Raw genomic sequence first — 115343 nt, 5'->3', positions numbered from 1 at the left:
TTGCGCGTCTCGTTTTCCTCTTCTAAAATCGTGTTGTCTTCTTGTATATTGTTAGCTTCAATTGAAACTTTATTGGTTTCTATATTATCTACAGATAATGAGGAACTTGTTAGTTTATTATTCTTTCTTTCTAAAGATATTTGAAGTAAGGGATGGATGGCTCTTATCCAATCTATATGAGGTTCTTCTGATACTTTTGGTTCAAATCCTTTGAAAAGTCGAGCAAGTTCAGCTTTGGCACGAATGAAGTCCACAGCTGCCATAAGATTATAAGAGTCAAGAATCTCACGTACGTTAGGACGTACCTTTTTCGCAAAGTCTGTGAGTATTCGAATCATCTCTCTTCGCTCCTCGTTCTCGAGTTCACGAATCTTGTTATTTGCTTCAACAACTTCAGATGGTTCTATATAAACCGTTCTTCCTGTAGCACTTTCATCATGTACGATACCTGAAATTTTACGTTTTAAGCCTGGTGCAACAGGAATAACCAAACGACCATCACGCAATGTAGGTGTGACATCCTTTTCGACAAGTCCTTCTCCCTGTGCAGCTCGTAAGATACCATACAGTGTGCGTGAGATACTTCCCTCAATGCGTGCAAGTTCACGACGTATCTGAAGCAGTTCAGGAGAAGCATTGTCACGCATCTTACCGAATTTATCAATAATCTGTGAAATGCGTTGAACGAGTAATGGAAAGGTAGCAATACCATCTGCAAGGTTATAAAGAGCAGGGTAGTAGTGGCGTATTTCACCCTGATCAGTTTCTTCTCCACGGCTTAGAAAGTTTACTATAGCAATGATTGTTTCTAAGGAGCGTTTCAAATCAAAGAGTTCATCTACTTCCATGTGAGTTCCTTCCAAGCGAATACGTGCAACACTTTCACGTACATCAAAGAAGTTATCTAATGGAAAGTCGTCTTGTCCCTCTTGTATCTTGCGAAATTCTCTAATCTCTTCCATCCAGGTATTCACCTGTACGGCATCAGTCGAAAAGTTCATCGCATCTATTCGCTCTTTTCCTAATGTTGATAGGCAGCGTGCTCTTAAAAGTGAACGCACCTCCGTGAAACCAATCTTTTGTTCAAAATTCTTGGGATATATCATTTTCCTTTTCTTCTCAATGTGTTATTTATAGGCAATTGCTTTGAATCGTTACCATCTTATAACTTCAAAATCATTATCATTAGATCTTTGATACTGCCTACTGAACTGCAAATTTACGAAATGTTTCTGTAATATGTGTAGCATAAGTGCAGAACCTTTTAAGATGATATTAAATCAAAGTTTTACCTGCCTGCTCAGCAGGAAGAGACAACCTAAAAGTAATAAAATAATCGAGTATATTTGCTGTTCTTATTAGATCTAAAGATAATAAATACCTTGCATGGGTTGCGAAATGACTTTATAAAAGTGCCAGGAAATTATTGTTAAAAATGCTGTTTGTTAGCTATGAATTTAATGTTTGTAATCAGCAGATTACCAATGAGCGATAAACTCGTGCAGTTAAAGGTGCTTAGTTAGGCTGTAAAAGGGTCTTAGTAAGGTCCTTGAAGGGCACCTTTTACAAGCTAGCTAGGCGTTAACAAGAACCTCAATAAGCATATATAAAAAAATAACAGGTTCTATAACGAATCGTGTGGGTTGTGTATTGGTATTCCACCGGTTTGGTGCGGGTGCTTAGCACATGTGGTGCGGATGCTTAGCACTTATGGTGCGGATGGTATGCACCACATGTGCGAAGGATTAACACCATTGCTGTATATGGAAGGGTAGTGATTTAATGTGTGTCAAGCGTATTAAAACTAAGATCAATTTGGAGTTGTGTTTAGTTTTTGACAATGTTTTTAGACTCTATAACGAATTACCCACACGATTCGTTATAGAGCCAATAAACATTGTATTTATTTTTACAAATTGACTCTTTTAATAAATCCTTTCAGGTGTACTTTATACTTAAATATTCTTATTTACAACTTTCGTTGTCTCCTAAATGCGCATGGTTCTTCAATTATAAACAAGTACTTTCATGATTTTTTAAAGTTCATGTATGTTTTTCTCTTTTAAAGTCGTATAATTTAAGTTTTTTGTGTAAGTTTGCATTATACTCTACAAAGATTTGTTCCTATTACAAAGCACTTATTATGAAAACTCATTCATTGACACCTGTCTATATGAGAAAACTACTATTCGTTATATTATTGGTATGCTTTCAAGCATCATTGTTTGCCCAGACAAACAATGTATTGTTGAGCCGAATACTTCGACAGGTACAATTATTTCCGCAGGAGAAAACATACATATTCACAGATGCAGAAAATTATCAAGCAGGTCAACGAATCCATTTGCGTGTATTTCTGGTAAATGCTGTAGTGCATCAGTCAGATAGTATCAGTCGTTATGTGTATGTAGAACTCCTTAATACTGAACGCCTAGTAGTGAAGAGAGTGCGTTTGATACGAAGTGATCAAGGTTTCGTTGGGTATATTGATATTCCAGAAGGAGTAGCAAAAGGGCGTTATGTGTTACGTAGTTATACGAAAAATATGCTAAATGTAAGCCAATATGAAAGTCTAAAAAGTATCTTCATAGGTGGGCAAGGTAAGTTGCAGTCTAATAAGTATAGGAACTCTTTAGACGATATAAATAACAATACTTACTCTTTATTAGATATCAATAGATTAGAGAATAATGTTAGAGTTAAGGTTAATGATAATAAAAATGCAATCAACACCGATTATTTGCTGTTAATACACTGTCGTTCCATTCCAATATACTTTGGAAAAATAAGTAGAGAAAAGGATGTTATTTTGAATTATGATAGTCTTTCACAAGGGGGTGTTTATTCTTTTCAGCTTCTTGATGCCAATTTGAATACTATAGAAGAAAAGCTGAAATTTTTATATCCAGAGAAAGAACAATGTCCGATTTCAGTAGAATGTTTTGAAGATGATCAAGTAAATAAAGGACAGATTTCTTGTTTTATCAAGTCTGACAGTCTGCGAGAGGATGAAACAATGGATGTTTCAGTACGCATAGAGTATGCTGGGGCAAGTAGTTCAGATGTAAACTCATCCATTCTTTCTCATTTATTATATGATATGGATGTGGCAGATTGTCCTGAAGAACCAGTGTCTGTGCTTTTAAATAATAAAACAGAACAGTTACTTGACAGCTGTCATTGGACTCGATACAGAATGACAGATGTGATTAAAGGGGAATGTAAGAAAGGGAAGATAGGTGTTGAGAAGTCAGCTGTGATTCGAGGACGAGTTGAGACTTTGATTGGTCATAAGCCAATCAAAGAAGGTGTTGTAAATCTCATTTCACCTGATAAAGGCTTCTATGCTGTAACAAAAACCGATGTTTATGGACGATTTTCATTTGAAGGACTCGATTTCCCTGAAGGAACGCAGTACGTTTTGAATGCATTTACAAAAGCAGGGAAGTCATGGGTGAAGTTATTGTTAGACGAAGAGGATTTTCCATCGTATAAAGGTCAACTTCCTCCATTTGAATGGATAGGTAATGATACTATACGAGTAGATGCAACAGTGAATCTACCAAAGGGAAGTATTCAAATGGAAGAAGTGAACGTTTTTAGTCACCAACCAAGTTATTCCTCTCGTTCAGATGCGTACGCTCGTAATGCTGATTTCTCATTTGGATTGCGTGACATAGAAAGCATAGGAGCTACTTGTTTACATGAACTGTTGCGTCGAGTACCAAGTGTCACAGTTGAGTTTGGTAAATGCTATGTGCGAGGCGGTGTGACAATAAATGGCAAACGTCCTGCAGCAATCGCCATTGATGGTATCTTTGTCGATAACAATTTTGATTTAGATAATATTCAAATGGCTGATGTTGAGCGAGTAGATGTCTTTAAGGGCGGTTCTACAGTTATCTGGGGAACAATTGGCGGTATGGGTGTTATTTCTATAACAACGAAGAAAGGAGATTTCAAAACTCCTTCAGTTCCACTAACAAATACGAAGACATTTACAACATTGGGCTATCAGATTCCGCATCGTTACACACCTAATACACATACACCTGTTTGGTTGCCATCATTACGAGGTAAGTCATTCCGTTTACTTCTACCTACAGAATATGGTTTGAACTATCGTCTTATTATAGAGGGTATAACAAGTGAGGGTAGAATTATTCGCTATGCGGGAGGTTTAAGGAAGTAGGATAGGGTAATTTTGTAGGATAAAAGATTATTCTTGCTTCTATTCATCTATATAAGAGGGCAATAATAAAAACGAAATTAGAGGAGTTAATCAATTACCATCTACATTTAATATACACTTTACTGTGCAAACAATAGGCAATGATTTAACTCCTCTAACCCAATATACTCTTTACAAGTTATAATGTCTGATTAATCATCAAGCAATGTTGATGAACGAACACGGCTCAATGTTTCTGGTGTCATTTGAAGATAACTGGCAATATAAACCAGTGGTGCACGTAAAATGACCTGTGGACTGAGTTTACACATTCTCTTATAACGAGCCTGTGCCGTCTCAAAGCGAACTAAGTCAGCATGTACTTGTGATGTGATAAGACTCTCTTCCAAAATCTTTCGATAGAGAATTTGAATGTTCACATTATGAAGTGCCACCTGTTCCAACTTATGTTTAGGCAGGGCATAAATCCATGTCGGCTCCAAAGCCTCAACCTGTAGCTTAGTAGGTTCTTCGCGGAAAAGACTTTCAATACACATAAAGATACTTCTGTCTTCTCCTAAGTGTTCAGTAATCTGCTTACCATTCTTGAAATAGAATTGGCGAATAAGACCTCTTTCTATATAATAAACGTGTTTGCAGACCTCTCCCTCACTGAGAATCATCTGTCCTTTAGCGAATTTCATTGGCACGAGGATACTTTCGAGTACATCTAACTCATCATGGGTCATAGTACTATATTTACGTGCCAATTCACGTGCTATATCTCTTGCGTTGTTTGCCAAATCTTTCATTGTCCAATCCTTTCTATACTCTTTGATGTTAATCTAATTTCAAAACGGCAAGGAATGCTTTCTGTGGAACTTGTACGTTTCCAACTTGTTTCATACGTTTCTTACCTTTCTTCTGCTTTTCAAGAAGTTTACGTTTACGACTGATGTCACCACCATAACACTTGGCTGTCACGTCCTTACGTACCTGTTTAACTGTCTCGCGTGCTACAATCTTTGCACCGATAGCTGCCTGAATCGCAATGTCAAACTGCTGTCTTGGTATCAAGTCTTTTAGTTTCTCGCATATTTTTCTTCCAAATACAACAGCATTGCTTTCGTGTGTCAACGTTGAAAGTGCATCAACAGGTTCTCCATTCAACAGGATATCCAGTTTTGCTAACTTTGATGGGCGGAATGAATCAATATGATAATCAAATGATGCATAGCCTTTGGAGATACTCTTTAGCTTGTCATAGAAGTCTATCACAATCTCACCTAATGGTATCATAAAGATAAGTTCTAAACGGTTTCCACTCACATAGTTCTGACTAACAAGTTCACCTCGTTTATCAAGACATAGCGTCATAATAGGACCTATATACTCGCTAGAGGTAATGATAGAAGCTTTTATATATGGTTCTTCAATATGGTCAATCATAGTCTGATCCGGAAGACCTGATGGATTATGAACCTCTTTTTTGTTTCCTTGCTTGTCATAGACCATGTAGCTAACGTTAGGTACGGTTGTGATAACATCCATGTTGAACTCACGATCCAAACGTTCCTGAATAATCTCCATGTGAAGCAAACCCAAAAAACCACAACGGAAACCGAAACCAAGAGCTTGTGAACTCTCTGGTTGGAAGGTTAGTGAGGCATCATTCAACTGCAGTTTCTCCAAAGAAGCACGCAATCCTTCATAGTCATTCGGGTCGATAGGGTAAACACCAGCAAAGACCATTGGTTTTACTTCTTGGAATCCTTCTATAGCATGCTTGCAGGGATTGACAACATGTGTGACGGTATCACCCACCTTGACCTCAGTGGCATTCTTGATACCAGAGATGATATATCCAACTTCGCCCGTAGAAAGTTGTTGAGTAGGTACCATTTCCATCTTTAATACGCCAACTTCATCAGCAATGTATTCCATGCCAGTCTGTACAAACTTAACCTTATCTCCCTTTTTGATGACGCCATTCTCAACCTTACAAAGCGTGATAATACCACGGAAGGAATTGAAAATAGAGTCAAAAATCAAGGCTTGTAAAGGTGCTTTGACATCACCTGTTGGTGCAGGAATGCGCTTAATGATTGCTTCAAGAATATCTGGTACACCTTCGCCCGTCTTACCACTTGCTCGGATTATATCTTTTGGGTCACATCCAATAAGATCAACAATCTCGTCTTCTACCTCTTCAGGCATTGCGTTTGGCATATCAATCTTGTTGATAACAGGAATAATCTCCAAATTATGATCAATTGCCATATAGAGGTTTGAGATTGTCTGTGCTTGAACACCTTGTGTTGCATCTACAATAAGCAGTGCACCTTCACATGCAGCAATGCTTCGTGACACCTCGTATGAGAAGTCAACGTGTCCTGGAGTATCGATAAGATTAAGGATATATTTCTCCTTATCCAATGTGTACTCCATCTGGATAGCATGACTTTTAATCGTTATACCACGTTCACGCTCCAAATCCATATCGTCGAGCATCTGCCCACCAGTAATCTTAATCGTCTGAGTATATTCGAGAAGACGATCTGCCAAGGTAGATTTACCATGGTCAATATGAGCTATAATGCAGAAATTTCTTATATGATTCATTGCTTTGTCTATATTTCTAATATGCAAATATAGTCATAAATTTTGAGAATTAATAATGTTAAAATAAGAATTTATCTATTTTTTCTTATCTTTGCAACGGATATATGGTTAAGGATAAGACAAAAAGAGGTATCTTTTTATGCCATTCTCAAATCAAATCAATTATAATCAAAAAGAAAATGAAACAATTACTTTATGCAGGCATACTGCTTCTCTCTCTCTCAGCTTGTCGCAAGAGTTTGGATGATAGAGCAGCACAAGAATGTAAAGATTATACAGAAAAGAAATGCCCTACACCAGTGGTTAATGACACAAGAATGGATAGTATGGTTTTTGAACCTTCCTCTCGTACAATTCATTACTATTACACACTTGTCGGAAATGCTGACAATGAGCAAGCTGTTAACTCTAAGAGATTGGAGTTGAAAAAAGCATTGCAAGAAGCGTTGAAGGCTGATGCTGGTACGAAGGGATATAAGGATGCTGGCTTTAACTTTAGATATACTTATCGTTCAGGTAAAAATTCTTCAAAGGTGTTGTTGGACGAAACCTATACAAAGAAGGATTACTAAAGGAGATAGATGCAGGAAACAAGGAAGAGAGTTATGAGAATTGAGACGTGACTTTACTTTTTCTTAACGAGAGTGTTATGTCTTAACTTCTTTCCTTCTCATTTAGTCGGATCGTTTTTTCTTAATACTTATTTGAAATCGTACTCCTTTATTTTTTTTCTCACGTTTACGCAGCTTTAAAATGTTGACATCCAGCAATACAACTCCCAGAACTTACATTGCCATAGACCTTAAATCGTTCTATGCAAGTGTGGAGTGTGTAGAACGTGGACTTGACCCGATGACAACGAACTTGGTTGTAGCGGATGTGGAGCGAACCGAGAAAACGATCTGCCTTGCGGTTTCGCCATCTCTAAAGGCTTATGGTATTCCTGGACGAGCACGTTTGTTTGAGGTAATACAACGTTTGAAAGAAGTTAATGAAGAACGTAGCACTAAAGTTGGGCAACAGCTTACAGGAAAATCTTACCATGCTAAAGAACTTGAACAGCATCCGGACTGGGCTGTTGATTATGTGACAGCTATGCCACGTATGTCGCATTATATCAAGCACAGTGCGAAGATTTACAATATCTATTTAAGGTATATTGCCCCAGAGGATATACACGTTTATTCGATAGACGAGGTTTTTATTGATGCCACCTCTTATCTTTCTAGCTATCGGATGACTGCACATGATTTAGCAATGAAGATGATTCGTGAAGTCTTACGTGAAACGGGTATCACAGCCACTGCAGGCATTGGTACAAATATGTATCTATGTAAGGTGGCAATGGATATTGTTGCAAAGCATATTCCTGCTGATAAAGAAGGTGTGCGAATAGCTGAATTAGATGCGCAAAGTTATCGTGAGAAACTCTGGGATCATCGTCCACTCACCGACTTTTGGCGTGTAGGGAAGGGTATCGCACAGCGTCTTTACGCTTATGGTATAGACACGATGGGAAAAATAGCTCGCTGCTCTATCCATCAAGAGGAACTTCTTTATAAACTTTTTGGCGTCAATGCAGAACTGCTTATAGACCATGCTTGGGGTTGGGAACCTTGTACCATGGAGATGGTAAAGGCATATCGACCCGAACATAGTTCGATGAGTAATGGTCAGGTTCTGCAAGAAGCATATAGCTTTCGTAAGGCAAGAGTTGTTGTGCAAGAAATGGCTGATGCTATCGCACTAGACTTGGTTGAGAAACGTTGTGTTGCAGATCAACTCGTTTTGTCTGTTGGATATGATCGTACGAGTCTTACTTCGAAAGCAAGAATAAATTATACAGGACCAGTGTCCATTGACTGGTATGGTAGAAAGGTACCTAAAAGTGCCCATGGAACAGCAAACCTTCATCGCTTTACTTCCTCGTCTCGATTGATAAGTGAAGCTATTCTCGCTCTTTATGATGATATTGTTGATAAGCAATTATTGGTCAGAAGACTATATATATCAACCAATCATGTCATAAGTGAGGAGCAAATGAAGCATCAGACTTCCATCCCTATGGAACTCGATATGTTCACAGATTATGAAGCTATCAAGAAAGAAAAGCAAGACGAAGATGCAGCGTTAACACGTGAACGTAAGATACAAGAAACGATTATCAATATCAAAAATCGGTTTGGCAAGAACTCACTGCTACGTGGCTTAAATTTTGAAGAGGGTGCAACTGCAAAAGAACGTAACAAACAGATAGGAGGACATAAGGCATGACAGATTATTATGATGATATCATTCACCTCCCACATCATGTGTCCAAGCGTCATCCTCAAATGAGTCTTTATAATCGAGCAGCACAATTTGCACCTTTTGCGGCGCTCGCGGGATATGAAGAGGCAATAGTAGAAACTGCCCGACAGACAAGTTCAAAAATAGAGATAATGGAAGACATCAGGCAACTGATGGACCAAAAGCTCTCTATTCTTTGTAATCACTTAGATGAAGAGCCGATTATATCAATCACTTATTTCCAACCAGACAACCATAAACGAGGTGGATGTTATGTTACTGTTGCAGGTGTTCTGAAAGATATTAGAGCTAATGAACATATTATTTTGTTGCGTGATGGGAAGAAGATCCCCATAGATTATATTATAAGTTTGGATGGTGAGGTCTTTTCTATAAATAAACCTTAGTTATTTTTAGTAGCTATTTATACAAGAAATCCGCTACTTGTGTTAATAGTAGCGGATTCAAATAGTTGTAAACCTTTCGTTTATTAAACGACTTAGAAGTCTATTCAGGATTTGTCGTTCTGTTCCTTCATATCAATAAACTGCTGTTTTGCATCATAGAATTCATACTGCAAAAAGGCAAGTTTCTGTGAAGGAATAATATTAACACCTAAACCATACTTCATTTGCCATTTTCGTTTCATGGAAATGAAGCCCTTGTTAATGTAAGCTGCAACATATGGATGAACGTGCAAATAGAATTTCTTTACGCCAACCTTGTTAACCAAGCGGTCAATCTTACGTTCGAGTTGATCAGTGAAAAGAATACTTGAACGAACCTTACCAGTACCGAAACAGGTTGGACAGTTTTCATCTACATCCACATCCATTACTGGGCGTACACGCTGACGGGTAATCTGCATTAGTCCGAACTTGCTCAAAGGAAGGATATTGTGACGTGCACGGTCCTTCTGCATATTCTTGCACATGCGCTCGTACAGCATCTGGCGGTCTTCAGCAAGATTCATGTCGATAAAGTCAACGACAATAATTCCACCCATATCACGCAATCGAAGCTGTCGGGATAACTCATCAGCAGCACCAAGGTTGGTGTCAAGCGCATTCTGTTCCTGTGCTTTCTCTTTCGTTCTGTTTCCACTATTCACATCTACAACGTGCATAGCCTCTGTGTGTTCTATGATGAGGTAGCAGCCATGACCATAATTAATAGTCTTACCAAAGCTAGATTTGATTTGCTTCGTAACGTCAAAGTTGTCGAAGATAGGTACTTTGCCATTGTATTTCTTCACGATGCCCGCCTTTTCAGGGGCTATTAGAGAGACATAGTGTCGAACGGCAGTACAAATCTCGTCATCGTTGACATAGATGTTTTCGTAGGTCGGATTGAAGAGATCACGTAACATAGCAACAGCGCGTCCTGTCTCCTCAAAAACAAGTTGAGGACGTTCCTGTGTCTTCTGCAGTTTTGTGATTGCTTCATTCCATCGGCTCAGAAGGACTTTCATCTCAGCGTCAAGCTCAGCAACACGTTTTCCTTCAGCTACAGTACGGACAATTACACCGAAATTTTTTGGTGTAATACTTTGTATGAGTTGTTTAAGACGTGCACGTTCTTCTCCGCTTTTGATTTTAGAGGAAACGCTAACTTTATGCCCAAAAGGTATAAGCACCAGGAATCTGCCAGCGAATGATATTTCGCCTGTAAGGCGAGGTCCTTTGGTGGAAATGGGTTCTTTGACAATCTGTACCATCACCTCTTGTCCTACTTGCAATGTGTTTTGAATTGTTCCGTCCTTTTGCAAGTCGGGTAGGCGGGTAGCTTTCTGAATGGGATAAAGTTTCTTACGATCACTCTGAACCTGTTTCAGATACTTCGCATAGGAGTTGAATTGGCTCCCTAAGTCAAGATAATGAAGAAAGGCGTCACGCTCATAACCTACATCTACAAAGCAGGCATTAAGCCCCGGCATCAGTTTTTTAACTTTTGCCACGTAGATGTTTCCAACCGAGAAACTAGCTTCTCTTGGCTCACGCTGGTATTCAACCAGTCGTTTGTCCTCGAGTAGCGCTATCGAAATTTCTTTCGGTTGGGCATCAATAATTACTTCGCTTGTCATCTTCTTCGTTTGTTATATCTATCTTTTAGTAATTATATAAGTTATCATGAACCATTCTAAAAGATACATATAGGTAAAATAAAAATGCGGAACCTGCCGTCGCACTTCCAGGGAAGAGAAGTTTTTTGCGATGACACGCCCCGCCATATTTTGAAAGTCAGTTATAAAGTCTTTCAGCCTTGGGGCTTACTTGCTCTTATGTCTGTTCTTTCTTAATCTCTTTTTACGCTTGTGCGTAGCCATCTTGTGTCCCTTTTTCTTCTTTCCGTTTGGCATAGCTTTAAATTGTTTTAAATTGTTATTGAATTTATGTATATTTTATTTCTTCATATCCTCGATGAAGGTCTTTGCTGGCTTGAAGCTTGGGAAATCGTGAGCAGGAATAGTAATCGTCGTATTCTTTGAGATATTACGAGCTGTCTTTTCTGCACGATGCTTAATAATGAAGCTACCGAAACCACGAAGGTAAACGTTCTCTTTCTTATCCAACAAACTGTCTTTAATAGCTTCCATAAAAGACTCAACCACAGCTGAAACGTCTTTTTTGGCAATACCTGTGGACGTTGCTATCTCATTGATGATATCTGCTTTCGTCATTTTGTTTTGTTCTTTATTGATGTTTATTTCTTATACTCTCGTTATAACGGAATGCAAAGATACTCATTTTCAGCTTTATAGAGAAATATTTTTGTGTCTTTTTTGTAAAATATCTCAGTATATGTTCTAAACTCTAAGGTTTTTCGTATCTTTGCGGCATCATAAGTTATGTTCTATGCTTGTTTAGTGTAATGAAATTAACGAGGTTACTAAGGTTTTGACTATCATGCCAGCACTTATATAGAATAGACTTTGTTGCTTCGATTGCTTGATATGACAGCTTACATCTCTTGATTATTTCTGCTTCACTTTGCAAGTAAATTTAATAAAACCTCTATAAATATATAAGGTGTATGAAAATTTCCATTGGTATTGATGTTGGTATTTCAACAACAAAGATAGTTGGAATTAAAGAAGGAAAGGTAATAAAACCTTTGCGTATCAAGGCTACAGATCCAGTAACGTCCTTGTATGGAGCTTTTGGAAAATATCTATATGATAATAGGATTGAATTAACTGACGTTGATCGTGTTATGCTTACAGGCGTAGGTGCTCACTATATTAACAAGCCTGTCTATGATCTTCCAACGGCTAAGGCAGATGAGTTCTTGGCTGATGGCTTAGGTGCTCAATTTGAGTCGAAACTGCAACGTATGATAGTTGTCTCGATGGGGACAGGTACGTCTCTTGTGCTTTGTGATGGTAACGAGGTGCGTCATATTGGTGGTATTGGTATTGGTGGCGGTACGTTGAGTGGTCTTTCACGTTTACTTCTGCAGACCGATAATTTCAGTGAAATTATTGCTTTAGCCAATAAGGGAGATATTTCTCGTATTAACCTTCAGATTAAAGATATCTCAACTAGTCCACTTCCTGGTTTGCCTCTGAATGCTACGGCATCCCTTTTTGCCAACGCACAGGCTAATGCAAGTCGTGAGGATATAGCCTTAGGATTGATTGGCTTGGTGTTACAATCTATTGGTTCGGCAACAATACTAAGTGCTTTGAATAGTGATATCCGCGACTTTGTACTCATTGGTAATCTTAGTTTACTGCCTCAATGTGAGCTTCTTTTTCCTGTGATGGAGAAGATATATGATGTACGGTTTATCATTCCAAAGAATTCAGAATATTGTACGGCCATTGGTGCGGCTTTACAAGCAGATAAAATTGAGTTGATGTAAATCTTCTCATTAAATATAAACAGCTCAATAACGAATTGTGTGGGTAATTCGTTATAGAGCCTAAAAATATTGTCAAAAAACTAAACACAACTCCAAATTGACCTTAGTTTTAATACGCTTGACGCACATTTAATTCCTACCCTTTCATATACAGCAATGGTGTTAATCCTTAGCACATGTGGTGCATACCATCCGCACCATTGGTGCTAAGCACCCGCACGACATGTGCTAAGCACCCGCACCAAACCGGTGGAATATCAATACACAACCGACACGATTCGTTATAGAACCATATAAACAGCCACTTTGTAGCGTTATCTACAAAGTGGCTTTAATTTTATAGCATTATAAGTGTAGGTGTAATCGCCTAGCCTTCACACCTTTGGAACAGTACCAAGATTCTTCTCGATTTCTTCATCAGAAATCGTATAGTTTCTCAAGTCACCATTAATATAAGTGTCATAAGCAGTCATGTCAATGAGTCCATGACCAGAAAGACAGAAGAGGATAACATCTTCTTTTCCTATTTCCTTTGCCTTCTTTGCTTCTCGAATAGCTGCAGCAATAGCATGACAGCTTTCGGGTGCAGGGATGACTCCTTCTGTACGAGAGAAAAGAATACCAGCTTCAAAACTTTCCAATTGTGGTATATCCATTCCAGTCATATAGCCATCCTTTAGCAGCTGACTCACAATAACGCCTGCACCATGATAGCGTAACCCCCCTGCATGGATATTTGCAGGCTTGAAATCATGGCCAAGCGTGAACATCGGTAACAATGGAGTGTAACCCGCTTCATCACCGAAGTCGTATTCAAACTTACCACGTGTCAGTTTTGGACAGCTGTTTGGCTCTGCTGCGATAAACTCTGTATTCTTTCCTTCAAGGATATTGTGGCGCATAAATGGAAATGCAATACCACCGAAATTACTACCACCACCAAAGCAGGCAATCACCTTATCGGGATATTCTTCAGCCATTTCCATTTGCTTTTCTGCTTCCAAACCTATAATCGTTTGGTGCAATGCAACGTGATTGAGTACTGAACCTAAGGTGTACTTACAATTAGGTGTGGTCCTTGCCAACTCAATAGCCTCTGAGATAGCTGTTCCCAACGAACCCAGATGTATTGGGTCGCGTGTAACGATATCCTTTCCTGCACGTGTTGACATTGATGGAGAACCTTCTACCATGGCTCCAAAAGTCCTCATTATCATTGAACGATAAGGCTTCTGTTGCATAGATATCTTTACCTGATAAACTGCAGCCTCAAGTCCATATACTTTAGCTGCATATGATAAGGCAGCTCCCCATTGACCTGCTCCTGTCTCAGTTGTAACGTTTGTTACACCTTCTTTTTTACAGTAATAACATTGAGGGATGGCAGAATTGACCTTATGTGAGCCAAGTGGGTTTACACTTTCATTCTTGAAATAAATATGTGCAGGGGTATCTAATGCTTTCTCCAACGCATACGCACGAACGAGCGGTGTGGAACGATAATATTTATACATATCCAACACTTCTTCTGGAATATCTATCCAAGCATGCTCTGTATCAAGCTCTTGTTTGGAACATTCTAAACTGAATATTTCAGCCAGATCTTTTGCTTTCAATGGTTTATGCGTACCAGGGTGGAGTGGAGGAAGAGGTTTCGTTGGCATGTCTGCCTGAATATTATACCACTGGGTAGGGATATCTTTTTCGTCAAGTATAAATCTTTTCTGTTGTGCCATACCGTTACTCAATTATACAATGGATGAATGTTTCTTGAAAGATGATATTCTACAAAGTTACAAAATAAGATTTCTTAATTGCATGAAATGATAATATTTTTCGTAATTTTGCTGCCATTATGATAATAATCGCTACTATTCTTGCATATTTTTGCATCTTATTATTAATAAGTAGAATAACGGGACATAAAGCTGACAACGATGCTTTCTTTCGTGCAAACCGGCAGTCACCTTGGTATCTTGTTGCCTTCGGAATGATTGGTGCCAGTATCTCTGGCGTTACTTTCGTTAGTGTTCCAGGTATGGTACTGTTGAGCGATATGACCTATATGCAGACATGTTTAGGTTTTGTTCTTGGTTATTTTGCTGTTGCATATCTGTTACTTCCTGTTTATTATCGCTTGAAGTTGACAACCATCTACTCTTATTTACAAACACGTTTAGGTAATTATAGCTATAAGACGGGCGCTTCTTTCTTCTTATTGTCTAAAATGACAGGTTCTGCGGTTCGCTTCTATGTTGTTTGCATGATACTTCAACGTTTTGTGTTAGATGCTTATGGCATTCCTTTTCCTTTTACGGTTGTGGCTCTTGTGGCACTTATTTGGTTCTACACGCGTCGAGGAGGAATTCGTACACTTGTTTTGACAGACACCTTTCAGACCCTTTGTATGCTCCTTGCACTTATTCTGATTATATATAAGGTTATCGATACATTGGGCATGTCTCTTCCGGAAGCTGTTCAAGCAATAGTAAATGACAGCCATTCTCGTATTTTTGTATTTGATGACTGGGTATCAAAGCAGAACTTTTGGAAACAGTTCCTCAGTGGTATCTTCATTGTCATTGTTATGACGGGATTGGACCAAGATATGATGCAAAAGAACCTTACTTGTAAGACTTTGCGTGAGGCACAGAAGGATATGTGTACCTATGGCTTTGCCTTTGTACCTGCAAATTTACTCTTTTTATCCTTGGGTGTACTGTTAATGATGTATTTCAATAGTATTGGACAAGCCTTGCCTGACGTGCCAGACAATCTTATGTTACAGGCTGTTGCAGGCAGACAGTTGGGTACATTGGTTGTTATTCTGTTTACGATAGGTATTGTAGCAGCTTGCTTCTCTAGTGCAGACTCGGCCTTAACAGCCTTAACAACAACTTATTGTGTAGATATCTGTAATCGTCCAAAGGATGAAAAGTTACGCAAACAAGCACATATAGGCGTATCCATAGTGTTTATTTTATTTATCCTTATTTTCCGTTATGTCAACTCAACAAGTCTGATCGATGCAATTTATACTATCGCGTCTTATACCTACGGACCGCTCTTAGGTCTTTTTGCATTTGGCATGCTCACAAAGCGAACAGTGTATGATAGGTTGACGCCTTATATTGCAGTAGGGAGTCCACTGATTTGTTTTGCTTTAGACACAATTGTTTTCAAGACTACAGGTTACAAGTTTGGTTATGAGTTGTTGATGTTAAATGGATTGATTACATTTGCAGCCTGCTACTTACTTTCCGCAAGAAGAAATAGCTAAGGTGGTATAGTATAGAACTGATAAAAGATAAAAGGCAAAGAGCGTTAACCCTTTGCCTTTTATCTTTTTTATCTGTAAACTCATAAATAGCTTGCGTCTTTTGTAGATGAAAATTGTTGCAAGAAATCTATTCTATAGTAATGCCTCAATCTGTTTTGATATATTCTCAATGCTCTCAGTTGGTTCAAAGCGTGCCACTACCTGACCTTTTTTATTGATTAAGAACTTGGTGAAGTTCCATTTGATATCTGAGCTCTCTTTGTAATTGGGGTCAGCCTCAGAAAGCATCTTGTCAAGGATAGGGTAGAGCTTATGTGACTCATCCCAACCTGCGAAGCCCTTCTGTTCCTTTAAGAACTTGAAGAGAGGGTCAGCATCTTCGCCATTCACCTTAACTTTCTTGAAACGTGGGAATTTTGTGCCGTATGTAAGTTTGCAGAACTCATGGATACTTTCATCTGTACCTGGTGCCTGCTGTCCAAATTGGTTGCAAGGGAAATCAAGTACTTCAAAACCTTGTGCATGGTACTTCTCATAGAGTGCTTCCAATTCCTCATAGGTTGGTGTAAAGCCACATTTTGTAGCTGTATTTACAATCAGCAGCACTTCATTAGAAAACTCTTTAAGTGAAAATGCTTTACCTTTTCTGTCTTTGACAGTGAATTCATAAACTGTTCTCATTTCTGTTTCTTATCTTCTCTTTATATAGTTTATTTGTATGATGCAAATGTACAAATTTTATTTGTTTCTTCCTTCATTGTTTAGGAGATTTTTAGTATTCACTTTCAATTGTAATAGATTGTTGAAGTTCACTCAATTAAGTTGATGATTTGTGAGGACAATCTTCTTTAATAGGGATTTCCCTATATTCAAATAGTATATTTACGCAATTAACATCTTATAATTTCTTTATTTTTGCATCAGATAATTAAGAGAGTATAAAAATTTAAATAGTTATGAATATGAAACGAATTACTAAATTATTCTTGGCACTTGCAATTGTTGCGAGTCCCTTTACATTGACAAGTTGTGATGATGACTATTGGGGCGAAAATGATTATTACAACAATAGTTTGGTAAATGAAGCGGTACATAATTATCTCGCTAAGTATCCAAATGGTTCAAGCTATTATACAGCTTATAACTGGTTTTATTTTTATTACCCTGAAGCAACAACCTCAGAGTTCTATGATTTCATGAATGCAGTAGGAAGTAATAGCTATTATAACTGGAACTATAATTATCGTCAGGACCAGAATGAACAGTTGAGCAGACTTGCACAGGAGGCACAAACACTAACTGGTGAATGGGCTGGTGATATGACTAACGAGTACACGGATGATAATACTGGTGAGCGTAAGCGTAGCTCTTTCCATGCGAATATGAAGTTCTTCCAGTATAGATCATCTGCTAATTCATTACAAGGAAATGGTGTTGAGATTGACACAGATGCAAGAGGCAATACGCAGACATTGGACTTCTCTTGGAAAGTCTTGGATAATGGAAGTATTGAAATAAAGTACTCAAAGAGTACAACTATCTTCATTCTTGATGCAAATTCTGTTAATGATAGCTTCCATTTAGGATATGATGAATCAAAGGGTTATGATACCTTCTTTGGTGTAGCACGTAGTACAAACACAACTGATGTTCTGCGTTTTGACCTTGCTCGTCAGAGACCAGCAAATGCAAAGGCAGAGAATGCATTGACAAGAGCTTCAAGTACAGCTTCCTTCGGTTCTGCTAAGGAAAATGATTATGAGAAGACTACTGCCGGCGCAGTAAATGGCTTACGTAAGAGATAACAAAAGCTAATTGCTTTTCTATTGCTTCATAGATCATTTAAATGGTTCCCACCAACAACAAAGTTGGTGGGATTTTTCTTTTAATAAATTGTCATCTAAAGACTATATTTAGTCAACATAAATACTGAATTAGTCTTAATCATATTTACGTTTTTAGAATTATATTGCTGATTTTCAGTCTTTTTTCGTAACTTTGCAACCTATTCTCCCCCTGAAAAGGGGAGAGAAACTTCATGATTTGATGATAGAAGATGAGGAGAATCATACAATTTCTCAAGGAGTGGACACTGCCGGTGGCAATAGCTACAGGTAGCTTTTTATATCTTGTTTTTGCCTTTATTCCAGCCTTGGATGGCGTAGCAAGTTTTTTTGCTCCTATCCTTGACGCAGCTCTTCCATTGTTTATGTTCCTCGTCTTATACGTTACCTTCTGCAAGGTAGATTTCCGTAAGTTGATTCCAGTGGGTTGGCATCTTTGGATAGCACTCTCTCAAGTGCTAATGGTTGCGGTTATTATTGGGGCAATTCTGTTTTTTCATGTCACAGGTGAATCGCTCATATTGCTTGAAGCTTTACTCACTTGTATTATTTGTCCTTGTGCCTCTGCAGCCGCAGTGGTTACACAGAAGTTAGGTGGAAACCTTGAGGAAATGACAACTTATACCTTCCTCTCCAACTTTCTATGTGCCTTGTTGATACCTGTCTGCTTTCCCTTGCTTGATGCTGAAGCGGATATAACTTTCTGGAGTGCCTTTGTTGCAATTCTTTATAAGGTGTGTCTGGTATTGGTAGTACCGATGATTTTGGCCTATATAACTAAACATTGGCACGCTTTATGTAGGTTCTATCAGTGGGTTATCAGTGTGAACAACCTTAGTTATTATCTTTGGGGATGTTCATTACTTATCGTTTCAGGCACAACAATAAAGAATATTGTTCATGCTGAGGTAGCTGTTAGCTTCCTTTTGTTGATAGCAATATTGGCCTTAGTGCTTTGCTTGATACAATTTGCCTTTGGCAGATATATTGGTCATTTCTTCTGCAGTACGATAAATGCGGGACAGGCTTTAGGGCAGAAGAATACTGCTTTTGCTATCTGGATAGCCTACACTTATCTGAATCCATTGTCAACTATGGGGCCAGGCTGCTACATCTTGTGGCAGAATATTATTAACAGCGTAGAGATATGGCGGTATGACCACACCATTCAACGCAAAAAATAAATAATTGTGAGAACAATGAAGTATTTTATAGTATTACTATTTCTTTCCCTCTTGTCACCTGCAGTTTCAGCGCAGGATGCTAATGGAATTAACGAGCATGATGTTGAATCAGCTAAATCAGTAGAGCCAGATGCAATGCCAGTAGCTGCTAAATCTCAAACAGCTTCAGCTTCAGTAGAAGAGATGGCAATGGAACCGCTGCCTACCTCGACAACCCGAGTGGCACAGGTAGCAGAAAGTCGTGACCAAGTAGTGCTTCTAATTGGAGATTCTATGGCTGATGGGCTTGGCGCACGATTTAATGACTATGCAGTAAAAAATGGTTTTAAGTTTCATTCAATCGTGTGGTATGGTAGTACAACACGTGATTGGGCAATAGCTGCCGACCTTCAATATCAGATAGAAAAGTTACGTCCTACATATATTATTATTAGTTTAGGTACCAATGACTTAGGTTATAAAGATTATAGTAGAAGAGAAACAGCAATCCAAACGATCCTGAGTCGTGTGGGTACAATACCATACGTGTGGATTGGACCTCTCCCTTGGAAGAAGATAAAGGATAGAACCATCGTTGATGTAATACGTGACTGTACGGGTGAAGGTCGCTTTTTCGATAGTAGTTCAGTTATTGCTTCACGTGCAGATGGCATACATCCAACGCGTCAGGGAGCTGCTCTATGGGTTGATAAGATTGTAGAGTGGATGGGTGAGCCGGAGTTGAATGCTAATCCGATAGAGATGGATAAGCCCGACTTCACTACACGTTTCAAGCATGATGAGAAACATGGCATGAACTATCATGGTCGTAGATAGTATTGATATTTGAAAACCATCTCCTTTATCTATGCTTTCAAATGTCTTTGGTTCTAAATCTCGAGTTCCGTCAAGACCCGCAGTTGCTTATGGATCGTATGCAAGGAATAAAAATACGATGAGATATTAGTAGGGTATTAGTTTCGAAAAACTAATACCCTACTAACATTAAGTAATCTTTAAATTATTGCTGTCCGATAAAAATAAACTGAAAGTTCTGTATCTCTTTACCCATCGGTGTTGCAGCCGTTTTACTTATCCATGGGCTTGGTTTTCAGTTTTAAACTGTAAGCATTATAAAATGTGCTTATTTTGACAAGGGAAGCCTTATAATAACCAAATAAATTAATGAAATCATAAGTTTAAGTCTATTTTATCTAATACAGATAACTCCTCAAAAGTTTTATCGGACACCAATATCTTTAAATCTTAGGCTATAATCTCTTTTCTTGTTTCTAAGCAATCAATTCTTTCTGTTGTTGAAGAGATTATAAATGATAATAGTGATACCTGTTAAGAAACATCTTCTTTGTTAGTATCGATATGAATTATTAGTCTTCAAAGGGAAGAAGTTCTGAATTTATTCATTGATATAAGAATGAATGGTGTTCGCCCATACCTCATAACCTTTATTCGTAAGATGCAATCCGTCGCGACAATAGGCAGGATGCATTGTCTTAGCTTGTGTTCCTAAAAGAGGATGATATAGATCGATAAAAACAAGTTTCTTATGTTTGCAATAGTCCTTTAATCTCTCATTTAGTTGAATTATCATATCCTCCTTACCTTTAAGTAGTTTCCATACACCTACATTCTCATTAAAAGGAAGAAGACTTTGTACATAAAGTTTAGTGTTTGGACATGTTTTTAGAATCGTATCAATGATACTAATGATACCTTGAAAAGAACGTTCAACAGACCACCCATGACTTAAATCATTTGTCCCACATTCAAAGAATATTTTGCTGGGGTGATAAGGTAAAATCTGATCTAAGCGTTTCGAGATACCTCGACTATCATCACCAATTATGCCTCTGTTGATAATCTTTCTCGCATTAGGAAAGAAACGATTCCAGTCCTTTCCATATTCAGAATGACTATCTCCTAACATGACAATAGCATTATCGGGTAATGGACCCTCTTGTTTGAACTGATTCACTTTGATTCTGTAATGTTTTGAGCCATGATATGTAACATCTTGAGCATGAATTGAGAGGGTAGTAAGTGTGAAAAAGAGGCTAAGTAATATTTTTTTCTTCATATAGATACTTTATAAAAGACGGAAATTATCAGGAATGAAAGTATATATCTGATTGATTCGAACTGCAAAAATAAGAAAAAAGACCGAGATTAAAAAGGAAAAGTCCGGTTATCTATTCCAAAAGAAGAGGATAGCCGGACTTTTAAATAAGAGGATTCTTAAATGATTGTAGCTTTTAATTACTCATGTGACGCAGTACTTTACTTAAATATGCTTGTGTCTTTGCTACGTTATATCGAATACCACCGCTCCATAAACGGATAGCCTTCTCTATACTGTTCAAAGGGTTGTAGAAACCTTGGATGATTACAAACATCTCTTTTGACTTTGTTGCATTAAAGCGATCAGAAAGTGAATAACGCTTGGTGCTACCTGTACTTCTTAGAATGTTATTACACTCTTTTACTAAAACTGGAGAAATCTGCAGAACTCCAACATAAGGACCATTCACGGCTGCAGGATTGCCCTTGCTTTCAATTTGAATGATTGCTCTCATTACTGGTTCCCAATCAAAACCATTTTTTTTGGCTGACACTTCAACATGTGAAGCGAAAATCATTAAGAAACAAATACTTACTACTTTTAAAATTCTCATCATTAATAATTTTCCGAAACCTTGGAAGAGTAAGTCAATAGAGCTACCCTCTACGGCGTGTTCCTATGTGAGAATGAGTTACCACCACGCCTCAGTTTCATGTTAACGTTGCAAAGTTACAAAAAATATTCCTGATATACAATACTTTAATATTTAAATCATAAAGTTAAGAATGAATCTTAGTGTGAAAAATGTTAGACTTTTGTAGTTCAAACTTTATGGAACCCCAATGTTTTTGCGGGGTGTACCATTTGTGGAATTAAAAAAGAATATATACCTTTGTGAAAGTTTTGTATCAATAAAAAACTCTTGTTTTAGTCATATTACGTAATATTTTTCTTTAAAAACATTCACGTTCACTCACATTAAGGAAAGGATGATAAAGCATAGACGTAGGCGCAAGAAGAGAATGCGTAATAAAAGCAACTTTTGGTGGTGGGTCGGTGCAGCATTGGCAGTACTGATTGTAGTTCTTATCATTGATCTTAAGCCATGGCATAAACGTCGTGCTGGGGATAGTGATCAATGGCCTTTTCGAGATATGACTAAGGGACCTTACACTAAAGACTTTGATGGAATTGACATATCCCGGCACCAAGGTAGGATTCATTGGGATGAATTGATGGAGGAGAATTCACAACTTAGCTTTGTTTATATTAAGGCGACCGAGGGTAGCTCTATTGTTGACCCATACTATAAGCGAAACTTAAAAGAGGCAAAGAAAAGAGGCTTATTAGCAGGTTCTTATCATTTCTTGACCTATAGAACATCAATGGAACGACAAGTGGAGAATTTCCTTGCTAACATTGATCTTGATCAGCAGGATTTATTATTGCTAGTCGATGTTGAGAAAGATGGTACGCGTAATTGGACGCGTGAAATTATTCAGAAGAATTTAGCCGAGTTTATTCGTCTTATTAAGGAACGAACGGGCCATTCTCCAATGATTTATACTAATGAAGCTTATTATCACCTGAACCTTTATCCAGAGTTTAATCGATATCATCTATTCATTGCAAACTATAACATACCTCCACAACTAGTTGATACAAAATATGATATATGGCAATCAAGTAAACGTGGAAGAGTTCGCGGAATATGGACTTACGTTGATGTAAATCAATTACGCAAAGGTGTTTCCGTTGATGACTTCAGGTTCCCGAGATGATAGGCTATATCAAACATATCAGCAATCAACAGCTATCTTATTGACGATACATATTTTTTCTGTACTTTTATAGGATAGTTTGTTTAAATTACTGAAGTCAATTATATTACGATATATGCTTGTGAACGCAACTAGTTTATTATTCTTAAGGAATAGAAGCGTACAGATACTATCATACAAAATATTATCACGGACAGCCTCCCTGTCTCCAGCATAGCCCATATCTATTTTTTCATCAGACGCTGTACGACTATCATAAGGCTTTACAACAATCATTGTGTCCCACGGTTTTTCTTTATATAACTCATGGACAGAAAAACAAGTGTTTGAATTCTTAATCCTTTGTATGTTCTCATTTAAATTTACCTCACGATAGGGAGTGTTGGCACACCAGGCAATTGCACCAATAAGGACGACAGAAAAGATGATTAGTAGTAGTGTCTTTTTTTTCATATAATTTTAGTTAACAGCCCCATTGTTTTATTCTATCAGAATAACATTGGTTTTAAGTTTTACTTGTCTAGTTTCTCTAGTAACTCCAGAAAAACCAGACAAGTGTAGATTTAATCAAAACATTGATTGTTATTAAGCCAAACCTTCAATCTGACCATTTACGATATCAATTTTTTCAGCTTGTGGTACCTTTGGTAAACCAGGCATACGCATAATTTCGCCAACAATAGCAACAATCATCTCTGAACCTCCATTGATAACAAAGTCGCGTATGGTAATATCAAAGTTTTTAGCAACGCCAACTTGTTTTGGATCTTCACTGAATGAGAATTGTGTTTTAGCAATGCATACAGGGAAACGATCCATTCCCCACGCTTTAATACGTGCAAGCTTATTCTTTGCTGACTTCTGAAGGATCACAGAGTGTGCGCCATAAATATTCTTGGCAATCTTGTTTACCTTATCTTCGATGCTATCATCATCTGAATAAACCATGTTGATTTCTTTTGCTCCATGTTTATCAATCGTTTCAACAACAAGACGAGCTAAGTCTTCAGCACCTTCACCGCCTTTCAAGAATACGTTGTTTTCTGCAAAACCAACACCCAACGTCTTACAATGTTCAGCGAGAAGAACTATTTCTTCCTCTGTATCGTCGCCATATCTGTTAAGTGTTACAATCACAGGCTGCCCAAAACGCTGCATGTTCTCAACATGACGATCAAGATTAGCAAAGCCATCAATAAGTGCCTGACGCTCCTGTTCGTGTGAAGCACCATCAACAAGTCCACCATGCATCTTCAGACCACGTAGAGTAGAAACAAGGACAGTGGCACGAGGATGTATATTTGCTTTACGACACTTGATGTCCATAAACTTCTCTGCACCGAGATCTGCACCGAAACCAGCTTCAGTAATAGCATAATCACTTAGCGACATTGCCATCTTCGTAGCAACCAAACTGTTACAGCCATGGGCTATGTTAGCAAATGGACCACCATGAACAAAGGCTGGTGTACCTTCAAGTGTCTGAACAAGGTTTGGTTTAATAGCATCCAATAAGAGAACTGTTATTGCTCCTGCAACACCAAGGTCACGTACTCTAAATGGTTTATCATCAAAGGTAATACCTAAAACCATATTCTCAATACGACGACGAAGGTCTTCTTCACTATCAGCAAGACATAGTGCTGCCATAATCTCACTAGCAGGTGTGATATCGAAGCCAGATTGTGTTGGCAAACCATCTGTTGTAGCTCCTAAGCCTGTAACAATGTTGCGTAGGCTACGATCATTCACGTCTAAGACGCGTTTCCAGAGAACCTGTTTTAATGCAAAACCTTCACTACGGTGCTGATAAATATAGTTGTCAAGCAAGGCTGCAATCATGTCATGTGCACTCGTAATGGCATGGAAGTCACCAGTAAAATGAAGGTTAATCTTCTCCATTGGTACAACCTGAGCATAGCCACCACCTGCAGCTCCACCTTTCATACCGAAACAAGGACCTAGACTAGGTTCGCGTAAGGCAAGGACAGAACGCTTACCTATACGATTTAAGGCCATTGATAAACCAATACTAACAGTCGTCTTTCCGATACCAGCTCGGGTAGGGGAGATTGAACTAACAAGAACAAGACGATTGTTGGCAACCTTCTCTTCATTAATTAATGAAAGAGGAACTTTCGCCATATACTTACCATAGTTCTCTAAAGCATCAGCTGGAATTCCTACCGTTGCTGCTACTTCCTCAATAGGCTTCATTTTACATGAGCGTGCAATTTCGATGTCAGATTTCATAGTTATTTTCTTTTTTAAAGTAATAATCGCAAAGATAAAAATAAAATCTGAATATAACCACATCTTAGGAAGAAAGTTTTTCGCTTTTAGTAACGTTTGATAAAGAAATAAGGTTCTAAGGGGTATCGTTTGGATAAAATGATCTCGATTGGTACATAAATAAGGTATAATAAAATCATCATGCTTTCTACTTTAGCATAATCTTTACCTTATCTTCGTACTAGGTTTGATGGGCTTAGTAGGAAAAAAAGTGGAGAAATAAGCATACAAAAGGTTAATGATAAAAAGTACTTTCTTATTTTGGAATAACAAGTATTCAAAAATAAGAAAAAAAATATCGCATAAAAACAAGATTAGTTTTATTTTAAGTTGCTGTCATTTTTAACATTTCACACATCTTTCTGAAATATAATAAGTTAAACACTTGTAATAAATGACAGGAGTGACAGGAACTTAAATTTATGAGTTATCTGGTAAAACAGAATCGGCTAATAGTTATAGACTTCTTCTTTTCCAAAACATGAAGTGATGAACGCAAGTCTCAAAACATCATTTGGCATCCAGAGAATAGAAGACACAGAGTTAAACGACACATCATGGAGGAGCCTATAGTGCAGAGACCGATAGTGCCATAGCATGCAAGTAACTGATAATTTTAAAAAATATATCTAACGAGTATTGTTTACCACTATTCTGGCTAGTAAGCAGCTTTAGTAGTTATCCTTTGTTTTACAATGGTTTACCCACAATATATCCTAAGTCATCAATGTATCATGATTAGTTTAGCTCTCCACACATGTGGTGCATACCCTCCGCACCACTTGTGTTGAGCCTCCGCACAACTAGTGCTAAGCCTCCGCACCAAAATTAAAGAATATCAGCAATACAACAAAAGATGGTTTACGTCTGTGTAAGATTGTTCTTTGCTCATTGCGTTCGATGACTCTGTAGTTCTAAATACAAGATATACTTTTATCTTTCTAATACCAGGCAACCTAAAAAAGGAAGTTTGCTCCCCAAATAAGTACTGCATAACGCAGCACTTTACCAGTTGTAATACTCAATACTGACAGGGCAATGTTAGCACGTGTGAGACCGAGCACAATAGTTATCGCACTACCCAAAATTGGAAGAAAAGCAAAGAATCCCATCCAAGCACCGCGTCCACCCATAAAACGATAAGCTCTATCTAAGGATGCTTGCTTCACATGGAAGTAACGCTCAAGCCATTCAAGCTTGCCTAATCTACCAAGGCCATAATTAAACATTCCACCTAGGACGTTACCAATACTTCCATAAATAAGTAATAAGACTGGATCTACTCCAGCAGCAAGCAACGCAAGCATTACAGCCTCGCTACTAAAAGGTAAGAAACTTCCTGCTAGGAATGCTGATAGAAACATTCCCCAATATCCATAATCTACGAGTAATTGTGTAAGAAAATCCATAAATTGAGTAAAGTAATGATAAGAGCAGAATAAGAAAGGATGAGGAATATCCAGTTGGTTATCCGTGAACGTGTCAGTGCAAAGAAATGTGCTATGAGTGGTGCTGTTGTAACCATCATAATACTCAGCAATGCATCATAGTGCTGAGGTTGGAGAATCAGAAAAACGATTGTTGCAAGATCAATAGATATGAAAACTTGGTAAAACAATCGTGTGCGTATGTTGTCATTACGCTTCTGATTAATAAAATGGAATATACCTATCACAGCACATGTCAACACGTATGATAATGTTATGATTTGATAACTATTCAATAACTTAAAATTGAATGGTTCAGCAAATACCGCAATCTTTGTAAAATGATTTAAGAGTATTGTTATGTCTCCTTTAACAGCAAGATATCCTGCATAAAACCAATAAGGAAGTATTATGCCAAGCAATGATGCAACGAAATTGCGAGGACTCATCGCAAGAATATTGGTGCGCATAACAATCCATAGAATAGGTAGGAAGTAGAGTGTTTGCACCCAAACAATACTCGACATTCCTATACAAAAGAAGGCGTAGAAAATCCAACCTGGCGCATGTGTGTCTTGATAGCATCGGAAAGCAAAGGTATAAAAGCCGACAAAGCCTAACATGATAATAGCCGCTTGGATAGAGGGGAACATGAAGACAGCCATGGTCGCAAAGACCAAGTATGAACATGAAACCATTCTACTGTAGATGCGAATAAGTGCATTGGCATTATTCAACTCCATCATAAGATAGCCTGACAACAAGAGGCAAATGCCCGGAACTATCACTGCATGATTATAAAAACCTGCAGCAATCCATACAAGAGCAGCCGCTGAGACAACGTATGCTTGTGTCCAGCGGCTTTCTGCTATTCGATTTTGAATGCGTTTTTGTTGCATAATAAATGATATATGGAAATCGCCATATTGGTTCTTCAGAACAAAATAGCTATTTCCTTTACTTTAAAGAGCCACGATCTATAAGTCTTGACCTATATCTCTTCTAAAGTATTTATCCTTAAATTCAATCTTCTGAGCTTCTGCGAAACTCTTTCTAAGTGCTTCTTCTTTATTCTCACCATAAGAAGACACAGCGATTACTCGACCGCCTGCAGTAACAACCTGACCATCTTTCAAAGCTGTACCACTATGGAAGATAACAGAATCTTCAACCTTGCCAAGTCCTGTGATTGGATAACCTTTTACATATTCCTCTGGATAGCCGCCACTGACAAGCATCACACATACTGCAGAACGTGAGTCAAACTCAATCTGTTTTTCATTGAGATTTCCTTCTGCAACACCTTCAAAAAGTTCAACTATATCACTCTTTAAACGTAACATGACACTCTCTGTCTCTGGGTCACCCATACGGCAGTTGTACTCAATAACCATTGGCTCACCAGCAACATTAATCAGTCCAAAGAAGATGAAACCTTTATAATCAATACCCTCTGCCTTTAACCCATTGATTGTTGGACGGATAATACGATCTTCTACCTTTGCCATCCACTCCTTTGTCGCAAATGGAACGGGAGTAACACTACCCATACCACCAGTATTCAAACCTGTATCATGTTCACCAATGCGCTTGTAATCTTTTGCTTCTGGTAATATCTTGTAATGAGTACCATCTGTAAGAACAAATACAGAACACTCTATACCAGACAGAAATTCTTCGATAACAACTTTAGCGGAAGCATTACCAAACATTCCTCCAAGCATTTCACGCAATTCTTTCTTAGCTTCTTCAAGCGTAGGAAGAATGAGAACACCCTTGCCAGCTGCCAAGCCATCAGCTTTTAAGACATAAGGAGCCTTGAGGGTTTCAAGAAATTTCAGTCCCTGCTCAATTGTTGTACCATCAAATGTCTCGTATGCAGCTGTCGGAATGTTATGGCGTTTCATGAAAACTTTGGCAAAGTCCTTTGAGCCTTCCAGAACTGCACCAGCTTTTGAAGGACCAATGACCGGGATGTTAGCTGTGCGGCTATCTTCCTTAAAGCTGTCATAAATCCCATTCACCAACGGGTCTTCTGGACCCACAACAACCATCTCAACCTTCTCTTCAACAACGAAGTCCTTCAGTTTACTAAAGTCGTTCACTCCAATCGCAACATTCTCGCCAACTGCACTTGTACCAGCATTACCAGGTGCGATGAAGAGTTTACAACACTTTGCGCTCTGTGCAATTTTCCATGCTAAGGCGTGTTCACGACCGCCACTGCCTAAAAGTAATATTCTCATAAAGCTTAGCCCAAGCCCCTCCTATGAAAGGAGGGGGTACAGACTTACTGTACGTGGGTATTTATTAATTGTTAGATGCGATTAAAAAGTAATGTTAAAGCGTACGCTCAAATGATTAAACAAACGCTATTTGATAGGCTTAAGATAATCCTCAAAGTACTGTGTAATACGTTCATGTAAGTGTACACTCTGATGTCCTCGCATGTTATGTGGCTCACCAGGATAAACGAAAAAGTCAGGTTGTGTACCAGCTGCTATACAAGCCTTCAAGAACGAATAAGAATTTTGAGGAACAACAACAGGGTCGTTTAATCCTGTGATAATCTGAAGTTTACCCTTGAGGTTCTTTGCTTTTGTTAGAAGTGATGTCTGAGCATATCCTTCTGGATTAGTTTGTGGAGTATCCATATAACGCTCACCATACATAGCCTCATACCATTTCCAGTCAATAACAGGACCACCAGCAACGCCAACTTTAAAAACGTCAGGATAATTAGTAATCAATGAAGTAGTCATGAAACCACCAAATGACCATCCATGCACACCTATACGATTCTGATCAACGTATGGAAGAGACATTAAGTATTTAACACCTTCCATCTGGTCTTTCATTTCTTCTTGACCAAGATGACGGAATGTAGCCTGCTCAAAGTCCTTACCGCGATTATCACTACCACGGTTGTCTAGGATGAATAGTAGATAGCCTTTCTGTGCCATATAAGTCTCCCAGCCACGTGATCCCCAGTTCCATGATGCCTCAACATTATGAGCATGAGGACCTCCATATACATAGATAATCGTTGGATACTTCTTATTAGGATCAAAGTTGACAGGCTTCACCATGCGCCAATAAAGATCCGTCTTACCATCTGCAGCCTTTATCGTACCATTTGAAAATTCAGGAACTGTATAGCCTACCCAAGGATTAGCAGAAGTGAAGTAATCATGTCGTTGTGGCTTACCAATTAAACTAATAATTTCATATTTGTGAGGTACAGATGGCTCACTGTAACTATCCATAATAGCATTGCCATCTTGACTTAATTTTGGATAGTGATAACCACGACCATTATCAAGAAGTGTGCGCTTTCCTGAAGCTACATTTACAATCCATGCATTGCGCTGAATAGGGTTACACTCGTTAGAGACATAAACAATACTCTTCTGCTTATTATTGAAGCCGAGAACATCCATCACAAGCCATTTGCCACTCGTAATCTGCTTTAGCTGTCGTCCATCCTTGTTAAAGAGATATAGATGATTATAACCATCTTTCTGACTCTGCATGATGAACTCATTGCTGTTCCATGGTAAGAACTGGATAGGATGACATGGCTCCACATATTTTGCGTCCGTCTCACGATAAAGCTCCTTCAGTTTAGCTCCCGTTGCAGCATCATAAGAAACCAATCGACAGTCATTCTGATCGCGGTTAAGTTCAAACATGTAGATAGTCTTCTCATCAAGACTCCATGCGATGTTAGTAAAATAACGATCAGTTGGGTCACCTGCCTGAAGATACATGGTCTTACCGCTTGCAAGATCATATACACCCACGGTTACTTTATGAGAAGTTTCACCTGTCATAGGATATTTTATGATATCAGCCTTGGCAACACGTGACTCACCCTTTTTAGGCTCCCAATCCAACTCAGGAACATCAATCAGAGGATAATCAGCAACCATGCTTTGGTCCATACGATAGAAAGCTAGACGATTTCCCCTAGGACTCCAATAAAGTCCACCATTAATACCAAACTCATCTCGGTGTACGCTCTGACCATAAACAATATTCTTAGAACCATCTGTTGTCAACTGCTTTTGAATTCCTTTAGCATCTGTAACGAATAATTGATAATCCTTTACAAAAGCTGTTGCACCAGATACTTTATTCCAATCATAAGCCTGAAGACCTGCAGGGCGATTCAATCGTTGTTCTAATTTATGCTCCTTAAAGTTAACATAAAGGTCCTCGTTACCATTCTGAATCATCACAATAGGACTGTCAGCGTATGGGAACTCAGCACCATAGAGATGACGAACAACCTTATCTGAGGCTGATAAGCCCGTCCATTTATTGATATCATCCAGTGTGAAGAGTATCGTCTCTTTACCCGTTTTTGGGTCAACCAACGAACAGTTGTTAAGATCTTGACGAACTAAATTCCCTCCCCACCACGTAAGATAACGTGCCTCAGGGCGCATGTTGTAGAAGTTCTTACCACCAAAGTTCAAATCTTCAAGTGTAAACTGCTTTTGTGCCATACTCTCAGTAGGACATAAAAGTCCTGTGAAGGCACAAAACCCCACAAGACCAATAAATGTTTTAATCTTCATTTTTATATGTGTTTTTACCACGGAATCCTCCGCGCTTGTTAGATTTATCATATCGTTTACCGCCAAACTTATGATCATCCTCTCTGAACGGACGTCTGCGATCATCGTCTCCGCGTCTGAAAGAACGTTTACGGTCTTCTACATCTCTGTCAAAACGAGGACGACGCTCACGTTCTTCACGGAACTTACCACCACTAAATTTGTTACGTTCTAAGCTATGAAAAGTAAATGAACGAATATCAGCTTCTGCATTCTCCTCGTTTTCATCAAGACGTTTCTTAAATTCACGATCTTTCTTAAAACGATGTTTCTGAGCCATCTCACGCTTTTCTTCTTCGGTCTTTACGACACCACCTTCATGTCTAAAGTTACTCATTTTACCATCAAACATCTGGTAACGACGGAATTCACACTCTAAAGAGCCATTATATACAGGTATCTTAATACTTGGTTTTAAACCTATCTGGCGGAAACACTCCTCGCGATAAGACAAAATCCAAGCTTCATTTCCCATAAACTGATGCTTCAATCGTTCACCGATCATCTTATAGGTTCCCAGCAAGTTGGGTGTAGAAATACGCTCTCCGTAAGGAGGATTCATCACAATGACACTCTTTTCTTTTGGTTGTGTGAAATCCTTGAAATCCTGTTGTTCGATAGTTATATATCGAGAAAAACCAGCTGCTGCAACATTCATACGAGCTGTATTAACAGCCTTCATATCAGTATCGTAACCATAAATATGGTGTGTGAACTCACGTTCTTGTGAATCATCATTATATATTGCGTCGAACAATTCCTGATCAAAATCAGGCCATTTCTCGAATGCAAACTCCTTACGGAATACACCTGGAGAAATGTTACGAGCGATAAGAGCCGCCTCAATAGGTAATGTACCAGAACCACACATAGGGTCAATGAAGTCTGTCTCACCTTTCCAGCCCGTCATCAGAATCATTCCTGCAGCCAAGACCTCGTTCAATGGGGCTTCTACGCTCTCTTGGCGATAGCCTCGACGATGCAGTGACTCACCACTTGAGTCCAAGGACAGTGTTGCATCATCTTCTGCTACATGAATATTCAAACGAATATCTGGATTGCTGACAGAGATGTTTGGGCGAGTGCCAGTACGTTCACGGAACTGATCAACGATAGCATCTTTTACTTTGTATGTAACAAAACGTGAATTTGTGAACTCTTCTGAATAAACAACTGAATCAACAGAGAAGGTCTTACCTTGAAGAATATACTTACTCCAGTCAATCTTCATCACCTCCTCATACATATCTTCAGCACTCTTCGCCTTGAAGTGTGCGATAGGTTTAAGGATACGAATAGCTGTGTGTAATTGGAAATTTGCACGATACATCATTTCCTTGTCACCAGTGAAGGAAACCATACGGCGACCTATCTGTACGTTGTTGGCACCTAACTGCGTTAGCTCTTTTGCTAATACTTGTTCCAAACCCATGAAGGTTTTGGCGATGAGTTCAAATTCTTGCATTTATGTATTAAGTATTTTATTTGCGATATTAAATGATTCTTGGTTTGGAAGTTTATATTCCATCACCATATTCAAAGTCGGTATCGAGGATATCTGTTTTACTTTGTTTGTATTTCTTTGACTGTGGACGCATGTCTCGTGTAACCCACACGTTGGCTCCGATTACACAACCTTTCCCAATGGTTATACGTCCAAGAATGGTTGCATTGGCATAAACAACGACGTAATCTTTTAAGATTGGGTGACGTGCAATTCCTTTTATAGGTTTGCCATCTTTGTCGAGCGGGAAGCTTTTAGCTCCTAATGTCACACCTTGATAGAGTTTCACATGATTGCCTATAATACAAGTAGCACCTATGACAACACCAGTGCCATGGTCAATGGTGAAGTGTGAACCAATGGTTGCTGCGGGATGGATATCAATTCCTGTCTCGGAATGTGCCATCTCAGTAATCATACGAGGAATGAGTGGTACATTCTCTAATGCTAACTCATGTGCCAAACGATAGTTTATTACAGCTTTGAGTGCTGGGTAACATGAGATAACTTCACCGATGTTAGCAGCTGCAGGATCACCATCAAAGGCTGCTTGTATATCAGTTGAGAGTATAGTACGCAATTTCGGGAACTTTGCTATGACACGAACTACTATTTTTTCGGCTTCCACATTCAAACAACGACGGGTATTTTCTGCATGCGGACAATGGCAATCTGTGTCGAAACATAATCCAGCCATTATCTGCCTATAGAGCAGTTTTTGAAGTCGTTCAATATTTACGCCGATCTGGTATTTAATCGTCTCACAATTAACAGACGACCGACCAAAAAAGCCAGGGAAAAGAATGGAACGTGAGAGCATTATAATCTCTTCTAATTCAACAGCTGATGGCAATGGATCACCATCACGATGCTCATGAAAAATGCCTTGCAATGCGTTTAAATCAGAAAGCTCATCAATCGTTTGTATGAGCTGCTGAGTGATGTCCTGTTTACTCATTGATGCTATTTCGAGATATAATTATGTTGCAAAGATAATGATTATTATCGGATTTTTATGGGTTTGTTCAAGAAAAATATGCTAATTTTGCAGCGCTTTTCAAGCATAATAATAGGATAATATAGATTCTAGTTGAATCTCAATCAAAATGTTTCAAATTTATATATAATGAAATCCAATATATTTCAACGTTTCATTTACATTATTCTTTTATCAGCTATTTGCGTAATAGCTTATGCATCAAAAACTTCACATAAATCTTCTAAAAGTGTAAAACGTCAATATGATGGTATTGATGTGTCGCATCATCAAGGAAACATTGATTGGAAAGAAGTGGCAAAAGACAAACATATTAGGTTTGTATATATCAAGGCAACGCAAGGAACAAGCGTTAAAGACAATAACTACGAACGTAACATCAAGGCTGCGCACCGACAAGGTTTGCGTTGCGGTTCATATCATTACCTCTCATGCCTTACGTCAATTCGTTCTCAATTTCGCAATTTTCAGCAAGCGATGAAAGGACACAAACAAGACTTGATTCCGATGATTGACATAGAACGAGAAGGAGTGAAATGTTGGAGTAAGAAGCAAGTTCAAGATAGCGTCGCCTTATTTGCGAAATTGATAAAAAATAAGTATGGCAAGAAACCACTTATTTATTCTCATGTCAACTTCTACAATTCTCATCTTAGTCCTCGTTTTAATAAGCATTTCCTTTTCCTAAGCAGATATAGTTCTGTGCGTCCTTCTATCAAAGGGGTAGGGCGACATAATATTTGGCAGTACTCTGATCGTGGAAAAATACGTGGCATCCGTGGACATGTTGACCTCGATTGTTTCATGTCAGGCACATCACTTGCGGATATCCGTCTGTAGTTATTTACAAATCTTTAGGGTAGTTGCAAATGAAATATAAACTCGACAAAGGATATGTTAAGCAAATAATTTATTTGTACTTTTGTAACTCGTTAAACTTAGCTCACCAAATCTGCTCTTTTTAGCAGGAAGAGCAAGAGCATAAAATAGCCCTAAAAGAAGAAAATATCAACAGCTTTTTGAGATATAAATTCTCTAAACTAATGGCAAATATTACATCAATAAAGAATTTAATAAATATGTATAAAATAACTATAAACAAGACTATTATGTTTTTTCGTACTATAGCTTTTTTACTACTACTTTTTACAATGAGTAGTGTACAAGCACAAGAATTTTACGAAGAACCACTATTAACATTCCGTCCACTGCTTCAAGAACTTGGAACAAAATTAATGCAAGGTAAGAAGGGTAGCATTGTTGCAATAGATCCAGCTACGGGAGAAGTACTCTGTATGGTGACAAATTCACCTACAGGTTCGAATGACGCCCTGGCCATTGCAACAGCCTATCCTCCTGGTTCTGCAATTAAACCAGCACAAGCACTGACCTTCCTCGCTGAAGGAATCGTTAAGCCTGAAACAAAGGTTGCTTGTCATGATGGCTTTCGTGATGGAAATATAAAGGTTAAATGCCATCCTCACTACTCTCCCGAAGCATTACGTGGTGCTATTGCAGTATCTTGCAACACCTGGTTTCTGAAATCATATCTTTCCATGTTAGGTAATATAGATAAATATGGTTCAAAGGAAAAAGCTGTAACAACTTGGTGGGAATACATTACGAGTATGGGACTTGGTGGTCCATTAGGTATTGATATGGCTGGAGAAAAGGGTGGTTTAGTTGCAAATGTGAACTATCTATCACGTCGTTATAAAAATAACTGGAGTCCAAAGACTATTATGTGGGCTGGTATGGGTCAAGGAGATATCACTGCCACACCTTTACAATTATGTAATTTAGCTGCATCGATAGCCAACCGTGGTTTCTTCTTTACACCCCACATTCATAAGAACGTAGATTGGTCACCTCTACCTTCACGTTTCTTGACTCCTCATCATACAAAAGTCCCTCCCTATATATATACAAGCGTGATAGAAGGTATGCGACTCGCAGTAACAAAAGGAACTGCAACCATTCTTAATGGAACAAGCTATCCAGTTTGCGGTAAGACAGGTACAGCCGAGAACGCAGGTAAAGACCATTCTGTCTTCATCGGTTTTGCACCAATGAATGAGCCTAAGATTGCCATTTCTGTATATATTGAGCATGGAGGTTTTGGTGCTGATGCAGCTGCTCCAATAGCTGGGTTGATGATGGAAAAGTATCTTAAAGGAAAACTAAGTCCAAAATCTAAAGCTTTGTCGAAACGTATTGAACGAGTGAATACAATGGACTAATAACCAATGTATAGCACTCAGACAATTCTGTTCAGATATCCTTTATCTAGCGTTAAGTTTCATCACGTTTGGTGCTAAGCACCCGCACATACTGTGCGAAGCCTCTGCACCATTGGTGCGGGGCATGTGCACAACAGCTAAAGATGGTATATTGGGGATCGAAGTTTTCTCCCTAGAAACCTTTGATACTTTCTTTATGGTGATAAGGTAGGCATTGAGCCTCCTCCAACGAATGATTGCATATTACAAGAAACAATGAAAGCATAGATAAAATAACAAGGCATCCCTCAACAAATGTATCTCATATTTGCAGGGGATGCCTCAATTTATCTCTAAGTTTCTTTATGCTCTTAAAGATTTTAATAGCTTACAATAGTCCAACTATCCATAAATAGTCCAATACCTGACAACGCAATATAATATCTTTCTTGTTTTAGCACACTTGTTATTCAAAAGTTGAAAGCCCTTTTTATCATTAGCTTTTTGTGTATCTATTTCCCACCCTTTTCCTACTGCGATAAAAATACATATAATGGAATTACAACGAATAAACAAGCCCCATTCTCCACCACAATAGTATGATAGAGAAGGGGGCTGAACTATTAGATAATTTTATATCCTCACTACTTCTTTAACACCCTTGACAGTTCTTAGTTTCTTAATGAGCATATTCAACTTTGAATTATCATCAAGCAGAACAACAAGGTTGCCAGAGAAAAGACCATCATGCGAATCGATATTAATAGAACGCATTACTATCTTCTCATCTTTTGAAATGATATTCGAAATGTTACTCACAATACCGATATCATCATTACCTATGACACGAAGTGTAATTGCATACTGAGAAGTTCCCTTGCCGCTCCAACGTGCTTTAACAACTCTATAGCCAAAACGTTTACGCATCTCTGGTGCATTAGGACAATCCTCACGATGAATCTTGATTCCGCCACTAACTGTCACAAAGCCAAAGACAGGATCACCATAGATAGGGTGGCAACACTTTGCAAGAGAGAAGTCTAATCCTTTGAGATTTTTGTCGATAACAAGGACGTCATCATTATTCTTTATATATTCTGTTGTATGACTTTCAAACTCGAAGTTTTCTGCACTTTCAGCCTCTTTAGGTTGATTGAGGTTATGAACATGGTTGTAGGCCTTCTGATATTCCTCAATAACATGGTTTGGATCAAGCTTCTCGTCAGCAATCTGTTTATAGAATTCAGAAACTTCCTTGAAGCCTAACTTACGAATGAGATAGCCCATTGTAGAATCTTCTATCTCAATTTTCTTGTTCTTAAACCTTCGTTCGAGCAATTCCTTGGCATAAAGACCATCCTTTATCTGAGTTTCTTTCAATGCAAGACGTATCTTTGCTTTTGCACGTGATGACTTACAGATATTCAGCCAATCACGATTAGGCTTTTGCGTTGTTGAAGTTAAAATCTCAACAGAATCACCACTATGTAACTCGGTACGGAAGGAAACATTCTTACCATTGATTTTTCCTCCGACACATTGATTTCCTATCTTTGAGTGAATGTGATAAGCAAAGTCGAGAACTGTTACACCTTTTGGGAACTTTAATAAGTCGCCTTTTGGTGTGAAGACATAAATCTCCTTTTCATAAAGGTCAGACTTGAACTGATCCATTACTTCCAGGTTATTACCGGCCTCGAGTGCTGAACGAATAGAAGCTAACCAGTTATCCATACCGCCTTCAGCCTTTACGCCTTTATATCTCCAGTGTGCTGCAAGTCCATGTTCGGCAATCTCATCCATACGCTCTGTACGAATTTGCACTTCTACCCACTTCTTGTCAGGACCAAGTACGGTGATGTGAAGACATTCGTATCCATTAGACTTTGGAACAGAGAGCCAGTCACGTAGTCGTTTTGGATTTGGCTGATACATATCGGTTACAATAGAATATGCCTGCCAACATTGCATCTTCTCCTTATCTTCTGGTGAATCGAGAATGATACGGATGGCAAAGAGGTCATAAATACCTTCAAAGGCACATTTTTGCTTCTTCATCTTCTGCCAGATAGAATGAATTGACTTTGTTCTGCCTTTTATATGGAATTTAAGACCAGCTGTCTTAAGTTGTTCGCTAACAGGATTGATAAAACTGCTGATATAAGCATCACGAACCTTCTTTGTAGCGTTTAACTTATCCTTTATATGATAGTAAGCATCGTGTTCAAGATACTTCAAGGATAGGTCTTCTAACTCGCTCTTTAACTGATATAAACCTAACTTATGAGCTAAAGGTGCATAAAGATAGCTTGCTTCCTCAGACACTTTTCGTTGTGCCTCCTTATTCTCAACATCACGAATTTGCCGCATAAGATTGACACGATCAGCTATCATAATCAAAATGACTCGCATGTCTTCGGCGAAAGACAGGAGAAGGTTTCTGAAGTTTTCAGTTTCGATAACTGGAGTCTTTTGATAAAGTATCTGAACGCGTATAAGCCCATGGATAATCTTTGACACACCCTCGCCATATGCCTTACTAATGTTCTCAAGTGTGAGAATTCCTTCCTGAACACTCTGATACAGGAGAATTGCAACAACTGAATCACGATTTAAACCGATATCCTTTACAGCAATCGCTGCTGTCTGCAATGAGCAGAGGATTGGGTTTAAACCGAATACATTACGATGGATGTTGTTATCTGATACAACCTTATTCAGATGTTCGCGCAATTTAGGAAGATCTGTCCCATAAAACGTTTGCCCAAGTGTTTCTTTAAAACCTTCAAATATCTGTTCAGATAATTCTCTTTCTTTATCCGTATAAATGAATTTCTCTTCCATAGGCATAATAAATAACTATTATTCAAAGGCAAAGATACAAAGAAAATTGATATAATTAAGAATTAATGTATCAAATAACTTCTTTATTTCGCTTTAATTCGTTATTTTTGCAGATAAAATACAATCTTTTTAACACCTTACCATTATGTTAAAGGAACAAGACCTAAAACAAATTCACGACAAAGGAATCAGTGAAGAACAGATTAATAGGCAATTGGAAGATTTTAAAAAAGGCTTCCCTTATTTGAAACTTGAAGGTGCGGCAACACCTAAGAAAGGTGTCATAGTACTTGATAAAGAAGCATGCGAGGATGCCTGTCATAAATGGCAACATTATCAGACAGAGGGACACAAGGTTGTTAAGTTTGTTCCAGCGTCTGGTGCAGCAAGTCGTATGTTCAAAGATCTCTTTGCTTTCCTTAATGGAAATAACGAAGTTCCAGTAAGTGATTTTGAAAAAGAGTTCTTCTCTAAGATCCACAGGTTTGCCTTTTTTGACGAATTATCAGAAAAATGTAAACAGTTAGAAGGTAAGAGTGTAGATGAACTGGTGGCTAATGGGCAATACAAAGCCGTTGTTGCAACGCTACTGAATAAGGAAGGAATGAATTACGGACAGCTCCCTAAGGGTTTGCTATTGTTCCATTCTTATAACGATGGAGAACGCACTCCAATGGAAGAACACTTGGTTGAAGCAGCTCGATATGCAGAAAGTAATAAACAGGCTCACGTTCATTTCACCGTTTCACACGAGCACTTACAATTATTTAAACAAAAGGTAACTGATAAACAAGCTAAATATGAAGCTAAGTTTGGAGTGAAGTTTGATATTTCCTTCTCAGAACAAAAGCCTAGCACAGATACAATAGCAGTAAACCTTGACAACACACCTTTCCGTAATGAAGATGACTCGTTATTGTTCCGCCCAGGTGGTCATGGAGCCTTGATAGAGAATTTGAATGACTTAGAGGCAGATATTGTATTTATCAAGAATATTGATAACGTGGTGCCAGACAGTTTGAAGGAAGATACCATCATTTGGAAAATGATCATTGCGGGTAAACTAGTTGCTTTACAAGAGCGTACCTTCGCTTATCTTCGTAAATTGCAGAAGGGTGGTTGTTCACATACAGAACAGGAAGAAATGCTAAACTTCTTGCAGAACGAACTTTCTTGCGAAAAGCATGATGTTGTATCCCTTGATGATGCAGCACTCGCAGAATATTTATACAAGAAATTAAACAGGCCAATGCGTGTATGTGGTATGGTGAAGAATGTAGGTGAACCTGGTGGTGGTCCTTTTCTTGCCTATAACCATGATGCCACAGTAAGTCTTCAAATTCTTGAGAGTTCGCAGATTGATAAGAATGATGAAGCATCAATGAAGATGTTTACAGAAGGAACCCACTTCAATCCTGTTGACCTTGTTTGCGCCATCAAGGATTATATGGGAAATGCTTTTGACTTGACAAAATATGTTGATAAATCTACAGGTTTTATAAGCTCTAAATCTAAGAATGGCCATGAACTCAAAGCCTTAGAACTTCCAGGTTTATGGAACGGTGCTATGAGCGATTGGAATACAATCTTTATCGAAGTACCACTCGATACTTTCAATCCTGTAAAGACAGTCAATGATCTTCTACGTGAACAGCATCAGTAAAGTTAATAATATAACAAGTAATTAAATCATAATATAAAATACTCCCAGACATTAGGAATTCATTCTCATTGTCTAGGAGTATTTAATATCTAAAACAGAGCCATATATGTATCTTACCAGCAAAGGACGACTTTAATATATGCTGCCTTAATTCTCTTTACTAAAAGAATATTAAAAAAGATAAGTTATTTTCTTGTAAGGTTCAAATAAAAATTATACCTTTGCGCCACAAAAAGATATCATTCAATGATGTTTCACCTTATGAAACATCCACACAATCAAAGAAATTTTCGATACATATTTATATGTTAAGCAAAGAAGAATTATTAGAGAAAGGAGTTTCAGAGCTTGAAGCTATTGCTCAGAGCACTGGGGCTGTTTATTCACCTGGAGATGATAAAGACAAGCTCGTTTATGCTATTCTTGACCGCCAAGCGGAAGAAGCAGGTACAGCACATCCTTTAGAGTCCAAGCGGAAGCGTACCAGAATAGCACGAAAAGATACTGACCGAGTATATTCAGTTCATGGTGATGAGGGAGAAAACTTCGACGTGCAAAAGAACAAAAATACGGCCACAGCTCAACAATCACTTTTTAAAGAGTTACCACAAACGAAGGTAGAACAGAATGACGAGAAATCACCAGAAGAGATATTAGCATCTATCCCTAAACATCGTGGCCGTAAATCTAAAGCTGAGCTAGAAGCCATTGCTGCCGCAGAAGCTGCAATAAAGGCAAAAGAAGCAGAGCAGAAAAATACAGAAAAGATGAAAGAGGAGGAGAAAGAAGAGAAGTTAGAGCCTTCTACATCTGAAGATTTTATTCCAGAAGATCAATTCTCTAACGTAACTCCGCAAGATGAGGGTGAAGATAAAGAAGAATTGTTAGCACGTCTTCAAGAAAAAGTAAACGCACATAACATGAATATGGAAGCTGCTGGTTACTCAGAACTTCCTGATGGTATATGGCCGGGAGACCCTGGAGATGGTACCGATTTCATTCCTATAGTAGATTTGCCGATAGAGGATCAAGGTATTGTACCAAACTATGACATGTTTGATCAGCCTACAACACCTGCACACCTGCCATCAACTCCTATCTATGAGAATGCTCCTGTTGTAAACAATGCCAACTATGATTTCTCTGACATTATCAAGGCTAATGGTGTTCTTGAAGTAATGCCTGATGGTTATGGTTTCTTACGTTCAAGTGATTATAACTACTTATCATCACCTGATGATGTTTATATAGCAAACAATCAGATTAAGCAATATGGCTTAAAAACTGGTGATGTTGTGGAATGCCACGTACGCCCACCACATGAGGGAGAGAAGTATTTCCCACTGACAAGCATTGATAAGATTAATGGTCGTAATCCTTCTGAGGTACGTGATCGTATTCCTTTTGAACACCTTACACCACTTTTCCCTGATGAGAAGTTTACGCTATGTGGTGACCCTCGTACAACAAATCTTTCAACACGTATCGTTGACCTATTTTCACCAATCGGAAAGGGACAGCGTGCATTGATTGTTGCACAACCTAAAACAGGTAAGACTATCTTGATGAAGGATATCGCAAATGCTATTGCTGCCAACCATCCTGAGGCTTACTTGATGATGTTGTTGATTGATGAGCGCCCAGAGGAGGTTACGGATATGGCACGTACTGTAAATGCAGAAGTTATTGCTTCTACATTTGACGAACCTGCAGAACGCCACGTGAAAATTGCTGGTATTGTATTAGAGAAGGCTAAACGTATGGTTGAATGCGGTCACGATGTTGTTATTTTCCTTGATTCTATTACTCGTTTGGCACGCGCTTACAACACGGTTGCACCTGCATCTGGTAAGGTGTTGACAGGTGGTGTTGATGCCAATGCCTTGCAGAAGCCAAAGCGTTTCTTCGGTGCTGCACGTAATATTGAGGGTGGTGGTTCTCTTACCATCATTGCAACAGCCTTAATCGATACAGGCTCTAAGATGGATGAAGTTATCTTCGAGGAATTCAAGGGTACAGGTAATATGGAGTTGCAGCTTGATCGCAGCTTAAGCAATAAGCGTATCTACCCAGCTGTCAACTTGGTTGCATCAAGTACTCGTCGCGATGATCTCTTACAAGATCGTACAACACTTGATCGTATGTGGATTCTCCGTAAGTATATTGCTGATATGAATTCTATTGAAGCTATGAACTCTATTCACGACCGTATGAGACGTACTGAGAACAATGAAGAATTTTTATTGTCAATGAATGACTAGTTAAGACTTAAAGTCCTGCATGCTTTTCCTTCCAATGAAAGGAATAGTGGGTATTAAAATAAAAAAAGTGTATTAAAGGATTGGTTCAGTTTTGCATCTACCTTTAATACACTTTTTATATCTACAGACCATCTCAGAAGGCGATGGACATCAAGAATTTTTATACTGCTTATTTTTTGATAAATCTTACATTTGCATAACCAACAAGCTTATCGGTACGACCACTTTGTGGACGGAAATAAACGAGCGATTGATAGCTATTCTCTGTTTGATAATGACTTTTATCTATTCTAAACGAAGAGAGTTTACCTTGTCCGTCTGCTGCAAGAAATTGATAGTTATAATAGCCAAACTTCAATGGAACTACAGCCTCATAATATCCACCGGCTGCATTATAGATCATTTCATAAGCTGGAAGTAATCGATTGTACGTCCAATCTCCATTCAAAAATATTCTGTAAGGGTAGGGAGAAGGTGTATTTAATCGAAAGTGAGTCAGCATATAGTCGCTTGTTGTGTTAATCTCTACATTATCTGAATTTCGTATTAAGAATGCACCATCTGCATCTTCATCATAAAGATAGTTCAATATGGGTGCTGTTGGAAATAGATAAGCATGATAATTGTTACCATCCCAACCAATCTTGTCAACTCCCATGGAAGCTATATCGGTTGAGAGTATCTCGAACTTTCTATATTCATTCCCTGCCCAAAATATATAATCTTGATTGTGTGACCAACGCAAACTATTAGACATGACATATTGTGGTTTACTATTCCAACGAGCATCGAGCCAGTTACGATTTTGCAAAATTACAGTTTTTATTTGCTGATAAGGATTCGTTACAACGTAGTTTCCAAAATCAAGAAGCATTTCTACCTGTTGTTGTTCGCCGTTAATAGACTGATCAGTTTGCGTTGTTATGTTCAATCTAACCCCCATAGAATTCTCAGCAGGTTCCACAAGCATAAAGCAAGCAGTAAGCAAAGGATGATTAGTATCGTCATCGTCATATACAGAGAGACGATAATTCCCAGACAACTTTGGGCGACACTTATCATTGGGAATATCTAAATGATAATGTGTATATAGTGTGTTTGTAAGTGTTGATTCCTTTACGTCATCTATTGTATTTCCAGAAATGAACCCATCGACAACATCACTATCGAAAAGTCCAACAGAAGGTTTCCAGTCTGCTTCACAATGTTCTAGTCGATAGGTCAAACGACGATAAGTATGAGATAGGTCATCAAAGTCTATACTAATCTTACCGGAATTTAGTTCCATGATGGGTAAATCCATCCATCTTTTATTTGCTATTACCTGCAAAGAACGAAAGTTATCATCATGGATTTCATGCCGTTGAGCATATACTGAACAGGGAAAAAGGAAAAATATAATATAGATGAAAATAAAGTAAACTCTTTTCATTCTTCTTTGCTTAATAAATCTTTAAGGAAGTTGTCGAGGTCGCTATCTAAACCATGCATCAAATCATCGTTTATGATAACAATATCGTCATCAACAAGATAAAGTTCTGAGATGTTATTTTTATCTTCATCTTCAAGGATAAAGCTATAAGGCTTCATAATAGACATATTCTCAATTTGGTCCTTTACTCTATTCAATTCTGAACGTAAAAGTAAAGAAACCTCTTGATAAAAATTATCACTCTTATTATCAATCCATTGACTTATGACACAGCGAGTAATCTCTTCATCACTATCGTCAAAAGCCATAAGATCACCACTATCTTGTGAAACTCGCAAATGAATATCTGTCATAGGCATATCACAATCGCTAGCAGTAAATTTCTGTGTGATTTTCTTTAAAAAGCGTTCAATCTGTTGCTGTGTTTGTTCAGTTTCTGTCATATCCTTGGTATATGTTTATTTATATAATGGCAAATATACAAAAAGTTTTCGATTTTGTATAGGTTAATACATTTTTTCACGTTCTTTTTTTGATGATTATAAAAAAAACACTATCTTTGCATCATTACTTACTAGCTATAAATTAGCTCAAAAAAAATCTAAATAAAAATGAAACAAACGATTCTTGTTACTGGTGGAACTGGTTTTATTGGTTCACACACAAGTGTTGAGCTGATTGAGGTTGGATACGAAGTTGTTATTGTGGACAATTTATCCAACTCTAAAATTGAAGTATTGGATGGTATTGAGAAAATAACAGGAGTTAGACCAGCGTTCGAGCAAGTTGACCTTTGTAATTACAAAGCAGCAGAAGAGGTCTTCCGTAAATATCCAAAGATTGAAGGTATTATCCATTTTGCAGCTTCAAAAGCGGTTGGCGAAAGTGTTCAGAAACCTTTGATGTATTACAGAAACAATATTGTTTCATTGCTGAATCTCTTAGAATTGATGCCAAAGTACAATGTCAAGGGAATAATTTTCTCAAGTTCTTGTACAGTGTATGGTCAGCCAAATCCTGAAAACCTCCCTGTGACAGAAGATGCTCCACATCAGAAAGCAACTTCACCTTACGGAAACACAAAAGAAATCAACGAACAAATCATTTTAGATTATATTCATAGCGGTGCAGATATTAAGAGTATAATATTAAGATATTTTAATCCTATCGGTGCACATCCATCAGCATTGATTGGTGAATTACCAAATGGTGTACCTAACAACTTGATTCCTTTCGTTACACAGACAGCTATGGGTATAAGAAAGGAACTTACCATCTTCGGTCATGATTACAATACACCTGATGGTACTTGTATCCGTGATTACATTTATGTTGTTGACTTGGCTAAAGCCCATGTTGCAGCAATGGCACGTGTACTTGATCAAGATACGGATAAGATAGAATACTTCAATATTGGTACAGGCAGTGGAAACTCAACAAAAGAAATTGTAGAAACCTTTGAAAAAGCTACTGGTGTTAAGGTGAATTGGAAATATGGTCCACGACGTGAAGGTGATATTGAAAAGATTTGGGGTGACTGCACCAAGGCCAATACTGTTCTGGGGTGGAAAGCTGATACACCATTAGGCGATGTTCTTGCAACTGCTTGGAAATGGCAGGAAAAGCTAAGAGCAGACGGAATAATGTAGAATATTTTTACAAGTAATAAAGTCTAGATTAGTAAGCAAAGAAATATTGCAGGTATATCCTGCTTTATTTTGTGTTTGTGTTGTTGTTATCCCTCGATGTGAATCGAGGGATAATTTTTGTTTTATACACAAAATGATTGATTAAATGTTATGATTTTACATAATAGAAAATAGGAGAGGTTGATGTTATCCAGAGAACTAAAAACGTACTATATTTTGATGTGATAAGTATTCTTAAGTGAAAAAATCGTATGAAGATTCTAAAATAAAAGTTTAGTTTCAGTTTGCTGTCATTTTTACATTTTACAAAGAATCTGCTAAATAACTAACTAAAAAACTTCAACAAATGATAGTAATGACTACAAACTATTCTTATGAATCTATGCCAAATCATACTGGTTATCAGCCCGAACAAGAATAATGTCAGGGCACCGCTTTTGCTCTTTTACCTTTTTACTATTTTCCTTTTTGACCCTAGAAAGAATCGTGTGGGTTCTGTGTTGATTTTCCACCGGTTTGGTGCGGGTGCTTAGCACATGTGGTGCGGGTGCTTAACACTTATGGTGCGGATGGTATGCACCACATGTGCGAAGGGTCAGCACCATTGCTGTAAATGAAAGAGTAGGGATTTAATGTGAGTTAAGCGTTTTAAAACTAAGCTCAATCAGGAGTTTTGTTTAGTTCGATACTATACTTTTTGACACATTTTTAGGCTCTATGACAAATTACCCACAAACCTCGTCCTAGAGCCCTTTTTTACCTTCGTTCTTCTCCCTCCCAGAATTCCCAACTAGCGAATGCCTGAAGGAGAAGCATTTCAAGACCATTTTTTACGATGGCTCCATGTTCGCGGCCTTTAGCCATAAACAAAGTTTCGTCAGGGTTATAAAGGAGATCATAGAGTAGGGTATGGCTATCCATTGCCTCATAAGGAAGAGATGGGCACACTTCTGTGTTAGGATACATACCAAGTGGAGTACAATTAATAATCACATTATACTCATGTATAATCTCAGGTGTTATCTCTTCATAGGTAAAGAGGTTAGCTTTCTTCGTACGTGACACAAACTTCGTTTCCAATCCAAGTGATTTTAAACCATAGTTGACAGCCTTTGAGGCACCTCCTGTACCAAGGATCAGTGCTTTTTTATGATGACGTTCAAGTAGTGGTTCAATACTTCTTGTGAAACCAATAACGTCACTATTAAACCCTTTAAGTATAGTTTTGTTTCCTTTGTGAGTCACACGAATAACATTCACAGCACCGATAGCTTTCGCTTCTGGGCTAAGGCTGTCAAGATAAGGAATAACCTGTTCCTTATAAGGAATGGTAACATTTAATCCACGTAACTGCGGATTAGAATCAATAACTTCTTTGAAATCCTCTATTGATGGGATTTCAAAGTTAAAATATTGGGCATTGATGCGTTCATTCTCGAATTTCTCATTGAAATAGCCAATAGAAAAGGAATGCCCTAATGGGTAGCCAATTAGTCCGTATTTGTCCATATCTTTACCTTGTTCTATAAATTATTTCTCCGCAAAATACATTGTACAGATGCCGAATGTCAATCGACGAAAAGAGCTTTTCGCAAAGCCTGCTTTGTGGAATATATCCATCATTTTTTCACCTTGTGGGAATGCCTCAACAGTTTTGTTAAGGTACTCGTAAGCACTTTTATCTTTAGAGATAAATTTTGCGTAGTTGAGAAGGAAAGTGTTAGAATAGAAACGGAAAAGCTGTTTCATTGGAAACTTCACGGGTGTAGTTAGTTCGACAATGCTCAGATGTCCGCCCTTCTTCAGTACACGACAAATCTCTGCTAGCCCTTTATCAAGGTTTTGGAAGTTACGAATACCGAATGCTGCAGTCACAGCATCAAACGTGTTGTCAGGAAAAGAGAGGTCCGTACAATCCTCTTTCTGGAAAAAAATGACATCACTTAGACCAGCTGCTTTCACCTTCTCACGACCAATAGCCATCATCCCTTCAGAAATATCTGCACCGATGAGCTGTTTAGGTTTTAATTCTTTGGCAGCAAGAATGGCAAAGTCTCCAGTACCTGTTGCAATGTCAAGCATCATCTTGGGGTGGAAAGGAAGTAGTTGATGGATTGCTTTCTTGCGCCATCCTTTATCAATATTTCCTGAAAGACGGTGATTAAGGGTGTCGTAAGTTGGTGCGATATTGTCAAACATCTTTTCAATGAGTTTGCCTTTCTCGCCATCGCCATCGTAGGGTTTTATCTTTTCCTGTTCGTACATATTTGTTTAATTCATAATTCATAATTCATAATTCATAATTATGATTACTATTCTTTGATATACCATTAGAGCGTATTAGGTTTTAAGCACTGAACAGTTCTTATCAAAATTATGAATTTAGAATTATGAATTTAATATTTATCAATTTACTTTCTTGAAGCTAAGTACTCCTTCACGTTCTTTTCAATACGTGCAGCAATATCTCCGTCTTCAGCAGCCTTGTCAAACTTCTCTCCTGTGATATGCTCGTAGAGTTCGATATAACGGTCGCTAACAATCTCAGCATATTCATCTGTAATCTCAGGCATCTTCTGTCCTGGCTCATTCATGAAGTTATGCTCAATAAGCCACTGACGAAGGAATTCCTTAGAAAGCTGCTTCTGTGGTTCACCTTTCTCAAGTTTCTCCTCGTAGCCTTCTGCATAGAAGTAACGACTTGAGTCTGGTGTGTGAATCTCATCAATGAGGTAGCACTGACCATCACGCTTACCGAACTCATACTTAGTATCAACAAGTATCAAACCCTGCTTTGCAGCAATCTCCTGACCACGTGCAAAGAGTTTGCGTGTCCAGTCTTCGATGATTGCATAGTCTTCTGCAGAAACAATACCCTGCTCAATAATCTCTTCCTTAGAGATGTTCATGTCGTGACCTTCGTCAGCCTTGGTTGTTGGCGTAACGATAGGCTCTGGGAAACGTTCGTTCTCACGCATGCCATCAGGAAGTTTCACGCCACAAATCTCGCGACATCCGTCCTTGTAGGCACGCCATGCAGAACCTGTAAGGATTGAACGGATAATCATTTCAACACGAAAGCCTTCACACTTCAGACCAACCGTTACCATAGGGTCAGGAGTAGCCAACTTCCAATTAGGACAGATGTCTGTTGTCAGATCAAGGAACTTGGCAGCAATCTGGTTCAAAACCTGTCCTTTGTATGGTATTCCTTTTGGTAGAACAACGTCGAATGCTGAGATTCTATCGGTTGCTACCATGACGATAAGATCGTCATTGATGTCATACACATCACGCACTTTGCCGTGATAAACACTCTTCTGTCCATCGAAATGGAATTCAGTTTTTGTTAATGCTTTCATTGTTTTTATGTTTATAGAGTCCTATCTCTTGTTAGCCTTATCGTGTGCCTCGTAGGCATTCACGATACGCGTAACCAATTTGTGTCTTACAATATCTTTTTTGTCAAGATTGATAACTGAGATACCATCTACTCCATCTAAGATGGAAAGCGCCTCCTTTAATCCACTCTTTTCCGCATGAGGGAGGTCGATCTGTGTGAGGTCACCCGTTATAATCATCTTTGTGTTCCAACCCATTCGTGTTAAGAACATACGGATCTGTGCAGGTGTTGTATTCTGTGCTTCATCAAGAATGACCACTGCGTCACTCAACGTTCTTCCTCGCATAAATGCCAGGGGGGCAATCTGAATGATATGTTTGTCCATCATGTCCTGTAACTTGACGGCGGGAAACATATCTTCCAATGCGTCATAAAGTGGTTGAAGATAAGGGTCAATCTTATCCTTCATATCTCCTGGGAGGAAACCAAGTTTCTCGCCAGCTTCAACGGCAGGGCGTGAAAGGATAATTTTCTTAGCTGCCTTTTCCTTCAGTGCTTTTACAGCCAAAGCTATACTGAGGTAAGTCTTACCTGTTCCTGCTGGTCCGACAGCAAATATCATATCGCTTTTCTCGAAGGCATCGATCAATTGCTGCTGATTCTCTGATCGTCCCTTAATAGGCCTTCCCGATACAGAATAAATAAGGACGTCCTTTACCGCATCAGCTTTAGTCTTACGACCTTTCACGATATCAAGGATGTCCTCTTCTGTAATGGTGTTATACCGCACTACATGCTTACGCATGGTTTCAATGTCTTCTTCAATCTTTACGATCTCTTCTTCATCACCTAAGATGCGGACTACGTTGTCTCTTGCAACAATCCTCAACTTTGGGAAGAGCGATTTTATCATCTGGAGGTGACCATTACCAACCCCATAGAAGACCACTGGATCTATATCTTCAAGAACTATATGCTTTTCTATCAATTTTCTCTACTTTATATTTTTCGCAAAGTTACTATAAAATAATGATACTTACAAATTATTCTTAATTCATAATTATCATTTAGCAAAAACTTATTACCTTTGTATCAATGAAACAAAAAACAAAGATTACCAAGAAGCGCTTTTTATTGAGCTTCATCGCTATAACTTTTCTTTTAGCTATCATTCGTTTAGTGTTTCCGTCTATTGCCCATGATAAGACGAAAGTACTATCCAAGCTTGATCGTGATAGTATTCATGACGTGGATAAAGTAGATTCCGCTAAGATTAAAGATCAGTCAACTCCAACTGATTTAAAATTATCAAATTTCTTTAAAGCAGATGGTTCACAAAAGAAGAATAGGATTGTCGGCGTAAGAGATTACGAGGAGAGTTTTCCAGATTCTCAGCCACAACAACTTGAAGCGGCTTTACGATATGGTGTGAAACCTGTTGCCAACCGAGCTGATGCCGAGAAACGTAAAAACGAATTGGTATATATCGGGAGTAACCCATATTATAAGATGAAGAAGCTTAATAGTAGTATTCCTTATCTTGTACCTCGTGCTGCTATCTTGCTTCAAGATATAGCACGTAACTTTATGGATAGCTTGCAAACTAAGGGGGTACCAATTAATAAGCTTCTGATTTCAAGTGTTTTGAGAACTAAAGAAGATGTTGAAAAACTTCGTCGATACAATCATAATGCAACGGAAAATAGTTGCCATTTATATGGAACAACCTTTGATATAGCTTACAATAAGTATGCTTCAGTCACACGTCCTGTGACAAATGATACGCTTAAATGGGTGTTGAGTGAAGTATTGAATGATTTACGTTCGCAAGGAAGATGCTTTATTAAACATGAAAATCATCAAGGATGTTTTCATATTACCGTAAGATGATTTGGCTTCAGTTCTAACGAAGTGTACTTGTGACTTCTCGAGGTACTTGATGAAACTTTAAAAATAAATCATACGATCATTAATATAATCATCAGATTATTTGTTTGTTAGAAAAAAAAGAAGTAATTTTGCAGTTGCTGTCACGAGATGACAGCATTAAATTCAAACCTTTAAAAATTTATTAAAGAATTATGGCAACAAAAATCAGATTGCAGCGCGGTGGTCGTAAGAACTATGCTTTCTACAGCATCGTAATCGCTGACGCTCGTGCACCACGTGATGGTAAGTTTACTGAGAAGATTGGTACTTATAACCCTAACACCAATCCAGCCACAGTAGATTTGAATTTTGATCGTGCTCTTTATTGGGTTGAGACAGGTGCTCAGCCAACAGACACTGCTCGTAACATCCTTAAGGGTGAGGGCGTTTACATGATGAAGCACCTCCGTGGTGGTGTTAAGAAGGGCGCATTCGATGAGGCTGCATGCCAGCAGAAGTTCGATGCTTGGAAACAGGCTAAGGATGCAGCTACAGAGGCTGTTGAGAAGAAGGTAACCGACGCTAAGAAGGCTGCTGCTGCTCATAACCTTGAGGCTGAGAAGAAAGTTAACGAGGCTATTGCTAAGAAGGTTGCAGACAAGAAGGCTGCTGCCGTTGCAGCTCAGGCTGAGGCTCAGGCTGAAGAATCTACTTCAGAGGCTCCAGCAGAGGCATAATCCTCGCTCACTAAAACATAAGTCCATAGGCTCTATTGGGGTTTATGGGCTTTTTGTTTTATAAATTCTTAACTTTTGAAAGTGATATTGACTTCTAATATACAAGGTAAAATTCGCAGATATATTAAAGAGTCAATATTGTCTTACCTGTTAGCAATGACAATAATGACTCTTTCTTTCCCTTTTTCAATTGAGATTTGTAGTTCGAACTATTGGTACTAATGTTCAACAATATTGGTATTAATGCTACGTACCACTCAATCTGATGATAATTACCATTTGTATTGAATATTAATTCCAAGTTAGTATATAACCACATCAATAACAAATGGATATCATCGACTTTGGTAACTGCCTACATGTACTCCTCTCCTTGTAAGAAGACACGTTTTATGATAGGTGTTGTATAAGCGTAAGGGATAAATTCAATAGAAGGGATAGCGTCTGTTATAAAAAAGTTTGCCACTTTTCCGCGTGTGATTGAACCATACTCCTTGCTTAATCCCATGGCACATGCACCATTTAAGGTAGCAGCATTGATAGCTTCCGCAGGCATTAAACGCATCTTGATACAACCAAGAGAAACTATAAACTTCATGTCACCTGATGGCGTTGACCCTGGGTTGTAATCACTCGCTAGAGTAAGCGGTAGTCCTTTATCTATTATCTTTCGTCCTAAGGCAAAAGGTAGGTTGAGGAAGAAAGAGGTGCCTGGGAGCGCAGTTGGCATAGTCTCACTATTCCTTAATATCTCTATCTCTTCTTCAGTCATACTCTCTAAGTGATCTACTGACAGAGCGTTATATGCTACACCAACTTCTACACCTCCTGATGATTCCAATTCGTCAGCATGAATCTTTGGTCGCATACCATATTCTGCGCCAGCTTTAAGAATGCGTGCAGTTTCTTCAGGAGTAAAGAAGCCTGTATCACAGAAGACATCAATGAATTCTGCCAAATTCTCATTACCCACAGCTGGTATCATCTCGTTGATGATCAAATCAACATATTCACTTTGTCTGCCTTTGTATTCCCTTGATACAGCGTGAGCACCGAGGAAGGTTGAAACAACTTTCAAACGGGTTGTCTCTTTGATGCGTCGGATAACGCGAAGCATTTTCAATTCATCTTCTGTGTTAAGACCATAGCCACTCTTTATTTCTACACAGCCTGTTCCTTTCCTAATCACTTCGTCAACACGTTTCATGGCTTGCTGATAGAGTTCGTCTTCGCTCAGTTCATGAAGGCGATCAGCCGAGTTAAGGATACCACCACCACGCTTTGCAATTTCCGCATAGCTAAGTCCACGGATTTTGTCAACAAACTCTTGCTCTCGACTACCAGCAAAGACAATGTGGGTATGGGAGTCGCACCATGATGGGAGAATGGTTCCACCTTCGGCATCAATAATTTCATCGTTATCATAAGCTGACGAATAGCTACTCATCTTACCATAATCGGCAAATCGTCCATCTTCTATGACAAGATAAGCATCTGACAGTGTGTTTAATTCTGCCATCTCTTTACCTTTAAGATATAACTTTCCGTCGTGGTCTATACCAGCTAGTAAGCCGATGTTTTTTATTATTAGTCTTTTCATTTCAATGTTTTTCTAATCTATGAAAGTGTGAGAAAGTGGGAAATTCAAACAAAAAGAGGGTATATCAAAATTGTTATCAATCTAAATATACCCTCTATATTACTTTTTTATTTACGCAAGAATTCAACAGACTTGGCGATATGTGGTGCCATAAACTCATCTGTGTCGATAAAAGGAACACACTCACGATAAGACTGATGTATGCTTTCTATCATTGGAGAAGACTTCAATGGGCGACGGAACTCAAGTGCTTGTGCTGCATTGAAAAGTTCAATGGCAAGTACACGCTCTGTGTTCAATACTACCTGATAAAGTTTTGTTGCAGCATTAGCACCCATGCTAACGTGATCTTCCTGTCCTTGTGAGGATGGAATACTATCAACTGATGCTGGTGTACAATAAGTCTTACTCTGACTAACAATAGATGCAGCTGTATATTGTGGAATCATAAAGCCACTATTCACTCCAGGTTTCGCTACAAGGAAACTTGGTAGGTTGCGGGTTCCAGACACCAGTTTATAGATACGACGCTCAGAGATATTGCTTAGCTCACAGAGTGCAATAGCAAGGAAGTCCATTGGCTGTGCGATAGGCTCTCCGTGGAAGTTACCTGCTGAGATGACAAGGTCTTCGTCAGGACATACCGTTGGATTATCCGTAGCTGCGTTCACTTCAATATCTATAACAGACTTAACATAAGTAATTGTATCCTTTGAAGCCCCATGTACCTGTGGCATACAGCGGAAAGAATAAGGGTCTTGCACGTTGACCTTAGGTTGTTTGATAAGCTCACTTCCTTCCAATAACTCTCGTATTCGTGCTGCAGTATCAATCTGCCCTTTGTGAGGACGAACAGCGTGAACAGCATGTGTGAAAGGTTCAATTCGTCCGTCGTAAGCTTCTAGTGACATCGTACCAATAATGTCAGCCCATTCGCTCAATCGCTCGCTCTGCAAGAGTGCCCATACCGCAAAAGCATTCATATTCTGTGTACCATTGAGAAGTGCAAGTCCTTCCTTTGATACGAGTTCAATAGCATCCCAGTTCATTTTCTTTAGGATGTCTGCACCAGAGAAGATTTCTCCTTTATATTCAACTTCTCCCATACCGAGAATTGGCAGAGAAAGATGAGCCAGAGGGACGAGGTCACCTGATGCACCTAATGAACCTTGCATATATACAATAGGATAAATATCGTTGTTGAAGAAATCAATGAGTCGTTCAATGGTCTTCAACTGGCAAGCAGAATAGCCATAGCTGAGCGACTGTATCTTGAGCAGTAACATTATCTTTACTATCTCATTAGGGACACGGTCACCAATACCACAAGCATGTGACATCACCAGATTCTTCTGTAACTGTGATAGGCTATCCTTATCAATTGAAATTTTACATAGAGAACCAAAGCCTGTTGTTACACCATAAATTGGTGTCTCTGACTCTTTAATTTTATTATCGAGATACTCTCTGCAGCGGATAATACGTTTACGAGCATCTTCAGAAAGTTCAAGCTTTGTGCCGTTCTTGATAATCTCACCAATCTGTTCAATAGCAAGATGTTCAGCACTGATTTGATGAATTTTATTCATAGTTTTTTGGATTAGTATAATAGACTTAAAGGATTAAAAAGCTGTATTAATAATGTCATCATCGACGAAGTTAGGGAGCGTCACATTCAGTCCTGGAGTACGTTCCATCTCTCTTCGAATGGCATCTATAGAGCCTGTGTTGCGTGCCCAACTGCGACGTGCAATACCATTATTGACATCCCAAAGCAGCATCTGACGGATGTGGCGATCGGAATCTTCGCTACCATCAATCACCATGCCGAAGCCACCATTGATAACTTCTCCCCAGCCAACACCGCCTCCATTGTGGATAGATACCCATGTTGCACCACGGAAAGAGTCGCCGATAACATTCTGTACAGCCATGTCAGCGCAGAACTGTGAGCCATCATATATATTAGAAGTCTCACGGAAAGGAGAGTCAGTTCCCGACACATCATGGTGATCACGTCCTAAAACGATAGGTCGAGAGATTTCTCCCCTACGTATTGCTTCATTGAAAGCCAAGGCAATCTTGGTGCGTCCTTCCGAGTCAGCATAAAGGATACGAGCCTGAGAACCAACAACTAAATGGTTCTTTCCTGCTTCTTTTATCCAATGAATGTTATCGTCAAGTTGACCGATAATATCTGGAGTTGCCGTCTTGCGTATTTCCTCTAATACCTCTGTTGCAATGCGATCAGATGTTTCTAAGTCCTTTGGATTACCTGAAGAACAAACCCAACGGAATGGTCCAAAGCCATAATCGAAAAACATTGGTCCCATAATATCTTGTACATAAGAAGGATAACGGAACTTGCCATCAGTCTTCATGATGTCCGCTCCCGCACGACTTGACTCTAAAAGGAAAGCATTACCATAGTCGAAGAAGTACATACCTTTCGCTGTCAGCTTGTTAATAGCTGCCACCTGACGACGTAAAGACTCCTGAACTTTCTCCTTAAACAACGCTGGTTCCTCTGCCATCATACGTTTAGATTCTTCTAATGACACACCTACAGGGTAATAACCACCTGCCCATGGATTGTGGAGGGAGGCCTGATCACTTCCTAAGTCAACGTGTATGTCTTCTGCTGCTAAGCGTTCCCAAAGGTCAACAACATTACCAACATAAGCCATAGAGACAGTTTGTTTCTCTTCAACAGCCTTCAATGCTGCAGGAATTAGTTCGTCAAGCGAAGTATGTAGTTCGTCAACCCAACCTTGGTCATAACGCTTCTGTGCTGCCAATGGGTTGATTTCTGCTGTAATACTTACTACCCCAGCTATGTTACCAGCCTTAGGTTGAGCACCAGACATACCTCCTAAGCCAGAAGTAACGAAGAGCATACCTTTGATACTGGTTTCTCCAGCTTTCAATCGTTTACGTGCTGCATTCAGAACGGTGATAGTTGTGCCATGAACGATACCCTGTGGACCGATATACATATAGGAACCAGCGGTCATCTGTCCATACTGACTTACACCCAAGGCATTATCTCGTTCCCAATCATCAGGCTTAGAATAGTTTGGTATTACCATACCATTTGTTACCACTACACGAGGAGCATTCTTATGAGAAGGGAAGAGTCCGAGCGGATGACCAGAATACATCACCAAGGTTTGTTCGTCTGTCATCTCGCTCAAATACTTCATCACCAATCGATATTGTGCCCAATTCTGGAATACGGCACCATTACCACCGTATGTAATCAGCTCATGCGGATGTTGTGCAACAGCCTTGTCAAGGTTGTTCTGAATCATCATCATGATTGCTGCCGCCTGTTTTGAATTATGCGGATATTCGTCGATAGGGCGCGCATACATCTCATAAGCAGGGCGGAAACGGTACATGTATATACGACCATATTGCTTTAATTCTTCTGCAAACTCTGGTGCTAATGTAGCATGAAACTTCTTTGGGAAATAACGAAGGGCATTGCGCAGCGCCAATTTCTTCTCTTCTTGTGTGAGAATATCCTTACGCTTTGGTGCGTGATTGATAGAAGGGTCGTATGCTTGTGGATCAGGTAGCGTGTCAGCTATACCTGTGCAAATGTCTTTTACAAATTCTTCTTTTGTCATAGTTACGTAGTAGATCTATTTGGGTTGTAGTTATTTGAATAGGTTACGAAAGTGAAGGGTAATAGCGAAAGCCTATAACAGACTAAGCTATCACTATATATCATTATGTTATTGTAGTTTTTTAGTTGGGCAGGCATAGTACACCTGCCCTTTTAATGATATATTATTCACCTTACTAAAGGTAGCTGGAGCGTAGTATATGTCTATTATATATAAGGTGTAAGAGACCTTATAATATAATAAGACACCTTACAGTTTAGCCTCAACTATCTTCATTATCTCTGCCTCAGCTTCATTAGCTTGAGCAATCAACTTGTTTGCCTCGGCAACTAAATGTTCTGCTTTTTCTTTGTCTTTCAAGCCAGAAGCGTTAATCTTCACGTTCAAACCTGCACCAAGTACAGCAGCACGAGCTGCCAATACACCAACACCAGCGTCTGAAACACTGTTAGGATTACCTTCTTCTGCCATAGCACGGCAAAGTTCAAATACTTTGTATGAAGCCTTCATTGTATGCAATGGAACTTCTGTTGCAAAGAGTGTTGCTTCTTGTATTGCTGCAGAGCGTGCTGCCTTTTCCTCGTCAGTACCCTTAGGAAGACCAAAGGCAGACATGATTCGGTTAAAAGCTTCTGTGTCTTCATCAACGAGTATCATTAGTTCAGCTTGTATTGCCTGACCCTTTTCTGCCCAATTACTAAACTCTTCCCAGCGTGCATCCCATCCTGCCTTATGGCTGGAGAGGTTGGCTACCATTGTACCTAAAGCAGCACCTAAAGCTCCCATATAAGCAGAGATAGTACCACCTCCAGGTGCTGGAGATTCACGTGAAGTTTCATTGGCAAACTCTTTGACAGTCAAATCAATGAGTTTTGGAGTCTTATCGGCATCTTCCAACAGATATTCAATCACCTTTTCACGTGGATTAAATGGTTTCAAGTCGTCTAAGCCCATTGACATAATGGCAATCTTGATGATGTCTTCTTCTGGAATACCTGTTGAACGTTGCTGCTTCTTTAGGAAATAAGTTCCAGCTTCAAGGAGTGTTCGTTTAGGAATAAGACCTACTATTTCAGTACCAGTCACGCGTATTCCTCGGTTCTGTGCACAGCGACAAACCTCATCAAAGGCAATGTGGAGGGGTGTGATATTAATGTCAGTTATATTCATTGACACCTGTGCTATTCCATATTCATCAATGAACCAGCCAATAGCCTTTGTAGCTTTCAACGTACCGGGTTGCATAATGATTTCGCCCTTTTCGTCCTTCATTGGCTTACCCACAGGTGAACCACCTTCACGCATCGGACGCCCTTTCTCTCTTACATCAAATGCTATTGCATTAGCACGACGTGTAGAGGTTGTGTTCAGGTTGAAGTTTGTTGCAATCAAGAAGTCACGTGCACCGACTGCTGTACAGCCTGTTCGTGCTAACTGCTCATCCCATTCACGTGCTCCATAGTCAGGTGCCTCTGCTGCTTCTGACATACGCTGTGGAAGTCCTTCATACTCTCCCTTACGGCAAATGGCAAGATTCTTACGTTCTGGAGTCTTGGCTGCAGCTTCATAACAGTAGCAAGGAATCTGTAGTTCGTTAGCAATACGCTCAGCCAACTGGCGTGCCAATACGGCACATTCCTCTAAGGTGATACCAGCAACAGGGATAAGCGGACAAACATCCGTTGCACCCATACGAGGGTGAGCACCATGATGCTGTCGCATGTCAATAAGTTGCGCAGCCTTCTTAACACAACGGAAAGCAGCCTCTACAACTACTGATGGTTCGCCAACGAAGGTAACAACCGTGCGATTGGTCGCTTCTCCTGGGTCAACATCTAATAATTTAACGCCTTTAACACGTTCAACTTCATCAGTAATCTGCTTGATTACATCTTTGTTACGTCCTTCACTAAAATTAGGAACACACTCGATGATTTGTTTTTCTCGTACCATATATATATTAAATATAGATTTAAACAATTATGTGTTTAGGTTTTCGAGCGTAAAAATACAAATAAGTTTTTGTAATTCAAAACTTTTACTGCAAAACTATTGTAAGAATCAATATATACTAACTTTTGACATTAATCCTGATGGTCGTTGTATGATTATTAATTAATAATTATAACCGTTTTTCTCTGAATTGTTTCTCTTAGTTTGTTACAGTTTATCAAATAAGTTTTATGTATTTTTGTTACCCTATATACAATGAGCAACAAGAAAAGATGTCTTGCTATAGAGAAACAATGATATCCTTTATTTTGAAATAAGTCATTAACTTCATCTCATGGAGAGAGGAGAGCGTATAATCGAAAATACTAACCTACAAAATATAAAAAAACATTACAATTAATTATTGCCTAAACATAAAAATCTCTTCAAAATTGGCTTTTTTAACCTCTTTGTAATTTGCTTTTTGTCAATAAGTTATAAAGGCACTTCTAAAAGAGCGTTAACAAGGGCCTTGAAGGGCGTTAACAAGACTCTAAAAGGGCACCTTTTAGAAGCCTGTATGACATCTTTTTAAAGCTTAAAGAACATCTTTGAATTTTTAGAGTTTGAATTTATTTTACATAAATAGATAAATACTAGAAGCAGATGAGTAAATGAGAATCTTACCGAATTAAAATATTAGAATGTCCTTCTATAAAATAAGGTGTACTATGAAATATGGAATTCAGGCTAGTAAGTAAACTGTGTCAGGATGTTCTCCCATGAAGTACAGTCATTCTCATTATATATGAAATTCATGGTGATTCATTCCTGAATCACATTGTATGCGCATTGTCCATTCTGTACTTAAACTATATGGAATTATCCATTTGTATGAGTGATCATCTTAATATTCAAGTTCTTTTCATTCCTATAGCAATAAACATAAAAAGCCCACTCAAAAAAGAGTGAGCCTTTAGTTTTAAATTTGTGATTAATTTATCCAACCATGTTTTTGAGATCTTCTTCAACAGTTGTAATACCACCAAGACCGAAGTTCTCTACCAATACGTTTAGAACGTTTGGTGAAACGAAAGCTGGTAATGTTGGTCCAATGTGGATATTCTTAATACCAAGGTAGAGTAGGGCTAACAGAACAATAACTGCCTTCTGCTCATACCATGCAATGTTAAACTCAATAGGAAGGTCATTGATATCATTAGCACCAAAGATTTCTTTCAACTTCAATGCTACAACAGCCCATGAATAAGAGTCGTTACATTGTCCTGCATCCAATACACGTGGAATGCCATTAATGTCACCAAGGTTTAACTTGTTATATTTAAACTTAGCACAACCACTAGTCAAAATAACGGTATCTTTTGGTAACTTAGCAGCAAACTCTGTGTAATAGTCACGGCTCTTCATACGACCATCGCAACCACTCATTACAACAAACTTACGGATAGCTCCACTCTTAACAGCCTCAATAACCTGATCAGCCAAAGCGAATACCTGTGCATGTGCAAAACCACCGATAATCTCACCCTGCTCGATAGCTGTTGGTGCCTTACAAGTCTTAGCAATCTCAATAACTTGAGAGAAATCTTTGCGACCATTCTCATCAGCTACAATATGCTTCCAGCCTGGGAAACCAGTTGCGTTTGTTGTGAACACACGATCCTTGTAACTTGCCTTTGGTGAAGGAGGAACAATACAGTTAGTTGTGAAGACGATTGGTCCATTGAATGTTTCAAACTCTTCCTTCTGCTTCCACCATGCGTTACCATAGTTTCCAACAAGATGTTTGTATTTCTTCAACTGTGGGTAATAGTGTGCAGGAAGCATCTCACCATGAGTGTAAACATCTACTCCAGTACCCTCAGTCTGCTCAAGAAGTTGCTCAATATCCTTTAAGTCGTGACCTGAGATAAGAATACCAGGACGGCTACCCGTACCTATATTTACCTTGGTAAGTTCTGGATTACCATAAGCCTGTGTGTTTGCCTTGTCGAGTAATGCCATTGCATCTACACCGAATTTACCTGTTTCCATTACTGTTGCCAAAAGTGTGTCCATGTCAGCTTCTGGGTTGGAAACAATAGCAAGTGCTTTTTCGATGAAGGCAATAATTTCTTCGTTACGCTCATTAAGGCGTGATGCATGCTCGTAGTAAGCAGCCATACCTTTCAAGCCCAATATTGTTAACTCCTTCAATGAGCGGAGATCTTCATTCTCTGTGCGGAGAACTCCTTCACGATTACCTTCTGCCTCGTAGTCAGCTTTCTCACCACCCCAAGTTACTTCCTGATAGTTAGGCAATTCTACATTGTTCTTCTTAGCAAGTTCAATCAACTCACGCTTAATGCGGAGACCATTGTCCACCTTATTTAATATAGCCTGATCGTCAAAGTTAGCATTGGTGATCGTTGCGAAAAGTGCATCAACGATATAATCACCAACCTCTTGACTTGTTTTTACACCAGCATTACGAAGTGAATCTGAAATTGTTGCAACACCTCTTGTTACTGCGAGTAACAAATCTTGCCAGCGACTAGTTTCTGCTTTTTTACCGCAGACACCTTGGATTGTGCATCCAGTACCCTTTGCTGTTTCCTGACATTGGAAACAAAACATCTTGTTTTCTGTCATCTTTCTTAGTTCTATTTAATATTCCTATAATGTTTTATGTGGTGCAAAATTATAGATAAAAAAAAGCCACATTGGTAACATTTGTGACGGATAAAAGTTAAAAAATAATAAATATAAGTAAGCGTGATTTATAATAAATGGGGACGATTCAATGTAAAGAAGAGTTTAGATTATAAAAATCGGAAACGCTTTGTATAAAAAGATGTTAAGAAGTTGGTTGTAAACATTTCGTACATGTATCTACTGGATTGTAATAAAATATTTATGAATTTTAATAACTAATAGATATTAAAAAAGTTGCCATAAACTTGACATTCTTAATTAATTATGTTATATTTGCAGTGTAATAACAAAATAGGTAACTAAAAATACACGGATTATGGCTAAGTACAATTTAACTGAAAAAAAAGAGAAGGTAGCCGCCTATCGTAGTCTGGTCAGTCCGCAATTAATGGATGAATTAAAGGAAAAGATCCTTAATATCATTCTAATTCAGCAACGTTACAAAGACAAGAATTACTCTGCTAAGCAACTTGCTGAGGACTTAGGAACAAATACGCGCTACATCTCAGCTGTAGTTAATGTGCGATTCCACATGAACTACACATCATTTGTCAATAAATTCCGAATAGAGGAGGCAATGGCACTTTTGGTTGATAAGCGTTATCAAGAACTGAATATGGAAGATATCAGTGATATGGTGGGCTTCTCCAATAGGCAGTCTTTCTATGCTTCTTTCTATAAATTAAATGGTGTCACACCACGTGATTATAGAATGCGTCACATGGCGCAACCCTCTTCAGAAGAAGTGCGTTTGAAAAAACCACTTAAGAAATGAGTAAAATATGATAGAATCAAAAGGAGAAGAAAAATTTAATTTTCAGGATGAACGGTTCGCTGATATTCAAATGCTTCGTTATCAGCTTTCTGGTTTCGAAGCATTAACAACTCGGCAAAAGCAACTAATTTATTGTCTGTCAGAGGCTACTTTGTTTGGTCGTGATATCACATTTGACCAATTTGGTAAGTATAACCTCCGAATAAGAAAGATGTTAGAGGCTGTCTATTTGAACTATAAAGGTGATCGGGAAGATAACAACTTTCGTGCTTTAGAAGAATATCTGAAGCACGTTTGGTTTGCTAATGGTATTTATCATCACTATGCTTGTGATAAGTTTTCACCTTCATTCACTGAAGATTTCTTTAATAAAGAGGTCTTATCGATTGATTCTAAGTATCTTCCTCTAAGAGAAGGGGAGACAGTTTCTTCTTTACTCAACGAACTTTGTCCTGTAATCTTTGATCCAACTATTCTGCCAAAGAGAGTAGATAAGGCTGATGGAAAAGATATTGTTCGCTCTTCTGCATGTAATTATTACGATGGAGTATCTCAGAATGACGTTGAAGAATTCTATGCAAGATTGAAGAAAGAAGGACCAAAAGACGAAGCACCATCTTATGGTTTGAATTCAACTCTTGTCAAAGAAGGAAAGTCCATTCGTGAAGATGTATGGAAAGTAGATGGCAAATATGGTTCTGCGATTACAAAGATTATATACTGGTTAATGCGAGCAAAAGACTATGTAGAAAACGAACAGCAACTCAAAGTAATTAACCTGCTTATTCGCTATTATGAAACAGGTGATTTACATGATTTTGATGTTTATTCTATTGAGTGGTTACGTGAACAAGAAGGTAGAATAGATTTCATTAATGGTTTTATTGAAGTCTATGGTGACCCAATGGGATTGAAAGGTTCTTGGGAAGGCATAGTTGAATATAAGGATCTTGAAGCCACTCATCGTACACAGGCAATATCTGATAACGCACAATGGTTTGAAGATCATTCTCCTGTTAATCCTATTTTTCGCAAAAAGGTTGTGAAAGGTGTTACCGCTAATGTTATTTGTGCAGCAATGTTAGGCGGTGATGAATATCCATCTTCAGCTATTGGAATTAATTTACCAAATGCTGATTGGATTCGTGCTGAATATGGTTCAAAGAGTGTAACAATATCTAATCTTACTCATGCCTATGATATGGCAGCCAGGGGTAATGGGTTTCGTGAGGAGTTTGTCATTGATTCTGACATGCGTAAGTTGATGGATTTGTATGCTGACAAAACGGATAATCTACATACAGACTTGCACGAATGTTTAGGCCATGGTAGTGGACGATTATTGCCAGGAACAGATCCTGATGCACTGAAAAACTATGGTAATACGATAGAAGAGGCACGTGCTGACCTCTTTGGCTTATACTATATAGCCGACCAAAAGCTTTTAGATTTAGGACTTTTGGATAGTAATGAGGCCTATAAAGCACAATATTATGGCTATATGATGAACGGTTTGCTGACTCAGCAGGTTCGTATTAAACCTGGAAAGCAAATAGAAGAATCACATATGCAGAATCGTGCACTTATCGCACAATGGGCAATGGAGTTAGGTAAGGATAATAATGTTGTAGAACTTATTTCTTGCGAAGACAAAGCGAACAATGAATCAAAAACTTTCGTTCGTATCAATGATTATGTTGCCTTACGTCATATCTTTGCTAAACAACTTGCTGAGATACAGCGTATCAAGAGCGAAGGTGACTTTGAGGCTGCACGAATGTTAGTTGAGAAATATGCTATCAATCTTGATCCTACTCTTCACACAGAGGTTCTCCGTAGATACGAACGATTGAATATAGCGCCTTATAAAGGGTTTATTAACCCTGTGCTTACCCCCGTATATAACAAACAAGGCGAGTTGATTGATATTAATGTTGATTACTCGGAAACTTATACAGAACAGATGCTTCGTTACTCTCGTGAGTATCAGACGCTTTAAACTTAGGAATGTTCTTTCGCATCCAAGAATCTTTGCCGTAGGTTAATTACTATGGTATGTGATTTTGTTTGAAATAAGCGTGGGGTAGAAATCCCAACTTTTTCCAACTGAAGAGGTCTTAGTTGGAAAAAGTTTGGGAAATAGACACACAAAAAGCTAATGATGAAAGCCCCTCGAAAATTTTGAAATAATAAGTATTCCCAAAGAAGAAAGATTACTACATAAAACAACAAAAAGTTTTATTTCAATTTGCTGTCACTTTTAACATTTCCTGTATCTTTCTGTAATATAATCAGTTAAGCACCTACTATAAATGACAGGAGTGACAGCAAATTAAGTTTATGACGTTATCCGGAAAAACGAAATCGGCTGATGATGTTATAGACTTCATCTCCTCCATGATATCAAGTGATGAAAGTAAGTTTACTCTATCACTTGAAACATAGAGAAAGGAATGTACTGAGTTAAACGCTCATCATAGAGGTGTCGATGACAATAAGAGCTACAGAACTGTAGCATGCAAATTACTGTTACCACCTAACATCCTTCACCCAATCTCATTTTATACTCCTTGCCCCTATTTTCCCCTGAATTTCCCTGCGAGCCTAGTAAACATTATCACCCAACATTAAAAATGAAAAAGGTATAGTACGAGATTCTATAAAACGATAAAAGTTCAGCTATAAAGCTGAACTTTTTTTGTAGTCGATAGGGGAATCGAACCCCTATGCCAAGATTGAGAATCTTGTATCCTAACCGTTAGATGAATCGACCAGAATGTTTTTCCCATTAAGAGTTTGTTTTGTAGTCGATAGGGGAATCGAACCCCTATGCCAAGATTGAGAATCTTGTATCCTAACCGTTAGATGAATCGACCAAAATACATTTGAGGGAATGAGATAAAGCGGAAGGAGGGGGATTCGAACCCCCGGTACGCGAATGCGCACGGCAGTTTAGCAAACTGCTGGTTTCAGCCACTCACCCATCCTTCCAAGATGACCTATAACCGAATTACCAAGCATTATCTCAAATGCGAGTGCAAAGATAGTACTTTATTTTCATACCTCAAAATTTTTCGTTGTCTTTTTCCTTTATTCTATAAAAAATACATTAATCGTAAGATGTAAGTTCCGAAATTTGGGTTTACATCCGTCATGAATATAAAATAGAATCAAAATACATGTAATTGATTTTAATGAAAATAAATGCATATCTCAAATGTTATAAAGACTTTTGCAAAAAATATATGCACAGATTAGATTCATTAAATTAAAAATTACGTTATCAGCCAGTACAATTGGTCTTAACCAAGAATAGATTTTGAAAACTATTATAGAAATGTTAAAGAAAGAACGATATATCATAAACGAAAACCGATTGCAAATAATTGGCTTTATCGAATGGTGGAAGCGCATATAACATAGCCCTACGGAGTTTTGCTAATGATTTAAAGACGATAACGTTCATTTCTACTAAGCCGGCACATTCAAAAGGTATTTTTTGGGAGCAGGATAAGAGTTCTGCTAATTAATTAGTGCAATCCGATAAAGCATAACGATGGTATTCGTTCATGTAAAAAATCTATAGGAGCAGGAGCCACTTGGTCATAACTTCTTTTCGTCTTGTTCTATTCGAATTCTAATAAGATTATGAGTTGTAATTCCATAAATATTCAACAGCATTTGTGTTTACCCTCCGCACCACTTGTGTTGGGCGTCCGCACCATTAGTGTTGGGCGTCCGCACCACATGTGCGGATGATTCTCATATTTTTAAAAGGTGAGGTTTTAGACTAATTAAAATTATGATACACTTCAGTAAAGATACAAAAAAACATAATTAAGGGATATGTGTCTTTCAAATGGAATTATATTATGATTGATTGAATGAATATCACTATTAATGTAAATATCCTATAAAAATAAAACCAGCCGTATATTACGACTGGTTTTATTTTGTTTATTTGATAAGTAACTATTGTTTCACGAATTACTTCTTCATACCCTTGTAAGCCTGATTCATACCCTTTACAACATCATCGGTGATGTTATATGCTGGATCAGCATAAAGGATGTTGTCACCACTCTTAGCAAGAATGATACTGTACTTCTTATCCTTATTATATTCTTTCAGGTAGTTATGTACGCTATCAGAAAGAGCCTTATTATACTTAGCAACCTCGTTCTGATATTCTGCACCAAGGCGCTGCTGTAAAACTTCAGCATCCTGTGCTTGTTTCTGAATGCTTGCCTGAATCTGTTGTGCCTGTGCCTGTGTGTATTTGTTAGCTTGAACATTCTGCTGGAAGTTTGCAGCAGCAGCCTGAATAGCCTTCTGCTTGCCAGCAAGTGTACGCTGAATATTAGCTTCCTTAGCCTTTATGAGCTTAGTAACGTCCTTCCAATACGTATATTGACTCATGATTGAGTCGATTTCTACATAAGCAACTTTCTGACTACTTGTAGTTGGAGCAGCTGTAGATGTTTCAGCCTTGTTTGCTGTTGTATCATTCTTCGCTGGCTGATTGTTACATGCAACAAAAGCAAATGCTACCATTGAAAGCACTGCCATTCTGCTAAATGATTTCTTCATTTCTATTCTGATTTAATTAATTACTCTTTCTAATAAGCTTTATTTGACATTCGGGCTTCTTTGTCCTGCTCGATAACACAATGGATTCCTTTCTCTTTGAGATAAGCATTATCCGATATATGTTGCGACTGGAATTCTCCGCCTTTCTTGAATAACACACGCACTCCGAGGAGCAACATGGCTATAGCAATTATTAACAATGTTAACAATAAAGTTACAAACATTTTCTATATCTTTGCATTTATATTGACCGCAAAGGTAATATAAAACGGCAACATTACAAAAAAAAATATTATTAAAAATGGCAAATGTAGAATTAAAACCTGCTTGTGTCTTTGAGCAGTTCGCTAAAATCAATCAAATACCACGCCCATCTAAGCATGAAGAGCAGATGATTAGTTATTTACAGGAGTTTGCTAAAGAGCGCAACCTTGATGTAAAGGTTGATAAGGTTGGCAATGTCCTAATTTCTAAACCTGCTACTAAGGGCATGGAGAATGTGCCAACGGTTGTTCTTCAGAGTCACATGGACATGGTATGTGACAAACTTGTTGATATAGATTTTGATTTTAATAAGGATGCTATTCAGACCTATATTGATGGTGAATGGCTTCATGCAAAGGGTACAACACTCGGTGCCGATGATGGTATCGGTATGGCTTATGAGTTGGCTATCCTCGATTCTAATGACATTGAGCACGGACCAATCGAATGCCTCTTTACACGTGATGAAGAGACTGGCTTGACAGGTGCTTTCGGTCTCGAAGCTGGTTTCATGACAGGAAACTATCTTATCAACCTCGATTCAGAAGATGAAGGTCAAATCTTTGTAAGTTGTGCAGGTGGTAATAGTACGACAGCAGTATTCAACTTTGAGCGTGAGAATGCACCAGAAGGCTATTTCTTTATGGAAGCAAGTATGAAGGGTCTTGTTGGTGGTCACTCTGGTGATGACATCAATAAGAAGCGTGCCAATGCTATCAAACTCCTTGCACGCTTCCTCTATGTTGAACAGGCAAAGATGGACCTTCGTTTAAGCTACTGGAATTCAGGTAAGATGCACAACGCTATCCCACGTGATGGTAAGGTACTCTTCGCCGTTCCTTCAGCTAATAAAGAGACCGTTAAGGCAGATTGGAATATCTTTAGCACAGAGGTTGCAGACGAGTTCCATGTTACTGACACAGCTATGGTATGGAATCTTGAGAGTGCAGATGCTGCACCTGTTATGCCAAAACAGATTTCACATAACGTTATCCTTGCTTTGCAGGCACTCGACAATGGTCCATTGACCAACTGCCAGGATGAAGCCTTGGCTTATATGGTTGAAACTTCAAGTAATGTTGCAAGCATACAGACAGAGGAGAATAAGTTAACAGTTGTCTCTTCACAGCGTTCAAACGTAATGAGTAACTTAGAAAACATGACCAATACTGTTCGTGCATGTTTCGAGTTGGCTGGTGCTGAGATTGTTGTTGATGACAGCTATCCTGCATGGAAGATGAATCCAAATTCAGAGTTAGTACATGTAGCAGTTGAGGAGTATAAGAAGATCTTCGGCAAGGAACCACTCGTTCTTGGTATCCATGCTGGTCTTGAGTGCGGTCTTTTCTCTGAGAAGTATCCACATTTAGATATGATTAGTTTCGGCCCAACACTTCGTTATGTTCACACACCTGACGAATGTCTTCTCATTCCAACAGTTCAAATGGTATGGGATCATCTGCTTGCTATTCTTAAAAACATCAAGTAACAAACAATATCCATAAGCTAATTAAACGCCATCTTGTTCTTTTGAATAGGATGGCGTTTTTAATTCTATTACTTCGTAGTTGAAAAGTTACTTGTGTTTACTTATCATGGCACGGAGTTTGTTATATACCCTGCAAAAATAAAAGTATAAACAAATTATATTGCTATGCAAAAAGGAAATATTGGGGTTACAACAGAGAACATTTTCCCCGTTATCAAAAAGTTCTTATATTCTGATCATGACATCTTCTTGCGTGAAATGGTATCAAACGCAGTTGATGCAACGCAGAAACTGAAAACGCTTTCTGTAATAGGCGAGTTTAAAGGCGAGTTAGGCGATTTAAGTGTCCGTGTTAACTTGGATGAGAAAGCAGGGACATTGACTATCAGCGACCATGGTATTGGTATGACTGCTGAGGAGATAGAGAAGTATATCAACCAGATTGCATTCTCTGGTGTCAACGACTTCCTCGAGAAGTATCAAGACAAAGCTGAAGCTATTATTGGTCACTTCGGTCTTGGTTTCTATTCTGCCTTTATGGTAGCCAAGAAAGTTGAGATTATAACAAAGAGTTACAAAGAAGGTAGCCAGGCCGTGAAATGGAGCTGTGATGGTAGCCCAGAATATACGCTTGAAGATACTGACAAGACAAAACGCGGTAGTGATATCGTTCTTTATATCGATGATGACTGCAAGGAGTTCCTTCAGAAATCAAAGATTGAAGAGCTGCTGAATAAGTATTGTAAGTTCATGGCTGTTCCTATCGTCTTTGGTAAGAAGACAGAGTGGAAAGACGGCAAGATGGTCGATACAGATGAAGATAATGTAATCAATAGTATTGATCCATTGTGGGTTAAGGCACCATCTACATTGAAAGGTGAGGATTACAAGAGCTTCTATCGTACACTCTTCCCAATGAATGAGGAACCATTATTCTGGATTCATCTAAATGTTGATTATCCATTCAACCTCACGGGTATTCTCTATTTCCCACGTGTGAAGAACAACATCGAACTACAGCGTAATAAGATTCAACTCTATTGCAACCAGGTATTCGTGACCGATCAGGTTGAGGGGATTGTACCAGAGTTCCTTACTTTGCTTCATGGTGTCATAGACTCTCCAGATATTCCTCTGAACGTGAGCCGTAGTTACTTGCAGAGTGATTCTAACGTGAAGAAGATATCAACCTATATTTCTAAGAAGGTAGCTGATCGTCTGCAAAGTATCTTTAAGGAAAATCGTAAAGAGTTTGAAGAGAAGTGGGACGACTTGAAGCTTTTCATTAATTATGGAATGCTCTCAGATTCTGATTTCTATGAGCGTGCAAAAGACTTCGCTCTTTTCAAGGATACTGATGGAAAGTACTTTACCTTTGAGGAGTATAAGACACTCGTAAAGGACAACCAGACTGACAAGGATGGCTTCCTCGTTAATCTTTATACGAATAACAAAGAGGAACAATATAGCTATATTGAGGCAGCAAAGCAGAAGGGTTATAGTGTTATTGACGCAAGTGGACAGTTGGATGTGCCATTGCTTTCAATGCTTGAACAGAAGCAGGAGAAAACACGCTATGTACGTGTTGACTCTGATATCGTTGATCGTATTATTCAGAAGGAGGATACTCCTAAAAATAAATTGACATCTGATGAGACTGACAATTTGTCAGAGGCTTTCCGTTCACAGATTCCTCATATTGAAAAAGCAGACTTCACGATTGATGTGCAGTCACTCGGAGAGGCTTTCCAGCCTGTTCTTGTAACACAGAACGAGTATATGCGTCGTATGAAGGAGATGAGTCAGTATCAGCAGGGTATGGGGTTCTATGGACAGTTACCTGATTCATATAATCTCGTTCTTAATGCTGACCACCCATTAGTTAAGAAGGTACTAGATGATGTCACTGCTAATACAGCCGAGGAGTTGAAGCCAGTAGCTAGCGAACTTAAGGGGCAAGAGGCTCGTCTTGCTGCTTTGCATCAGGCCCAGGACAAGAAGAAGGCTGAGGAACTGACGCAGGAGGAGAAAGACGATATGCAGAACACGCAGAAGACTGTTTCTGAACTTCAGAATAAGAAGAAGGCTATTGTTGCAGAATACGCTAAGGGTAATGACATCGTTCATCAGCTCATTGACTTGGCATTACTGCAAAATGGTATGCTTCAGGGAGCTGCACTTGACAAATTCCTTAAGCGTTCTATCAGCTTGATAAAATAAAGGCTAAGTATATTTGTTTATGAGTAGGGTTCCTACTCATAGACAAATCTTATAAAGAAAGGTTCTTCCGTTAATTATATATATGCTCTAGAGTATATAGTATTAACGGGAGAACCTTTTTTTTTATGTTCGAAGATTAAAACCAAAACTTTAGACAAGTCGGTTTAATGTGTAAATACCATCTTGGAAGCACACATAAAAATGCCGGTAGCATTCAATCGAAATTATTGAATACATGTATTTGGCTTTAATCTTGTGTATATCATTTATGCTCTTAATGTTTATCCTTGCAAGTGGGATAACTTTACTTCAGCGCGTTGAAGATCTTCTGGCGTGTCAATACCGATTGTTTCAACATCCGTCAGACCTACTTTTATCTTATATCCATTCTGTAACCAACGGAGCTGTTCAAGACTTTCAGCCAATTCAAGTGGGGATTGTGGAAGATGACTTACCTCACGAAGAACTTCTGTACGATAAGCATAAAGTCCGATGTGCTTTAAGAAAGGGAAATGTGTATGCCATTCATTGCTTTCCTTACCACGAACATAAGGGATAACCGAACGAGAGAAATAAAGTGCGTAGCCATCCTTGTCGAGCACTATTTTAGGCGAATTAGGATTCTCTACCGCTTGCATCGATTCAAAAGGTTTACCCAGTGTTGCAATCTGTGTGCGAGGATCATCGAAACATTGCATAACTGTCTGAAGTTGACTTTTTTGTATGAAAGGCTCATCACCTTGTATGTTGATCACAACATCATAGTCACCTCCAATCTTGTCAAGAGCCTCACATATTCTGTCAGTACCACTTTTATGATCACTTCGCGTCATCACAGCCTTACCCCCGAATGCTTCTACTGCATAGTAGATACGCTGATCATCTGTGGCAACAAAAACATCTTCCATTGCACCACGTACTTGTCTGTAAACATGTTCTATTACGGCTTTTCCTCCAAGTAATGCTAAAGGCTTACCTGGGAAGCGTGAAGAACTATAGCGAGCGGGGATGATTCCAATAAATTTCATAAGTTTGTTTATCTGTTTAATAAAGTTACTTTCAATAGACTGAGTGCATCTGTTGGCGCAAAAGTAGTAAATCTTTATTAAAAAGGCGATGAGTTCAGGACATATTTCCTTTAAAAGTATTAAATTTGTTGGCATGATGAAAGTTACATTGATTGGGGCTGGTAATCTCGCTACACAGTTAGGCAAGTCGCTTAAGAAGGTTGGTGTTATTATCAGTCAGGTATATAGCCGTACTGAAGCATCGGCAAAATCATTGGGCGAACTACTTGATACGGAATGGTTAACTGATATCGCTAAACTTCATGATGAGGCTGATATTTATATCTTCTCTGTGAAGGATAGTGTTCTTTGTGAATTAATATCTGAAGTTTGTAAGGGTAGGGGAGATAAACTTTTCCTCCATACAGCAGGCTCTATGCCAATGAGTTGTTTCGAAGGAAAGACAAAACATTACGGCGTGTTTTATCCAATGCAGACCTTTTCTAAAACGAAAGATGTGAATTTTGAAAACATACCCGTGTTTATCGAAAGTAACTCAATAGAGACTGAAGATGCAATTAGACGTCTTGCCTATAAAATCTCTAAGCGTGTGATAACGCTGTCTTCAGCTGAAAGAAAATATCTGCATTTATCTGCTGTTTGGGCTTGTAATTTCACAAATTACTGTTATTCCGTGGCATCTGATCTACTTACTCAGCATGGAATTCCATTTGATGTTATGTTGCCACTGATTGATGAGACAACCGATAAGATTCACAAGATTAGTCCCAAAGAAGCACAGACTGGGCCAGCAGTACGTGGCGATAGAAACGTGATGAATCAACAATTGAAGTTGATGGAGGATAGGGAAGATTTACAGGGGCTTTATCAAATGCTTTCTAAGGGTATTAACCCACACATTGAGACCCTTGATTAAAAAGATAAATAATCTGACTATACGCTCAAACAAAACATTGTAATAAGTTAATATAAAAGAGTTTACATTCTTTATTAGAAGTTCATATTTATGATAAACTACGATTTAAAAAAGATAAAGGCTATTGTTTTTGATGTTGATGGTGTACTGTCTGCTTCAACCATTCAGATGGATGAAAAGGGCGATCCACTTCGTACGATTAATATCAAAGATGGTTATGCTATCCAGTTAGCTGTTAAACATGGTTTACAGCTTGCTATTATGACTGGTGGACATAATGAGAATATTCGTTCACGCTACGAATATCTCGGTGTTAAGGATGTTTACATCAGCTGTTCAATGAAGAAGCGCACCTGGGAGGAGTTCCTTCAGAAATACGATTTGAAGGAGGACGAAATTATCTATGTAGGTGATGACATTCCTGATTATGAAGTGATGAAACGTGCTGGCTGTCCTTGTTGTCCTAAAGATGCTTGTGTTGAAATCAAAGAAATATCAACTTATATCAGTGATTGTAAGGGTGGACATGGTGTTGCACGTGATATTCTAGAGCAGGTGATGAAGGCGCAAGGGAAATGGGTGTTGAATGAGAAGGCCTTTGGCTGGTAAAATTTTATATAATGAAACATATTATACTTGCAAGTAATTCACCACGAAGACGTGAACTTTTAGCAGGCTTGGGCTTAGATTTTGAGGTAAAGGTATTGCCTAACATTGATGAGTCTTACCCTAAGAACCTGTCTGTCAATGAGGTAGCTGGCTTCATCGCGTGTAAAAAGGCAGCTCCCTATCGTGCGTTGATAGGGGAGGACGACCTTGTCATTACGGCTGATACAGTGGTGATTGTTGGCGATGAGGTGCTTGGAAAACCAAAAGATATTGACGATGCACGTCGTATGCTTAGGCTTATAAGTGGGAGGATACATCAGGTAACAACGGGTGTTTGCTTGTTGACTATAAATAAAGAGCGTTCTTTTTCTGTCACAACTGATGTGACGTTCAAGCAGCTTTCTGATGATGAAATCGACTATTACATTGAACATTACAAACCTTTTGATAAAGCTGGTTCCTATGGTATTCAAGAATGGATTGGTTATGTTGGCGTAACATCTATCAATGGAAGCTACTTTAATGTCATGGGATTGCCTGTTCAAAGATTGTGGGAAGAGATAAAGAAATTATAATATGAAGACTATTCTTATCCTTGTTGGGAAAACGCAGAATAAGATTTTTAAGGTTGGTATAGATGATTACGTCAGCCGTATCGAGCATTACATGCCTTTTAGTATTACGACAATTCCAGAATTAAAAAATACGAAAAGTCTTTCAGAAGAACAACAGAAACAAAAAGAAGGTGAACTGATTTTGAAAGAAATACAGCCTTCAGATACGGTTGTGTTGTTGGATGAACATGGTTCAGAATTTCGTTCAATAGAATATGCTAATTGGATGAAACAAAAACAAAATACATCTCGACGACTTGTTTTTGTCATTGGGGGACCATATGGTTTCTCATCAAATGTATATGCTAGAGCCAATGAAAAGATTTCATTGTCACGTATGACATTTTCTCATCAGATGGTTAGACTTATCTTTACAGAACAACTTTATCGTGCTTGTACAATTATAAAAGGTGAACCATATCATCATGAATAACTTTACCATTTAAATTTCTGTTCATCGTTTCAGTAATCTTTAATGGTTCTATAACGAATCGTGTGGGTTGTGTATTGATATTCCACCGGTTTGGTGCGGACGCTTAGCACATGTGGTGCGGATGCTTAGCACCAATGGTGCGGATGGTATGCACCACATGTGCGGAGGATTAATACCATTGCTGTATATGGAAGGGTAGGAATTTAATGTGAGTTAAACGTATTAAAACGAAGGTCAATTTGGAGTTGTGTTTAGTTGGAGGCTATACTTTCTGACAATATTTTAGGCTCTATGACGAATTACCCACACGATTCATTATAGAGCCTCTTTAATTGCATAGAATACTTTATACGCATTACGCGGTGGCATGATTTGAGTAAAACAATAATCAGATAACGCTAATAAAAATCTCATTATTTATTCGTTACTAATCAATTTTGTTATTACTAATAATAATCTTTTTTCGTTTTTACTATTGTCAATGTAAAGTATTTTTACACATCATAAAATTAGTATATGCTCTATGAGCTTCAAGAAGACGCCCAATCGGCTTGTAAAAGATGCCCTTTTAAGGTCTTACTAAGGCCCTTTGAGCCCCTTACTAAGGCCCCTTTAGAACTATCTATATAATCACCTGATTTCCTGTTGGTTACAAATCCGGTTTTTTACGAAGTTTTAGGCTGTTTTTATCGTCTTTTATCTAGAATTATGTAAAGTTATTTCAAAACACTTGCTGTATCATCCAACGTTAATAAGAAAGGGGAAGTATTCTTTGATTTACATATATAAAGTATTATAATTGTAAAGACCATGTTAAGCTTAAATTTCTCATACCACCTTTTGTTACTACAAACATCGTATAGCTTAAATCCGAACAATTATTGTGTTTATAACTTTTAGTATAATGGTAGTTATGATAAATAGACTTAAAAAGTACTATTATCTCACGACCTTTTAATATACAGAGAAAAAGAAAATTGCCATCTATGAAGACCTAACAATCTTATAGATGGCAAAGAAGAATATTCCAATGTCTAATCACTCAGAATTTCGGAAGGCTTATCAACAAATATCTTACCACCATGTTTTATCAAGAATTCTTTATCACGAAATCCCCAAAGCACACTGATACATGGTAGTTCGCAGTTTTTGGCCGTCATTATGTCAACATCACTATCACCAATATATACAGCACCAGCCTTAGAAGCATTCAATTGCTTAAGCGCTTCAAGCACGGTATCAGGTGCAGGTTTCTTTCTGATATTGTCGCGTTCGCCGATAGCTATTTCAATGGTATCTGGAAAGAAATATTTTGCAAGTTCTTGTGTAGCAGCATAGAACTTGTTACTTACAATAGCCAGTTTCTTGCCACGACCTTTTAATTCACGTAATAACTCTGGAATACCATCGTATGGACGGGTTGTATCAAGGTTATGTTCCATATAATGTTCACGGAATTTGGCATATGTTTCTTCAAACTTAGGATTATTTATTCCATCAGGGATGGCTCTTTCCATGAGCAATTTAACACCATTTCCCACAAACATACGTATCTCTTCCACACTCCGTTCAGGCATACCTGCCCAACGAAGAGCATAGTTAGTACTGGCTGCTAAGTCGTTCAACGTACTGAGCAATGTTCCGTCTAAATCAAATATATAAGTTTCAAAGTCTTTCATTATCCTTTTATTTATTCATGACAAAAGTACATAATAATACAGACAAAAGCCTATCTTTTCCATTAAATTTCGAAAAATAAGCAATCAAAATCACAAGTCATTGCTCGTTTTGTAGTTTAAAATTGTAACTTTGCACCATAGATATATAATGGAATAACGATGGTAAAGTCAAAAAGAAAGAACAAAGGGACAACTTCCCGCTGGATTATTATTGCTATTTTTGCTGTATTAGCTGGTGTAGCTTACTTTCTTTTCTTTTCGGGAATGTCTCGTACTGGAAAGGAAAAATATGTGTTTATTGATGAGAATGACAATATAGATTCTGTATATGCCAAACTACAGCCTATCTCAACCCCTCAAGGTTTCTGGGTGTTTAAGCAACTTGTTGGTGTTATGGGATATGCCAACAAGATTCGTCCTGGTAGATACACGGTGGGCTCTTCAGGTTCTCTTCAAACTTCACGACATATTATCAATGGCTTACAGTCACCTGTGAAGGTCACGATTAGATCAGTAAGAACAATTGAAGACTTAGCAACAGATGTGAGTAAAAAATTGATGTTCACAAGTGCAGAACTTCTATCACGCTTGAAGTCAAAAGAAGTTTGTAAGAAATATGGATACACACCAGAGACAATCCCTGCAATGTTTATTCCTGACACCTATGACTTCTATTGGAATACTACAGTCGATAAGTTTCTCGATAAGATGAGTGAAGAAAACAAAAAGTTTTGGAACTTTGAACGTAAAGAGAAAGCTAAGCAGGCTGGCTTTACTGAAAGTGAGATTGTGACGCTTGCAAGTATTGTTGATGAAGAAACGGATAATGAAGCTGAGATGCCTAAGGTTGCAGGAATGTATATCAACCGTCTGCACATTAATATGCCATTACAAGCAGATCCTACGATTAAATTTGCAACAAAGAACTTTACGGCTCATCGTATCTATCAAAAATGGTTGACGGTTGACAACCCGTACAATACGTATAAGTATCGTGGCCTTCCTCCTGGACCAATTCGTATTCCTTCTGTGGCAGCTATTGATGCAGTCCTTAATTATGTTCACCATGATTATATCTATATGTGCGCTAAGGAAGATTTTAGCGGTACACATAACTTCGCCAAGACCTACGAAGAGCATCAAGTGAATGCGGCAAAGTATGCTAAAGCACTGAATGAACGTGGTATTAACTAAGAAGGGATTCTTTCACTTATAACCGAAAATATGTTTAGAATTTGCCAATAGTTTGCCAAAGATTATCCTTTGGCAATGGCGATTCTATACAGATTTTCTCTTTCGAAACTGGATGAATAAACTCAACACGATGGCTCAACAAACAGATACTGCCATCTAGATTAGAACGTGGAGCACCATATTTTAGATCACCTTTTATAGGACAGTCCATGTTTGATAGTTGGCAACGAATCTGATGATGACGACCCGTCATTAAGTTTATTTCTAATAATGTGTAACGGTCTGACTGGTTAATTACCTTATAATGTAATATCGATTTCTTAGAGGTTGGCACCTGATGGTTATAAGCGTAACTCTTATTCTGTCGTTCGTTACGTACAAGCCAATCGGTAAGTGTGGCCTCTGGTTCAAAAGGCGGACGTGTTACGATAGCCCAATACGTTTTGTGTATTTCACCATTGCGGAACATATTATTAAGTCGCGTGAGTGCTTTTGACGTCTTTGCAAAGACAACCAAACCTGCCACAGGGCGATCAAGCCTGTGTACAACCCCGAGAAACACGTTGCCTGGTTTCTGATGTTTCTCCTTTATCCATTGTTTTACAATCTCAGATAAAGGTTCGTCACCTGTTTTATCACCTTGAACAATTTCACCTGCTTCTTTGTAAACAATGATGATGTGGTTATCTTCGTAAAGTACTTCCATAGTAAGAAATGCCTAAATGTGCCGCTAAAATAAAAGATTATCAGTATTAACAATAATAAGACCCCACTTATATGATTCTCAAATTAAAGGATGAGTAATTTAGAAATAATACTCCCCTACTCTTCTTAAAATCATAAAAGCTAATTACTTTATCCCTCCCTCCCCTGTAGTTATATTATGAGGAGGGAGAGAAAAACATTACATATTCATACCACCATCAACCTGAAGAACCTGACCTGTAACGTAGCTTGACAGCTCAGAGCCAAGGTAAACAGCCGTATTTGCGATATCCTCAACTGTACCACCACGACGAAGAGGAATCTTTGAAATCCATTCCTTACGGATATCATTATTCAAAGCCTGTGTCATTGCTGTGTCGATAAAACCTGGAGCAATAGCATTTGCACGAATACCCTTAGGTCCCATCTCCTGCGCAACACTCTTAGCCAAAGCAATCATACCAGCCTTTGAAGCTGCATAGTTAGCCTGACCAGCATTACCATGAACACCAACAACACTTGCCATATTGATGATGCTACCACTACGCTGACGCATCATTACTGGTACACATGCATGAATGAAGTTGAATGCACTCTTGAGGTTTACTGCGATAACAGCATCCCACTGCTGCTCAGTCATACGAAGCATAAGACCATCTTTGGTAATACCTGCATTGTTAATAAGAATGTCAATAGAACCAAATTCTTCCTTAACGAGTTTTACAACTTCTTCAGACTGTGTGAAGTCTGCAGCATTACTTGCGTATCCTTTTGCTTTTACACCATAAGCAGCAATCTCTGCTTCTGTAGCTTTACCATTCTCGTCGATAACGAGGTCGGTGAATGCAACGTTTGCACCCTCCTCTGCAAACTTCAATGCAATTGCCTTACCAATACCACGTGCAGCACCTGTAATCAGAGCTGTCTTACCTTCCAATAATTTCATATTGTTTTGATTTATATTGTTAGTTTATAAGTTTAAGAATAAACGAGTTCGCTATATTAAAAAACATCATAAATATTTTTATTTTAGTCCGTTCTTTCCTAATGCACCATATACAACTTTAGCGACAAGTGGACGTGAAGACTCCTCCGTAAGTCCATGACCTAAACGACCATAGATGAACGGAACTTCAAGTCCTTTAATACAATAGTGTGTGATGTCAGCTACAAGTTCAATATTCTCAATATCAAATTCTCCATCTTCTTTAGCATCCGAATAAACCTTGCGGAAGAGTTCTATTTCGTCCTCATCAAAGTTCTTACGTGCTTTCTCTACCATCCAAATATTTCTAAAGAACTCCGCACGTAGATTACCATTACGCATAACCGTTTCTTTAATCATACTAAGATGCGTGTAAATAAGTTCAATGATTTTATTTTGAGGGCTTATATTCTTTGCAGCTACTTCGTCCAACTTGTCCGATAGGCGTTCAAGCTCAGACTCAATAACAGCATAATACACATCATCCTTACTCTTAAAGTAAGTATAGAGTGTACGTCTTCCTTTGCCTGATGCCTTAGCAATGTCATTCATCGTTGTGTTTGCAATGCCATTTTTAGCAAAAAGTTGGCGTGCTACATCAACAAGCTTTTGTCTAGTCTTTGATATTGACATACCATTGTATTTATCTATTTCATAATTTGCACATCGCAAATCTCATGTGCAAAATTATAGATTATATCCCAAATTCGCAAATTTATAAGAACAAAAGTTCTTTATTTTTAATCTTTTTATCCTTAAGTTTGTTCTATATTGCGGTAAATCAATTATTGCACTGTATTATGATGTACAAAAGTGTGATAGCAAATTATGGTACAATAACGAGTATTTTTATGGTTCTGTTCCATTTCGTGTGGAGAAATGGTTACGATTTGACTTATTATACAAGTTTATTATTACGCTAACACTTTCAGTATTTGCATAGTTTAGCATGAACATTTCCTTCTCTTCAAACTACCAAACAAACGTTCAAGTTTACCTTTGTTTTACAACGTTTTACTCACAAAACAATCCCGGTTATTCATATATCGCAATGATTTCAACTCTTCGCACATGTGGTGCATACCTTCCGCACCACATGTGTTAAGCACCCGCACCAAACGTGTTAAGCACCCGCACCAAACGTTAAGGATCACATTACAACAGCTAATGATGGTAAACATTCACAAACATGTAATTAACAAGAGCCTTTAAACCATTCCTTCTTTTCTCTGTGTGCCAAATGACATTGGGAGATTTGCGTTCATCACTTCATATTAAGAAAGAGAAGAAGTCATAACAATTAGCCGATTTCGTTTTGTCAGATAATTCATAAATCTTAGTTCCCGTCACTTCTGTCATTTATGATAAGTTCTTAACTCGTTATATTTCAGCAAGATGCATTAAATATCAAAAATGACAGCAACTTAAAATAAAAATAATCTCGTATTTTATGCAATAATATCAATCTTATTTGCGAATCATTGTATCCAAAATTAAAAAGTGCTTTTCATCATAAACCTTTTATGTGTCTATCCCCATGCCCTTTCCCTACTAAAACCCATTCTAACTCGTTGACAGATAAAATTTCACAACAAGAAAGGTCTTCTTTATGGATCTTGCATATGTACTTTAAGATCCATAAGAACACCCTTTTTTAATTAGCTCTTATGCGTTTTGAAATAAGATTTTCGTATTGCCTAGAATGGTACCATTGTGTCTGGAGATGGGTATGGTGGTAATGGGTCATTATTCATCTTACTACCAATAATCTCTCCGCCTAATGGGTCATTTGGCAAAGGAGCAGCAAAGTCAACATCTTCTGGATTTGCAAAACGAGTATATTCGCCTCGGAAATTAAGTAGTACGTCACCCGTTGCACCCTTACGGTGTTTTGCTATAATAATCTGTGCCATACCATGGAGGTCGTTTCCTTTGTCATCCTGTAAAATATGATAATACTCTGGTCGGTGCACAAAGAGTACCATATCGGCATCTTGCTCGATGGCACCAGACTCACGCAAGTCACTTAATTGTGGGCGTTTACCTTCACGTGGATCACGCTGTTCAACCGCACGACTTAACTGTGAGAGAGCCAAAATTGGGATGTTCAACTCTTTTGCAAGTCCCTTCAAAGAGCGGCTAATAGTAGAAACCTCTTCTTGACGACTATTGAAACGCATACCATTGGCATTCATCAACTGCAAGTAGTCAATCATTAATACCTCAATGTTATGTTCACGAACCAAACGACGTGCCTTTGTTCGAAGCTCAAAAATTGAAAGACCTGGCGTGTCATCAATATAGATAGGTGCGCCTTGCATCTTTCGAATATTTGAGTCGAAACGCTCCCACTCATCAGGTGTAAGCTGACCATTAAGAATCTTATTACCTGGTACAGAACAAACGTTTGAAATTAAACGATTGACAAGCTGGACATTGTTCATCTCAAGTGAGAAGAAGGCTATCGGTTTACGATAATCTATGGCAATATTCTTTGCAATACTTAACGCGAAAGAAGTCTTACCCATGGCTGGACGTCCAGCGATAATTATCAAGTCGGATGCCTGCCAACCAGCAGTAATCTTATCCAAGTCATGGAAACCACTAGGAACACCTGTTAAGCTACCTTTATTATTGGCTGCTTTGAGAAGCAGTTGGTGCGCTTGCTCAACAACCGAGTCAATCTGCACATAGTCTTGAAGCATGTTCTTTTGAGAAATCTCAAACAGAGCACCCTCAGCTTTCTGCATTAACTCGTCAACATCCACGGTTTCATCGAAGGCATCAGTCTCAACCATGGATGCAAACTGTATCAGTTGTCGTGCTAAGAATTTCTGTGCAAGGATATGTGCATGATATTCTATATGTGCAGAAGAAGCAACATTTGAACTTAGTTCCACAACATAAGCCGGGCCACCAACATCTTCGAGTGTTCCCTTATGACGGAGTTCCTCCACCACAGTCATAATATCTACAGGCTTCTGCTGTAAATTTAAGGACTGGATAGCTTCATAAATCTTTTCATGTCGGGATTCATAGAATGTTTCTGGTTTGATGATTTCCGAAACTACTGTGAAGGCATCCTTATCAATCATTAGTGCACCTAAGACAACTTTCTCAATATCAGTTGCCTGTGGTTGAAGATGACCAAATGATGTATCGATAGGAGCTTGCTTGGTCCTACGACTACTTTTATTGTTATTACTTCTTTCTGACATACGTTGGCAAAATTACAAAAAATATTCCATTTCTAACATCAATCTCCTTACCTTTTATTATCTTTGCAGATAGAATCTTTAAATTATATTTCCAGACTATGATTACCTTTCCTTGCTGTAAAATCAACCTTGGATTGAACATCGTTGCCAAACGTCCAGATGGCTATCATGAGCTTGAGACAGTATTTTATCCTGTACCATTATGTGATGCGTTAGAGATAAAAAAAATGGACAACGAGTTTCCCTCTCCTACTCCTATTGACCTAAAAGTGACCGGCAATGCTGTAGAATGTGATGAACGTAAAAATTTAGTTGTAAAGGCTTATCATCTTCTTGCTCAAGACTATAAACTTCCACGTCTTCATGCACATCTTGTTAAGCGTATCCCGATGCAAGCTGGTCTTGGCGGAGGTTCTGCAGATGCAGCTTATATGATTCGACTACTTGACGAACGTTTTCGTTTGAATATGGGTAATGCAGAGATGGAACGTTATGCAGCTCAGCTGGGTGCTGATTGTGCCTTCTTTATTCGTTCGGAGACCGCTTATGCAACGGGTATCGGAGAGATTCTTGCCCCTGTTGACAATGATGAGAATAATTTAGAAGGATATTATCTTGCTCTTGTAAAACCTGATGTTGCAGTCTCAACAGCTGAGGCTTTTGCAGGTATTACTCCTAAGAAACCTGTAAAGAACTGCCGTGATATTGTTCGCCAACCGATTGATACATGGCGCACAGAGTTGACGAACGATTTTGAACAGACAATCTTTGCGATTCACCCAATATTGGCTACGATTAAGGAAAAATTGTATAAAAATGGGGCTTTATATGCACAGATGTCAGGAAGTGGTAGTACTATCTTTGGTATCTTTGGTCAGAAACCAAAGAACCTAGATGACCTTTTCCCAGATATGTTCACTTATTGCGTCAGACTATAATATAAAACTCTATTCATTCATGAAGGAAAAAGCATTAACAGTTTATAAAGCATCAGCCGGCTCGGGTAAAACGTTTACACTAGCATCAGAATATATTACTTTAGTGGTAAAGAATCCACAAAATTACAAGAAGATTCTTGCAGTTACCTTCACTAATAAGGCAACGCAGGAGATGAAAACGCGTATTCTATCTCAATTGTATGGCATTGCTCATAATCTTCCAGATTCTCAAGCTTATTATGAACAAGTATTACAGAAGACAGGGTTTCCTGATCAAACAATCCGAGAGAATGCTGCCGAAGCTTTATCATTGCTTACCCATCATTATAATGAATTTAGAGTTCAGACGATTGATGCCTTCTTTCAATCTGTATTACGTAATCTTGCTCGTGAACTAAACCTCACAGCTAATCTTCGTATCGACCTTAATGACACTGAAGTAGAGGCACATGCTGTCGATGAGTTAATTAATAGTCTAGAAGAGGGAGAAGAGGTTCTGAGTTGGATTCGCGATTACATCGATAAAAATATAGAAGATGACAAGGGATGGAATGTTATAGGACAGATAAAGGACTTTGGAAAAAATATTTTTAAGGACTTCTATAAAGACCATAAGGCTAATCTTGATCAACTGTTTAGTAATCCTACATTCTTTGACACTTTTATCACAGACCTGCGTAAGCGACGTAAAGATAGCGCTGATAAAGTAAAAGATCAATCAAGAAGATTACTTCAGAAAATAAGTGATTCTGGGATTGATACATCTTACTTAATTAGCGGTTTAATAACATTTCTTAACAACTTAACTTATGCAGGTTCTCCTAATAAATTACAAAATAAAAAAGATCCATTTCAAGAGGGACCTTCTGCAAATGTATTAAAATGTATCAAGAGTCCAGATAAATGGTTATTGACAAAATGCCCACCTGACGAAAAAGAGTATTTTGATACGCTAATTAAGAAATCATGGCATAAAGACTTGGAACAATTAAACGAGACTCGGAAAGAATGCTGGAGAGAGTATCAATCCTGCAATCTTACACTGAGGCATCTTTCCCAACTTCGTCTTTTACATGCTATATCAGAGGCTGTCGATGAGATAAATAAAGACACGAACCGATTTATGCTAAGTAACACACAATCAATACTTAGCACATTGATGAAAGATACAGATACTCCTTTCGTTTTTGAGAAGATGGGAGCCTATCTGAAGCATATTATGATTGATGAATTCCAAGATACGAGTACGATCCAATGGAATAACTTCCGGAAGTTACTTGATAATTGTATGGCTCAAATCGAATCTCATAATCTTATTGTAGGTGATGTAAAGCAGAGTATTTATCGTTGGCGTCAAGGTGATTGGAAATTGCTAAATAATATTGAGCATGACTTCTCTAACGAACAAATAAAGATAGAACCGCTGGACACAAACTATCGTTCAGAAGAGAACATAATACGATTTAATAATACTTTCTTTACGCAGGCTGTTGTGCAAACTGTTAAAGAGTTGGAGAGCGATAAGATAGAAGGTGCAAGCCAATTAATAGAGGCTTATAAAGAAATTGAGCAGAAGCCGAAGAAAAGGGATGGTAAAGGTTTTGTACGCATAAAACTCATTCACTACAATCAAAACGTTTCGTCTGAATATAGAGAGAATGTCCTCAATGAACTTACCAATAATATCCGTGGACTTTTAGAGCGTGGGTATAAACAAAGAGATATCGCCATTCTGGTTCGTAATAACGATGTTATCCAACCTATTGCTGACAAGTTCCAAGATGAATTTGGGACAGATGTTAGTATTGTCTCTGATGAGGCTTTCCGATTAGATGCCTCGTTAGCCGTCAACGTTATTATTGCCGCTCTTCAACTTCTCATACATCCTGAAGATAAGCTAACTGAAAGTAAATTGGTTAAGCTCTATCAGCAACAAGTATTGCAGACTGGATTGGATAATAACGGCTTGTTTGTTAATGAGAATGAAGTTGGACTAAAATCTTTGTTACCAAAAGATTATGTAGAAAGGTTTGAGTTATTATTAAGAAAGTCTCTTGTTGACCTTGTCGATGAAATCTACTCACTCTTCAATCTTGGAAGCCTCGACGGACAGAGTGCATACGTCTGTACCTTCTACGATACACTGAATGAATATCTTAGAGACCATCCTGCAGATATTGACGATTTCATCGAAGAATGGGAAGAGGTACTATCAAGCAATACCATCCAAAGTGATGAGATTGATGGAATACGTTTACTTACCATCCATAAGAGTAAAGGTTTGGAGTATGACAACGTATTTATTCCTTTCTGTGATTGGGTATTGGAGAAAACATCTGGTAATACAATATGGTGTCCAGGTGATAATAAAGAGAAACCCTATGGTGAATTGCCGTTGATTCCTGTTGATTTTTCCAATAAGATGATGGATACAGTCTTTGAAGATGATTACAAAGAGGAGCATCTGCAAAACACAGTCGATAATATGAATCTGCTTTACGTTGCCTTTACGCGTGCTGGAAAGAATCTGTTTATTACGGGTAAAAAGGCCTCTTCAAAGACTTTTAAGAGCTTAAAAGACAATAAAACAGCTACGAATCGTTCACAGATTATTCAATTAATAATTGATGAACTTACTAAAAGTTTGCCAGGAGCAACGCTTGATGATGCTGGTGAAAAGGAACCTTTAACTTTCGAATTTGGCGAATTGTCAGATTGTGTAGAACAAAAAGAAAAGGAAAAATCTACTGAGAATCCTTTTGAGCTTACGCCAGAGACGCATAAGTTGAGGATAGAAACTTTCCCCCACCCTGTCAGCTTCCGACAGAGTAATAAGAGTCATGACTTTATCAATGGTGAAGATATCGACCCTTCAGATAAAAATCGTTATATAAAGGTTGGAAATATTCTTCACCAACTATTCTCTACTATTCTTACTGAAGATGATATTGAACCACGCTTGAAGGAATTAGAGCAAGAGGGAGTTATCTATAATGATGAGGTTACATCTCAAGAATTGAAGAATAAGATAGCCAATGCGCTCAGCAACGAGAAAGTGAGAGATTGGTTCAGTTCTCGTTGGAAACTCTTTAATGAGTGCACTATTCTTGATTATGACAAGGAGAGTTGTGAGGTCTATGAACATCGTCCAGACCGTGTCATGACCGATGGAAACGAGATAATTGTTGTGGATTTCAAGTTTGGTAAGCCACGAGATGAATACCATGAACAGGTACAACGTTACATGAATCTGCTTTTGCGTATGGGGTACAAGAAAGTATCTGGCTATATTTGGTATGTTGTCAGAAATGAGATTGTACCAACTCCTTTCCTCTCCGATAAAGGCAAGTAATACAAGTTACCAACTTCATTTATTTTCTTAACAAGAATTCTTATATACAATTATGAATACATTTCTCGAACATGTAGCGGCTGATTTGCTGAAGAAATATGGTAATGACATGGCACATATAGCTGTTGTCTTTCCTAACAAGCGTGCTGCGCTCTTTCTGAATCAAGCATTAGCGCGTCTAGCTGATGGACCAGTATGGAGCCCAGCTTACATAACTATATCTGACTTTTTTCGCCAACATTCAAATTTGACAATTGCTGATCCTATCAAGAGTATTTGTGACCTCTACAAGAGTTATCTTGAGGTTACAGGCAATATGAATGAAACTTTAGACCATTTTTACGGGTGGGGACAACTACTCTTAGCTGATTTCGATGATATCGATAAGAACATGGCAGATGCAGAGAAAGTATTCTCGAATATTAGCGATTTGAAAGAGTTGGATGATATTAGTTATCTTACTGATGAGCAGAAAGCTGAATTACGCCGTTTCTTTGCTAATTTCGATGACAATCCAGAGGGAATCAGAGAACGCTTTATTACCCTATGGTCAAAGTTAAATGAAATATATAATAATTTTAAGCAAAGACTTAAGAACCAAAAACTTGCATACGAAGGTATGCTTTATCGTGACGTTGTTGACAAGCCATCAATTGATGCACACTATGAGCATTATGTTTTTGTCGGTTTCAACGTGCTTCAAAATGTAGAGCAAGTGCTTTTCAAACGATTCTTAAAGGAAGAAAAGGCAAGTTTTTATTGGGATTATGATCGTTATTATATGAAGTCGACAAATGAAGCTGGAAACTATATTCGTCGTTGGCTTGATAAATTCCCCAATGCTTTGCCTAATGATGACGATGAACTCTATGATAATTTAAGTAAGAAGAAGAATATAAACATTATCTCGGCACCTACTGAGAATTTACAAGCACGCTATATCTCAGAATGGTTACGAGAGAATGAAAGATATAAAGATGGAAAGCGGACAGCAATTGTACTTTGTGACGAACATTTATTGCAAACGGTTATCCATTGTATTCCAGATGAAGTAGATACGCTGAATGTTACAACAGGTTATCCTCTGCAACAAACCCCGATAGCATCGATGGTTTCACAATTGTGGACATTACAAACAGATGGTTATTCACTTCAAGAAAAGAGTTACAGACTTCATCATCTGAACAGAGTGCTACGTCATCCTTATGGGAAGTATCTAACTCCGGCAGTTGGCGAAATCATCGAACGATTGAATAGCGAACGACAATTTTATGTGAAGCCAAAAGAAGATATATTCTTTGAATACTTTCCAAGTGACAACCAGCATCTACCAGCCTTAGTAAATTGGTTAGCAGAAACGGTCCGTTCCATCGGTATCAATGGTGCAGCTGACAGAGAACCACTCTTTGAAGAGTCTGTTTTTCGCATGTACACCTTACTGACACGATTGTTAGAGTTAATGGAGAATGATGATCTAGAAGCAGACAAGATTATCTTCCGCCGACTATTAACACAACTTATTTCCTCTACCAACATTCCGTTTCATGGTGAGCCAGCGCAAGGTGTGCAAGTGATGGGCGTTCTTGAAACCCGAAACCTTGATTTTGATCATGTACTTGTACTCTCATGTAATGAGGGAAATATACCTAAAGGAATTGATGACGCTTCGTTCATACCCCATCTTATACGTAAGGCATACGATCTAACTACGATTGATAATAAAATTTCAATCTACAGTTATTACTTTCATAGCATGATTCAGCGCGCGAAGGATGTAACATTCTTATATAATAATTCTACGCAAGGAAGTCATACAGGAGAAATGAGTCGTTTTATTCTGCAGCTGATGGTAGAATGGAATCACCCAATTCATCGACTTACCTTACAAGCAGGACAAGAACCGATGCATTGTGAAGCAGAGGTGGTAGATAAAAATGAAGCAGTACTAAAGCGACTCGATCAAATCAGTTACTTCTCACCTACTGCTATTAATACATATATAACCTGTCAACTAAAGTATTACTTTAAATATATTGCTGGTATAAATGAACTCGATGAAATCGATATTGATGATGTTGATAATCGAATGTTTGGTAATATCTTTCATACTGCAGCACAGCTTATGTATGAAAAGTTATTACCAAGAGAAGTCATTACTACCAAGAATATAGATTATTTGTTGAAGACTGGAAAGAGTACCCAGTCTCTGACGTCAGGGAATGCAGAACTTACATTGGATGATATTGTTGACGAGGCATTTGCTACTGAACTATTTCATCAACAACGAGGAGTAAGAAAACATCCAAAGCTCAACGGACTGCAACTTATCAATCGTGAGGTAATCATAAAGTATCTTCATCAATTATTGCGAATTGATCGACGTTCAGCCCCATTGCGTGTGCTTGGTCATGAGTTCCCCGTTAAACGTTCACTTACAATCAACGTAAATGGCATAGAGAAGCAAATAGAAACAGGTGGACGCATTGACCGTTTGGATGAGATATCTGTTGATAGTGATAATGCACGCTTACGTGTTGTTGACTACAAGACTGGTGGTAAAGTTGCGGAGTCACTGAAATGTATTGATGAGATGTTTGATGCAAAGAATTTAGATAAAAAGAGTGACTATACGATGCAGGCGATGCTTTATAGTCTTATTGAGGCTACGAACGACCCTGAGCATAACCCTAATCATCGTGCTGTTAGTCCTGCTTTGCTTTTTATCCAACATGCAGGTAGTGAAGATTATACTCCTGTACTATCAATAGATAAGGAGGAGGTTACTGATGTCACAGTATATGAAGAGGATTTTCTCAGAAAACTCACGGAAAAACTCGAAGAAATACATAATCCAAATATAGCTTTTGCTCCAACAGACAATACTAATACTTGTAAATACTGTCCTTATAAACAGATGTGTGGACGATAATTACAGCTAAAAACGATAATAGGCGGTCATAAATGCGAATACATTTATGGTCGCCTATCCTATTTGTAATGTTCTTACCCAACAACCTTAAACTTGGCAAACTTCAGCAATAGTTGTTTTGTTCCTGCATTACGGAACTCAACGGTAGCCTTAGCATTTTCTCCAGAGCCTTCAAGATTTAATACCTTTCCAATGCCAAAGCGCTGATGTTCAATGGTCACACCAACACTGAGTCCAGCTACTGAAGCCGTCGATGAAGCCGAGGATATTGAAGTACTCTCTGAAGATAATGTTCTACCGCCATTTGTCATTGCAGACGACAGCCGTTTAAAATTACCACCTTCTGCTATTAATTTGCGTTTAGTACGCTCTGAGAATGGGTCAACAGCAGCTTCTGGACGTTTACGTTCAGTTATCTTCGGCTTTGGATCAGCACGAAATTGGCTTGCAACAGGATTTGAGTTCTGCCATCTTGAACCCATTTGACGATATTCTTGTCCCCAAGGTCTGCTACCTGTGTATGCTTTGTTTGGTTCGTATTCACGGAAGTTATCGTCTGAACGATTACGTCCCCAAGCACTTCTTGAGTTATTGTCCTCGTCCCAAGGCATCTTACGTCGTTCACCTCCCAAAGCACTGTTTACTTCATCTTCTACATGAAGCAGTGTAGGATCAAAATCATTTAAGAATCGACTTGGATTGTCAATTTGCATTGATCCGTAGCGAAAACGATTCTTTGCATTCGTCAATATACAATGTCGTTCGGCACGAGTTATAGCCACATAGAGTAGTCTTCTCTCTTCTTCTATCTCACGTCTTGAACTTGCTGACATAGGACTTGGGAATATATTTTCCTCCAATCCAACGACAAATACCGTAGGGAATTCCAATCCCTTTGCTGCATGAATTGTCATCAATGTCACTTTCGGGGTATCATCGTCTTCCTTGTCAGCATCTGTGTATAAAGCTACTTCCTGAAGGTAGTCAGTAAGATAGACATTCTCTTCACGTCCTTCTTCGCGTCCAGCGTCCACAAACCCCTGCATAGCCGACATAAACTCTTCTAAGTTCTCTCGCCGAGCCAAGTCCTCTGGTTCGCTCCCAGAACGGATATCAGCACTTACCCCACTCTCTTCAATAATGTCTTTTCCAAGCTCGTATGCATCTTTGAGTGCTACATTCTTAATAAACCCACTTATAAGCGTTCTAAAAGCAAAAAGCTTTGTCATTGTACCTTTATTGACATCTAATCCATATTGTATAGGATTGAGGATGGTTTCCCATAGCGAAACAGAATTTCGTTGGGCACAATCAATAATCTTTTGAACAGTCGTATTACCAATTCCACGTGTTGGGTAATTGATGATACGTCGGAATGCTTCTTCGTCATCAGGATTAGAGACCAACCGAAAATATGCGATGATATCTTTAATTTCCTTACGTTGATAGAAAGAAAGTCCACCGATAATCTTGTAAGGTATCCCTTGTTTGCGAAACTCATCCTCGAAAGAACGACTCTGTGCATTCGTACGATAAAGGATGGCAAAGTGGCCATAATCGCAATCATCATTGCGTTTGATACGCTTCAGTTCATTCGCAACAACCATAGCCTCTTCCCTATCACTGTAGCAAGGCTTATAGAGAATCTTATCTCCTTCGGCTTCTTTAGAAAACACATCCTTAGGAATCTGTCGTTCGTTGTGTTTCATCAACGAGTTAGCAGCCTGTACGATGAGCTGTGTTGAGCGGTAATTACGCTCTAACTTAAAGAGTTTAGCATCGTCAAACTTATGCTTGAAGTCAAGGATATTGTCAATGTTTGCACCACGGAAAGAATAGATACTCTGATAGTCGTCACCCACAACGCAGATACGACGATGTGTCTCAGCCAGCTGACTGATGATACTTACCTGTGCATAGTTTGTGTCTTGATACTCATCTACCAAGATATATTCAAACTGCTGTCCATACTTCTCTCTAATCTCTTTGTTATCACGGAAGAGCAAGAAGGTATAAAGCAAAATATCATCAAAGTCCATAGCATTTGCCTGACGACATCTTGCTTCGTATGCTTTGTAAATCATGTGGATTGCGGGCATACGTGCACTTCGATCACGTTCAATAGCAGCACGATCTTCTGCATATTCTGCAGCTGTGATAAGATGGTTCTTTGCCATTGAGATAAAGTTATGCACCGAAGCAGGCTTATACGTTTTCTCGTCAAGGTCTAAGGCTTTTACAATACTCTTGATAAGTGAACGTGAGTCGCTCTCATCATAAATAGTAAAATTATTTCCAAAGCCAATAGTCTCTCCTTCACGACGCAGGATACGTGCGAAGATGGAATGGAAAGTCCCCATATAAAGGTGTTGTGCATCTTTAGCGGTTGTTATCTGTGCAATACGTTCCTTCATCTCTCTTGCAGCTTTGTTTGTAAACGTAAGTGCAAGAATGTTCCATGGAGCTAAACCTTTATCAAGCAGGTAAGCAATCTTATAGGTAAGCACACGTGTCTTACCAGAGCCAGCACCAGCAATCACTAATGATGGTCCGGTACAATACTCTACTGCCTCACGCTGGCTTTCATTCAGTGCGGAGAGGATAGTCTCTTCCTTATCTTGATTTATCATTTTTTCGTTTTTGTTTTTATCGAACAGAATTGTTTAATAGACTAATTTACTGTCTTTTAATGTTCTTCTGGGAAAGCTGGTATAAAAGTCATCTGGTGTTCAATCTGTCCGATTCTCTTGCGCATGTAAGGTCCAGGATTCTTTGAGGAGAAGCGACGTGGATTAGGTAATGTCGCTGCTATGAGTGCACAATCTCTTCGACTAAGTTGGCTGGCCTCCATACCGAAGTTTTGTTCAGCACAAGCTTCAACGCCATAGATTCCATCGCCCATTTCAATTGAATTAAGATAAACCTCCATGATACGCTGTTTGCTCCATAGTGTCTCTATAAGGAAAGTGAAATAAACCTCCAAACCTTTTCTTACCCATGAGCGTCCTTGCCACAGAAAGACATTCTTTGCTGTCTGTTGCGAGATAGTAGAACCACCACGCAGTTTCTTTCCTTTCTTCAGGTGGTCTTCAGCTGCTTTCTCGATAGCTTGATAGTCGAAACCATGATGCGTAAGGAAACGTTGATCCTCACTTGCCATCACTGCTACAGGCATTGATTTAGATATCTTTTCTAATGGTACCCATTCATGATAAAGTTTTACAGACTCTCCTTTACCAATCTGTTCAAAACAACGACTAATCATCAAAGGCGTAAAGTAAACGGGAATAAAGCGATAAACAACTACCGCTAATATTGTTGAGATAAAAGTTAGGGATAGAACCCATCTTATCACTTTAAAAATCTTCTTGAACATAGTTAATGAGTTAATTACTTGCAAAGGTACTAAATCTTCTTCGATAGTCCGCCAGTTAGAAGAGTTTTTTCTAGGGTGAATTATAGATAAAAAAACAGAATTATGACTTAAAAAAACTACTATTTCTCTTCAGATGATGACATAATCTTCTTCCCAATTCTGTCTCTTTCCCAATTAGTAGATAAACTTTCTTCCTATAAATAACCACTTAAATGATGTGCCTTATCTTCCAAAAGAATGCAAACAACCATATTGAAATGGAAAAAGCAAGAATGGGAGATAACCACAGGAGAAATATTTCCAAAAGCTTTTAAAGCTACATTCTACCACTAGATTTCTATATGAAATATATATTGAATATCATCATAACAAGGCTTTATACGAATTGTCCGAAAGTCCCGGACAAGTTGTCCGGATGGTCTGGGACATGTGTCCGGGCGCTCCGGACAAAACATGAGAAATATCATGAGAGTAAATAATTACAGTTAAGTTTACTATCTAAATAAGAATTATGGAAGGTAACGTTACAATGAATTTCAAGCTAAATTCAATCTATGATAGTGTCAGAAAAAGGTAATGAAAGTCGCTTACTCTTTATTCAAATAATAAATGATTCCTTTGTCTGAAATTTATGCTTTAATTCAGCTGATAATCAACAAATATTAGCTACCTTTGCACGAGAAAACTCCTTTTAAGATATGAACAACAGATACATGATGCGCGGCGTAAGTGCTGCCAAGGAAGATGTGCATAACGCCATCAAGAACATTGATAAAGGTCTTTACCCACAGGCTTTCTGTAAAATTATTCCTGATATTCTTGGTGGAGATCCAGAATATTGCAACATTATGCACGCTGATGGTGCTGGCACGAAGTCTGCCTTAGCTTATATGTATTGGAAGGAGACAGGTGACTTGAGTGTATGGCGTGGTATTGCGCAAGATGCTATCGTAATGAATACAGATGACTTGCTCTGTGTGGGTGCGGTAGATAATATCCTTGTCAGCTCCACTATCGGCCGTAACAAGATGCTTGTACCAGGAGAAGTCATCTCTGCCATCATCAATGGTACTGACGAGCTCTTGGCTGATATGCGTAAGATGGGCATCGGCATCTATCCTACTGGTGGTGAGACTGCTGATGTTGGCGACCTTGTTCGTACGATTATTGTCGATTCAACCGTTACCTGCCGTATGCGTCGTGAGGATGTGATTGATAATGCAAATATCCGTCCTGGCGATGTGATTGTAGGTCTTTCATCTACTGGTCAAGCTACATACGAGACACGCTATAATGGTGGTATGGGTAGCAATGGTCTGACTTCTGCACGTCATGATGTATTTGCTAAGTATCTTGCTGAGAACTATCCAGAAAGTTATGACCATGCTGTACCTGAAGAATTAGTATATAGTGGAAAGTATAAATTGACCGATGCTGTTGAAGGAAGTCCTATTAATGCTGGTGAACTAGTACTCTCACCCACCCGCACATACGCCCCTGTTATCAAACGATTATTAGATGAATTGCGTCCTGAAGTTCATGGTATGGTACATTGTACAGGTGGTGCACAGACTAAGGTTTTGCATTTCGTAAATGAAAACTGCCGCATCATTAAAGATAATATGTTCCCAGTTCCTCCACTCTTCCGTGCTATTAAGGATTGTAGTGGTACTGATTGGAAGGAGATGTATCAGGTATTCAATATGGGACATCGTATGGAAATCTATGTACGTCCTGAGGTTGCTGAGAAGGTTATCGCCATCAGCAAGGAGTTCAACATTGATGCACAGGTTGTCGGACACATTGAAGAAGGCAAGCGCAGCTTAACGATTAAGAGCGAGTTTGGAACATTTGAATATTGATAATTCACAATTATAAATTCACCATTTACAATTAGAAATCAAGTTATTCTCTAAGTGTGAAAATTGGTTTTCTATAGAAACAGATAGATTTCTATTGTAAATTATGAACGACAGATTATGAATTAAACAAAAAGATTATGATAGATAACAACAATATATTACAGAAACTTGATGGTCTTGAGGCCCGTTATGAAGAAGTATCAACGCTAATCACTGACCCAAGTGTTATTGCTGATCAGTCACGCTATGTGAAGCTGACGAAGGAATATAAAGATCTTGGTGACATTATGGATGCTCGCCGCCGTTATATTAACTGTCTTACCACTATCAAAGAGGCAAAGGATATCATTGCCAACGAGAGTGATGCTGAGATGAAAGAGATGGCTCGTGAAGAGTTATCGGAAAATGAGGAGCTTCAGCCAAAACTCGAAGAGGAAATCAAGTTATTGCTTGTACCAAAGGACCCTGAGGATGCAAAGAATGTTCAGATGGAGATTCGTGGTGGTGCAGGTGGTGATGAGGCTGCCCTCTTTGCTGGCGACCTCTTTAATATGTACAAACGTTATTGTGACAAGAAGGGCTGGAAGCTCTCTATCACTTCAGTTTCTGAGGGTACAGCAGGTGGTTTTAAGGAGATTGACTTTGCCGTTGAGGGTGATAATGTCTATGGTACCTTAAAGTATGAGTCAGGTGTTCACCGTGTACAGCGTGTACCTGCTACCGAGACACAAGGCCGTATGCACACATCTGCTGCAACAGTAGCCGTATTGCCAGAGGCTGATAAGTTCGAAGTAAATATCAACGAAGGCGACATCAAGTGGGATACATTCCGTTCCAGTGGTGCCGGTGGTCAGAACGTAAATAAGGTTGAATCTGGTGTACGTCTGCGCTATCCATGGAAGAATCCTAACACTGGTGAGGTTGAAGAAATCCTTATCGAGTGTACCGAGACACGTGACCAACCAAAGAATAAGGAGCGCGCATTGAGCCGTCTTTATACTTACATCTATGACCACGAGCATCAGAAGTATGTTGATGATATCGCAAGTCGCCGTAAGACTTTGGTCTCAACAGGTGACCGAAGTGCTAAGATCCGCACTTATAACTACCCACAGGGACGTGTCACTGACCATCGTATCGGCTTCACTACCCACGACCTTCAGGGCTTCATGAATGGTGAAATCCAAGATATGATTGACGCTTTGACCGTAGCAGAAAATGCTGAGAAGTTGAAGGAAACAGAGTTGTAACAACCAATATTTAGTAGATAACCTTTATGAACAGACAACAGTTAATCAACGAAATCTTCACAAAAAAAACATTCTTATGTGTAGGACTTGACACTGATATCAACAAGATACCATCACACTTAAAGAATGAGGAAGATCCTATCTTTGCTTTCAACAAGGCAATCATTGACGCAACAGCACCTTATTGCGTAGCCTACAAACCAAACCTTGCTTTCTATGAGTGCTATGGTTTGAAAGGTATGTTAGCATTTGAAAAGACCATTCAATACATAAAGGAGAACTATCCAAACCACTTTATCATTGCTGATGCTAAGCGTGGTGATATCGGCAATACCTCTAAGATGTATGCCCAAACGTTCTTCGAAGAGTATAATCTTGATTCTGTTACCGTTGCTCCCTACATGGGTGAAGACAGCGTAAAGCCATTCCTCGAGTATGACGGAAAGTGGGTTATCCTACTCGCATTGACAAGTAATAAAGGTAGTCATGACTTCCAGCTGACAGAGGATAAGCAGGGAGAGCGCCTCTTTGAAAAGGTCTTAAAGAAATCACAGGAATGGGGTACAACCGAAAACCTCATGTACGTTGTAGGTGCAACACAGGGAAAGATGTTTGAAGATATTCGTTGTATAGCACCAGAACATTTCCTTTTGGTACCTGGTGTCGGTGCACAGGGTGGAAGCTTACAGGAGGTTTGTAAGTATGGAATGACTAAGGACTGTGGCCTCCTTGTCAACTCATCACGTGGTATTATCTACGCAAGCACAGATAAAGACTTTGCTGAAGTAGCTGCTGTAAAAGCAAAAGAACTGCAAGAAGAAATGGCTATTGAACTAGGGAATATCGCAAAATAACGATATACCCATATAATAAAGAAGAAGGCTCAGTAGATAAATAAAGATGTATCCACTGAGCCTTCTCCTTTATATCTTGTGATGAGGGTTAAAAACGATATCCAAAACCGATGTTAAGGTAGATAGGATAAAGGGCAAAACTGATTGTCTTAAACTCACTCTCAAAAATATCATTGAACGCCCATGTCAGATCGGCATTGACCGTGAAATGATTGAAAGCACGCCATGTGGCACCCAACTGGCCTCCCCACTGAAAGTGACGAAGATTAGAAGAGAAATCATAAGAAGCAGTGTTGCCGTTTTCAAATGTAAGTTTCTCACCTACAGGTGTACCTTCACGAAGATAGCCATCGCTCACATTCCCTGTGAACTGACCATCTAACTTTATTGAAGAATAAAGACCAGCACGCAACTTCCAACGATCACTGAGTTGATAATTAGCCATTACAGGAACGGTAAGAAGCGTTGTGTTATAGTTAGTCTTCACGTATCCCGTCCAGTAACCAGCAACACGATCACCATCATTTAGGATCTCCATACTGTAGTTCTTTACATTGGCACCCGTTATCATACCTTTCTCTTCAAACTTCAGTCCAGCAGAGACGCCCCATTTCTGATCGTCACCAAGCCATTTGGTGACCGTTCCTTCCAATGTGCCGTTGAACTTTGGGCTATAACTACTAATCTTTCTTATTTCTACAGGCATCGAAAGTGGAGATGCACCACCGATGTTAACACCTGTTTTTACCTCATATTCCCATCCATTATGCTCTGCCACATTCAGCGTCTGTGTACGATCTGTCTGTGCAAAAGCTGACATTGTGCAGCTCATTATGGTAACTGCAATTGTTATAATATGTTGTTTCATTTGTTGTTTACCTTAATCTATTATTTTTTTCAGTTAGTAAGCCTAGGAGACCTAGAATATCTAGTCGGTCTAGTCAGACTAGAATCTAGTCAATCTAGCCAGCCTCATCAACCTCAAAATTATCACTCTGAGTACAACTTTAATTCATCAACATAAAGCGTACTACCCACAGCACCATTGAAGACAGCACCATCCTTACTTGATGACATGATGATAGCAAGGCTATACTTACCATTCTTCAATTTTTCCTTATCTATGGTACGACCCACAACAGGTTTGAATGGAATTGAGAAATGTGTCCATTCATTCGTCTCCTTACCATTTTTAAGTTCTGCAAGTAGGACTATGTGGTCACTAGTCAATGAGTTGGTACCATCAAGATATTCAACCCCATCTCCAGTCTCAAAGAATACAGCATAAATAGCCATACTATCCTTACGATTCTTAATTTCATTTTGCTTCTTGTCTTGGAACTTCTTACCAGCTTTATACTTGTAGTAGCCTGACAATTCCTTAGGTATTTTATAGAACGGACGACCAAAATGAGTTGACTTTGCTGCATTTGCCAAATCAATTTGAAAATCACCAGTAAAGAGGTTACCTGCAGCAATAGGAGCACCAAATAAAGCTCCAACAGAGCCCGTACTTATGGTGGTTAACTTCACGCATTTCCCTTTATAGCCATCATCCGCCTGACTTGTAGGATAATCAGTAGCCTTACTATTTCCTAAGAGGAATGCAACGCCAGCATTACCACTTCCCCACTCTGCAAGATTACCATCAGCGGTTTTATCAACAAAAGTATGATATTTACTAGTTGAATCATTCTTGAGCGTTTCAAAATGGAAATCAGTTGCAACATCATTTGTAACAAAAGACACCTTATAAGTCTTCTTCCATAGACCATCCTGTGAGGTCACAGTATAGCTATGAGGCTGTGTAAAGTTAAATGCTGTACCACTTGCGGGTTCAATCTTTGCTCCTTCAGTTACATTAAATTTTGGTGCTAAGTTAGTTAAATTTTCCCAACCATTAACATAGAAGAGTACTTCGTTATTAGTGATAACAGGCTTACGGACAAGTTTTACTCCGTCAACCACAACATCTGTAATGTCGGCTTCTGCATTTAGTGCTTCTTCCTTAATACATGAAGAAAGCAATAAACCTGCTGTGATGATAAGAATCAAAGATTTGATTAACTTCATTGAATTTTATTATTTATTATTGATTTATATACGAATTACAAGTGCAAAGGTACGTAAAAAAAATAGTAAAGAAAAGATTAGTGTAGTACGATTAGTAAGACAAAGGAGATAGATGTTTATTTTTCTTATAAAAAAGATGGATTTTTGTAATTATATATTAGTATTTAACCCAAGTTTAACCGGTAAAAATATTTTTCATAAATTTTCGGGATGTTTTATGTAGTATTAATTTCATAAAAGACTGATAATCAGGCATAGGGTATTGTAACGAGGAGTAAAATCTGATTTGTAGGACACCGTCATATCAAAATTATTTTGTTACTTTGCACTCATGCACGCAAATGTACAGACACGATTCAACCCTGCAACAGGCGACATGGCTCCTTATTATCGCATTAAGGAGTCATATCGTGACGTGCAGGGTCATGTACATTCGCTAATTCTGTTGAACATCGGGTTCGAGCCTTCACTTACAGCCGTACAGGTTCGAAAAATTGCATACGCACTTACCGAACGCTTCAAAAACAGAAGTACACCCTCGCTTTTCAAGGAACATCTTGACGGACTTACTCCTATTGAACAGGTAAAGGCTGATGAATGGTGGAGCCGTATGGAGAACGAAGGTGGAATTGATAGGTTTAACAAGGAAGAGCAGAAGTCGCTGAGAAAATATGAGAACTACGTTGACCTTGAGACGGCAAAATATACTGACGCAAGGAATGTCGGTGCTGAGTGGCTCTGCAAGCAGACGATAGACAAACTGCAATTAGAGGGTTTCCTGCGCAAAAACGGCTGGACGGAGAATACAATACACACAGCTTTGTCAGCATTGATTGTTCGCACAGTATATGCTGTTTCTGAACGTTCGTCTTATTATTATTTGCGTGATAACTCGGCTGCTGGTGAACTTTATAGTGGAGTTCCTGGCTGGACACCAGGAATCAATTCTCTGTATAAAGTCACTGACAAATTATATGAACTAAAGGAACAGTTAGAGCGTCATCTGTGCAACGTTACTGACGATCTCTTTAATATAGACAACAAGTTGATGCTCTTCGACTTAACCAACTTCTATTTCGAGGGCAGCAAGCGTAACAGCAACAAGGCCAAGTTCGGCCGATCAAAAGAAAAACGCTCTGACTGTAAGCTACTTGTACTTGCACTATGTATCAATAAAGAAGGTTTTATACGTTATTCTTCTATCTTGGAGGGTAATACAGCAGACCCTAAGTCTCTGCCCAATATGATTGATACGTTAGCAAAGAGGAATCCATCACGGACAAAAGATACGCTCGTTGTCATGGATGCAGGTGTTGCCACGGAAGAGAACTTGGAGCTGATCAAAAGAAAAGGTTACAATTATCTCTGCGTATCCCGTACAAAGATGAAGGACTATACGCTCAGTGATGATAACAAGAGTGTTACGGTAATGGATGCCCGTCGGCAGAAAATAACGCTGAAAGAGGTTAAGACAGAAGATGACAAGGATTATTATCTCGAAATAACATCTCCTTCGAAAGCTATGACAGAGTCGTCTATGAACAGGGTCTGGAGAGAGCGTTTTGAGATGGAACTGAAGAGAATAAACGATGGAATCTCCAAGAAAGGTGGAACAAAAACCTATGAAAAGGTTGTTGAACGTACAGGACGTGCCATACAGAAGTACCCATCTATAGCGAAGTTCTATCAGATAAGCTACATAAAAGATGAGAAGAAACCCAAGCAGATGCTGCGCGTAGACTGGGAGATAAAAGACCTCTCTGCAATGGAGTCCGGTCACGGAGTCTACTTCCTCCGCAGCAATGTCAGGACACTTTCTGAGCGTGTGACATGGGAATACTACAATCTCATTCGTGAGATAGAATGCACGAACAGGCAACTTAAGAATGACCTCAACCTCCGTCCTATCTATCATCAGAAAGATGAGCGAAGCGACGCACACCTCTTCTTCGGTTTATTAGCCTATTGGGTGGTAAACACCATCCGCTGTCAATTAAAACGAGAAGGAGAATCCTGTTACTGGACTGAGATTGTACGACGTATGAGCACCCAGAAGCTCGTCACAACAAAAGGGAAAAATCCATTAGGTGAGAACATCGAGATGCGCCAATGTAGTAGTCCTTCGAAGCAAGCAAAACAGATATACGATAAGTTGAACTTAAAACACTCACCATACAAAAAGAATAAAATTTGTAGGACACAGAGTCCATAAGAAAAACGAGGAGAGTACGGTGACTGCAAGAAATAGGCGAAAGTGGGGGTTAAACTTGGGTTAAGGCTATTCTCTGAATAAAAGATGTATCTTTGTGGCAGTAGTATTAAATTGATAAACATAGAAAAACAAATATGGCAAAAGTATTGGTAACAGGTGCTAATAAAGGCATTGGCTATGGCATCTGTAAGTTTTTAGGCAAGAGTGGTTGGCAAATAATCGTTGGTGCGCGCAATGCAAAACGTGCTGAGGAAGCGATAAAGTCATTAAAAGCAGAGGGTGTTGACGTTCTGGGCTGGCAATATGTCAACCTGTCAGATAATTCCTCCTTAGAACAAACAGCTAAGGAAGTAAAAGAGAAATATGCTGACTTGGAACTATTAGTGAACAACGCTGGTATTCCGGGAGATATGGAAGTCCCAAGTTATGAGTCAGAGATGCAGGATGTCAAAGACACAATACAAGTAAACTACGTCGGTACATTCTGCTTGACAAAGGCGCTTATCTCATTACTTTCTGCCAATAAAGGACGAATTGTGAATATCACAGTACCTTCGGAGGTAAGTCCTTATTGGCACCCTATGGCTTACGTGACCAGCAAGGCAGCGCAGAATGCTATGACTAGTATTATGGCAATGGAATTTGAAAAGAATAATATACCAATTGAAATCTTCAACATTCATCCTGGTGCGACAACAACCGACTTGAATAATCATTATACAGGACCTGGTTCTCATTCCATAGATGTTGTCAGTGAGAAAATAGCAGAGGTTATTAATGATGGTAAGAAGCACCAAGGAGAGTTTATAGAGCTTTATCCTATTGTTGATGAAGGACGTTAACACGCTAACTAAGGGCTTCACAAGTATTGAGACATCATTTTGATAATTGATTATTACTACGCTTGAAGAATGAGCACAAACTTCTTTCTAAAGGATAAATATAATAAGAAATATCAAGTATGAAGAATCAAAAGATAAGCCAATAAGATTATAGATTTTAATATAATGGGGCATTTCTATTGTCCATTTTGAAATAAATAAATCTAATCTTAAAGTTTATTAGTTGCAAATAGATATAGTATTAATATTAATTTGTATCTTTGTGCTATCATTGAGAAAATTATAAACTCAAAAAAAAATACAATGCAGAAAAAAGCACTTATTACGGGTATTACAGGCCAGGATGGTTCTTATTTAGCAGAGTTGTTACTCGAGAAAGGTTATGATGTGCATGGCACAATTCGTCGTTCATCAGTTGACTTCCGTGAGCGTATTGCTCATTTGGAAGGACGTCCTAACTTCCATTTACATTATGCTGACCTTAGCGACTCTATGAGTATCCTCGGTGTTATTAGTAAAGTGCGTCCTAACGAGATTTACAACCTTGCCGCACAAAGCCATGTACAGGTTAGTTTCGATTCTCCAGAATTTACTGCAGATGTTGATGCTGTAGGTGTATTGCGTATTCTTGAGGCTGTTCGTCAGTTGGATTTGACAAAGACATGTCGCATCTATCAGGCATCAACTTCAGAGTTGTATGGTAAGGTTGAGGAAGTTCCACAGAACGAAAATACTCCATTCCACCCCTATAGCCCATACGCTGTCGCTAAACAATATGGCTTTTGGATTACAAAGGAGTATCGTGAGGCTTACAATATGTATTGCTGCTCTGGTATTCTCTTTAATCATGAGAGTGAGCGTCGTGGAGAAACATTCGTTACACGTAAGATAACCCTTGCCGCAGCACGTATCAAGCAGGGCAAGCAAGAGAAACTCTATTTGGGTAATCTTGGTTCTCTTCGCGATTGGGGATATGCTAAAGACTATGTAGAGTGTATGTGGTTAATCCTACAGCAAGACAAGCCTGAAGACTTCGTTATTGCAACTGGTGTTCAGCATAGCGTACGTGACTTCTGCTATTATGCATTTAAACGTGTTGGTATTGAACTTGAGTTCCAAGGGGAAGGTATGGACGAAAAGGGTATTGATAAAGCTACAGGAAAAGTACTTATTGAGGTTAGCCCTGACTTCTATCGTCCTACTGATGTCGTCAACCTTTGGGGTGATCCAACAAAGGCAAAGGCAAAACTTGGATGGAATCCTAGCAGCACTAGCTTTGAGGAACTTGTCAATATCATGGTAGATAGCGATATGGCAAAGGTTGCATCAGAAGGTGCAGCTGAAAAGGTTAGAACAAACCTTGAAGAATATTTGGAGAAGGGTATCGTTAAGTAAATTTCCCTTTGACTCATTCTCTCGTCTGCAGAGAGATTATTACCGCTTATGCTGATAGTTGGCGATTCCTTTTATCGCTCACTATCAGCTATTATTACTTTTTATCGTCTATTCAAAAGTACAAAATGAATAAAAATAGTAAAATATATATCGCTGGACACAATGGTTTGGTTGGTTCTGCAATATGGAACAATCTTCTTCAACGTGGCTATACAAATCTCGTAGGAAGAAGTCATAAAGAACTTGACTTAACAGACCAGCAGGCTGTAAAACGTTTCTTTGATGAAGAGAAACCTGATGCTGTTGTTCTTGCTGCAGCCTTTGTAGGAGGTATTATGGCAAACTTCCTTTATCGTGCTGACTTCATCATGCAGAATATGAAGATACAATGCAATGTAATAGAGCAGAGTTATCTCCACGGAGTAGAAAAACTCCTATTCCTTGGTAGTACATGTATCTATCCTAAGAATGCACCACAACCAATGCGCGAAGAGTACTTGTTGACTTCTCCTTTGGAATATAGCAACGAGGAGTATGCCATCGCAAAGATTGCCGGATTGAAGATGTGTGAAAGCTATAACCTTCAGTATGGCGCAAATTATATAGCTGTCATGCCAACAAACCTCTATGGTCCTAATGATAATTTCCATTTGGAGAACTCACATGTCATGCCAGCAATGATGCGTAAGATTTATCTCTCGAAACTTATTCATGAAAACAACTGGGAGGCTATTCGTAATGATATGGACAAACGTCCAATAAACCCAACTGATAAGTTGCGTGCAGAGATAGGTGAAGGTAATGTTGATGGAAAAAACACTCAGGAACGTATCTTGAAAGCACTCGCCTTCTACGGTATAGAGGATAATAAGGTAACCTTATGGGGTGATGGAAGTCCATTACGCGAATTTCTTTGGAGTGAGGACATGGCAGATGCCAGTGTTCACATCTTGCTAAACGTAGATTTCAAAGACATCATTGACATAGAAAAATACTCAAGTGTGTTCTATGGTGCAAAGATTGATGGAGCAGTCGATCGTAATAACTCTGAAGGGCGTGGTGGTGCAATCCCATCATTGGGTGAGATTCGTAACTGCCATATCAATGTTGGAACTGGCACGGAACTTACTATCAAGGAACTTGCAGAACTTGTTAAGGAGACCGTGCACTTTGATGGAGACATTATCTGGGATACTACGAAACCAAATGGTACTCCACGTAAGTTGATCGATGTTGAGAAATTACATAAACTAGGCTGGACACACAAAGTGGAAATCAAAGATGGTATTGAGAAACTCTATGAGTGGTATCAAGAAAGCTTAAGATAATTTCTTATTAGGCTTATTAGACCGTTGGGCTAATAAGCCTGATATATCTAAATTCTTGACAGAAAACATTCATTTCAAATCTTTACTATATGAAACAATTATTATTAACCGCAGCATTATTGTCTGCCACAAGCATGATGGCACAGAAGCTAACGTATCCACAAGCACCAAAGGATGGAACAGTAGATACCTATTTTGGTGTTAAAGTTGCCGATCCTTATCGACCATTAGAGAACGACAGTTCGAAAGCTACTGCTGAATGGGTAGCTGCTGAGAACAAGGTTACACAGGAGTATCTCTCTCGTATTCCATTCCGTGGTAAGCTCCTTAAACGTATGAAGGAGTTAGCAAACTATGAGAAAGTATCAGCGCCTTCTTACATTAAGTCTATTGGCAAATGGCTTTTCTACAAGAATGATGGTCTGCAGAACCAAAGTGTTCTCTACATAATGGATCGTCTTGGAGACGAGAAAAACGCACGTGTATTCCTTAATCCTAATCAACTTTCAACTGATGGAACTGTTGCTTTGAAGGGTATTTACTTTTCTAACAACGGAAAGTATGCGGCCTACTCTATCTCACGCAGCGGAAGTGACTGGCAAGAATTCTATGTGATGGATGTTAAGACTGGGAAACTCCTTGAGGATCATATTACTTGGGCAAAGTTCTCTAGCGCTTCTTGGCAAGGAGATGGTTTCTATTACAGTGCTTACGATGCTCCTCAGAAAGGGCATGAATTTAGTAATGTAAATTCTATCCAGAAAATCTACTATCACAAGATAGGTACCCCACAGTCTGAAGATATCCTTTTCTATCAGAATCCAGCAAATCCAATGCGTTTCTATTCTGTAGGTGTAAATGAGGAAGAAACGATGATGTTCCTTTATGAAAGTGGTGCAGGCTCTGGTAATAATGTTTACGTTCGTGACCTCCGTCAGCCAAATAGCCAGTTCATTCAAATGACATCAAATCTTGAGATGCAATATAGTCTTGTTGAGACTATTGGCGATAAGATGTATTTCCTTACCAATGATGGCGCACCAAAGAACCGATTGATGGTTACTGACCTCAAACATCCTGGTTTCAGCGAGTGGAAGACACTTGTACCAGAATCAAAAGATATGCTTGAAGGCGTTACTTTTGCTGATGGCAAGATGATTCTCAACTATATGAAAGATGCTTCCAGCCACGCATACGTTTATTCAATGGATGGAAAACAACTCTCTGAGATAAAACTCCCTACATTAGGTAGTGCAGGTTTCTATGGTGAGAAGGACCGCAAGGAAGTTTTCTATTCTTTCTCTTCATTCACCGTACCAACTACAATCTACCAATACGACCTCAGCACAGCAAATAGTAAGGTTTATGCTGCACCAAAGGTTAAGTTTAAGGAATCAGACTACGTTTGTGAACAGGTATTCTATCCAAGTAAGGATGGAACTAAGATTCCTCTCTTCATCACTTATAAGAAGGGGTTAAAGCGTAATGGAAAGAACCCTGTATTCCTCTATGCTTATGGTGGCTTTAATGTTGCGTTGACACCTTACTTCTCTTCTATACGCATTCCTTTCATTGAAAATGGTGGTATCTATGCTCAGGCCTCTCTCCGTGGTGGTAGTGAGTATGGTGAGGAATGGCATGTAGCAGGTACGAAGATGAATAAACAAAACGTTTTTGATGACTTTATCTCTGCAGGAGAATGGCTTATAGAAAACAAATACACAAGTAAGGATTATCTTGCTATTGTTGGTGGTTCTAATGGTGGATTACTCATTGGTGCTTGTATGACACAACGCCCTGACCTATTCAAGGTTTGTATCCCACAGGTGGGTGTAATGGACATGTTGCGTTATCATAAGTTTACTATCGGTTGGAACTGGGCACCAGACTACGGAACAAGTGCAGACTCAAAGGAGATGTTCGATTATCTTCACAGTTACTCTCCACTTCACAACCTTCGTCTTGGTACTAAATATCCAGCGACTTTGATTACTACTGCCGACCATGATGACCGCGTTGTACCTGCTCATTCTTTCAAGTTTGCAGCCACATTACAGGCATACAATGCTGCTGATACTCCAACTCTCATCCGCATTGATTCGAAAGCGGGTCACGGGAGTGGTAAGCCATTGTCTAAGCAATTAGAAGAACAGGCTGACATCTACGGCTTCATCCTCTATAATATGGGACTGAAATATTAGGCGTTGAGAGGAGTTATACCTGTTCATATAAACAAAAAGAAACATCTAGGAATGGTATAACTCCTCAAAGTTATATGTTTTATTTGTCCATAAAAATATTGTTATCATTCGATATAAACCTCTTAAGTTTCAAATCCAATGCAGATTTTATTAGCATCAGCTAAAATAATGAATAGTACCAATTCGGTACAAACCCCTGAAACTCATCTGCCTCGTTTCCATAAGGAAGCGAGGCAGATGGCATTAGAGATGGGAGAACTTTCTGTTGAAGAGCTTGCAAAAGTAATTCCTTGCAACGAAAAGATTGCTCTTGAAAATAAGCTACGCTATCAGGACTTTTTCAATGATGAGGCTTTTCTTCCTGCACTCCTTGCCTATTACGGACAAGCATATAAATGTCTTAAAGCGCAAGAATATAGTCAAGATGACTTCTCGTATGCTGACAAACATCTTTGGATAACAAGTTTTCTTTATGGTCTTTTACGTCCTTTGGACCTTATCCATCCTTACCGACTTGAAGGAAAAGCCAAACTCCCATCAGCTGAAGGGAAAAACATGTTTGCCTACTGGAAACCTTATCTCACAGATATACTCGTTGATGCGGTGAAAGCTGACGATGGCATCCTTGTGCATTTGGCAACAGAGGAATTTCAGCATCTCTTCGATTGGAAACGAATTCTAAAGGAGGTTCAAGTTATTCAACCACTCTTTATGGTTGATCAAGGGAGCCGCTTGAAAGCTGTTAGTGTCTATGCAAAGAGCTGTCGTGGTGCTATGACTAGTTTCATACTCCGCAATCAACTGGCTAAACCAGAGGAGTTCTTAGCCTTTGAATATGATGGCTTTAACTATGACAAGAACTATGGAGATGAAAGTCATCCTCATTTTATATTAAAAGTTTAGTTAGGAAATACACCTTATTATATATTTTAAAATCAAATTTATCATGTCAATAAAAGAATATCGTCAACAAATTCTCACCTCCTTACTTGCTAAAACTAATAGTAAGGGTGAGCCACGTTTTGATGAACCATCAGCAAAAGAACTACTCGCTCAACTTTCAGACGAGGAGCTAGAGGAAGGAATCTTGTTTAACACCCCTGAGGATGTAGCCGAAATCTTATCGGAAGTGGGTACCCTGTAAACTCCTTGTAAAGGCAACAAAGGAACTATTGGCTATGTACAGTATTTGATTATGGTCTCTCGCATCTTCTTATTAGATGGAGTTAACCCTCCGCACATTTGGTGCATACCCTCCGCACAATATGTGCTAAGCACCCGCACCATACGTGTCAAGCACCCGCACAATTTTAGTTATGCTCATTTTAATTTTCTCAGGGTGTTGGGTATTAATGTTTACCTGTGTATTCCCTTTCTCTTTGTGCCATTATATAAACGAAGAGTTACTTCATTGTTCCGTATATCGAAAGTATAAAAAGAGAGTCTTTGTAAAATAGATTCTTCTTTTACCAAGCAATCGACAAACATAATTTGCTGTCACTTCTGTCATTTATAATATACAATCAACTTATTGTATTTCAGCAAGATAAATTAAATGTTAAAAATGACAGCAAACCGAAATAAAACTTTCTTTTGTTTTATATAATATGTTTTTTCTTCTTTGGAAATACTTACTATTCCAATTTTTCCGAAGATTAGAAGTATTTATTTTATAGGCACTTTAAGCATTTTTCTCAACTTGTACCATCTTAACCATGATTTGTCATAAATAAAAGACTTCAGATAGCGTTTATTCTTACTAAAAACAAAAAAGGTAAAAGAGTTTTTACTCTTTTACCTTTTATGTATTCACATGTATTTTCTTAGAAACGATAGCCCAATGTAAGGAGTAACTGACTTCTGTTGTTCTTTACATCAGCACTTGTTGCTATGTTTGACTCTTTCACAGATGTAGTACCAGAAGGAACAGAAATATCTCTAATATTAGAGAATGGAGCAAAAGAACCATTCTGTGCACTGTACTGATAAGCCAAATCAATATTGAACTTCTTAACCTGATAACCAACACCTAATGTAAAGCGGTTGATTGCGCCCCAGTTTGTGTAGTCTGTTGTTGAAGCATACGATGTACCTAAAGAAGCAAGACCTGGATCTTTCTGCGCATCACTTACATATTTTGGACTTACATAGTTGTAACCCAGACGTAAAGCAACATTACTTACTGGTTTGTACTCAACACCTAATTTTAAAGTGCTAACACCCTTCAATGCTTCTTTAGTGTGTGCATTCATAACGTTGTCAGGACTTGATGACTCGTAGTACTCATTATAGTAATAATCGTAGTAGCCGCCATCGTTGACTCTGCTATTGATATCAGCGTAGTTCTCATACTCGTATGTTGCACCCAAAGCAAGATAATTGCCAATAGTATGTCCAAGGGAGAGGCCAAACTTCCATGGTGTCCACATCTTGAAGTTGTATGAGTTAGATACATAAGCATTTTTACTTGTCGTACCTTGAGCATAGACAAGACCAGTAACATTTGATGTTGTTAGGTCATACCAAGTTGGCGATTTCACGTATGCACCAATTCTGAATGGAGACTCAGCTACTGGACGAACGATAACACCAGCTGTGATATCAAAACCTGAACCCGTTACCTTTCTCTCGTCACGAACAACAGCTCCACCATTATTGAAATTCTCACGATACTCACTATATCCCTTGTAATGAATATCTTTCATACCGAAGGTAAGACCGAGATAAACCCTGTCATTGATATTGCCACTCACAGCAAAGTCGTAGTTACCAATATAACCTGTATGAGCACGATCAAGCGTGTATCCCGTTGCCCTCTCATAATTATAAATTCCTGTACTTCCAGGAATCAATTTATTCCAATAAAGGTAATCAATCTGACTCCAAGTATATGCTACATCTGATGATTTAGCATCTACATAACCAATATTCTGACCATCTTTATTTTTATCTACATTAAAGCCACCCACTTTCTGATCACCAAGCATACCCTTAATATATGACTGCTTATTTTGTGAACTTCCATTCAAAGAGCCTGCAGCATTAAGGATATAATCAAAGTTCTTACTCTTATGATAGTTGAAACCAAAGTTAAGGAAAGACTTCTGACCAGTACGAGTAGTATAGACACCACCAATCTGATCAAAACTCAGATTAGTCTTCTTGCCATTAGAGAACTCCTTACCATCTGATTGCATAAGAAGACCAGCACTGAGACTAACATTGCTGTGACGGAACAAACCGATACCAGCTGGGTTAGAACCGATAGTAGAAATATCAGCACCCAAGGCTTCCATGGCTCCACCCATACCAACGTAGCGTGCAGTACCATTCAAGTCCTCTCCTGCTAACTTAGCATTCTCGTACGTCTCTTGTGCATTTGCAGACAAAGCTGCAAACAAAGATACTGCAAAGAAAATATATTTACTCTTCATATCTGATATCCTTTATTAATTAAACATTCATTATCCTAAATATTATCTATGACCACCAAAGGCACTACGTGAACCACCAACGCTGCCACCGCCACCAGAATATGAACCGCCAAAGCTACCACCACTTCTTGCACCACCAAAAGAACTTGGTGAAGGCTGTGAGAATGTTGAGCGTTCTGGCTGAGAATAAGTGCGTGTTTGATTCTCATAACCATTCTGACGTGCACCACCAAAGCGGTCATAATAATTGTTCATATCGTTACGTGGAGCAGCTGTATTACCATACTGGTTTACATTTCCACGACGAGTTGAGTAAACAGATTGTCCATTGCTATAGACATTACTTCTTGTCTGAGAGCCAAAGTCTCTTTGTGAACTACCCCAATGATTAGCAGTACCTGTATGCCCATTGTAAGTATAGTAGCCACTTCTTCCGTAGCCATAATAAGGATAGCCACCATAATAGCCATAATATCTTCCCCAAGGGTTGTACCAGCCGTAGCCCGCATAGCCATAATAGTAAGGATAACCACCATAATAACTATAATATGGGTAGCCACCATAGTAGCTGTAATATGGGTAACCTCCATAATAGCCATAATATGGATAGCCGCGATAATAACCATAATACCAAGGGTCGTCCCAGCTATCATACCAACCACCATAATAAGGTGAATTCCATCCCCAACCCAAATAAATTGAAGACCGACCTGCAAACCAAGGATCATAATATCCACCATAGAAGCCATCGAAACGGCTCATTCGTCTGCTATATGCGAAATCATCCTCGCCACTCTCATACTTGCGTGTAAAACCTCCATAGATAGTATCAAGTACTACAGAGTCACCATGTTGTGTAGAGATACGTGACATAAAAATGTCGTTGCCCAAAGAATCAACACCAATTTTCTTATAGTTGTATTTTCCACGACGATTATATTCATCGTTAGACTTGCCAATACCGCTATAATATGCGGGGCGATCTTCCTCTATCCTATTCTGTTGATAAGCAGACTGCTCTACCTTTGACGGAGTGAAATAAAGGTCATCTTGTGAGGGTGTGTCAAAATGTACACATCCTCTTTTTTATGCACAAAGCCCCGACTTTCTCAAGCCAGGGCTTTGCTATTTCCTAAAGTTTTTGTACCTTTAGGCATTAAAAAAATCTCATTATGACAAAGATACACTTTCGTTCTTACATACACAAGAAAATGATTCTTTTTCCTCAAAGAATCGATAAGGATATCGCAGAAGATGCCCCTGTTCGTCTTTTAGACGCCTTGGTGGATAATCTTATGTTGGATAATGTCTACAAACTTTATAAGCCCAGTGGTCGCAAGCCTTATCATCCACAAATGATGCTTAAGGTGATTCTTTACGCCTATATGAATAATATCTATTCCTGCCGTCGTATAGAGTCACTTCTCAAGCGTGACATTCATTTCATCTATCTGGCAGGATATGAGCAGCCTGATTTTATTACCATCAATCGTTTTCGTAATCGTGTGAAAAAGGAAATCAACAATATATTCACACAAGTCGTATTAGTACTTGCAGCCAAAGGTTTGATAAGTCTTGACGTTGAATATATTGACGGCACAAAAATAGAATCGAAAGCTAACAAGTATACCTTCGTTTGGAAGAGAACCGTGGAAAAGAACCGCACCAAGTTGCAGGAACAAATACGCACACTCTTGCTTCAGGTTGACGATGTCATTGCGCAGGATAATGCCGCTAAGAAAGAAGGTATTGAGTTCACTGCAGCTCTGCTTGATGAGATATCCGAGGAATTGAACAAGTCTTTGGAATCAATCCCTAAACCTAAGACAAAAGAAGAGAAGCAGGCTGTTAGAACCAAGAAAAAACAGCTTAAAGAACTTGAGAAGAAACGTAATAAACTCCAGGAGTATGACCAACACCTTGAGATTATGGGAGAGAGAAACTCCTACAGCAAGACCGACCCTGATGCCACGTTTATGCACATGAAGGAGGACGCTATGCGGAACGGACAGACTAAGCCTGGATATAATCTGCAGATAGCAACGGAGAACCAGTTTATCACCGACTTTGCACTCTATGCCAATCGTACCGATACACTCACACTACCTTCTTTCTTGGAGTCTTTCAAATCACGCTATCATCGTTATGCCAAGACAGTCGTAGCCGATTCAGGGTATGGCTCCGAGGAGAATTATCTGTTCATGGACGTACATAATATGGAAGCCTATGTGAAGTATAACTACTTCCATAAAGAGCAGCGTCCACGCTACACACCTAACCCATTCAGTCCCGCAAGCCTTTATTATAATAAGGAACAGGATTTCTACGTCTGCCCTATGGGACAGCACATGAGGCGTATAGGTATGAAGCGTTCCCTAACCTCTAATGGATTCGTTACTTACAGCGTACGTTATCAGGCAGAACACTGTGATGGTTGTCCGTTGAGAGGCTCATGTTTTAAGGCAAGAGGGAACAGAATTATAGAAGTAAACCACCAACTACAGCACTATAAACAAAAGGCACGGGAACTACTGACCTCGGAAGAAGGCATCAAGCATCGAGGACGAAGGTGCATAGAACCTGAAGCTGTTTTTGGACAAACAAAATATAATAAAGCCTACAAGAGGTTTAGGCATTTTGGGAAAGACAAGGTCAACATGGACTTTGCATTCTTTGCCATTGCCTTTAACATAGGAAAAATGTGCAGAAAAACTAATCTCAAGGAACTAAAAGCCATTATGGAGGTACTTTTAGTCACCTTCAGATGCTCTATACAAGTTTATATAGGCTATTTAAAGACCAATAAATCATTTTATATGAAATTAGCAGCATAGCTATAGTAAATAATGATTTATATGGTAGACAAGGTAAAGGGGGGGGGTAAAAAGAGGATGTGTCCATTTTGACACACCCTCATAGCTCCAAACAAAACTGAAAGCAAAACAAATCGTTTCATATACCTTATATTTTTTAATTATATTTATTTTTAACACCAAGAATTAGTATGTTTACAATCTTTATAGTGCAAAAATAAGACAACTTTCTTTGCAAATATACGGATTTTCCCTAATCCATGGTAGGTTTTTCCCTATTTTTTATAAATTTGCAGTATAAATTTAACACCAAGATGAAATATATACAAGTAAAGTTTACGGCAGAACCTGATTCTCAGGATGTAAGAGACATAATAGCAGCTCTTGCAGGCGAAGTTGGTTTCGATTCTTTCACAGACGAATCAGACGGACTTGTTGGATACTGTCAAGAAGATCTTTTCAATGAAGAAACACTCTCTGAAACCATTCAGCATCTACCTATTCCTGATGTAAAGGTTTCGTTTACGGTAAATCAAGCAGAAGATAAGAATTGGAATGAAGAATGGGAGAAAACTGGGTTTGATCCTATTATCATTGATAATCGTTGTGCTATCGTCTGTAAAAATATGGAGCAAGAGGCCATTTCAAAGTATCCTCAACTTGCGAACATACCGATGAAGATAGTTATAGACGCACAACAGGCTTTTGGAACTGGCACACATGAAACAACACAGATGATAGTTTCATTATTACTGAGTCAAGACCTTAAAGGCAAACGAGTTCTCGACTGTGGCTGTGGTACGGGTATTCTAGGTATTGTAGCTGCAAAATGTGGTGCAAAGGATATTGTCAGCTATGACATTGACGAGTGGAGTGTACGCAATGCAGAACACAATGCCAAACTGAATGATATCGAATTAGACGTTCTTGAAGGCGACAAACGAGTTTTGTCACATGTAAGTGGTGTCTTTGATGTCATCTTAGCAAATATCAATCGTAATATTATCCTTGATGACATTGACGAATTTGTCAGCGTCATGACGACTAATTCGAAGATAATTTTAAGTGGTTTTTATGAACAGGACGCAGAAGCGATCCTTCATAAAGCTAATGAACTTGGTCTGAAAGAGAGTCAACGCTTGTTGAATCATGACTGGTGCTGTTTGTTACTTGAGCGGGCGTAACCTCTTTTGAGATAAGTAGATGTTGCAAATCGTAGAAACTACCATTGTAGATATCTAAATCTACGTATCCCTTAATACCAGGTAGTCTGCCGGCATCGGTATGTTGCCAGAATTTCCAAGCACCTTGATATTCCATCTGATTAACATAATAATGCGCTATCCAATAAGGATAATCATCAAAGCGTGAATCCGAAAGATATTGATCTTTAAATTTATAATAGGTATAGATGATAGGTTTTACATGGTACTTATCTTCTACAATATGTAACCAAGTCAGAATGTTTTGCTGAAACTCTTCAGTGCTAATGTTCTGTGGTTTATGCTCAACATCGAGTACGGGTGGGAGATCACCTGGCTGAAGATGAACCATTGCGAGGAAGAAATAAGCCTGACGACGTGCAGAAGAGTTATTGCTCCAAAAATGATAGACTCCACGAATAAAGCCTGACTCTTTTGCATTATAGAAATTATCTCTGAACATCGCATCAACATGATTATCACCCTCTGTAGATTTTATTATAACAAAACGTATAGGTGAACGATCAATCAACGCATTCCTGAGTCGGTTCCAGTTAATCGTACCTTGATAACGACTTACATCAATTCCATAAATCGTATATCCTTCTGGATAATCAGGGTCACCATAGATAGCACGCCATCTGAAGCCTGTAGGTGAAACAAAAAAGAAATAAAATAAATAACTATATACTACAGCAACACACACTCCTCCAACCCATTTCATCCAACTT

General features: G+C 38.7%; 84 protein-coding genes, 3 tRNA genes and 1 pseudogene (2 of these 88 running past the window's edge). 41 read left to right on the top strand and 47 right to left on the bottom strand.

The window, feature by feature from the left end:
* On the bottom strand, positions 1 to 1106 hold the 5' end (the start) of the coding sequence (locus J4856_RS02365) for an endonuclease MutS2 (RefSeq protein WP_025837241.1). 1603 nt of this gene lie to the left of the window's left edge; 1106 of the gene's 2709 nt are visible here — the first part of the coding sequence; it begins with the start codon at positions 1104 to 1106; the stop codon falls past the left edge of the window.
* Positions 1107 to 2173: 1067 nt separating this feature from the next.
* On the opposite strand from J4856_RS02365, the gene J4856_RS02360 reads away from it, so the two are divergent.
* Entirely contained in the window at positions 2174 to 4192 is a 2019-nt protein-coding gene (locus tag J4856_RS02360) for a TonB-dependent receptor plug domain-containing protein (RefSeq protein WP_025837243.1), read from the top strand.
* 191 nt (positions 4193 to 4383) lie between these two features.
* Here the strand turns inward: J4856_RS02360 and J4856_RS02355 are convergent, their stop codons facing one another.
* Together J4856_RS02355 and lepA are read right to left on the bottom strand one after the other, a co-directional pair.
* Positions 4384 to 4983, bottom strand: a complete 600-nt coding sequence (locus J4856_RS02355) for a Crp/Fnr family transcriptional regulator (protein ID WP_025837245.1) — start codon at positions 4981 to 4983, stop codon at positions 4384 to 4386.
* 28 nt (positions 4984 to 5011) lie between these two features.
* Positions 5012 to 6793 (bottom strand): translation elongation factor 4, encoded by a 1782-nt coding sequence (lepA, locus tag J4856_RS02350; RefSeq protein ID WP_065368050.1) that lies wholly within the window; start codon positions 6791 to 6793, stop codon positions 5012 to 5014.
* Between the two features lie 179 nt (positions 6794 to 6972).
* Between lepA and J4856_RS02345 the strand changes: the two genes are divergently transcribed.
* The 3 genes from J4856_RS02345 (at position 6973) to J4856_RS02335 (ending at position 9489) form a co-directional block, all read left to right on the top strand.
* On the top strand, positions 6973 to 7365 hold the full coding sequence (locus J4856_RS02345; protein WP_025837247.1) for a hypothetical protein: 393 nt from the start codon (positions 6973 to 6975) through the stop codon (positions 7363 to 7365).
* A gap of 181 nt (positions 7366 to 7546) precedes the next feature.
* Positions 7547 to 9067: a Y-family DNA polymerase gene (locus tag J4856_RS02340; RefSeq protein ID WP_025837249.1), complete on the top strand. Its 1521-nt coding sequence runs from the start codon at positions 7547 to 7549 to the stop codon at positions 9065 to 9067.
* Positions 9064 to 9489, top strand: coding sequence for a hypothetical protein (locus tag J4856_RS02335; RefSeq protein ID WP_065368049.1), 426 nt, complete (start codon positions 9064 to 9066; stop codon positions 9487 to 9489). The genes J4856_RS02340 and J4856_RS02335 overlap by 4 nt, the downstream gene beginning before the upstream one ends.
* A gap of 104 nt (positions 9490 to 9593) precedes the next feature.
* Here the strand turns inward: J4856_RS02335 and J4856_RS02330 are convergent, their stop codons facing one another.
* Together J4856_RS02330 and J4856_RS02325 are read right to left on the bottom strand one after the other, a co-directional pair.
* Positions 9594 to 11165, bottom strand: coding sequence for an Rne/Rng family ribonuclease (locus J4856_RS02330; RefSeq protein ID WP_065368048.1), 1572 nt, complete (start codon positions 11163 to 11165; stop codon positions 9594 to 9596).
* 318 nt (positions 11166 to 11483) lie between these two features.
* On the bottom strand, positions 11484 to 11762 hold the full coding sequence (locus J4856_RS02325; protein WP_025837251.1) for an HU family DNA-binding protein: 279 nt from the start codon (positions 11760 to 11762) through the stop codon (positions 11484 to 11486).
* Positions 11763 to 12115: 353 nt separating this feature from the next.
* Here J4856_RS02325 and coaW point away from each other — a divergent pair, with 353 nt between their 5' ends.
* Complete coding sequence (coaW, locus tag J4856_RS02320) at positions 12116 to 12946, top strand: type II pantothenate kinase (RefSeq protein WP_025837253.1); 831 nt, start codon at positions 12116 to 12118, stop codon at positions 12944 to 12946.
* Between the two features lie 374 nt (positions 12947 to 13320).
* Here the strand turns inward: coaW and J4856_RS02315 are convergent, their stop codons facing one another.
* On the bottom strand, positions 13321 to 14682 hold the full coding sequence (locus tag J4856_RS02315; RefSeq protein WP_025837254.1) for a TrpB-like pyridoxal phosphate-dependent enzyme: 1362 nt from the start codon (positions 14680 to 14682) through the stop codon (positions 13321 to 13323).
* A 119-nt stretch (positions 14683 to 14801) separates the two neighbouring features.
* Here J4856_RS02315 and J4856_RS02310 point away from each other — a divergent pair, with 119 nt between their 5' ends.
* Positions 14802 to 16226, top strand: coding sequence for a sodium:solute symporter (locus J4856_RS02310; RefSeq protein ID WP_065368047.1), 1425 nt, complete (start codon positions 14802 to 14804; stop codon positions 16224 to 16226).
* Between the two features lie 132 nt (positions 16227 to 16358).
* On the opposite strand, the gene J4856_RS02305 is transcribed toward J4856_RS02310, so the two are convergent.
* Positions 16359 to 16907: a glutathione peroxidase gene (locus J4856_RS02305; RefSeq protein ID WP_025837257.1), complete on the bottom strand. Its 549-nt coding sequence runs from the start codon at positions 16905 to 16907 to the stop codon at positions 16359 to 16361.
* Positions 16908 to 17188: 281 nt separating this feature from the next.
* Between J4856_RS02305 and J4856_RS02300 the strand changes: the two genes are divergently transcribed.
* From J4856_RS02300 to J4856_RS02290, 3 genes are all read left to right on the top strand, one after another.
* Positions 17189 to 18031 carry a hypothetical protein gene (locus tag J4856_RS02300; protein WP_025837259.1) on the top strand — a complete coding sequence of 281 codons (843 nt, stop codon included), beginning with the start codon at positions 17189 to 17191 and terminating at the stop codon, positions 18029 to 18031.
* Between the two features lie 251 nt (positions 18032 to 18282).
* On the top strand, positions 18283 to 19254 hold the full coding sequence (locus J4856_RS02295; RefSeq protein ID WP_025837261.1) for a bile acid:sodium symporter family protein: 972 nt from the start codon (positions 18283 to 18285) through the stop codon (positions 19252 to 19254).
* Between the two features lie 6 nt (positions 19255 to 19260).
* Positions 19261 to 20070 carry an SGNH/GDSL hydrolase family protein gene (locus tag J4856_RS02290; protein WP_025837263.1) on the top strand — a complete coding sequence of 270 codons (810 nt, stop codon included), beginning with the start codon at positions 19261 to 19263 and terminating at the stop codon, positions 20068 to 20070.
* 580 nt (positions 20071 to 20650) lie between these two features.
* On the opposite strand, the gene J4856_RS02285 is transcribed toward J4856_RS02290, so the two are convergent.
* The gene (locus J4856_RS02285; RefSeq protein WP_025838566.1) at positions 20651 to 21331 is read right to left on the bottom strand and encodes a GDSL-type esterase/lipase family protein; all 681 of its coding nucleotides are present in this window, start codon (positions 21329 to 21331) and stop codon (positions 20651 to 20653) included.
* A 175-nt stretch (positions 21332 to 21506) separates the two neighbouring features.
* Positions 21507 to 21929, bottom strand: a complete 423-nt coding sequence (locus J4856_RS02280; protein ID WP_025838568.1) for a hypothetical protein — start codon at positions 21927 to 21929, stop codon at positions 21507 to 21509.
* Between the two features lie 373 nt (positions 21930 to 22302).
* Here J4856_RS02280 and J4856_RS02275 point away from each other — a divergent pair, with 373 nt between their 5' ends.
* Positions 22303 to 23094 (top strand): glycoside hydrolase family 25 protein, encoded by a 792-nt coding sequence (locus J4856_RS02275; protein WP_065368046.1) that lies wholly within the window; start codon positions 22303 to 22305, stop codon positions 23092 to 23094.
* Between the two features lie 18 nt (positions 23095 to 23112).
* On the opposite strand, the gene J4856_RS02270 is transcribed toward J4856_RS02275, so the two are convergent.
* The 8 genes from J4856_RS02270 to J4856_RS02235 form a co-directional block, all read right to left on the bottom strand.
* Positions 23113 to 23547: a hypothetical protein gene (locus J4856_RS02270; RefSeq protein ID WP_065368045.1), complete on the bottom strand. Its 435-nt coding sequence runs from the start codon at positions 23545 to 23547 to the stop codon at positions 23113 to 23115.
* Between the two features lie 132 nt (positions 23548 to 23679).
* Positions 23680 to 25347, bottom strand: a complete 1668-nt coding sequence (locus J4856_RS02265; RefSeq protein WP_065368044.1) for a formate--tetrahydrofolate ligase — start codon at positions 25345 to 25347, stop codon at positions 23680 to 23682.
* A 995-nt stretch (positions 25348 to 26342) separates the two neighbouring features.
* Positions 26343 to 26795, bottom strand: coding sequence for a YqaA family protein (locus J4856_RS02260; RefSeq protein ID WP_025838570.1), 453 nt, complete (start codon positions 26793 to 26795; stop codon positions 26343 to 26345).
* Positions 26768 to 27712: a hypothetical protein gene (locus J4856_RS02255; RefSeq protein ID WP_065368043.1), complete on the bottom strand. Its 945-nt coding sequence runs from the start codon at positions 27710 to 27712 to the stop codon at positions 26768 to 26770. Before J4856_RS02255 ends, J4856_RS02260 begins: the two co-directional genes overlap by 28 nt.
* A gap of 78 nt (positions 27713 to 27790) precedes the next feature.
* The gene (purD, locus tag J4856_RS02250) at positions 27791 to 29059 is read right to left on the bottom strand and encodes a phosphoribosylamine--glycine ligase (protein ID WP_025838571.1); all 1269 of its coding nucleotides are present in this window, start codon (positions 29057 to 29059) and stop codon (positions 27791 to 27793) included.
* Between the two features lie 126 nt (positions 29060 to 29185).
* Positions 29186 to 31396 carry a S9 family peptidase gene (locus J4856_RS02245; protein WP_065368042.1) on the bottom strand — a complete coding sequence of 737 codons (2211 nt, stop codon included), beginning with the start codon at positions 31394 to 31396 and terminating at the stop codon, positions 29186 to 29188.
* Positions 31386 to 32900 carry a THUMP domain-containing class I SAM-dependent RNA methyltransferase gene (locus tag J4856_RS02240; RefSeq protein WP_025838573.1) on the bottom strand — a complete coding sequence of 505 codons (1515 nt, stop codon included), beginning with the start codon at positions 32898 to 32900 and terminating at the stop codon, positions 31386 to 31388. The genes J4856_RS02245 and J4856_RS02240 overlap by 11 nt, the downstream gene beginning before the upstream one ends.
* A gap of 52 nt (positions 32901 to 32952) precedes the next feature.
* Positions 32953 to 33897: a serine O-acetyltransferase gene (locus tag J4856_RS02235; RefSeq protein ID WP_025838575.1), complete on the bottom strand. Its 945-nt coding sequence runs from the start codon at positions 33895 to 33897 to the stop codon at positions 32953 to 32955.
* 168 nt (positions 33898 to 34065) lie between these two features.
* Between J4856_RS02235 and J4856_RS02230 the strand changes: the two genes are divergently transcribed.
* Together J4856_RS02230 and J4856_RS02225 are read left to right on the top strand one after the other, a co-directional pair.
* Positions 34066 to 34776 (top strand): glycoside hydrolase family 25 protein, encoded by a 711-nt coding sequence (locus tag J4856_RS02230; protein ID WP_025838577.1) that lies wholly within the window; start codon positions 34066 to 34068, stop codon positions 34774 to 34776.
* Between the two features lie 239 nt (positions 34777 to 35015).
* The gene (locus J4856_RS02225; RefSeq protein WP_025838579.1) at positions 35016 to 36176 is read left to right on the top strand and encodes a penicillin-binding transpeptidase domain-containing protein; all 1161 of its coding nucleotides are present in this window, start codon (positions 35016 to 35018) and stop codon (positions 36174 to 36176) included.
* Positions 36177 to 36788: 612 nt separating this feature from the next.
* Here the strand turns inward: J4856_RS02225 and J4856_RS02220 are convergent.
* Complete coding sequence (locus tag J4856_RS02220) at positions 36789 to 38999, bottom strand: RelA/SpoT family protein (RefSeq protein WP_065368083.1); 2211 nt, start codon at positions 38997 to 38999, stop codon at positions 36789 to 36791.
* Between the two features lie 145 nt (positions 39000 to 39144).
* Here J4856_RS02220 and J4856_RS02215 point away from each other — a divergent pair, with 145 nt between their 5' ends.
* Complete coding sequence (locus J4856_RS02215) at positions 39145 to 40662, top strand: DUF4301 family protein (protein ID WP_025838581.1); 1518 nt, start codon at positions 39145 to 39147, stop codon at positions 40660 to 40662.
* A 305-nt stretch (positions 40663 to 40967) separates the two neighbouring features.
* Positions 40968 to 42923, top strand: coding sequence for a transcription termination factor Rho (rho, locus tag J4856_RS02210; protein WP_025838583.1), 1956 nt, complete (start codon positions 40968 to 40970; stop codon positions 42921 to 42923).
* A 169-nt stretch (positions 42924 to 43092) separates the two neighbouring features.
* Here the strand turns inward: rho and J4856_RS02205 are convergent, their stop codons facing one another.
* The gene (locus tag J4856_RS02205) at positions 43093 to 44355 is read right to left on the bottom strand and encodes a type IX secretion system plug protein (protein ID WP_025838584.1); all 1263 of its coding nucleotides are present in this window, start codon (positions 44353 to 44355) and stop codon (positions 43093 to 43095) included.
* Positions 44352 to 44798: a hypothetical protein gene (locus J4856_RS02200; protein ID WP_025838587.1), complete on the bottom strand. Its 447-nt coding sequence runs from the start codon at positions 44796 to 44798 to the stop codon at positions 44352 to 44354. Before J4856_RS02200 ends, J4856_RS02205 begins: the two co-directional genes overlap by 4 nt.
* Positions 44799 to 44966: 168 nt before the next feature.
* On the opposite strand from J4856_RS02200, the gene galE reads away from it, so the two are divergent.
* On the top strand, positions 44967 to 46004 hold the full coding sequence (gene galE, locus J4856_RS02195) for a UDP-glucose 4-epimerase GalE (RefSeq protein ID WP_025838589.1): 1038 nt from the start codon (positions 44967 to 44969) through the stop codon (positions 46002 to 46004).
* A gap of 756 nt (positions 46005 to 46760) precedes the next feature.
* Here galE and J4856_RS02190 read toward each other — a convergent pair.
* From J4856_RS02190 to J4856_RS02175, 4 genes are all read right to left on the bottom strand, one after another.
* Positions 46761 to 47513: a shikimate dehydrogenase family protein gene (locus J4856_RS02190; RefSeq protein WP_025838591.1), complete on the bottom strand. Its 753-nt coding sequence runs from the start codon at positions 47511 to 47513 to the stop codon at positions 46761 to 46763.
* 21 nt (positions 47514 to 47534) lie between these two features.
* Entirely contained in the window at positions 47535 to 48269 is a 735-nt protein-coding gene (gene ubiE / locus J4856_RS02185) for a bifunctional demethylmenaquinone methyltransferase/2-methoxy-6-polyprenyl-1,4-benzoquinol methylase UbiE (RefSeq protein ID WP_065368041.1), read from the bottom strand.
* Between the two features lie 146 nt (positions 48270 to 48415).
* A complete protein-coding gene (locus tag J4856_RS02180; protein ID WP_025838594.1) occupies positions 48416 to 49366 on the bottom strand; it encodes a phosphoribosylaminoimidazolesuccinocarboxamide synthase in 951 nt (316 codons plus the stop codon).
* 21 nt (positions 49367 to 49387) lie between these two features.
* Entirely contained in the window at positions 49388 to 50335 is a 948-nt protein-coding gene (locus tag J4856_RS02175; RefSeq protein WP_025838597.1) for a PhoH family protein, read from the bottom strand.
* Between the two features lie 107 nt (positions 50336 to 50442).
* Here J4856_RS02175 and J4856_RS02170 point away from each other — a divergent pair, with 107 nt between their 5' ends.
* The gene (locus tag J4856_RS02170; RefSeq protein WP_025838599.1) at positions 50443 to 51237 is read left to right on the top strand and encodes a DUF5715 family protein; all 795 of its coding nucleotides are present in this window, start codon (positions 50443 to 50445) and stop codon (positions 51235 to 51237) included.
* 191 nt (positions 51238 to 51428) lie between these two features.
* Positions 51429 to 51953 carry a 30S ribosomal protein S16 gene (locus J4856_RS02165; RefSeq protein WP_025838601.1) on the top strand — a complete coding sequence of 175 codons (525 nt, stop codon included), beginning with the start codon at positions 51429 to 51431 and terminating at the stop codon, positions 51951 to 51953.
* Positions 51954 to 52308: 355 nt separating this feature from the next.
* Here the strand turns inward: J4856_RS02165 and hutI are convergent, their stop codons facing one another.
* From hutI to hcp, 5 genes are all read right to left on the bottom strand, one after another.
* Complete coding sequence (hutI, locus tag J4856_RS02160) at positions 52309 to 53553, bottom strand: imidazolonepropionase (RefSeq protein WP_065368040.1); 1245 nt, start codon at positions 53551 to 53553, stop codon at positions 52309 to 52311.
* 107 nt (positions 53554 to 53660) lie between these two features.
* Positions 53661 to 55142 carry a histidine ammonia-lyase gene (gene hutH / locus J4856_RS02155; RefSeq protein ID WP_025838603.1) on the bottom strand — a complete coding sequence of 494 codons (1482 nt, stop codon included), beginning with the start codon at positions 55140 to 55142 and terminating at the stop codon, positions 53661 to 53663.
* Between the two features lie 33 nt (positions 55143 to 55175).
* Complete coding sequence (gene hutU, locus J4856_RS02150) at positions 55176 to 57185, bottom strand: urocanate hydratase (protein ID WP_025838605.1); 2010 nt, start codon at positions 57183 to 57185, stop codon at positions 55176 to 55178.
* Between the two features lie 249 nt (positions 57186 to 57434).
* A complete protein-coding gene (ftcD, locus tag J4856_RS02145; protein ID WP_065368039.1) occupies positions 57435 to 59138 on the bottom strand; it encodes a glutamate formimidoyltransferase in 1704 nt (567 codons plus the stop codon).
* A 978-nt stretch (positions 59139 to 60116) separates the two neighbouring features.
* On the bottom strand, positions 60117 to 61769 hold the full coding sequence (gene hcp / locus J4856_RS02140; protein WP_025838607.1) for a hydroxylamine reductase: 1653 nt from the start codon (positions 61767 to 61769) through the stop codon (positions 60117 to 60119).
* A gap of 379 nt (positions 61770 to 62148) precedes the next feature.
* Here hcp and J4856_RS02135 point away from each other — a divergent pair, with 379 nt between their 5' ends.
* Both J4856_RS02135 and J4856_RS02130 read left to right on the top strand, forming a co-directional pair.
* Complete coding sequence (locus tag J4856_RS02135; RefSeq protein WP_025838609.1) at positions 62149 to 62607, top strand: helix-turn-helix domain-containing protein; 459 nt, start codon at positions 62149 to 62151, stop codon at positions 62605 to 62607.
* A gap of 7 nt (positions 62608 to 62614) precedes the next feature.
* Positions 62615 to 64606, top strand: a complete 1992-nt coding sequence (locus J4856_RS02130; protein WP_025838610.1) for a dipeptidyl-peptidase 3 family protein — start codon at positions 62615 to 62617, stop codon at positions 64604 to 64606.
* 702 nt (positions 64607 to 65308) lie between these two features.
* On the opposite strand, the gene J4856_RS02125 is transcribed toward J4856_RS02130, so the two are convergent.
* The 5 genes from J4856_RS02125 to J4856_RS13435 all read right to left on the bottom strand — a co-directional run bounded on the left by J4856_RS02125 (position 65309) and on the right by J4856_RS13435 (position 67421).
* Positions 65309 to 65380, bottom strand: a tRNA-Glu gene (locus J4856_RS02125).
* 31 nt (positions 65381 to 65411) lie between these two features.
* Positions 65412 to 65483: transfer RNA gene (locus J4856_RS02120), tRNA-Glu, on the bottom strand.
* Between the two features lie 28 nt (positions 65484 to 65511).
* Positions 65512 to 65598: transfer RNA gene (locus J4856_RS02115), tRNA-Ser, on the bottom strand.
* Between the two features lie 996 nt (positions 65599 to 66594).
* On the bottom strand, positions 66595 to 67197 hold the full coding sequence (locus J4856_RS02110; RefSeq protein WP_025839268.1) for an OmpH/Skp family outer membrane protein: 603 nt from the start codon (positions 67195 to 67197) through the stop codon (positions 66595 to 66597).
* A gap of 29 nt (positions 67198 to 67226) precedes the next feature.
* Entirely contained in the window at positions 67227 to 67421 is a 195-nt protein-coding gene (locus tag J4856_RS13435; protein ID WP_025839270.1) for a hypothetical protein, read from the bottom strand.
* A gap of 77 nt (positions 67422 to 67498) precedes the next feature.
* Here J4856_RS13435 and J4856_RS02105 point away from each other — a divergent pair, with 77 nt between their 5' ends.
* On the top strand, positions 67499 to 68950 hold the full coding sequence (locus tag J4856_RS02105; protein ID WP_025839271.1) for an aminoacyl-histidine dipeptidase: 1452 nt from the start codon (positions 67499 to 67501) through the stop codon (positions 68948 to 68950).
* Positions 68951 to 69115: 165 nt separating this feature from the next.
* Positions 69116 to 71170, top strand: a complete 2055-nt coding sequence (gene htpG / locus J4856_RS02100) for a molecular chaperone HtpG (protein ID WP_025839274.1) — start codon at positions 69116 to 69118, stop codon at positions 71168 to 71170.
* Between the two features lie 281 nt (positions 71171 to 71451).
* Here htpG and kdsB read toward each other — a convergent pair whose 3' ends face one another.
* Positions 71452 to 72198, bottom strand: coding sequence for a 3-deoxy-manno-octulosonate cytidylyltransferase (gene kdsB / locus J4856_RS02095; protein ID WP_025839275.1), 747 nt, complete (start codon positions 72196 to 72198; stop codon positions 71452 to 71454).
* Positions 72199 to 72331: 133 nt separating this feature from the next.
* Between kdsB and J4856_RS02090 the strand changes: the two genes are divergently transcribed.
* The 4 genes from J4856_RS02090 to rlmH all read left to right on the top strand — a co-directional run bounded on the left by J4856_RS02090 (position 72332) and on the right by rlmH (position 74770).
* Positions 72332 to 73114 (top strand): Rossmann-like and DUF2520 domain-containing protein, encoded by a 783-nt coding sequence (locus tag J4856_RS02090; protein ID WP_025839276.1) that lies wholly within the window; start codon positions 72332 to 72334, stop codon positions 73112 to 73114.
* A 90-nt stretch (positions 73115 to 73204) separates the two neighbouring features.
* Positions 73205 to 73723, top strand: a complete 519-nt coding sequence (locus J4856_RS02085) for a KdsC family phosphatase (protein WP_025839278.1) — start codon at positions 73205 to 73207, stop codon at positions 73721 to 73723.
* An 11-nt stretch (positions 73724 to 73734) separates the two neighbouring features.
* Complete coding sequence (locus tag J4856_RS02080) at positions 73735 to 74298, top strand: Maf-like protein (protein ID WP_025839281.1); 564 nt, start codon at positions 73735 to 73737, stop codon at positions 74296 to 74298.
* 1 nt (position 74299) lies between these two features.
* Entirely contained in the window at positions 74300 to 74770 is a 471-nt protein-coding gene (gene rlmH / locus J4856_RS02075) for a 23S rRNA (pseudouridine(1915)-N(3))-methyltransferase RlmH (protein WP_025839283.1), read from the top strand.
* A 1034-nt stretch (positions 74771 to 75804) separates the two neighbouring features.
* Here rlmH and J4856_RS02070 read toward each other — a convergent pair.
* Positions 75805 to 76449 (bottom strand): HAD family hydrolase, encoded by a 645-nt coding sequence (locus tag J4856_RS02070; protein WP_025839285.1) that lies wholly within the window; start codon positions 76447 to 76449, stop codon positions 75805 to 75807.
* A gap of 159 nt (positions 76450 to 76608) precedes the next feature.
* Between J4856_RS02070 and mltG the strand changes: the two genes are divergently transcribed.
* Entirely contained in the window at positions 76609 to 77643 is a 1035-nt protein-coding gene (gene mltG / locus J4856_RS02065) for an endolytic transglycosylase MltG (protein ID WP_025839287.1), read from the top strand.
* Between the two features lie 34 nt (positions 77644 to 77677).
* On the opposite strand, the gene J4856_RS02060 is transcribed toward mltG, so the two are convergent.
* From J4856_RS02060 to dnaB, 4 genes are all read right to left on the bottom strand, one after another.
* Complete coding sequence (locus J4856_RS02060) at positions 77678 to 78349, bottom strand: RluA family pseudouridine synthase (RefSeq protein WP_025839289.1); 672 nt, start codon at positions 78347 to 78349, stop codon at positions 77678 to 77680.
* A 198-nt stretch (positions 78350 to 78547) separates the two neighbouring features.
* Entirely contained in the window at positions 78548 to 79294 is a 747-nt protein-coding gene (gene fabG, locus J4856_RS02055; protein ID WP_025839292.1) for a 3-oxoacyl-[acyl-carrier-protein] reductase, read from the bottom strand.
* Positions 79295 to 79372: 78 nt separating this feature from the next.
* Positions 79373 to 79966 (bottom strand): TetR/AcrR family transcriptional regulator, encoded by a 594-nt coding sequence (locus J4856_RS02050; protein WP_025839293.1) that lies wholly within the window; start codon positions 79964 to 79966, stop codon positions 79373 to 79375.
* Positions 79967 to 81030: 1064 nt separating this feature from the next.
* A complete protein-coding gene (gene dnaB, locus J4856_RS02045) occupies positions 81031 to 82551 on the bottom strand; it encodes a replicative DNA helicase (protein WP_025839295.1) in 1521 nt (506 codons plus the stop codon).
* A gap of 98 nt (positions 82552 to 82649) precedes the next feature.
* Between dnaB and ispE the strand changes: the two genes are divergently transcribed.
* The 3 genes from ispE to J4856_RS02030 are packed head-to-tail and all read left to right on the top strand — an operon-like array spanning position 82650 to position 89770.
* The gene (ispE, locus tag J4856_RS02040; protein WP_025839297.1) at positions 82650 to 83489 is read left to right on the top strand and encodes a 4-(cytidine 5'-diphospho)-2-C-methyl-D-erythritol kinase; all 840 of its coding nucleotides are present in this window, start codon (positions 82650 to 82652) and stop codon (positions 83487 to 83489) included.
* Between the two features lie 19 nt (positions 83490 to 83508).
* Positions 83509 to 86841, top strand: a complete 3333-nt coding sequence (locus J4856_RS02035) for a UvrD-helicase domain-containing protein (RefSeq protein ID WP_025839299.1) — start codon at positions 83509 to 83511, stop codon at positions 86839 to 86841.
* 52 nt (positions 86842 to 86893) lie between these two features.
* On the top strand, positions 86894 to 89770 hold the full coding sequence (locus J4856_RS02030; protein ID WP_065368036.1) for a PD-(D/E)XK nuclease family protein: 2877 nt from the start codon (positions 86894 to 86896) through the stop codon (positions 89768 to 89770).
* A gap of 74 nt (positions 89771 to 89844) precedes the next feature.
* Here J4856_RS02030 and J4856_RS02025 read toward each other — a convergent pair whose 3' ends face one another.
* Both J4856_RS02025 and mtgA read right to left on the bottom strand, forming a co-directional pair.
* Positions 89845 to 92400 (bottom strand): ATP-dependent helicase, encoded by a 2556-nt coding sequence (locus tag J4856_RS02025; RefSeq protein ID WP_025839301.1) that lies wholly within the window; start codon positions 92398 to 92400, stop codon positions 89845 to 89847.
* A 56-nt stretch (positions 92401 to 92456) separates the two neighbouring features.
* On the bottom strand, positions 92457 to 93146 hold the full coding sequence (gene mtgA, locus J4856_RS02020; RefSeq protein ID WP_025839303.1) for a monofunctional biosynthetic peptidoglycan transglycosylase: 690 nt from the start codon (positions 93144 to 93146) through the stop codon (positions 92457 to 92459).
* 698 nt (positions 93147 to 93844) lie between these two features.
* On the opposite strand from mtgA, the gene J4856_RS02015 reads away from it, so the two are divergent.
* From J4856_RS02015 to pyrF, 3 genes are all read left to right on the top strand, one after another.
* Positions 93845 to 95008 carry an AIR synthase-related protein gene (locus J4856_RS02015; protein WP_025839305.1) on the top strand — a complete coding sequence of 388 codons (1164 nt, stop codon included), beginning with the start codon at positions 93845 to 93847 and terminating at the stop codon, positions 95006 to 95008.
* Positions 95009 to 95145: 137 nt separating this feature from the next.
* The gene (gene prfA, locus J4856_RS02010; protein WP_025839307.1) at positions 95146 to 96258 is read left to right on the top strand and encodes a peptide chain release factor 1; all 1113 of its coding nucleotides are present in this window, start codon (positions 95146 to 95148) and stop codon (positions 96256 to 96258) included.
* Between the two features lie 26 nt (positions 96259 to 96284).
* A complete protein-coding gene (gene pyrF / locus J4856_RS02005; RefSeq protein WP_065368035.1) occupies positions 96285 to 97112 on the top strand; it encodes an orotidine-5'-phosphate decarboxylase in 828 nt (275 codons plus the stop codon).
* An 88-nt stretch (positions 97113 to 97200) separates the two neighbouring features.
* On the opposite strand, the gene J4856_RS02000 is transcribed toward pyrF, so the two are convergent.
* Complete coding sequence (locus J4856_RS02000; RefSeq protein ID WP_025839309.1) at positions 97201 to 97980, bottom strand: porin family protein; 780 nt, start codon at positions 97978 to 97980, stop codon at positions 97201 to 97203.
* 122 nt (positions 97981 to 98102) lie between these two features.
* Positions 98103 to 99185 carry a PCMD domain-containing protein gene (locus J4856_RS01995; protein ID WP_065368034.1) on the bottom strand — a complete coding sequence of 361 codons (1083 nt, stop codon included), beginning with the start codon at positions 99183 to 99185 and terminating at the stop codon, positions 98103 to 98105.
* A gap of 331 nt (positions 99186 to 99516) precedes the next feature.
* On the opposite strand from J4856_RS01995, the gene J4856_RS01990 reads away from it, so the two are divergent.
* From J4856_RS01990 to J4856_RS01960, 7 genes are all read left to right on the top strand, one after another.
* On the top strand, positions 99517 to 101397 hold the full coding sequence (locus J4856_RS01990; RefSeq protein WP_065367839.1) for an IS1634 family transposase: 1881 nt from the start codon (positions 99517 to 99519) through the stop codon (positions 101395 to 101397).
* Between the two features lie 134 nt (positions 101398 to 101531).
* Positions 101532 to 102239, top strand: coding sequence for an SDR family NAD(P)-dependent oxidoreductase (locus tag J4856_RS01985; RefSeq protein WP_025839906.1), 708 nt, complete (start codon positions 101532 to 101534; stop codon positions 102237 to 102239).
* Between the two features lie 303 nt (positions 102240 to 102542).
* Complete coding sequence (gmd, locus tag J4856_RS01980) at positions 102543 to 103634, top strand: GDP-mannose 4,6-dehydratase (RefSeq protein WP_025839907.1); 1092 nt, start codon at positions 102543 to 102545, stop codon at positions 103632 to 103634.
* 125 nt (positions 103635 to 103759) lie between these two features.
* The gene (locus J4856_RS01975) at positions 103760 to 104962 is read left to right on the top strand and encodes a GDP-L-fucose synthase family protein (protein ID WP_025839908.1); all 1203 of its coding nucleotides are present in this window, start codon (positions 103760 to 103762) and stop codon (positions 104960 to 104962) included.
* Between the two features lie 89 nt (positions 104963 to 105051).
* A complete protein-coding gene (locus J4856_RS01970) occupies positions 105052 to 107163 on the top strand; it encodes a prolyl oligopeptidase family serine peptidase (RefSeq protein WP_025839909.1) in 2112 nt (703 codons plus the stop codon).
* A 138-nt stretch (positions 107164 to 107301) separates the two neighbouring features.
* Positions 107302 to 108066 (top strand): YaaA family protein, encoded by a 765-nt coding sequence (locus J4856_RS01965; RefSeq protein ID WP_025839910.1) that lies wholly within the window; start codon positions 107302 to 107304, stop codon positions 108064 to 108066.
* Between the two features lie 43 nt (positions 108067 to 108109).
* The gene (locus tag J4856_RS01960) at positions 108110 to 108307 is read left to right on the top strand and encodes a hypothetical protein (protein ID WP_025839911.1); all 198 of its coding nucleotides are present in this window, start codon (positions 108110 to 108112) and stop codon (positions 108305 to 108307) included.
* 679 nt (positions 108308 to 108986) lie between these two features.
* Here J4856_RS01960 and J4856_RS01955 read toward each other — a convergent pair.
* On the bottom strand, positions 108987 to 110597 hold the full coding sequence (locus J4856_RS01955) for an OmpP1/FadL family transporter (protein ID WP_025839912.1): 1611 nt from the start codon (positions 110595 to 110597) through the stop codon (positions 108987 to 108989).
* A 42-nt stretch (positions 110598 to 110639) separates the two neighbouring features.
* Positions 110640 to 111653: pseudogene (locus J4856_RS01950) on the bottom strand (hypothetical protein); the annotation flags it as partial.
* Between the two features lie 116 nt (positions 111654 to 111769).
* On the opposite strand from J4856_RS01950, the gene J4856_RS01945 reads away from it, so the two are divergent.
* Together J4856_RS01945 and prmA are read left to right on the top strand one after the other, a co-directional pair.
* Complete coding sequence (locus J4856_RS01945) at positions 111770 to 113431, top strand: IS1182 family transposase (protein ID WP_065367651.1); 1662 nt, start codon at positions 111770 to 111772, stop codon at positions 113429 to 113431.
* 293 nt (positions 113432 to 113724) lie between these two features.
* Positions 113725 to 114594, top strand: a complete 870-nt coding sequence (gene prmA / locus J4856_RS01940) for a 50S ribosomal protein L11 methyltransferase (protein ID WP_025839856.1) — start codon at positions 113725 to 113727, stop codon at positions 114592 to 114594.
* On the opposite strand, the gene J4856_RS01935 is transcribed toward prmA, so the two are convergent.
* Positions 114518 to 115343: the 3' portion of a glycoside hydrolase family 25 protein gene (locus J4856_RS01935; RefSeq protein ID WP_025839857.1), read on the bottom strand. The gene runs 53 nt beyond the window's last position; the window shows 826 of its 879 coding nt (coding positions 54-879); the start codon falls outside the window, past its right edge; its stop codon occupies positions 114518 to 114520. The two genes, prmA and J4856_RS01935, sit on opposite strands and share 77 nt — an antisense overlap.

Source organism: Prevotella scopos JCM 17725 (genome assembly GCF_018127785.1).
In the GTDB taxonomy this organism is placed as follows: Bacteria; Bacteroidota; Bacteroidia; order Bacteroidales; family Bacteroidaceae; genus Prevotella; species Prevotella scopos.
The sequence above is the reverse complement of the archived record's forward strand: the minus strand, read 5'-3'. Positions and strand labels throughout refer to the sequence as shown.

What these genes read in the sequence shown, in the direction of transcription:
- J4856_RS02360 (WP_025837243.1), top strand. Translation starts at nt 2,174, where the DNA reads ATGAGAAAACTACTATTCGTTATATTATTGGTATGCTTTCAAGCATCA.
- J4856_RS02355 (WP_025837245.1), bottom strand. Translation starts at nt 4,983, where the DNA reads ATGAAAGATTTGGCAAACAACGCAAGAGATATAGCACGTGAATTGGCA.
- lepA (WP_065368050.1), bottom strand. Translation starts at nt 6,793, where the DNA reads ATGAATCATATAAGAAATTTCTGCATTATAGCTCATATTGACCATGGT.
- J4856_RS02345 (WP_025837247.1), top strand. Translation starts at nt 6,973, where the DNA reads ATGAAACAATTACTTTATGCAGGCATACTGCTTCTCTCTCTCTCAGCT.
- J4856_RS02340 (WP_025837249.1), top strand. Translation starts at nt 7,547, where the DNA reads ATGTTGACATCCAGCAATACAACTCCCAGAACTTACATTGCCATAGAC.
- J4856_RS02335 (WP_065368049.1), top strand. Translation starts at nt 9,064, where the DNA reads ATGACAGATTATTATGATGATATCATTCACCTCCCACATCATGTGTCC.
- J4856_RS02330 (WP_065368048.1), bottom strand. Translation starts at nt 11,165, where the DNA reads ATGACAAGCGAAGTAATTATTGATGCCCAACCGAAAGAAATTTCGATA.
- J4856_RS02325 (WP_025837251.1), bottom strand. Translation starts at nt 11,762, where the DNA reads ATGACGAAAGCAGATATCATCAATGAGATAGCAACGTCCACAGGTATT.
- coaW (WP_025837253.1), top strand. Translation starts at nt 12,116, where the DNA reads ATGAAAATTTCCATTGGTATTGATGTTGGTATTTCAACAACAAAGATA.
- J4856_RS02315 (WP_025837254.1), bottom strand. Translation starts at nt 14,682, where the DNA reads ATGGCACAACAGAAAAGATTTATACTTGACGAAAAAGATATCCCTACC.
- J4856_RS02310 (WP_065368047.1), top strand. Translation starts at nt 14,802, where the DNA reads ATGATAATAATCGCTACTATTCTTGCATATTTTTGCATCTTATTATTA.
- J4856_RS02305 (WP_025837257.1), bottom strand. Translation starts at nt 16,907, where the DNA reads ATGAGAACAGTTTATGAATTCACTGTCAAAGACAGAAAAGGTAAAGCA.
- J4856_RS02300 (WP_025837259.1), top strand. Translation starts at nt 17,189, where the DNA reads ATGAAACGAATTACTAAATTATTCTTGGCACTTGCAATTGTTGCGAGT.
- J4856_RS02295 (WP_025837261.1), top strand. Translation starts at nt 18,283, where the DNA reads ATGAGGAGAATCATACAATTTCTCAAGGAGTGGACACTGCCGGTGGCA.
- J4856_RS02285 (WP_025838566.1), bottom strand. Translation starts at nt 21,331, where the DNA reads ATGAAGAAAAAAATATTACTTAGCCTCTTTTTCACACTTACTACCCTC.
- J4856_RS02280 (WP_025838568.1), bottom strand. Translation starts at nt 21,929, where the DNA reads ATGATGAGAATTTTAAAAGTAGTAAGTATTTGTTTCTTAATGATTTTC.
- J4856_RS02275 (WP_065368046.1), top strand. Translation starts at nt 22,303, where the DNA reads ATGATAAAGCATAGACGTAGGCGCAAGAAGAGAATGCGTAATAAAAGC.
- J4856_RS02270 (WP_065368045.1), bottom strand. Translation starts at nt 23,547, where the DNA reads ATGAAAAAAAAGACACTACTACTAATCATCTTTTCTGTCGTCCTTATT.
- J4856_RS02265 (WP_065368044.1), bottom strand. Translation starts at nt 25,347, where the DNA reads ATGAAATCTGACATCGAAATTGCACGCTCATGTAAAATGAAGCCTATT.
- J4856_RS02260 (WP_025838570.1), bottom strand. Translation starts at nt 26,795, where the DNA reads ATGGATTTTCTTACACAATTACTCGTAGATTATGGATATTGGGGAATG.
- J4856_RS02255 (WP_065368043.1), bottom strand. Translation starts at nt 27,712, where the DNA reads ATGCAACAAAAACGCATTCAAAATCGAATAGCAGAAAGCCGCTGGACA.
- purD (WP_025838571.1), bottom strand. Translation starts at nt 29,059, where the DNA reads ATGAGAATATTACTTTTAGGCAGTGGCGGTCGTGAACACGCCTTAGCA.
- J4856_RS02245 (WP_065368042.1), bottom strand. Translation starts at nt 31,396, where the DNA reads ATGAAGATTAAAACATTTATTGGTCTTGTGGGGTTTTGTGCCTTCACA.
- J4856_RS02240 (WP_025838573.1), bottom strand. Translation starts at nt 32,900, where the DNA reads ATGCAAGAATTTGAACTCATCGCCAAAACCTTCATGGGTTTGGAACAA.
- J4856_RS02235 (WP_025838575.1), bottom strand. Translation starts at nt 33,897, where the DNA reads ATGAGTAAACAGGACATCACTCAGCAGCTCATACAAACGATTGATGAG.
- J4856_RS02230 (WP_025838577.1), top strand. Translation starts at nt 34,066, where the DNA reads ATGAAATCCAATATATTTCAACGTTTCATTTACATTATTCTTTTATCA.
- J4856_RS02225 (WP_025838579.1), top strand. Translation starts at nt 35,016, where the DNA reads ATGTATAAAATAACTATAAACAAGACTATTATGTTTTTTCGTACTATA.
- J4856_RS02220 (WP_065368083.1), bottom strand. Translation starts at nt 38,999, where the DNA reads ATGGAAGAGAAATTCATTTATACGGATAAAGAAAGAGAATTATCTGAA.
- J4856_RS02215 (WP_025838581.1), top strand. Translation starts at nt 39,145, where the DNA reads ATGTTAAAGGAACAAGACCTAAAACAAATTCACGACAAAGGAATCAGT.
- rho (WP_025838583.1), top strand. Translation starts at nt 40,968, where the DNA reads ATGTTAAGCAAAGAAGAATTATTAGAGAAAGGAGTTTCAGAGCTTGAA.
- J4856_RS02205 (WP_025838584.1), bottom strand. Translation starts at nt 44,355, where the DNA reads ATGAAAAGAGTTTACTTTATTTTCATCTATATTATATTTTTCCTTTTT.
- J4856_RS02200 (WP_025838587.1), bottom strand. Translation starts at nt 44,798, where the DNA reads ATGACAGAAACTGAACAAACACAGCAACAGATTGAACGCTTTTTAAAG.
- galE (WP_025838589.1), top strand. Translation starts at nt 44,967, where the DNA reads ATGAAACAAACGATTCTTGTTACTGGTGGAACTGGTTTTATTGGTTCA.
- J4856_RS02190 (WP_025838591.1), bottom strand. Translation starts at nt 47,513, where the DNA reads ATGGACAAATACGGACTAATTGGCTACCCATTAGGGCATTCCTTTTCT.
- ubiE (WP_065368041.1), bottom strand. Translation starts at nt 48,269, where the DNA reads ATGTACGAACAGGAAAAGATAAAACCCTACGATGGCGATGGCGAGAAA.
- J4856_RS02180 (WP_025838594.1), bottom strand. Translation starts at nt 49,366, where the DNA reads ATGAAAGCATTAACAAAAACTGAATTCCATTTCGATGGACAGAAGAGT.
- J4856_RS02170 (WP_025838599.1), top strand. Translation starts at nt 50,443, where the DNA reads ATGAAACAAAAAACAAAGATTACCAAGAAGCGCTTTTTATTGAGCTTC.
- J4856_RS02165 (WP_025838601.1), top strand. Translation starts at nt 51,429, where the DNA reads ATGGCAACAAAAATCAGATTGCAGCGCGGTGGTCGTAAGAACTATGCT.
- hutI (WP_065368040.1), bottom strand. Translation starts at nt 53,553, where the DNA reads ATGAAAAGACTAATAATAAAAAACATCGGCTTACTAGCTGGTATAGAC.
- hutH (WP_025838603.1), bottom strand. Translation starts at nt 55,142, where the DNA reads ATGAATAAAATTCATCAAATCAGTGCTGAACATCTTGCTATTGAACAG.
- hutU (WP_025838605.1), bottom strand. Translation starts at nt 57,185, where the DNA reads ATGACAAAAGAAGAATTTGTAAAAGACATTTGCACAGGTATAGCTGAC.
- ftcD (WP_065368039.1), bottom strand. Translation starts at nt 59,138, where the DNA reads ATGGTACGAGAAAAACAAATCATCGAGTGTGTTCCTAATTTTAGTGAA.
- hcp (WP_025838607.1), bottom strand. Translation starts at nt 61,769, where the DNA reads ATGACAGAAAACAAGATGTTTTGTTTCCAATGTCAGGAAACAGCAAAG.
- J4856_RS02135 (WP_025838609.1), top strand. Translation starts at nt 62,149, where the DNA reads ATGGCTAAGTACAATTTAACTGAAAAAAAAGAGAAGGTAGCCGCCTAT.
- J4856_RS02130 (WP_025838610.1), top strand. Translation starts at nt 62,615, where the DNA reads ATGATAGAATCAAAAGGAGAAGAAAAATTTAATTTTCAGGATGAACGG.
- J4856_RS02110 (WP_025839268.1), bottom strand. Translation starts at nt 67,197, where the DNA reads ATGAAGAAATCATTTAGCAGAATGGCAGTGCTTTCAATGGTAGCATTT.
- J4856_RS13435 (WP_025839270.1), bottom strand. Translation starts at nt 67,421, where the DNA reads ATGTTTGTAACTTTATTGTTAACATTGTTAATAATTGCTATAGCCATG.
- J4856_RS02105 (WP_025839271.1), top strand. Translation starts at nt 67,499, where the DNA reads ATGGCAAATGTAGAATTAAAACCTGCTTGTGTCTTTGAGCAGTTCGCT.
- htpG (WP_025839274.1), top strand. Translation starts at nt 69,116, where the DNA reads ATGCAAAAAGGAAATATTGGGGTTACAACAGAGAACATTTTCCCCGTT.
- kdsB (WP_025839275.1), bottom strand. Translation starts at nt 72,198, where the DNA reads ATGAAATTTATTGGAATCATCCCCGCTCGCTATAGTTCTTCACGCTTC.
- J4856_RS02090 (WP_025839276.1), top strand. Translation starts at nt 72,332, where the DNA reads ATGATGAAAGTTACATTGATTGGGGCTGGTAATCTCGCTACACAGTTA.
- J4856_RS02085 (WP_025839278.1), top strand. Translation starts at nt 73,205, where the DNA reads ATGATAAACTACGATTTAAAAAAGATAAAGGCTATTGTTTTTGATGTT.
- J4856_RS02080 (WP_025839281.1), top strand. Translation starts at nt 73,735, where the DNA reads ATGAAACATATTATACTTGCAAGTAATTCACCACGAAGACGTGAACTT.
- rlmH (WP_025839283.1), top strand. Translation starts at nt 74,300, where the DNA reads ATGAAGACTATTCTTATCCTTGTTGGGAAAACGCAGAATAAGATTTTT.
- J4856_RS02070 (WP_025839285.1), bottom strand. Translation starts at nt 76,449, where the DNA reads ATGAAAGACTTTGAAACTTATATATTTGATTTAGACGGAACATTGCTC.
- mltG (WP_025839287.1), top strand. Translation starts at nt 76,609, where the DNA reads ATGGTAAAGTCAAAAAGAAAGAACAAAGGGACAACTTCCCGCTGGATT.
- J4856_RS02060 (WP_025839289.1), bottom strand. Translation starts at nt 78,349, where the DNA reads ATGGAAGTACTTTACGAAGATAACCACATCATCATTGTTTACAAAGAA.
- fabG (WP_025839292.1), bottom strand. Translation starts at nt 79,294, where the DNA reads ATGAAATTATTGGAAGGTAAGACAGCTCTGATTACAGGTGCTGCACGT.
- J4856_RS02050 (WP_025839293.1), bottom strand. Translation starts at nt 79,966, where the DNA reads ATGTCAATATCAAAGACTAGACAAAAGCTTGTTGATGTAGCACGCCAA.
- dnaB (WP_025839295.1), bottom strand. Translation starts at nt 82,551, where the DNA reads ATGTCAGAAAGAAGTAATAACAATAAAAGTAGTCGTAGGACCAAGCAA.
- ispE (WP_025839297.1), top strand. Translation starts at nt 82,650, where the DNA reads ATGATTACCTTTCCTTGCTGTAAAATCAACCTTGGATTGAACATCGTT.
- J4856_RS02035 (WP_025839299.1), top strand. Translation starts at nt 83,509, where the DNA reads ATGAAGGAAAAAGCATTAACAGTTTATAAAGCATCAGCCGGCTCGGGT.
- J4856_RS02030 (WP_065368036.1), top strand. Translation starts at nt 86,894, where the DNA reads ATGAATACATTTCTCGAACATGTAGCGGCTGATTTGCTGAAGAAATAT.
- J4856_RS02025 (WP_025839301.1), bottom strand. Translation starts at nt 92,400, where the DNA reads ATGATAAATCAAGATAAGGAAGAGACTATCCTCTCCGCACTGAATGAA.
- mtgA (WP_025839303.1), bottom strand. Translation starts at nt 93,146, where the DNA reads ATGTTCAAGAAGATTTTTAAAGTGATAAGATGGGTTCTATCCCTAACT.
- J4856_RS02015 (WP_025839305.1), top strand. Translation starts at nt 93,845, where the DNA reads ATGAACAACAGATACATGATGCGCGGCGTAAGTGCTGCCAAGGAAGAT.
- prfA (WP_025839307.1), top strand. Translation starts at nt 95,146, where the DNA reads ATGATAGATAACAACAATATATTACAGAAACTTGATGGTCTTGAGGCC.
- pyrF (WP_065368035.1), top strand. Translation starts at nt 96,285, where the DNA reads ATGAACAGACAACAGTTAATCAACGAAATCTTCACAAAAAAAACATTC.
- J4856_RS02000 (WP_025839309.1), bottom strand. Translation starts at nt 97,980, where the DNA reads ATGAAACAACATATTATAACAATTGCAGTTACCATAATGAGCTGCACA.
- J4856_RS01995 (WP_065368034.1), bottom strand. Translation starts at nt 99,185, where the DNA reads ATGAAGTTAATCAAATCTTTGATTCTTATCATCACAGCAGGTTTATTG.
- J4856_RS01990 (WP_065367839.1), top strand. Translation starts at nt 99,517, where the DNA reads ATGCACGCAAATGTACAGACACGATTCAACCCTGCAACAGGCGACATG.
- J4856_RS01985 (WP_025839906.1), top strand. Translation starts at nt 101,532, where the DNA reads ATGGCAAAAGTATTGGTAACAGGTGCTAATAAAGGCATTGGCTATGGC.
- gmd (WP_025839907.1), top strand. Translation starts at nt 102,543, where the DNA reads ATGCAGAAAAAAGCACTTATTACGGGTATTACAGGCCAGGATGGTTCT.
- J4856_RS01975 (WP_025839908.1), top strand. Translation starts at nt 103,760, where the DNA reads ATGAATAAAAATAGTAAAATATATATCGCTGGACACAATGGTTTGGTT.
- J4856_RS01970 (WP_025839909.1), top strand. Translation starts at nt 105,052, where the DNA reads ATGAAACAATTATTATTAACCGCAGCATTATTGTCTGCCACAAGCATG.
- J4856_RS01965 (WP_025839910.1), top strand. Translation starts at nt 107,302, where the DNA reads ATGCAGATTTTATTAGCATCAGCTAAAATAATGAATAGTACCAATTCG.
- J4856_RS01960 (WP_025839911.1), top strand. Translation starts at nt 108,110, where the DNA reads ATGTCAATAAAAGAATATCGTCAACAAATTCTCACCTCCTTACTTGCT.
- J4856_RS01955 (WP_025839912.1), bottom strand. Translation starts at nt 110,597, where the DNA reads ATGAAGAGTAAATATATTTTCTTTGCAGTATCTTTGTTTGCAGCTTTG.
- J4856_RS01945 (WP_065367651.1), top strand. Translation starts at nt 111,770, where the DNA reads ATGACAAAGATACACTTTCGTTCTTACATACACAAGAAAATGATTCTT.
- prmA (WP_025839856.1), top strand. Translation starts at nt 113,725, where the DNA reads ATGAAATATATACAAGTAAAGTTTACGGCAGAACCTGATTCTCAGGAT.